This window comes from Streptomyces sp. (genome assembly GCF_035645055.1).
GTDB lineage: Bacteria > Actinomycetota > Actinomycetes > Streptomycetales > Streptomycetaceae > Streptomyces.
In genome coordinates this window covers 1-111,227 of record NZ_DASQNH010000020.1, presented here as the reverse complement: position 1 = coordinate 111,227, position 111,227 = coordinate 1, and the positions used below count along the sequence as shown (strand labels likewise).

At 72.4% G+C, this 111,227-nt stretch carries 92 protein-coding genes, 5 pseudogenes and 2 riboswitches; of the genes and pseudogenes, 64 read left to right on the top strand and 33 right to left on the bottom strand.

From position 1 onward, the window contains the following. Positions 1 to 816, bottom strand: an 816-nt coding sequence (locus tag VE614_RS06615) for a maltotransferase domain-containing protein (protein ID WP_324933538.1), incomplete at its 3' end; no start/stop codon positions are given. A gap of 204 nt (positions 817 to 1,020) precedes the next feature. After that, positions 1,021 to 1,764: a S8 family serine peptidase gene (locus tag VE614_RS33685; protein WP_414719533.1), complete on the bottom strand. Its 744-nt coding sequence runs from the start codon at positions 1,762 to 1,764 to the stop codon at positions 1,021 to 1,023. A 61-nt stretch (positions 1,765 to 1,825) separates the two neighbouring features. Between VE614_RS33685 and VE614_RS06610 the strand changes: the two genes are divergently transcribed. Next, entirely contained in the window at positions 1,826 to 4,444 is a 2,619-nt protein-coding gene (locus tag VE614_RS06610) for a glycosyltransferase family 1 protein (protein ID WP_324933535.1), read from the top strand. 3 nt (positions 4,445 to 4,447) lie between these two features. Here the strand turns inward: VE614_RS06610 and VE614_RS06605 are convergent, their stop codons facing one another. From VE614_RS06605 to glgX, 7 genes and pseudogenes are all read right to left on the bottom strand, one after another. After that, positions 4,448 to 4,966 carry a DUF1990 domain-containing protein gene (locus VE614_RS06605; RefSeq protein WP_324933533.1) on the bottom strand — a complete coding sequence of 173 codons (519 nt, stop codon included), beginning with the start codon at positions 4,964 to 4,966 and terminating at the stop codon, positions 4,448 to 4,450. Positions 4,967 to 5,036: 70 nt separating this feature from the next. Then, positions 5,037 to 6,707 carry a M4 family metallopeptidase gene (locus VE614_RS06600; RefSeq protein WP_324933530.1) on the bottom strand — a complete coding sequence of 557 codons (1,671 nt, stop codon included), beginning with the start codon at positions 6,705 to 6,707 and terminating at the stop codon, positions 5,037 to 5,039. Positions 6,708 to 6,917: 210 nt separating this feature from the next. Beyond that, on the bottom strand, positions 6,918 to 8,963 hold the full coding sequence (locus VE614_RS06595) for a M4 family metallopeptidase (protein WP_324933527.1): 2,046 nt from the start codon (positions 8,961 to 8,963) through the stop codon (positions 6,918 to 6,920). Positions 8,964 to 9,363: 400 nt separating this feature from the next. Further along, positions 9,364 to 11,217, bottom strand: a complete 1,854-nt coding sequence (locus VE614_RS06590) for an ABC transporter ATP-binding protein (RefSeq protein ID WP_324933524.1) — start codon at positions 11,215 to 11,217, stop codon at positions 9,364 to 9,366. Further along, on the bottom strand, positions 11,214 to 13,073 hold the full coding sequence (locus VE614_RS06585) for an ABC transporter ATP-binding protein (RefSeq protein ID WP_414719532.1): 1,860 nt from the start codon (positions 13,071 to 13,073) through the stop codon (positions 11,214 to 11,216). Before VE614_RS06585 ends, VE614_RS06590 begins: the two co-directional genes overlap by 4 nt. Positions 13,074 to 13,171: 98 nt before the next feature. After that, positions 13,172 to 13,456, bottom strand: a pseudogene (locus VE614_RS06580) (twin-arginine translocation pathway signal protein); the annotation flags it as partial. Between the two features lie 52 nt (positions 13,457 to 13,508). After that, a complete protein-coding gene (gene glgX / locus VE614_RS06575; protein WP_324933521.1) occupies positions 13,509 to 15,740 on the bottom strand; it encodes a glycogen debranching protein GlgX in 2,232 nt (743 codons plus the stop codon). A 153-nt stretch (positions 15,741 to 15,893) separates the two neighbouring features. On the opposite strand from glgX, the gene VE614_RS06570 reads away from it, so the two are divergent. From VE614_RS06570 to VE614_RS06545, 6 genes are all read left to right on the top strand, one after another. After that, positions 15,894 to 17,141 (top strand): L,D-transpeptidase, encoded by a 1,248-nt coding sequence (locus VE614_RS06570; RefSeq protein WP_324933518.1) that lies wholly within the window; start codon positions 15,894 to 15,896, stop codon positions 17,139 to 17,141. Between the two features lie 161 nt (positions 17,142 to 17,302). Beyond that, complete coding sequence (locus VE614_RS06565) at positions 17,303 to 18,559, top strand: L,D-transpeptidase (protein WP_324933516.1); 1,257 nt, start codon at positions 17,303 to 17,305, stop codon at positions 18,557 to 18,559. 74 nt (positions 18,560 to 18,633) lie between these two features. Then, entirely contained in the window at positions 18,634 to 19,401 is a 768-nt protein-coding gene (locus VE614_RS06560) for an enoyl-CoA hydratase/isomerase family protein (RefSeq protein ID WP_324933513.1), read from the top strand. A 283-nt stretch (positions 19,402 to 19,684) separates the two neighbouring features. Continuing rightward, positions 19,685 to 20,188, top strand: coding sequence for an ATP-binding protein (locus VE614_RS06555; RefSeq protein ID WP_324933510.1), 504 nt, complete (start codon positions 19,685 to 19,687; stop codon positions 20,186 to 20,188). Between the two features lie 66 nt (positions 20,189 to 20,254). Then, positions 20,255 to 21,046, top strand: coding sequence for a polysaccharide deacetylase family protein (locus tag VE614_RS06550; RefSeq protein WP_324933507.1), 792 nt, complete (start codon positions 20,255 to 20,257; stop codon positions 21,044 to 21,046). Continuing rightward, positions 21,046 to 22,230 (top strand): YncE family protein, encoded by a 1,185-nt coding sequence (locus tag VE614_RS06545; protein ID WP_324933504.1) that lies wholly within the window; start codon positions 21,046 to 21,048, stop codon positions 22,228 to 22,230. The genes VE614_RS06550 and VE614_RS06545 overlap by 1 nt, the downstream gene beginning before the upstream one ends. On the opposite strand, the pseudogene VE614_RS06540 reads toward VE614_RS06545, so the two are convergent. Beyond that, positions 22,201 to 22,752: pseudogene (locus VE614_RS06540) on the bottom strand (hypothetical protein). The gene VE614_RS06545 and the pseudogene VE614_RS06540 overlap by 30 nt on opposite strands. On the opposite strand from VE614_RS06540, the gene VE614_RS06535 reads away from it, so the two are divergent. Together VE614_RS06535 and VE614_RS06530 are read left to right on the top strand one after the other, a co-directional pair. Continuing rightward, positions 22,670 to 22,885 carry a hypothetical protein gene (locus VE614_RS06535; RefSeq protein ID WP_414719534.1) on the top strand — a complete coding sequence of 72 codons (216 nt, stop codon included), beginning with the start codon at positions 22,670 to 22,672 and terminating at the stop codon, positions 22,883 to 22,885. The pseudogene VE614_RS06540 and the gene VE614_RS06535 sit on opposite strands and share 83 nt — an antisense overlap. A 58-nt stretch (positions 22,886 to 22,943) precedes the next feature. Then, positions 22,944 to 23,156: an EF-hand domain-containing protein gene (locus VE614_RS06530; protein ID WP_086168278.1), complete on the top strand. Its 213-nt coding sequence runs from the start codon at positions 22,944 to 22,946 to the stop codon at positions 23,154 to 23,156. Positions 23,157 to 23,208: 52 nt separating this feature from the next. On the opposite strand, the gene VE614_RS06525 is transcribed toward VE614_RS06530, so the two are convergent. The 3 genes from VE614_RS06525 to VE614_RS06515 form a co-directional block, all read right to left on the bottom strand. Further along, positions 23,209 to 24,003, bottom strand: a complete 795-nt coding sequence (locus VE614_RS06525) for an ABC transporter ATP-binding protein (RefSeq protein WP_324933499.1) — start codon at positions 24,001 to 24,003, stop codon at positions 23,209 to 23,211. After that, positions 24,003 to 24,329 carry a hypothetical protein gene (locus tag VE614_RS06520; RefSeq protein ID WP_324933496.1) on the bottom strand — a complete coding sequence of 109 codons (327 nt, stop codon included), beginning with the start codon at positions 24,327 to 24,329 and terminating at the stop codon, positions 24,003 to 24,005. The genes VE614_RS06525 and VE614_RS06520 overlap by 1 nt, the downstream gene beginning before the upstream one ends. 421 nt (positions 24,330 to 24,750) lie before the next feature. Then, positions 24,751 to 25,680, bottom strand: a complete 930-nt coding sequence (locus VE614_RS06515; RefSeq protein ID WP_324933493.1) for an AraC family transcriptional regulator — start codon at positions 25,678 to 25,680, stop codon at positions 24,751 to 24,753. 102 nt (positions 25,681 to 25,782) lie between these two features. On the opposite strand from VE614_RS06515, the gene VE614_RS06510 reads away from it, so the two are divergent. Next, complete coding sequence (locus VE614_RS06510) at positions 25,783 to 26,775, top strand: zinc-dependent alcohol dehydrogenase family protein (protein WP_324933489.1); 993 nt, start codon at positions 25,783 to 25,785, stop codon at positions 26,773 to 26,775. An 84-nt stretch (positions 26,776 to 26,859) separates the two neighbouring features. Continuing rightward, positions 26,860 to 27,582: an NADPH-dependent F420 reductase gene (locus tag VE614_RS06505; protein ID WP_324933486.1), complete on the top strand. Its 723-nt coding sequence runs from the start codon at positions 26,860 to 26,862 to the stop codon at positions 27,580 to 27,582. 18 nt (positions 27,583 to 27,600) lie between these two features. Here VE614_RS06505 and VE614_RS06500 read toward each other — a convergent pair whose 3' ends face one another. From VE614_RS06500 to gcvT, 5 genes are all read right to left on the bottom strand, one after another. Continuing rightward, the gene (locus VE614_RS06500; RefSeq protein WP_324933483.1) at positions 27,601 to 28,143 is read right to left on the bottom strand and encodes an MOSC domain-containing protein; all 543 of its coding nucleotides are present in this window, start codon (positions 28,141 to 28,143) and stop codon (positions 27,601 to 27,603) included. Positions 28,144 to 28,187: 44 nt separating this feature from the next. Beyond that, positions 28,188 to 29,555 (bottom strand): L-serine ammonia-lyase, encoded by a 1,368-nt coding sequence (locus tag VE614_RS06495; RefSeq protein WP_324933480.1) that lies wholly within the window; start codon positions 29,553 to 29,555, stop codon positions 28,188 to 28,190. Positions 29,556 to 29,619: 64 nt separating this feature from the next. After that, a complete protein-coding gene (gene glyA / locus VE614_RS06490; protein ID WP_324933477.1) occupies positions 29,620 to 30,882 on the bottom strand; it encodes a serine hydroxymethyltransferase in 1,263 nt (420 codons plus the stop codon). A 12-nt stretch (positions 30,883 to 30,894) separates the two neighbouring features. After that, on the bottom strand, positions 30,895 to 31,272 hold the full coding sequence (gene gcvH / locus VE614_RS06485) for a glycine cleavage system protein GcvH (protein WP_324933472.1): 378 nt from the start codon (positions 31,270 to 31,272) through the stop codon (positions 30,895 to 30,897). Positions 31,273 to 31,407: 135 nt separating this feature from the next. Then, complete coding sequence (gcvT, locus tag VE614_RS06480; protein ID WP_324933468.1) at positions 31,408 to 32,526, bottom strand: glycine cleavage system aminomethyltransferase GcvT; 1,119 nt, start codon at positions 32,524 to 32,526, stop codon at positions 31,408 to 31,410. A gap of 46 nt (positions 32,527 to 32,572) precedes the next feature. After that, a riboswitch (glycine riboswitch) is annotated at positions 32,573 to 32,686 on the bottom strand. After that, a riboswitch (glycine riboswitch) is annotated at positions 32,687 to 32,786 on the bottom strand. A gap of 180 nt (positions 32,787 to 32,966) precedes the next feature. Here gcvT and VE614_RS06475 point away from each other — a divergent pair. From VE614_RS06475 to VE614_RS06425, 11 genes are all read left to right on the top strand, one after another. Next, positions 32,967 to 33,638, top strand: a complete 672-nt coding sequence (locus VE614_RS06475; RefSeq protein WP_324933465.1) for an AAA family ATPase — start codon at positions 32,967 to 32,969, stop codon at positions 33,636 to 33,638. 116 nt (positions 33,639 to 33,754) lie between these two features. Further along, positions 33,755 to 34,561, top strand: coding sequence for an enhanced serine sensitivity protein SseB (locus tag VE614_RS06470; RefSeq protein ID WP_324933462.1), 807 nt, complete (start codon positions 33,755 to 33,757; stop codon positions 34,559 to 34,561). A 148-nt stretch (positions 34,562 to 34,709) separates the two neighbouring features. Then, on the top strand, positions 34,710 to 35,474 hold the full coding sequence (locus VE614_RS06465) for an enhanced serine sensitivity protein SseB C-terminal domain-containing protein (protein WP_324933541.1): 765 nt from the start codon (positions 34,710 to 34,712) through the stop codon (positions 35,472 to 35,474). Between the two features lie 329 nt (positions 35,475 to 35,803). Continuing rightward, the gene (locus tag VE614_RS06460) at positions 35,804 to 36,811 is read left to right on the top strand and encodes an ABC transporter permease (RefSeq protein ID WP_324933459.1); all 1,008 of its coding nucleotides are present in this window, start codon (positions 35,804 to 35,806) and stop codon (positions 36,809 to 36,811) included. Positions 36,812 to 36,881: 70 nt separating this feature from the next. Next, positions 36,882 to 38,678 carry an ABC transporter substrate-binding protein gene (locus VE614_RS06455; protein WP_324933456.1) on the top strand — a complete coding sequence of 599 codons (1,797 nt, stop codon included), beginning with the start codon at positions 36,882 to 36,884 and terminating at the stop codon, positions 38,676 to 38,678. Positions 38,679 to 38,786: 108 nt separating this feature from the next. Further along, positions 38,787 to 39,785, top strand: a complete 999-nt coding sequence (locus VE614_RS06450; RefSeq protein WP_324933453.1) for an ABC transporter permease — start codon at positions 38,787 to 38,789, stop codon at positions 39,783 to 39,785. After that, the gene (locus VE614_RS06445) at positions 39,782 to 40,882 is read left to right on the top strand and encodes an ABC transporter ATP-binding protein (RefSeq protein ID WP_324933450.1); all 1,101 of its coding nucleotides are present in this window, start codon (positions 39,782 to 39,784) and stop codon (positions 40,880 to 40,882) included. The genes VE614_RS06450 and VE614_RS06445 overlap by 4 nt, the downstream gene beginning before the upstream one ends. Next, complete coding sequence (locus VE614_RS06440) at positions 40,879 to 42,237, top strand: dipeptide ABC transporter ATP-binding protein (protein WP_324933447.1); 1,359 nt, start codon at positions 40,879 to 40,881, stop codon at positions 42,235 to 42,237. Before VE614_RS06445 ends, VE614_RS06440 begins: the two co-directional genes overlap by 4 nt. 70 nt (positions 42,238 to 42,307) lie before the next feature. After that, a complete protein-coding gene (locus VE614_RS06435; protein ID WP_324933444.1) occupies positions 42,308 to 42,985 on the top strand; it encodes a trimeric intracellular cation channel family protein in 678 nt (225 codons plus the stop codon). A 25-nt stretch (positions 42,986 to 43,010) separates the two neighbouring features. Continuing rightward, positions 43,011 to 43,853, top strand: coding sequence for a thioesterase family protein (locus VE614_RS06430; RefSeq protein WP_324933441.1), 843 nt, complete (start codon positions 43,011 to 43,013; stop codon positions 43,851 to 43,853). A gap of 151 nt (positions 43,854 to 44,004) precedes the next feature. Next, the gene (locus tag VE614_RS06425; RefSeq protein WP_324933437.1) at positions 44,005 to 44,970 is read left to right on the top strand and encodes a YafY family protein; all 966 of its coding nucleotides are present in this window, start codon (positions 44,005 to 44,007) and stop codon (positions 44,968 to 44,970) included. A gap of 3 nt (positions 44,971 to 44,973) precedes the next feature. Here VE614_RS06425 and VE614_RS06420 read toward each other — a convergent pair whose 3' ends face one another. After that, complete coding sequence (locus tag VE614_RS06420) at positions 44,974 to 45,609, bottom strand: TetR family transcriptional regulator (protein ID WP_324933434.1); 636 nt, start codon at positions 45,607 to 45,609, stop codon at positions 44,974 to 44,976. A gap of 115 nt (positions 45,610 to 45,724) precedes the next feature. Here VE614_RS06420 and VE614_RS06415 point away from each other — a divergent pair, with 115 nt between their 5' ends. From VE614_RS06415 to VE614_RS06405, 3 genes are all read left to right on the top strand, one after another. Then, positions 45,725 to 45,889, top strand: a complete 165-nt coding sequence (locus tag VE614_RS06415; RefSeq protein WP_324933431.1) for a hypothetical protein — start codon at positions 45,725 to 45,727, stop codon at positions 45,887 to 45,889. 32 nt (positions 45,890 to 45,921) lie between these two features. After that, complete coding sequence (locus VE614_RS06410; protein ID WP_324933428.1) at positions 45,922 to 46,188, top strand: DUF4190 domain-containing protein; 267 nt, start codon at positions 45,922 to 45,924, stop codon at positions 46,186 to 46,188. A gap of 61 nt (positions 46,189 to 46,249) precedes the next feature. Continuing rightward, complete coding sequence (locus VE614_RS06405) at positions 46,250 to 47,413, top strand: cysteine desulfurase family protein (protein ID WP_324933425.1); 1,164 nt, start codon at positions 46,250 to 46,252, stop codon at positions 47,411 to 47,413. Between the two features lie 315 nt (positions 47,414 to 47,728). On the opposite strand, the gene VE614_RS06400 is transcribed toward VE614_RS06405, so the two are convergent. After that, positions 47,729 to 48,394, bottom strand: coding sequence for an N-acetylmuramoyl-L-alanine amidase (locus tag VE614_RS06400; protein ID WP_324933422.1), 666 nt, complete (start codon positions 48,392 to 48,394; stop codon positions 47,729 to 47,731). 78 nt (positions 48,395 to 48,472) lie between these two features. On the opposite strand from VE614_RS06400, the gene mnmA reads away from it, so the two are divergent. The 11 genes and pseudogenes from mnmA (at position 48,473) to gatB (ending at position 61,844) form a co-directional block, all read left to right on the top strand. Further along, on the top strand, positions 48,473 to 49,606 hold the full coding sequence (gene mnmA, locus VE614_RS06395; protein WP_324933419.1) for a tRNA 2-thiouridine(34) synthase MnmA: 1,134 nt from the start codon (positions 48,473 to 48,475) through the stop codon (positions 49,604 to 49,606). 64 nt (positions 49,607 to 49,670) lie between these two features. After that, positions 49,671 to 50,498 (top strand): hypothetical protein, encoded by an 828-nt coding sequence (locus VE614_RS06390; RefSeq protein WP_324933416.1) that lies wholly within the window; start codon positions 49,671 to 49,673, stop codon positions 50,496 to 50,498. A 49-nt stretch (positions 50,499 to 50,547) separates the two neighbouring features. After that, positions 50,548 to 51,085 (top strand): annotated as a pseudogene (locus tag VE614_RS06385) (TIGR00730 family Rossman fold protein). A 27-nt stretch (positions 51,086 to 51,112) separates the two neighbouring features. Beyond that, positions 51,113 to 51,802 carry an SDR family oxidoreductase gene (locus tag VE614_RS06380; protein ID WP_324933413.1) on the top strand — a complete coding sequence of 230 codons (690 nt, stop codon included), beginning with the start codon at positions 51,113 to 51,115 and terminating at the stop codon, positions 51,800 to 51,802. 532 nt (positions 51,803 to 52,334) lie between these two features. Further along, positions 52,335 to 53,342: a methionine synthase gene (locus VE614_RS06375; protein WP_324933410.1), complete on the top strand. Its 1,008-nt coding sequence runs from the start codon at positions 52,335 to 52,337 to the stop codon at positions 53,340 to 53,342. Between the two features lie 15 nt (positions 53,343 to 53,357). Continuing rightward, complete coding sequence (gene ligA / locus VE614_RS06370; RefSeq protein WP_324933406.1) at positions 53,358 to 55,550, top strand: NAD-dependent DNA ligase LigA; 2,193 nt, start codon at positions 53,358 to 53,360, stop codon at positions 55,548 to 55,550. A 258-nt stretch (positions 55,551 to 55,808) separates the two neighbouring features. Beyond that, on the top strand, positions 55,809 to 58,043 hold the full coding sequence (locus VE614_RS06365; protein ID WP_324933403.1) for a bifunctional diguanylate cyclase/phosphodiesterase: 2,235 nt from the start codon (positions 55,809 to 55,811) through the stop codon (positions 58,041 to 58,043). A 238-nt stretch (positions 58,044 to 58,281) separates the two neighbouring features. Then, on the top strand, positions 58,282 to 58,578 hold the full coding sequence (gene gatC / locus VE614_RS06360; protein ID WP_004925108.1) for an Asp-tRNA(Asn)/Glu-tRNA(Gln) amidotransferase subunit GatC: 297 nt from the start codon (positions 58,282 to 58,284) through the stop codon (positions 58,576 to 58,578). Positions 58,579 to 58,584: 6 nt separating this feature from the next. Continuing rightward, positions 58,585 to 60,078 carry an Asp-tRNA(Asn)/Glu-tRNA(Gln) amidotransferase subunit GatA gene (gatA, locus tag VE614_RS06355; RefSeq protein ID WP_324933397.1) on the top strand — a complete coding sequence of 498 codons (1,494 nt, stop codon included), beginning with the start codon at positions 58,585 to 58,587 and terminating at the stop codon, positions 60,076 to 60,078. Then, positions 60,075 to 60,314, top strand: a complete 240-nt coding sequence (locus VE614_RS06350) for a hypothetical protein (RefSeq protein WP_086172035.1) — start codon at positions 60,075 to 60,077, stop codon at positions 60,312 to 60,314. The genes gatA and VE614_RS06350 overlap by 4 nt, the downstream gene beginning before the upstream one ends. 15 nt (positions 60,315 to 60,329) lie before the next feature. After that, positions 60,330 to 61,844, top strand: coding sequence for an Asp-tRNA(Asn)/Glu-tRNA(Gln) amidotransferase subunit GatB (gene gatB, locus VE614_RS06345; protein WP_324933391.1), 1,515 nt, complete (start codon positions 60,330 to 60,332; stop codon positions 61,842 to 61,844). 75 nt (positions 61,845 to 61,919) lie between these two features. Here the strand turns inward: gatB and VE614_RS06340 are convergent, their stop codons facing one another. Next, positions 61,920 to 62,723 (bottom strand): SAM-dependent methyltransferase, encoded by an 804-nt coding sequence (locus VE614_RS06340; protein ID WP_324933389.1) that lies wholly within the window; start codon positions 62,721 to 62,723, stop codon positions 61,920 to 61,922. Between the two features lie 277 nt (positions 62,724 to 63,000). Here VE614_RS06340 and VE614_RS06335 point away from each other — a divergent pair, with 277 nt between their 5' ends. From VE614_RS06335 to VE614_RS06305, 7 genes and pseudogenes are all read left to right on the top strand, one after another. After that, positions 63,001 to 63,303, top strand: a complete 303-nt coding sequence (locus VE614_RS06335; RefSeq protein ID WP_324933386.1) for a hypothetical protein — start codon at positions 63,001 to 63,003, stop codon at positions 63,301 to 63,303. 167 nt (positions 63,304 to 63,470) lie between these two features. Beyond that, entirely contained in the window at positions 63,471 to 65,729 is a 2,259-nt protein-coding gene (locus tag VE614_RS06330; protein WP_324933383.1) for an MMPL family transporter, read from the top strand. Next, a pseudogene (locus VE614_RS06325) lies at positions 65,707 to 66,258 on the top strand (GNAT family N-acetyltransferase); the annotation flags it as partial. The gene VE614_RS06330 and the pseudogene VE614_RS06325, both read left to right, overlap by 23 nt. A 43-nt stretch (positions 66,259 to 66,301) precedes the next feature. After that, positions 66,302 to 66,950: pseudogene (locus tag VE614_RS06320) on the top strand (hypothetical protein). A gap of 188 nt (positions 66,951 to 67,138) precedes the next feature. Next, positions 67,139 to 67,324 carry a hypothetical protein gene (locus VE614_RS06315; protein WP_324933379.1) on the top strand — a complete coding sequence of 62 codons (186 nt, stop codon included), beginning with the start codon at positions 67,139 to 67,141 and terminating at the stop codon, positions 67,322 to 67,324. 185 nt (positions 67,325 to 67,509) lie between these two features. Next, the gene (locus VE614_RS06310; RefSeq protein WP_324933376.1) at positions 67,510 to 70,557 is read left to right on the top strand and encodes a helix-turn-helix transcriptional regulator; all 3,048 of its coding nucleotides are present in this window, start codon (positions 67,510 to 67,512) and stop codon (positions 70,555 to 70,557) included. Positions 70,558 to 70,616: 59 nt separating this feature from the next. After that, positions 70,617 to 70,835 carry a DUF6191 domain-containing protein gene (locus VE614_RS06305; protein WP_324933373.1) on the top strand — a complete coding sequence of 73 codons (219 nt, stop codon included), beginning with the start codon at positions 70,617 to 70,619 and terminating at the stop codon, positions 70,833 to 70,835. Between the two features lie 74 nt (positions 70,836 to 70,909). Here the strand turns inward: VE614_RS06305 and VE614_RS06300 are convergent, their stop codons facing one another. Further along, entirely contained in the window at positions 70,910 to 72,130 is a 1,221-nt protein-coding gene (locus VE614_RS06300) for a PQQ-dependent sugar dehydrogenase (RefSeq protein ID WP_324933370.1), read from the bottom strand. 116 nt (positions 72,131 to 72,246) lie between these two features. Continuing rightward, the gene (locus tag VE614_RS06295) at positions 72,247 to 73,245 is read right to left on the bottom strand and encodes an aldo/keto reductase (protein WP_324933368.1); all 999 of its coding nucleotides are present in this window, start codon (positions 73,243 to 73,245) and stop codon (positions 72,247 to 72,249) included. Between the two features lie 76 nt (positions 73,246 to 73,321). Here VE614_RS06295 and VE614_RS06290 point away from each other — a divergent pair, with 76 nt between their 5' ends. From VE614_RS06290 to serA, 6 genes are all read left to right on the top strand, one after another. Continuing rightward, positions 73,322 to 74,296, top strand: a complete 975-nt coding sequence (locus VE614_RS06290) for a 2-hydroxyacid dehydrogenase (RefSeq protein WP_324933365.1) — start codon at positions 73,322 to 73,324, stop codon at positions 74,294 to 74,296. A gap of 197 nt (positions 74,297 to 74,493) precedes the next feature. Further along, positions 74,494 to 77,694, top strand: coding sequence for a putative bifunctional diguanylate cyclase/phosphodiesterase (locus VE614_RS06285; RefSeq protein WP_414719531.1), 3,201 nt, complete (start codon positions 74,494 to 74,496; stop codon positions 77,692 to 77,694). A 237-nt stretch (positions 77,695 to 77,931) separates the two neighbouring features. After that, positions 77,932 to 79,788, top strand: coding sequence for an acetolactate synthase large subunit (locus VE614_RS06280; protein ID WP_324933359.1), 1,857 nt, complete (start codon positions 77,932 to 77,934; stop codon positions 79,786 to 79,788). Positions 79,789 to 79,808: 20 nt separating this feature from the next. Beyond that, positions 79,809 to 80,333: an acetolactate synthase small subunit gene (gene ilvN, locus VE614_RS06275; protein ID WP_043504310.1), complete on the top strand. Its 525-nt coding sequence runs from the start codon at positions 79,809 to 79,811 to the stop codon at positions 80,331 to 80,333. A 120-nt stretch (positions 80,334 to 80,453) separates the two neighbouring features. Continuing rightward, the gene (ilvC, locus tag VE614_RS06270) at positions 80,454 to 81,452 is read left to right on the top strand and encodes a ketol-acid reductoisomerase (RefSeq protein WP_324933354.1); all 999 of its coding nucleotides are present in this window, start codon (positions 80,454 to 80,456) and stop codon (positions 81,450 to 81,452) included. 268 nt (positions 81,453 to 81,720) lie between these two features. Then, positions 81,721 to 83,310 (top strand): phosphoglycerate dehydrogenase, encoded by a 1,590-nt coding sequence (gene serA, locus VE614_RS06265; protein WP_324933351.1) that lies wholly within the window; start codon positions 81,721 to 81,723, stop codon positions 83,308 to 83,310. A 10-nt stretch (positions 83,311 to 83,320) separates the two neighbouring features. On the opposite strand, the gene VE614_RS06260 is transcribed toward serA, so the two are convergent. After that, positions 83,321 to 84,868 (bottom strand): MFS transporter, encoded by a 1,548-nt coding sequence (locus VE614_RS06260; protein ID WP_324933348.1) that lies wholly within the window; start codon positions 84,866 to 84,868, stop codon positions 83,321 to 83,323. Positions 84,869 to 84,952: 84 nt separating this feature from the next. Between VE614_RS06260 and VE614_RS06255 the strand changes: the two genes are divergently transcribed. Beyond that, the gene (locus VE614_RS06255; protein ID WP_324933345.1) at positions 84,953 to 85,525 is read left to right on the top strand and encodes a TetR/AcrR family transcriptional regulator; all 573 of its coding nucleotides are present in this window, start codon (positions 84,953 to 84,955) and stop codon (positions 85,523 to 85,525) included. Here VE614_RS06255 and VE614_RS06250 read toward each other — a convergent pair. The 5 genes from VE614_RS06250 to VE614_RS06230 all read right to left on the bottom strand — a co-directional run bounded on the left by VE614_RS06250 (position 85,479) and on the right by VE614_RS06230 (position 91,737). Continuing rightward, positions 85,479 to 86,198 (bottom strand): dipeptide/oligopeptide/nickel ABC transporter ATP-binding protein, encoded by a 720-nt coding sequence (locus VE614_RS06250; RefSeq protein WP_324933342.1) that lies wholly within the window; start codon positions 86,196 to 86,198, stop codon positions 85,479 to 85,481. The two genes, VE614_RS06255 and VE614_RS06250, sit on opposite strands and share 47 nt — an antisense overlap. Next, positions 86,195 to 87,160 carry an ABC transporter ATP-binding protein gene (locus VE614_RS06245; protein ID WP_324933338.1) on the bottom strand — a complete coding sequence of 322 codons (966 nt, stop codon included), beginning with the start codon at positions 87,158 to 87,160 and terminating at the stop codon, positions 86,195 to 86,197. Before VE614_RS06245 ends, VE614_RS06250 begins: the two co-directional genes overlap by 4 nt. Continuing rightward, positions 87,153 to 88,877, bottom strand: a complete 1,725-nt coding sequence (locus tag VE614_RS06240; protein WP_324933335.1) for an ABC transporter permease subunit — start codon at positions 88,875 to 88,877, stop codon at positions 87,153 to 87,155. Before VE614_RS06240 ends, VE614_RS06245 begins: the two co-directional genes overlap by 8 nt. Positions 88,878 to 88,894: 17 nt before the next feature. Further along, on the bottom strand, positions 88,895 to 90,379 hold the full coding sequence (locus VE614_RS06235) for an ABC transporter substrate-binding protein (protein ID WP_324933333.1): 1,485 nt from the start codon (positions 90,377 to 90,379) through the stop codon (positions 88,895 to 88,897). A 161-nt stretch (positions 90,380 to 90,540) separates the two neighbouring features. Then, the gene (locus VE614_RS06230) at positions 90,541 to 91,737 is read right to left on the bottom strand and encodes a helix-turn-helix domain-containing protein (protein WP_324933330.1); all 1,197 of its coding nucleotides are present in this window, start codon (positions 91,735 to 91,737) and stop codon (positions 90,541 to 90,543) included. A gap of 162 nt (positions 91,738 to 91,899) precedes the next feature. Here VE614_RS06230 and VE614_RS06225 point away from each other — a divergent pair, with 162 nt between their 5' ends. Together VE614_RS06225 and pruA are read left to right on the top strand one after the other, a co-directional pair. After that, the gene (locus VE614_RS06225; RefSeq protein ID WP_324933327.1) at positions 91,900 to 92,826 is read left to right on the top strand and encodes a proline dehydrogenase family protein; all 927 of its coding nucleotides are present in this window, start codon (positions 91,900 to 91,902) and stop codon (positions 92,824 to 92,826) included. 39 nt (positions 92,827 to 92,865) lie between these two features. Next, positions 92,866 to 94,497: an L-glutamate gamma-semialdehyde dehydrogenase gene (gene pruA / locus VE614_RS06220; protein ID WP_324933324.1), complete on the top strand. Its 1,632-nt coding sequence runs from the start codon at positions 92,866 to 92,868 to the stop codon at positions 94,495 to 94,497. A 59-nt stretch (positions 94,498 to 94,556) separates the two neighbouring features. Here pruA and VE614_RS06215 read toward each other — a convergent pair whose 3' ends face one another. Further along, positions 94,557 to 95,102, bottom strand: coding sequence for a GNAT family N-acetyltransferase (locus tag VE614_RS06215; RefSeq protein WP_324933321.1), 546 nt, complete (start codon positions 95,100 to 95,102; stop codon positions 94,557 to 94,559). Positions 95,103 to 95,187: 85 nt separating this feature from the next. Here VE614_RS06215 and VE614_RS06210 point away from each other — a divergent pair, with 85 nt between their 5' ends. The 4 genes from VE614_RS06210 to VE614_RS06195 all read left to right on the top strand — a co-directional run bounded on the left by VE614_RS06210 (position 95,188) and on the right by VE614_RS06195 (position 98,555). Then, positions 95,188 to 95,715: a GNAT family N-acetyltransferase gene (locus VE614_RS06210; RefSeq protein ID WP_324933318.1), complete on the top strand. Its 528-nt coding sequence runs from the start codon at positions 95,188 to 95,190 to the stop codon at positions 95,713 to 95,715. Positions 95,716 to 95,933: 218 nt separating this feature from the next. Then, on the top strand, positions 95,934 to 96,065 hold the full coding sequence (locus tag VE614_RS06205; RefSeq protein ID WP_086168599.1) for a hypothetical protein: 132 nt from the start codon (positions 95,934 to 95,936) through the stop codon (positions 96,063 to 96,065). Between the two features lie 91 nt (positions 96,066 to 96,156). Further along, complete coding sequence (locus VE614_RS06200) at positions 96,157 to 97,200, top strand: 3-isopropylmalate dehydrogenase (protein ID WP_324933314.1); 1,044 nt, start codon at positions 96,157 to 96,159, stop codon at positions 97,198 to 97,200. Positions 97,201 to 97,466: 266 nt separating this feature from the next. After that, positions 97,467 to 98,555, top strand: coding sequence for a branched-chain amino acid aminotransferase (locus VE614_RS06195; RefSeq protein ID WP_324933311.1), 1,089 nt, complete (start codon positions 97,467 to 97,469; stop codon positions 98,553 to 98,555). A 68-nt stretch (positions 98,556 to 98,623) separates the two neighbouring features. On the opposite strand, the gene VE614_RS06190 is transcribed toward VE614_RS06195, so the two are convergent. Further along, a complete protein-coding gene (locus VE614_RS06190) occupies positions 98,624 to 100,054 on the bottom strand; it encodes a cytosine permease (RefSeq protein WP_324933306.1) in 1,431 nt (476 codons plus the stop codon). A gap of 143 nt (positions 100,055 to 100,197) precedes the next feature. Here VE614_RS06190 and ureA point away from each other — a divergent pair, with 143 nt between their 5' ends. The 7 genes from ureA (at position 100,198) to VE614_RS06155 (ending at position 108,607) form a co-directional block, all read left to right on the top strand. Beyond that, positions 100,198 to 100,902, top strand: a complete 705-nt coding sequence (ureA, locus tag VE614_RS06185; protein ID WP_324933303.1) for an urease subunit gamma — start codon at positions 100,198 to 100,200, stop codon at positions 100,900 to 100,902. Beyond that, on the top strand, positions 100,899 to 102,611 hold the full coding sequence (locus tag VE614_RS06180) for an urease subunit alpha (protein ID WP_324933300.1): 1,713 nt from the start codon (positions 100,899 to 100,901) through the stop codon (positions 102,609 to 102,611). Before ureA ends, VE614_RS06180 begins: the two co-directional genes overlap by 4 nt. A 9-nt stretch (positions 102,612 to 102,620) precedes the next feature. Beyond that, positions 102,621 to 103,643 (top strand): agmatine deiminase family protein, encoded by a 1,023-nt coding sequence (locus VE614_RS06175; protein ID WP_324933297.1) that lies wholly within the window; start codon positions 102,621 to 102,623, stop codon positions 103,641 to 103,643. A gap of 26 nt (positions 103,644 to 103,669) precedes the next feature. Continuing rightward, positions 103,670 to 104,167, top strand: a complete 498-nt coding sequence (locus VE614_RS06170) for a hypothetical protein (RefSeq protein ID WP_324933294.1) — start codon at positions 103,670 to 103,672, stop codon at positions 104,165 to 104,167. Further along, positions 104,164 to 104,802, top strand: coding sequence for a TetR/AcrR family transcriptional regulator (locus VE614_RS06165; RefSeq protein WP_324933291.1), 639 nt, complete (start codon positions 104,164 to 104,166; stop codon positions 104,800 to 104,802). The genes VE614_RS06170 and VE614_RS06165 overlap by 4 nt, the downstream gene beginning before the upstream one ends. A gap of 620 nt (positions 104,803 to 105,422) precedes the next feature. After that, positions 105,423 to 107,027 (top strand): citramalate synthase, encoded by a 1,605-nt coding sequence (gene cimA / locus VE614_RS06160; protein ID WP_324933288.1) that lies wholly within the window; start codon positions 105,423 to 105,425, stop codon positions 107,025 to 107,027. A gap of 224 nt (positions 107,028 to 107,251) precedes the next feature. Next, positions 107,252 to 108,607 carry a hypothetical protein gene (locus VE614_RS06155; RefSeq protein WP_324933284.1) on the top strand — a complete coding sequence of 452 codons (1,356 nt, stop codon included), beginning with the start codon at positions 107,252 to 107,254 and terminating at the stop codon, positions 108,605 to 108,607. A 65-nt stretch (positions 108,608 to 108,672) separates the two neighbouring features. Here VE614_RS06155 and VE614_RS06150 read toward each other — a convergent pair whose 3' ends face one another. After that, positions 108,673 to 109,173: an N-acetyltransferase gene (locus VE614_RS06150; RefSeq protein ID WP_324933281.1), complete on the bottom strand. Its 501-nt coding sequence runs from the start codon at positions 109,171 to 109,173 to the stop codon at positions 108,673 to 108,675. 503 nt (positions 109,174 to 109,676) lie between these two features. Here VE614_RS06150 and VE614_RS06145 point away from each other — a divergent pair. After that, entirely contained in the window at positions 109,677 to 110,234 is a 558-nt protein-coding gene (locus VE614_RS06145; RefSeq protein ID WP_324933278.1) for a YdeI/OmpD-associated family protein, read from the top strand. Here the strand turns inward: VE614_RS06145 and VE614_RS06140 are convergent. Continuing rightward, positions 110,221 to 110,772 carry a YceI family protein gene (locus tag VE614_RS06140; protein WP_324933275.1) on the bottom strand — a complete coding sequence of 184 codons (552 nt, stop codon included), beginning with the start codon at positions 110,770 to 110,772 and terminating at the stop codon, positions 110,221 to 110,223. The genes VE614_RS06145 and VE614_RS06140 overlap by 14 nt on opposite strands. Positions 110,773 to 111,227: the final 455 nt, after the last annotated feature.

Below are 111,227 nucleotides of genomic sequence, written 5' to 3'. Positions count from 1 at the left end.
GACGTCGAAACCCATCTCCGCGATCGCGGGCAGCCGCCGCGCCGCCGTCCGGAACGTCCCGTGCGGACACTCCTCCGTGCCCTCCGAACGCGGGAAGAACTCGTACCACGAGCCGAACAACGCCCGCTCCCGCTCCACCAGCAGCGGCATCGGGTCGGAGGCGGTGACCAGTTCCCGCAGCGGATACCGCGTGAGAGCCGCCTCCACCTCCGGTGTCAGAGCCGCCGCCAGCCGGACGGCGGCGGTGCGGGACTCGTCCCGCAGCGCGGCAACGGCGGCGAGCACCGGCTCGCGCTCCCGGACGGGCATGCCGTCGGCCGCCCGCTCGTACAGCCGGGCGCCCTCCTCCAGGACGAGGCCGGTGTCGATCCCGGCCGGGATCTTGATCGTGGCGTGGTGGCGCCAGGTGGTGACGGGGTCGGCCCAGGCCTCGACCGTGAAGGTCCAGTGGCCGGGCGTACCCGCGGTGACGGTGGCGCCCCAGCGGTCGGTGCCGGGGGCCAGTTCGCGCATCGGGGTCCATGGGCCGGGACGGCCCCGCGGGTCGCGCAGCACGACATTGGCGGCGACCGCGTCATGGCCCTCGCGGAACACGGTGGCCGAGATCTCGAAGCGCTCCCCGGTCACCGCCTTGGCGGGCCGCCGGCCGTGCTGGACGACCGGGCGGACGTCGAGAACCGGTATGCGTCCGACGGCGGTGACCTCGCCCGCGGAGGGTGGCTCCGGGGCCGGTGGACCGCTGTCGGCCGGGCGCACCGGGGGTGTGCCGGTGCTGCTGGGGGTCGGGGTCACTGGCGAGTGGTGCGTGGCGGGCATCACCGCTCCTGTCCGCGTCAACGTGGGTGGGCGGATTGCTGTGGGGAGGTGGGTTCTGCGTGAGGTGCCTGTGAGGTGTACCGCAGGAGCCTTCCCACCCTATTCGGGTGGGCAATCCGGCACGTTGTTAACTACTCACGCGTATGTCTACACACAAGTCCGGCCCCCTCCGCGCCGGATGGGGACGGTGGCCGGACTGTGCCATCAAGACCGCGGTACCTGGAGAAGTCCGTCCGGTGCACCGAGCCCCCGGCCGGACATCCCGCCGGTCGCCGTTCCGGCCGTCGGCGCCCGGGATGTCCGGGCGGACCGGCCTTCGGCCGAGCGGCCGGACGGAGCGGGCGCGGCGCCCGTGACGTGCGGAGACGCCGTGGGCGTACCGGAGTGGACGGCCCGGCGGTGTCGCCGGTGTGCGCCGCCGCGGTGAGGGGCGACGCCGGGGGCGAACAGGTCCAGCACGGGGCCGTGGCGGGAGAGGGGCGCGCGGGCGTCGCGCGGTCCGGTGGCGCCCGCGGTGCGGGCCTGCCGGACGTCTGCGGGGGAGTGAAGACTGGCCGGAAGTGCCCGGTTGCCGGCCGTGAGCCGGCGCGCCTGTTCCTCGTTCGCCCGTTCGGCGTAGCCGTCGAGGACGGTGCCGTACGGGTGGCCGATGCGCGCCCCGTACTTCTCGGCGACGTCCGCTCCCGCCGCCGACGCAGCGCCCGTTCCCCCTTCGGCGTCACCGGGCAGCCGCCGCTGACGGAGCCGGCCCGGTCCGCCCGGACACCCCTGGCGCGTCGGTGTGTCGCCCGGTCCGCCCCTGGGCAGCCTCTCGTGCGGTGTGGAGCCCCACAAGGTGGCCCACGGGGGCGGAATCGGCCATATCGGCCCGGGTGGGGCGGAGGTGACGCACCGACGGGACGGGCGCCACGGTCCTTCGAGTTGGCCACCCCGAGGCCGGGCAGCCACTACCGTCGACAGGGACAAACAACGCACATCGCGTCCGTCAGCGCAGCGACAAGGTGGAACCGTGAAGGCGATCCGTCGATTCACCGTCCGTCCCGTTCTCCCCGAACCCCTCCGGCCGCTGAGCGACCTGGCGCGCAATCTGCGCTGGTCCTGGCACGCGGAGACGCGTGATTTATTCCAGTCCGCCGACCCCGACCACTGGGCCGCCTCGGGTGGTGATCCGGTGCGGCTGCTGGGCAGCGTGCCGCCCGCCCGGCTCGCCGAGCTGGCCGAGGACCGCCGGTTCCTGCGCCGGCTGACCACGGTCGCCGACGATCTGCACGACTACGTCACCGGCGACCGCTGGTACCAGACCCGGTCGGGGGAACTGCCCGCCGCCATCGCCTACTTCTCGCCCGAGTTCGGCATCACCGCCGCCCTGCCCCAGTACTCGGGCGGCCTCGGCATCCTCGCCGGAGACCACCTCAAGGCGGCCAGCGACCTCGGCGTGCCGCTGATCGGTGTCGGCCTGCTCTACCGGCACGGCTACTTCCGCCAGACCCTCTCCCGGGACGGCTGGCAGCAGGAGCACTACCCCGTCCTCGACCCCAACGAACTGCCGCTCGCCCTGCTGAAGGAGTCCGACGGCACCCCCGCCCACGTGGCCCTCGCGCTGCCCGGCGGCCGGTCGCTGCGGGCCCGGATCTGGCTGGCCCAGGTCGGCCGGGTGCCCCTGCTGCTGCTCGACTCGGACGTCGAGGAGAACGAACACGGCGAGCGCGGCGTCACCGACCGGCTCTACGGCGGCGGCAGCGAGCACCGGCTGCTCCAGGAGATGCTGCTCGGCATAGGAGGAGTGCGGGCGGTGCGGACGTACTGCCGGCTCACCGGCCACCCCGAGCCCGAGGTGTTCCACACCAACGAGGGGCACGCGGGCTTCCTCGGCCTGGAACGGATCGCCGAACTCTGCGCGGACGGACTGGACTTCGACTCGGCGCTGGAGGCGGTGCGGGCGGGCACCGTCTTCACCACCCACACGCCCGTCCCGGCCGGCATCGACCGCTTCGACCGGGAGCTGGTCGCCCGGCACTTCGGCGCCGACGCCGAACTGCCCTCCATCGACGTGCACCGCGTCCTCCGGCTCGGCATGGAGACCTACCCCGGCGGCGAGCCCAGCCTGTTCAACATGGCGGTCATGGGCCTGCGTCTGGCCCAGCGCGCCAACGGGGTGTCGCTGCTGCACGGCAAGGTGAGCCGGGAGATGTTCGCCGGGCTGTGGCCCGGGTTCGACCCCGAGGAGGTGCCGATCACCTCCGTCACCAACGGGGTGCACGCCCCCACCTGGGTGGCCCCCGAGGTGTTCCGGCTCGGCGCCCGGCAGATCGGCGCCCAGCGCACCGAGGACGCCCTGACCATCGGCGCCTCGGACCGCTGGGACGCCGTCGCCGACATCCCCGACCAGGACATCTGGGAGCTGCGCCGGTCCTTGCGCGAGCAGCTGGTGACCGAGGTGCGCGAACGGCTGCGCACCGCCTGGCGGCAGCGCGGGGCCGGCACGGCGGAGCTGGGCTGGATCGACGGGGTGCTCGACCCGGACGTCCTGACCATCGGCTTCGCGCGGCGCGTCCCCTCCTACAAGCGGCTGACACTGATGCTGCGCGACCGGGACCGGCTGACGGAGCTGCTGCTGCACCCGGAGCGGCCGGTGCAGATCGTGGTGGCGGGCAAGGCGCACCCGGCGGACGACGGCGGCAAACGCCTGATCCAGGAGCTGGTCCGGTTCGCCGACGACCCCCGGGTCCGCCACCGGATCGTCTTCCTCCCCGACTACGGCATGGCGATGGCGCAGAAGCTCTACCCGGGCTGTGACATCTGGCTGAACAACCCGCTGCGCCCGCTGGAGGCGTGCGGCACGAGCGGCATGAAGGCGGCGCTCAACGGCTGCCTGAACCTCTCCGTCCTGGACGGCTGGTGGGACGAGTGGTTCCAGCCGGACTTCGGCTGGGCGATCCCCACCGCCGACGGCCACGGCACCGACCCGGACCGGCGGGACGACATCGAGGCCGCCGCCCTGTACGACCTGCTGGAGCAGCGGATCACCCCGCGCTTCTACGAGCGCGGCCAGAACGGGCTGCCCGACCGCTGGATCGAGATGGTCCGGCAGACGCTCAGCCTGCTCGGCCCGAAGGTGCTGGCGGGCCGGATGGTCCGGGAGTACGTGGAGCGGCTCTACGCCCCCGCCGCCCTCTCCCACCGCGCCATGGACCCGGACTGCGCGCGGGAGCTGGCCGAGTGGAAGGCGCGGGTGCGGTCCGCCTGGCACGCGGTGACGGTCGACCACGTCGAGACCTCCGCGACCCGGGCCACCGCCGAACTCGGCACCACCCTCACCCTGCGGGTCCGGGTCGGCCTCGGCGAACTGGGGCCCGACGACGTCGAGGTGCAGGCGGTGTCCGGGCGCGTCGACTCCGAGGACCGGATCACCGACGCCTCCGCCGTCCCCCTCAAGCCGGCCGGCGGCCCCGACATGGAGGGCCGCTGGCTCTACGAGGGCCCGCTCTCCCTGGACCGCACCGGCCCCTTCGGCTACACCGTCCGCATCCTCCCCGCCCACCGCCTGCTGGCCTCCGGCGCGGAACCGGGCCTGCTGACGGTCCCGACGGACGAGGTGCGGGAGGCGGCGGGGGTGCTGATGAGGTAGGGATCAGCTCTCCGGGGCCCGGCCGCACAGGGCCCGCAGCACCTTCCCGCAGCGTCTGGCGTACGCGTGCTGGAGGCCGCGGGTGGCCGGGCCGCCGGCCTTGGCGTACCAGCTGGCGGGGCGGCTGAAGGCGGACACGGTCAGCCAGACCGTGCCGTCGCCGGTGCGGTCGACGATGAAGGACTCCTCGCCGCACTCGGGGTGGCCGGGCAGGGTGCCGTAGGCCCAGCCGGCGCGGCGGGGTTCGTCGATGGTCCAGACGATCCGGCAGGGCGCCCTGACCAGTCCGGCGAGGGTGACGGTGACCGTCACCTCCGGGGCGGCGCGGTCGGCGCTCGCGTCGATGCCGACGCCCATCGCCCGGTGCATCTCCCAGGTGCACACCGCCTCGGCGGCCCGGCGGAAGACCTCATGGCCCTCGCCGAGCCGGGTACGGACGTCCATGCGATGGAATCCGGGCGGGCAGAAGCCCGGTTCGCGGGTGGCGCCGACGTCCGCGTAGGTGAAATCCCCAAGAGACATGCGCCCCAGCGTAGGGCGGCACCCGGCGTCATGTGCCCGCCGGGTGCCGTCTCGTCGATCAAGCCGTGGATCAGTTGACGTTCACGGCCGTCCAGGCCGCCGCCACCGCCTTGTACTCGGTGCTGGTGGCGCCGTAGAGCGCCGACGCCGCGTTGAGGGTCGCCGTGCGGGCGCCCTTGTAGTTGGTGGTCGACGTCATGTACGTGGTGAGCGCCTTGTACCAGATCGCCGCGGCCTTGGCGCGGCCGATGCCGGTGACCGTGGAGCCGTTGTAGGTCGGGGAGTTGTAGCTGACGCCGTTGATCGTCTTGGCGCCGCTGCCCTCGCTGAGCAGGTAGAAGAAGTGGTTCGCCGGGCCGGAGGAGTAGTGGACGTCCAGGCCGGCCAGCGACGACGACCAGTAGTCGGCCGACGCGCCGTCCTTGCTCGGCTTGTCCATGTGGCGCAGCGGGCTGCCGTCGCCGTTGATGTCGATCTTCTCGCCGATGAGGTAGTCACCGGGGTCGGCGGGGTTGTTGGCGTAGAACTCGACCGCCGCGCCGAAGATGTCCGAGGTGGCCTCGTTCAGGCCGCCGGACTCGCCGGAGTAGTTGAGCCCGGCGGTGTTCGAGGTGACGCCGTGGGTCATCTCGTGGGCCGCCACGTCCAGCGAGGTGAGCGGCTTGAGGTTGCCCTCGCCGTCGCCGTACGTCATGCAGAAGCAGCTGTCGGACCAGAAGGCGTTGACGTAGGCGTTGCCGTAGTGGACACGCGAGTAGGCGGCCTTGCCGTCGTTCTTGATGCCGTTGCGGCCGAAGGTGTTCTTGTAGTAGTCCCAGGTGGTCTGGGCGCCGTAGGCGGCGTCGACGGCGGCCGTCTGGTCGGTGGAGGAGCCGGAGGCGGTGCCGGTGCCCCAGGTGTCGTCGGCGTCGGTGAACAGGGTGCCGGCCGAGCCGCTGGTGGAGCGGGCCTTGTTGTACGTCTTGTGGCCGCCGCGCGAGGGGTCGTACAGCTGGTACGCCGAGCCCGACAGGTAGGTGCCGAGGGTGACGGTGCCGTTGTAGAGGCCCTTGCCGGTGCCGGTCTCGATGCCCTGGTACTCGTAGAGCTTCTTGCCGGTGGCCGCGTCGGTGATGACGTGCAGCTCGTTCGGCGTGCCGTCCTCCTGGAAGCCGCCGACGACCGTCTCGTAGGCGAGGACGGGCTTGCCGTTCGCCGCCCAGATCACCTTGCGGGGGGCCTTGGCGGCGTCGGACCGGGTGCCGCCGAGCGCCTTGGCCCGCTTGACGGCCTGCGCCTCGGCGCCGGCCGCGCTGATCTCCGGGGAGAGGTCGGCGACCGCGATGCTCGCCTTGACGGCCTTGGTGACGCCCTCGGTCTTCCCGGCCGGGCTCTCGTGCACGACGAGGTCGCCGCCGAGGACGGGCAGGCCCGCGTAGGTGCGCTCGTAGCGGGTGTGGAGGCTGCCGTCGGCGTCCTTGACGACGTCGCGGACGACCAGCTTCTCCTGTGCGCCGAGGCCTATCTCGTCGGCGGTCCGCTCGGTGGCGGCGTCGGCCTGGCGGATCAGGGCCGTGCGGGTGGCGGGGGAGAGGGCCAGCGGGGCGGCGGCGCGGGCGGCCGGGGCTCCGGAGGAGTCCTGGGCGGTGGCGGCACCGCTGGTGAGGCCGGTGGTGAGGAGGGCTCCGGCGGCGACGGCGGTGGCCAGCGCGAGGGTGGTGCGCCGGTGACGCGCGTAGCGACGGGAGGGCGTGGGGGACACACAAACTCCTTGGTGGGGGTTGCGGGGAAGCTGTGCGGCGGGTGGAGGAAGCCTGACATTGGTGGTGCGTACATGTCAGGACCCTGAAGTGATGTTGGCCGAAAACCAACTCCCAAGAAAACGTTTCGGAAAGGTAAAGCGGGTACGCGAAAGGGGCGCCGCCCTCGGGGGGTTGCCCCGGGACGGCGCCCCGCGCTGCGCGACCCGGTTTTACGGGAAGGTCAGCTTCCAGCTGTTGATGTACCCGGTGTCGGCGGCCGCGTTGTCCTGGACCCGCAGCAGCCAGGTGCCGTTGGCGGCCTCGGCGGAGGCGTTCACCGTGTACGTGGTGTTGAGGTTGTCCGCGCTGCCTCCGGTGCCGTAGCCCTTCAGCGTGTAGGCCGTGCCGCCGGGCGCGACCAGCTGCACCTGGAGGTCACCGATATAGGTGTGCACGATGTCCACCGAGACCTGGAGGTTGCTCGGCGCGTTGCCGGTGCGGCCGGAGACGGTGACCGGCGAGGTGACCGCGGCGCCGCGGTCCGGGATCGCCACGTCGGCGGTGTTCTCGAACGACGTGCCGCCACCGCCGCCGCCGGAGCGCGACCCGACCGCGACACCGGCCCACGCGTCCTGCACCGCCTTGTACTCGGCGCTCGTGGTGCCGTACAGCTCACCCGCGACCGCGAGGGTGCCGGTGCGCGCGCCCGCGTAGTTGGTGGTGGAGGTGAACTTGGTGGTGAGGGCCTTGAACCAGATCTGCTCCGCCTTGGCCCGGCCGATGCCGGTGACCGGCAGGCCGTCCGCGGTCGGCGAGTTGTAGCTGACGCCGTTGATGGTCTTGGCGCCGCTGCCCTCGCTCAGCAGGTAGAAGAAGTGGTTCGCGGGGCCGGACGAGTAGTGGACGTCGACCGAGCCGATACCGGAGTACCAGTTGTCCTTCGACGCGCCGTCCTTGCTCGGCTTGTCCATGTAGCGCAGCGGGGTGCCGTCGCCGTTGATGTTGATCTCTTCGCCGATGAGGTAGTCACCGACGTCGGAGGAGTTGTTCGCGGCGAACTCGACGGCCGCGCCGAGGATGTCGGAGGTCGCCTCGTTCAGACCGCCGGACTCGCCGCTGTAGACCAGCTTGGCGGTCGCCGACGTCAGGCCGTGCGTCATCTCGTGAGCGGCCACGTCGATCGAGGTCAGCGGGTTGGCGTTGCCGGAGCCGTCGCCGTACGTCATGCAGAAGCAGCTGTCCGACCAGAACGCGTTGACGTAGTTGTTGCCGTAGTGGACCCGCGAGTAGGCGCCGACGCCGTCGCCGCGGATGCCGTTGCGGCCGTGCACGTTCTTGTAGTAGTCCCAGGTCAGCGCGGCCCCGTAGTGGGCGTCGGCGCCGGCCGACTCCAGGTTGGACGGGGTGCCGTTGCCCCACACGTCGTCCGGGCCGGAGAACAGCGTTCCGGTGCCCGAGGTGCCGCGGTTGAGGTTGTACGTCTTGTGGCCGCCGCGGGCGCCGTCGGTGAGGTTGTACGTCGACCCCGACTGCGTGGTGGTCAGCGGGACCGTGCCGCTGTACACCGTGTGGCCGGTGCCGGTCTGGACCGCCTCCCACTCGAACAGCTTCTCCCCGGTCGCCGCGTCCGTGACGACGTGCAGCTCCTGCGGCGTCCCGTCGTGCTGGAAGCCGCCGACGACGGTCTCCCAGGCGAGGGTCGGCCTGCCGTCGGCCGCCCAGATCACCTTGCGCGGCGCGCGGTTGACGTCGGGGCTCTTGGCCTCCTCCGCCTTCGCGGCGGCCAGCGCCTGCCGCTCGGCGCGCGCGGCGCCCACCGCCGGCGTGAGGGTGGCCGGCTTGATCGCGGCCCGGGTGGCCCGCGCGACGCCCTCGGTGCTGCCGTCCTTCGCCGTCTTGACGACCAGGTCGCCGCCGAGGACGGGCAGGCCGCCGTAGGTGCGCTCGTAGCGGGTGTGCGTGGTGCCGTCACGGTCCTGGACGACGTCGCGGACGACCAGCCTCTCCTGGGCGCCGAGGCGGAGTTCCCTGGCCGTGTCCGCCTTGCCGGCCTCGGCCTCGCGTATCAGCTCGGCGCGCTGGGCGGGGGTGAGCTTCTTCGGCAGGGCGCCCGGGTCCGCGGCGGCCGACGCCGACGGCGTCCGGTCCGGGGCGGCGGTCGCGGCGCCGGACTGCACGGCGGCGGCGACGAGGGCGGCGGCACCGACCAGCGCTACGGCCGCGGCCCGGCGACGGGGGGTGTGGGAGGTGCGTCTGTGAGAGGAACTGCTGCTCAACACTGACTCCTTCTGCGCGGCCGCGGGTCTCGCGGCCAGGGGAGACCGGGCGGCGGGTGGGCCGTCCGGGCGTGCGTGGAGCTGTGCCGCGTCACAGCAGCGGACTTGTCTGTGGGGTTGCTGTGAGGCGGCCGTGGGAAGAGTGGCAGCACCGCGCCACTCCTGTCAGGAGCGCGTCAGAAACTTGGCCGGAAATCGTTCGTTGTCCGGGAGTTCACGTTCGATATACGAACTGTCCCCCGTCGGAGTGACGGGGGACGGTGGCCGGATCACGCCTCTCCGCGGAGCATGCTTCTTCCGGTGTCGTGCTCCTTCGGCTATGGGCCGTCGGCGCCGGCCTCGCCGGTCCGTCCCGCACGCACACCCGGAGGCCGCCCGTGCCGGGCGACGGCGACGGTGCCTACGCCAGACTGTCCCGCCACGCCCGGTGCAGCTCCGCGAACCGGCCCGCCCCGGCGATCAGGTCGGCCGGAGTGCCGTCCTCCACGATCCGGCCGTGCTCCATCACCAGCACCCGGTCCGCGATCTCCACGGTGGACAGCCGGTGCGCGATCACCACCGCCGTACGGCCCTTCAGCACCGTCGCCATCGCCCGCTGCACCGCCCGCTCCCCGGGGATGTCCAGCGAACTCGTCGCCTCGTCGAGGATCAGCACCCCCGGGTCCGCGAGCAGCGCCCGCGCGAACGCCACGAGCTGCCGCTGACCGGCGGAGATACGGCCGCCACGCTTGCGTACGTCGGTGTCGTAGCCGTCGGGCAGCGCGCTGATGAAGTCGTGCGCGCCGATCGCCTTCGCCGCCCGCTCGATCTCCTCGCGGGTCGCCTCCGGGCGGCCGATGGCGATGTTCTCGGCGACCGTGCCGGAGAACAGGAACGCCTCCTGCGTCACCATCACCACTCCGCGCCGCAGCTCCGCCGTGGCCAGCTCGCGCAGGTCCGCCCCGTCCAGCAGCACCCGGCCCTCGGTCGGGTCGTAGAACCGGGCGAGCAGCTTGGCCAGCGTGGACTTTCCGGCACCGGTGGAGCCGACCACCGCCACGGTCTGCCCGGCCGGGAGGGTCAGGTCGAAGCGGGGCAGCACCTCGCCGCCGGTGCGGTAGGCGAACCGTACGCCGTCGAAGACCACCTCGCGGCCGGGGAACTCCTCGGCCTGGAGCGGCGGCAGAGGGGTGGGCGAGGCGGGCTCGGGGACCGAGGGCGTCTGGGCCAGCAGCCCGGCGATCTTCTCCAGCGAGGCCGCCGCCGACTGGTAGGAGTTGAGGAACATGCCGAACCGGTCGATCGGGTCGTACATCCGCCGCAGATACAGCACCGCCGCCGCCAGCACCCCCAGCGCCAGGGTGCCGTCCGCCACCCGCCAGGCGCCCCACAACACGATCAGCGCGACCGCGGTGTTGCCCACGATCCGCGAACCGACCACATAGCGGGCCATCTCCAGCAGCGCGTCCCCGTTGGTGCGCTCGTGCCGCCGGTTCAGCACCCGGAACTCGGCGTCGTTGGCGGCCTCCCGGCGGAAGGCGCGCACCGGCCGGATCCCGTTCATCGTCTCCACGAACTTCACGATCACCGCGGCGATCGCGCTGGACCGCTGGAGATACACCCGCTGCACCCGGCGGCGGTACATCCGCACCAGCCACCACAGCGGCACGAACGACGCCACAGCCAGCGCGCCGAGCCCCAGATCCAGCCAGAGCAGCAGCACCGCCGTGTACACACAGGACAGGATCACCATCACCAGCTCCTGGAGGCCGTCCTCCAGCAGCTCGCGCAGGGACTCCACATCGCTGGTGGAGCGGGAGATCAGCCGGCCCGAGGTGTAGCGCTCGTGGAAGTCGATGCTCAGGGCCTGGGCGTGCCGGAAGATCCGGCCGCGCAGATCCAGCAGCACGTCCTGGCTGACCCGCGCGGAGCCCCGCACGAACCCGTACTGCAACGCCCCCGCCGCCAGCGCGCACAGCAGATAGCCGGCGCCCACCGCGATCAGCGGCCCGTGGTCGTCCGCGCGCAACGCGGGCACGGCGCGGTCGATGGCGTACGCCACCAGCAGCGGGCCGGCCTGCACCGCTGCCTGCTGGAGCAGCAGCAGCAGTGTGGTCAGCGCGACCCGCGCCTTCATCGGGGCGAGCAGCGAGCGCAGCAGGGCGGCGGTCGCGCCGGGCGGCGTGGGCAGCACATCCCGGTCGAAGGGGTCGCCGGCGGGGGAGGGGCGCTCGTCCGGCGCGTCCTCGGCCGGTGCGGTCGTGGTGGCCGTCATCGGCCGTCCTCCTCTTCGCCCGACATCAGATGGGCGTACTCGGCGTGGGAGCGCAGCAGTTCGTGATGGGTGCCCACGGCGGTGATCCGGCCGCCGGAGAGCAGGGCGACCCGGTCGGCGAGCAGCACCGTGGACGGGCGGTGCGCCACGATCAGCGCCGTGGTGTCCGCGAGCACCCGGCGCAGCGCGGCCTCCACCGCCGCCTCCGTGTGCACGTCCAGCGCCGACAGCGGGTCGTCCAGGATCAGGAAGTCCGGCCGTCCCACGACCGCCCGGGCCAGCGCCAGCCGCTGCCGCTGGCCGCCGGACAGGCTCAGGCCCTGCTCGCCGACCTGGGTGCCGACACCCTGCGGCAGGGCGTGCACGAAGTCCGCCTGCGCGACCGCCAGCGCGCGCTCCACCTCCGCCGGGGACGCGTCGCCGTCCGCGCCCATCCGGACGTTCTCGCCGACGGTGGCCGAGAACAGGGTGGGCTCCTCGAAGGCGACGGCCACCCGGGTGCGCAGCTCCTCGCGGGACATCGCCCGGATGTCCACCCCGTCCAGGGTGATCCGCCCCTCCGTCACCTCGTACAACCGGGGCACCAGCGTGGTCAGCGTCGTCTTGCCGCTGCCGGTCGCGCCGACGAGCGCCATCGACTCACCGGGCCGGATGTGCAGATCGACCCGGTCGAGCACCGGCGCCGAACCGGGCGGTGCGTCGGGGAAGCGGAAGGTGACGCCGTGGAACCGCAGCCCCCGGTCGCCGTCGCCGTCGCCTTCGCCGGCCGCCGGTCCGGTGGTGCCGGTCGGCTCCGGCTCGGCGTCCATGACCTCGAAGTAGCGCTCCGTGGCCGTCGCCGCCTCCTGGCTGAGGGCGAGCAGGAAGCCGATCGAGTCCACCGGCCAGCGCAGCGCGAGCGCGATGGACAGGAAGGCGACCAGGGTGCCCGCCGACAGGTCCCCGTCGGCGACCCGCACCGCGCCCAGCACCAGCGCCGCCCCGATCGCCACCTCGGGCAGCGCCATCATCGCGGCCCAGATCGTCGCGAGCAGCCGGGCCTTGTACAGCTCCGTCCCGCGCAGCGTCCGCGTCAGCTCCCGGAAGGCGCGCGCCTGGCTGCGGTGGCGGCCGAACCCCTTGACGATCCGGATGCCGAGCACGCTCTCCTCGACGACCGTGGTCAGATCGCCGACCTGGTCCTGGGCCCGCCGGGCGGCGAGCGCGTACCGCTTCTCGAAGACGACACAGACGACCAGCACCGGCACGGCCGGGCCCAGGACCACCAGCCCCAGCGTCCAGTCCTGCACCAGCATGATGATGACGCCGACGAGGATCGTCACCCCGTTGACCAGCAGGAAGGTCAGCGGGAAGGCGAGGAACATGCGCAGCAGCATCAGATCGCCGGTGCCCCGGGACAGCAGCTGTCCCGAGGCCCAGCGGTCGTGGAACGCCACCGGCAGCCGCTGCAGATGCCGGTACAGATCCGCCCGCATCCCCGCCTCGACGCCCGCCAGCGGCCGGGCCACCAGCCACCGCCGCAGCCCGAACAACAGCGCCTCGGCGAGCCCGAGCAGCAGCACGTACAGGGCGCCCAGCCACACCCCGGCCGGGTCGCGCTCGGCGACCGGCCCGTCCACCAGCCACTTCAGCACCAGCGGGATGACCAGGCCGACGCAGGAGGCGACGACCGCGACGACCGCGGCGATGGACAACCGCGCCCGCACGGGCCGCACGTACGGCCACAGGCGGAGCAGACTGCGCACGGCGGACCGGCGGGCGGACGCACCGCCGGAGGCACCGGCGGGCGGGTCGGCGGGGGGATCGGCGGGCTGGTCGGGACAGTCTTCTGCGGTGGGGGTACGTGTCGTCGCCATCACGTCGAGATTACGGACAGCCACCGACGACGCCCACCGAGTTTCCCGACGGCGGGAAGCGCGGCCGGGAGCACGGCCGGGCGCGGTGGGGAGCGCGGTCAGGCGCCCAGGTAGGGCAGCAGCCCCTTCGCGACCGCCTCCCACGCCCCCTTCAACTCGGCCAGCAGCTCCGGCCGGCCGGCGGCCAGGTCGGCCTGCTCGCGGGCGTCCTCCGCCAGATCGAAGAGGTGGTCGCGGCCCGCGGCGTCCCGGTAGTACTTGAAGTCGCCGCGGCGCAGCGCCCGGTTGCCCCGTACCCGCCAGAACAGGTCGCGTTCGGGGAGGTCCTCGCCGCGCAGCAGGTATCCGGCCAGGCTGTGGCCGTCGAGCGGGTAGGCCGGGTCGCCCGGGGAGTTCACGGACCGGCAACACGTTCGCGAACCCGCAACACGCCCGTCAGCCGGCCACCTTCAGCAACAGCACCGACCGCTCCGGCACCGTGATCGTCGTCCCCGCGCGGTGCGCGGCCGACGGTTCCGCGGCCTGGTCCTCCGCCGAGGTGTCGACGACCACCTCGTACCGCTCCGCCCACGGCGGCCCCGGCAGCACGAAGTCCACCGGCCGCTCCCCGGCGTGCAGCACCGCGAGGAAGCTGTCGTCGCGGATCGGCGCGCCCCGCTCGTCACGGCCCGGGATGTCCCGGCCGGAGAGGTACATGCCCAGCGTGGCGGCCGGCGCGTACCAGTCCCGCTCGGCCATCTCGGTGCCCCGTGCGGTGAACCACGCCAGGTCCCGCAGCCCGTCCGCCGAATGCGCCCGCCCCGAGAAGAAGGCCCGGCGGCGCAGCACCGGATGCCGGTGGCGCAGCGCGATCAGCCGCGAGGTCAGGTCGAACAGCGCCTTCCAGCCGGGCTCCTCCAGCAGCCCCCAGTCCAGCCAGCTGATCTCGTTGTCCTGGCAGTACGCGTTGTTGTTGCCGGCCTGGGTGCGGCCCAGCTCGTCGCCCGCGACCAGCATCGGCACGCCCGTCGACAGCAGCAGCGTGGTCAGCAGGTTGCGCAGCTGGCGGCGGCGCAGGGCCCGTACCCCCTCGTCGCCGGTCTCGCCCTCGGCGCCGTAGTTGCAGGACCGGTTGTCGTTCGAGCCGTCCCGGTTGCCCTCGCCGTTGGCCTCGTTGTGCTTGCGCTCGTACGACACGAGGTCCCGCAGGGTGAAGCCGTCGTGCGCGGTGATGAAGTTGACGGACGCGTAGGGCCTGCGCCCGCCCCAGGCGTACAGGTCGCTGGAGCCCGACAGCCGGTACCCCATCTCCCGGACGTCCGGCAGCGCGTGCCGCCAGAAATCCCGTACGGCGTCGCGGTACCGGTCGTTCCACTCCGTCCACAGCGGCGGGAACGCGCCCACCTGGTAGCCCCCGGACCCCACGTCCCACGGCTCGGCTATCAGCTTCACCCGCCGCAGCACCGGGTCCTGGGCGATCACCGCGAGGAACGGGGAGAGCATGTCGACGTCGTGCATGGAGCGGGCCAGCGCCGCCGCCAGGTCGAAGCGGAAGCCGTCGACACCCATCTCGGTCACCCAGTAGCGCAGCGAGTCGGTGATCAGGCGCAGGACGTGCGGCTGGACGACGTGCAGGGTGTTGCCGCAGCCGGTGTAGTCGGCGTACCTGCGCGCGTCCGCCTGGAGGCGGTAGTAGCCCCGGTTGTCGATGCCCTTCAGGGACAGCGTCGGGCCGAGTTCGCCCGCCTCCGCGGTGTGGTTGTAGACCACGTCGAGGATGACCTCGATCCCGGCCGCGTGCAGGGCGCGCACCATCCGCTTGAACTCGCCGACCTGCTGGCCGCGGCTGCCGGAGGCGGCGTAGGCGGCGTGCGGGGCGAAGTAGCCGATGGAGTTGTAGCCCCAGTAGTTCTTCAGGCCGCGCCTCAGCAGGTGGTCCTCGTGGGCGAACTGGTGGACGGGCAGCAGTTCGACGGCGGTGACGCCGAGCCTGGTCAGGTGGTCGAGGGCGGCGGGGTGGGCGAGGCCCGCGTAGGTGCCCCGCAGCTCCTCGGGAATCCCCGGATGCAGCCGGGTGAAGCCCTTGACGTGCAGCTCGTAGATCACCGAGTCCGCCCACGGGGTCTTCGGACGGCGGTCGTCGGCCCAGTCGTCGTCATCGTGGACGACCACGCCCTTGGGCACGAACGGCGCCGAGTCCCGGTCGTCGCGCACGGTGTCCGCGACCTGCTGCTGCGGCCAGTCCCGGACGTGCCCGTACACCTCCGGCGGCAGCGCGAACTCGCCGTCCACCGCGCGCGCGTACGGGTCGAGCAGCAGCTTCGCCGGGTTCCAGCGCCCGCCGGTCCACGGGTCCCAGCGGCCGTGCACCCGGTATCCGTACCGCCGGCCCGGCAGCACCCCCGGCACGAACCCGTGCCAGATCTCGTGGGTCAGCTCCGTCAGCCGCACCCGCCGCTCACCGCCCGCGTCGTCGAACAGGCACAGCTCGACCGCCTCCGCCCCGCCCGCCCACAGCGCGAAGTTGGTGCCGGCCACGCCGTCCGGGCCGACCCGGAACCGCGCGCCCAGCGGCATCGGCGCCCCCGGCCACGCGGGCGTCGCCGGCGCCGCGCGCGCGGCGCCGTTCACGACGGGGGCCGGGCGCCCTTCCCCGGCACACGTCTCCTGCTCGGCAGCGCTGGACACCAGTACGCCTCCCACGGCTCATGGGACGACCTGCCCGGCAAGGCCTGTGGTGTCCGGCCCGGCTCCCCGTCGCGTCGCCCTCCCCCCTGTTCTGCCCAGAGCTTGGCTCGCACTCACGTTTCCCCAGGGCGGGCGCCGTCGTTGGACAACTTTGTGAGGCACGTACAAGGGCGCGCGCGGCGCGCGAGGGCCGCACTGGCCGCCGTACTGACATGGGCAGGACTCCTGGCCGGAGCCGCCGGCTGCACCGGGGACGGCACCGGCGGGACCGGTTACGGCGGGCCCGGCAGGCCGCCGGCCCCCGAGGACGTCATCCGCGTCTCCCCGGACGACGGGAGCAAGGGCGTCGAACCGGACACCGACCTCTCCGTCCGGGTGCCGGACGGGCGGCTGGAGTCCGTGAAGGTGATCAAATCCCAGGACGCCCAGGAGATGCCCGTGCCGGGCCGGATCTCCCCGGACGGGCGCAGCTGGGAGCCGTTCGGCGAGCGGCTCGCGCTGGCCGCGAAATACACGGTCGACGCGGTCGCCGTCGACGGCCACGGCCGCCGCTCGGCCCGGCACACGACCTTCACCACCCACGTCCCCGAGGAGCGCTTCATCGGGTACGTCTCCCCGGAGAACCGCGCCACGGTCGGCACCGGAATGATCGTTTCAATGGAGTTCAACCGGGAGATCGAGCACCGCGCGGCCGTCGAACGCGCCATCCACGTCACCGCGAAGCCCGCCGTCGAGATCCGCCCCCACTGGTTCGGCGGCGACCGGCTCGACTTCCGGCCCGAGACGTACTGGAAGCCCGGCACCGAGGTCACCGTCGACCTGCGGCTGCGGGACGTCGAGGGCGCGCCCGGCGTCTACGGCCTGCAGTACAAGACGTTCACGTTCACCGTCGGCCGCAGCCAGGTCTCCCTCGTCGACGCCGCCGAGCACACCATGGAGGTCCGGCGCGACGGCGAGCTGCTGGGCACCGTGCCGATCACCGCGGGCGCCCCCAAGACCACCACGTACAACGGCAAGATGGTGGTCACCGAGATGCTGGAGATCACCCGGATGAACGGCGCCACGGTCGGCTTCAAGAAGAAGAACGGCAAGGGCGAGTACGACATCCCGGACGTCCCGCACGCCATGCGGCTCACCGATTCCGGCACCTTCCTGCACGGCAACTACTGGGCGCCCGCGAGCGTCTTCGGCCGGGCCAACGTCAGCCACGGCTGTGTCGGCCTGCGCGATGTGAAGGGCGGCGGCGCCGACACCCCGGCGGGCTGGTTCTTCGACCGCAGCCTCATCGGCGACGTCGTCGAGGTCGTCAACAGTAACGACAAAACGGTCGCTCCCGACAACGGGCTCGGCGGGTGGAACATGAGCTGGAAGCGGTGGAAAGCGGGCAGTGCGCTGAAGTGACCGGAAAGGGGGGAACGGTTGGGACCGAACGGTGACATTTCCGGGGCGCTCGGCGCGCTGACCATGTGGTTAATATGCGCCGAGCGCGCGGGACGCGCTGGGGAGCGGGCCCGACGGGGCCCGGTGAGGGTCCGGTCCCGGACCCGTTGAGGGGAGACAAGTTGAACGTGCGGCCGATATCGGGGGCGTCGGTGGACGCGCGCGGGGGGAGGAGCGGGCGCGGCAGGGGGCCGCTCTCGCTGATACTCGGGGCGCTGCTGCTGACGGTCACCGCGTGCGGCGGAGGCTCGGACTCCGGGCCGGGCTCGGGGGACGGCGAGAACAAGCCGAAGGGCTCGGCCGGTGCCGTGAGCGGGCAGTCGGAGGCGGTCGTCTCCATCGCCCCGAAGGACGGCGCGAAGTCCGTCGACACCAGCGGCGCCCTGAAGGTCACGGCCGCCCGGGGCAAGCTCACCGAGGTCGTCGTCAAGGACGCCGAGGGAGCGAAGGTCGACGGCGCGATATCCAAGGACGGCGCCGCCTGGACGCCGTCCACCCACCTGGCCGCCGCGACCACGTACAGCGTGCACGCGGTCGCGAAGGACTCCGCGGGGCGCACCGCCGCCGAGGACTCCCGCTTCACCACCCTGACGCCGGAGAACACGTTCATCGGGCAGTTCACCCCCGAGGACGGCTCCACGGTCGGCGTCGGAATGCCGTTCTCGCTCCGCTTCACCCGGGGCATCACCAACCCCGAGGACGTGGAGAAGGCCATCGAGATCAAGACCGAGCCGGCCGTCGAGGTCGCCGGTCACTGGTTCGGCAACGACCGGCTCGACTTCCGGCCCGAGAAGTACTGGAAGGCCGGCACCAAGGTCACCGTCCGCCTCAACCTCGACGGCGTCGAGGGCCGCCCCGGCGTCTACGGCGAGCAGGACAAGACGGTCTCCTTCACCATCGGCCGTGAGCAGGTCTCCGTCGTCGACGCGAAGAAGCTCACGATGAAGGTCACGCGGGACGGCGAGGTCGTCAAGACCATCCCGGTCACCACCGGCGCCCCCGGCTACGAGACCTGGAACGGCCAGATGGTCATCACCGAGAAGCTGGCGGTCACCCGGATGAACGGCGAGACGGTCGGCTACGGCGGCGAGTACGACATCAAGGACGTCCCGCACGCCATGCGGCTGAGCACCTCCGGCACCTTCATCCACGGCAACTACTGGGGCGGCGACGCCTTCGGCAACTACAACGCCAGCCACGGCTGCATCGGCCTGCGCGACGTGCGCGGCGGCTGGGACAAGGGCGCGCCCGCCGCCTGGTTCTTCGACAACTCGCTGATCGGCGACGTGGTCGTCGTGAAGAACTCCGAGGACCGGATCATCGACCCGGACAACGGCCTCAACGGCTGGAACATGTCCTGGGAGAAGTGGACGGCGTGACGCGCTGAGCGCGCGGGCCCGGTGTGAGCTACCGCACCGGGCCCGCTGCCGTTAGTGGACGTTAACCTGCCTGCATGACCGTAAACCTCGAAGTCGCGGACGGCGTCGGCACGCTGCGCCTGGACCGCCCGCCGATGAACGCGCTGGACGTGGCCACCCAGGACCGTCTCAAGGAACTGGCCGAGGAGGCCACGCGCCGCGAGGACGTGCGCGCCGTGGTGATCTACGGCGGCGAGAAGGTGTTCGCGGCCGGCGCGGACATCAAGGAGATGCAGGAGATGGACCACACCGCGATGGTCCTGCGCGCCCGCGCCCTCCAGGACTCCTTCACGGCGGTGGCCCGCATCCCCAAGCCGGTGGTCGCCGCCGTGACCGGGTACGCGCTGGGCGGCGGCTGCGAGCTGGCGCTGTGCGCGGACTACCGGATCGCCGGGGAGAACGCCAAGCTCGGCCAGCCGGAGATCCTGCTCGGCCTGATCCCGGGCGCGGGCGGCACCCAGCGGCTGGCCCGGCTGATCGGTCCCTCCAAGGCGAAGGACCTGATCTTCACGGGCCGCCAGGTGAAGGCCGACGAGGCGCTGGCGCTCGGTCTGGTGGACCGGGTGGTGCCGGCGGCGGAGGTCTACGAGGCGGCGCACGCGTGGGCGGCGAAGCTGGCCCAGGGCCCGGCGATCGCGCTGCGCGCGGCGAAGGAGTCGGTCGACACCGGCCTGGAGACCGACATCGACACCGGCCTGGCCGTGGAGCGGAACTGGTTCGCGGGCCTGTTCGCCACGGAGGACCGGGCGATCGGTATGCGCAGCTTCGTGGAGGAGGGGCCGGGCAAGGCGAAGTTCCGCTGACCGGCCGCTGAACGGGCGCGCGGGTGCCCGTACTTGGCGCGGTGTCCGGCGCGGTTCCCCCGAAGGGGCGGTTCGCGCACGCCTGACGGCGACCGCGGGACCGTCGCGCCGGGGGAGCCCGCCCGCCCCCTTGATCGATTTGTCCTCGCAGCTCAGCGGGGCCGCGTTCGATTCCGTGCTGCCTGTGGCACATGCCATTCGGATCTCGTGGGTGGCGGGCTCGCGCCGGGCGTATTCCCCGGGAACGGCCCCGGCGGGTACGCCGGGCGGCCATGATGGGGGCATGGCGGGGCTGGAGGGCATCGAACAGCCGTGGGGACGCGGCCGTACGACCGCGGCGCGCTGGTCGCCCGCGGTCGAGGACGAACAGGGGCTGAAGGCACTCGAGACGTACGGCAACCCCACGGAGAAAGAGGTGTCGCTGCCGTCCCGCCCCGAGTCCGCGGCGGTGGCCCGCCGGCTGGCCCAGATGGTGGTCCTGCGCCAGTGGGGACTGACCCCCCGGATGACCGAGGACGCCGTCTTGCTCGTCTCCGAACTCGTCGGCAACGCCGTGCGCCACACCGGCGCCCTGGTCTTCCATCTCCGCATGCGCCGCCTGCGCGGCCGGATCCGCATCGAGGTCCGCGACCCGTCCCGCGGCCTGCCCTGCCTGATGCCCGTCCAGGAACTCGACGTCAGCGGCCGGGGCCTGTTCCTCGTCGACAAGCTCGCCGACCGCTGGGGCGTCGACCTCCTGCCGCGCGGCAAGACGACGTGGTTCGAGATGCGGGTCGCGGACCGCTGAACCGTCCCTCCCGGCCGCACCGCTGATTGGGCTAATCGTCCGGTTCCGCCCGTGGCCTGCCTATAAATGGTCCGCGTGACCACGACCGACCGTCGCGCGGCGCTGCGGACCGGTGCCGGGCTCGTCGCCGCGGGCGCGCTGTCCGCGGCCTGCGCCCGCACCGGCGCCGGCCCTCCCCCCGAGCGCGCCACCCCCGCCCCCACCCCCGGCTCTCGCCGCCCCTCCCGGCCCGGACACGGGCCCCACCGCTTCCCCGGCCGGCCCGCACAGATCGAGCACGGCCCCCGCACCCGCCCCCGGGTGGCCCTCACCTTCCACGGCAACGGGGACCCCGGCACCGCGCACGCCCTGCTCGCCGAGGCGGAGCGGCACGGCGCCCGGCTCACCGTCCTCGCCGTAGGCACCTGGCTCGACGAGCATCCCGCGCTCGCCCGCCGCGTCCTCGACGGCGGCCACGACCTCGGCAACCACACCCAGCACCATGTCGGCGTCAACGAGCTCCCCGAGCGGGAGGCCCACGCCGAGATCGCCGACTGCGCGCGCCGTCTGAAGCGGCTCACCGGGTCGATCGGCACCTGGTTCCGCCCCTCCCGCGCCGCCCGCGCCTCCCCCCTGGTCGAACGCCTGGCCCGCCGCGTGGGCTACCCGCACGTCCTGTCGTACGACGTCGACTCCCTCGACTTCACCGGGCCCGGCGCCGCCGCCGTCACCCGCACCGTGCTCGACCGGATCCGCCCCGGATCCATCGTGAGCCTGCACTTCGGGTACGCCGACACGGTCGCCGCCCTCCCCGCCGTCCTGGAAGAACTCGACCGCCGCGGCCTCGCCGCGGTGACCGCCACGGAGCTGATCCGCTGATGCCACGTACCCTGCCCGCCCGCGCCCTGATCGCCGCTGCCGCACTCGTCGCCCTCGCCGCCTGCGGCACCGGCACCGAGCGCGGCGCCGAGCGGTCCCGCGACACCCAGGCCGCCGTGCCCGTCCCGCCGAAGAAGCAGCAGCCTCGGATCCAGGGCCTGCCCGGGATGCCCCCGGTCCTGGATCCGGCGGACGTCTACGCCGCCGACCGCCCGAACCGGCTCTCGCCCGTCGTCAAGGACTTCCCCTCCCGGGTCTACGTCCCCAACACCGAGTCCGACACGGTGTCCGTCATCGACCCGAAGACCTACGAGATCGTCGACACCATCCGGGTCGGGCGCCAGCCGCAGCACGTCGTGCCCTCCTGGGACCTGAAGACCCTGTGGGTCAACAACAACCGCGGCCACACCCTCACCCCGATCGACCCGAAGACCGGCAAGGCGGGCAAGCCCGTCGACGTCCACGACCCGTACAACCTCTACTTCACCCCCAACGGCAAGTACGCCGTGGTGATGGCCTCCCTCGACCGCGAACTCGTCTTCCGCGACCCGCACACCATGAAGCGGGTCAAGACCGAGCCGGTCAGCTGCTACGGCGTCAACCACGCCGACTTCTCCCTGGACGGCCGCTACTTCATCGTCTCCTGCGAGTTCAGCGGCGAGCTGCTGAAGGTCGACACCGAGAAGATGAAGGTGGTCGGACAGCAGAAGCTGCCCCTGGAGGGCGCCATGCCGCAGGACGTGAAGATCTCCCCGGACGGCAAGAGGTTCTACATCGCCGACATGATGGCCCACGGCATGTGGGTCCTCGACGGCGACACCTTCGAGCAGCCCGAGCTGCTGCCCACCGGCAAGGGCTGCCACGGCCTCTACGTCAGCCGCGACTCCCGCGAGATGTACGTCTCCAACCGCGGCGAGGGCACCGTCTCCGTCTTCGACTTCACCCGGAACAAGCTCACCAAGAAGTGGCGCCTGCCCGACGGCGGCAGCCCCGACATGGGCGGGGTCTCCGCCGACGGCAAGGTGCTGTGGCTGTCCGGGCGCTACGACGCCGAGGTGTACGCCATCGACACCCGCACCGGCACCCAGCTGGCCCGCATCCCCGTCGGCAGCGGCCCGCACGGCCTCGCCGTCTACCCCCAGCCGGGCCGCTACTCACTGGGCCACACCGGCGTCTTCCGCTGACGGTCTGCCCCGGCGGGCGCGCCGCAGCAGCACCTCCGCGCCCACCAGCCGGTAACCGGCCGCCTGGAACGCCCGTACGCTCCGGGCGTTCCCCGGCGCCCTGCGCCCACAGCGGCTCGTCCGCCAGCCGGCGGGCCGCCGACGCCAGTGCCCGCCCCAGCCCGCGGTGCCCGGCAGCGGGGTGGCGACCAGGACCGCGTCGATCGTCTCGGCCGTCCGCCCGGTGCGTTCCGGGAACGCCGCCAGGAAGCGGGGATTCATCGTCGCGGCCAGGGCGTCGCAGTCCAGGTCGCCCAGCGCGTCGTACACCCACCGCGGGTCCTCGTCCGTGAACACCACCGAGTGCGCGCTGAACGACAGCACGCCCGCGTCCCGGTCGCGGGGCTGCGGTACCACGGTCGTCCGGCCGTCCGGGGCGGGCCCGGCCCGGCGGCGCGGAGTGGCCCCCGAGAGGCCCGAGGCGGAGGAGGTGCTGCGGGAACTGTTCGGCGACGCCGACCGCGGCGCCGTCCTGGAACGCATGACGCCCGGCTTCAACGACCGGGTCGCGCGCTACCGGGAACTGCTGGCCGTCGTCAACCGGCAGCCCGCGCCCCCGCACGCGGAGGACTTCGCGTGGGTGGTCGCCGCACTGCGCGCGCGGGCGGGCAGTTAATCTGACCTGCGTCAGTGCGACAGCACCAGGCAGCAAGGTATGAAAGAGGGGCGGATCGGTGGCCGACATCGAGGAAGCACGCAAGCAGTTCGAGCGGATCGACACGGACGGGGACGGCCAGATCACCGCAGCCGAGTTCAAGGCCGCCCTGGCGCAGGGCGGCGACTGGAACGTGACGGAGGCGGTCGCCGAGGCGATCATCGCCAGCCGTGACCTCAACGGCGACAAGCTGCTGTCGTTCGACGAGTTCTGGGCCCACGTGAACAAGTGACGCGTGCCCATGGGGGCGCACCCTCCCGGTCTCGGGAGGGTGCGCCCCCGTGTCATGTCCGGTCCGGGCGCCTGACCCGCACGCTCCAGCGCCCGCCGTGCCGCTCCAGCGTCAGCGGCAGGCCGAAGCACGCGCCGACCGTGTCCTGGTCGAGCGCCTCCGCCACCGGCCCGGCGGCCAGCGCCCTCCCCTCCCGCAGCAGCAGCGCGTGCGTGGTGCCCGGCGGCAGCTCCTCCAGATGGTGGGTGACCAGGACCGTCGCCAGCCGGGGACGGTCCCGGCGCAGCTCGTCCAGCGCGGTGATCAGCTGCTCCCGCCCCGGCAGGTCGAGCCCCGTGGCGGGCTCGTCCAGGAGCAGCAGCCGGGGCTCGGGCATCAGCGCCCGGGCGATCAGCGTCCGGCCGCGCTGCCCGTGCGAGAGGGTGGGCCAGCGGGCGTCCCGGTGGCCATCCAGGCCGAGTGTCCGGATGAGCCGGTCGGCGCGCTCCTCCTGCGCGGCGGTCGGACGCCACCGCGGCACCGGCGCCACGGAACCGGTCACCCCGGTCAGGACGACGTCCCGCACCCGCAGCGGCTCGGTCAGCGGATGCCGGGGGTCGACATGGCCGACGTAGGTCCGCAGCTCCCGTACGTCGACCCGGCCCAGCCGGCGGCCCAGCACCTCCACCGAGCCGCGGGTGGGGTGGATCCGGGCGCCGAGCAGCGCGAGCAGCGTGGTCTTCCCGGCGCCGTTCGCGCCGAGCAGCGCCCAGTGCTCACCGGCGTGGACGGTGAGGGACACCTCGTGCAGGATCGGCCGCCCGTCCCGCACCACCCGCACCCCCGTGGCGCGCAGTACCTCCGTCATCACAGCCCCGCCCGGTTCACCGCCGGCAGCACCGCCCGGACGGCCGCGGCCAGGGACGAGGCGTCCCGGCCCGCGCCCCAGACCGCGGGGCCGCCGTCGGCCCGGCACTCGGCGCAGACGGCGACCTCGTCCCCGGCCGGCTGCTCGGCGACGTCGAGGACCGTGACGGTGTGGCCGGCTCCGGCGAGGGCGTCGGCGAAGGCGGTGAGCGGGCTGGTACCGGTGCCCTCGTAGTGGCCGGGGCGGGCGTCGGGGCCGGTGCTGCATGGCCCGGGGCGTTGCGGATTCCACGGCGCGGGCGTGGTGGCGGGCGTGAGGGTGGTCATCGTCTGCTGGTGGCCTTCGGCTCGGTCGACGGTGTCCGGCGGCACGGCATCCCGTGGCGGGGTGCCGGTCGCGTCAGGCCCCGCCGCGGCAGCCGAGGAGGAGACCGCAGAGCGTCATGCCGGGCAGGCTAACCACACCTCAGCTCCACGGACAAGTGAGTTACCGCCGGACGCCCCGCCGCAACTCCCTTGCCCTGCGCGCAGATCGGCGGTCCGTCGTCCCCCTGGGCCCCGTCCGCCCCACCCCCTGGCCGAGCAGGCCGCCGCCGAGCGGCTGCGCGCGCGGATCGCGGACGGCCACCGGCCCGTCGGCACCCGGCTGCCCGGCGAGACCACCCGGTCGGTGATGCGCACCCTCGCCGGGCTCCACGGAGGCGGCAACGTCCGGCTCGTCGTCTGGTTCGACAACCAGCGCCCGCTCCTACGAGACCCGCCGCCGGTACTGCCCGGGTGCCACGCCGAACTCCCGCTTGAACGCCTTGGCGAAGGCGAACTCCGAGGTGTAGCCGGTGCGCTGGGCGACCAGGCGGAGCGGGGTGTCGTCCGCACGCAGGAGCCGTCCCGCCGTGGTCATCCGCCACCAGGTGAGGTAGGCCAGCGGCGGCTCGCCCACCAGCGCGGTGAACCGCCGGGCGAACGCCGCCCGGGACAGACCGCCGCGCGCGCCCAGCTCCTCCACCGTCCACGGGTGCGCCGGATCACTGTGGACGGCGCGCAGCGCGACCCCGACCGCCGGGTCGGCGAGTGCCGCCGCCCAGCCCGTCGGATGGCCCTGCGCGTCCCGGCGCTCGCCCTCCCACCAGGCCCGCAGGATGTACAGCAGCAGGGTGTCCAGCAGCGAGCTGACGATCGTCGCCGAGCCCGGCCGGGGCTCCTGGAGTTCCTCGCCGAGCAGTTCCACCGCCGCCCGCAGCGAGCGGTGCGCGCCGACCCGGGCGGGCAGATGCACGACCTCCGGCAGCTCGGTCAGCAGCGGGTGCGCCCGGGAGCGGTCCAGGGTGTACGCCCCGCACAGCATGACCGTGTCCGGCTCCGGCCCGCCCGCGGGGGACGGCGGTCCGGGTTCCGGCCAGCGGCCGTCCGCGTCCAGCCGTACCTCCTCCAGGGGCACGTCCGGGGCGCTGGCCAGCGCGTGCCCGCGCCCGTGCGCCAGGAACGCCACATCGCCGGGGCCCAGCGCCACCGGCTCGCCCTCCGCCGGGATCAGCAACGCCGCACCGCGCAGCACCACGTGGAAGCCGGCCCCGTCCGACGCCTGGAAGCGCATGCCCCAGGGCGCGTGCTTGTCGTTGCGCGCGGAGTGCGGACGCCCCGTGCGCATCGCGGCGATGGCGTCGCTCAGTACGTCCATGCCCGTACGGTATCCGCCGCGCCGTACAGGAAGACGATCGGACAGGAAATCGAGACAGGCGGACATGGATCGTCTCGTCCACGCGGCCATAGCGTCGACGGCATGTCAGTCACCGCACGCACAGTGCTCTTTCACGAACTCGGCGGCCCGGACGTGCTGCGCGTCGAGGAGACCGAACTGCCGGACCCCGGCCCCGGCGAGGTGCTCATCGACGTCGCCGCGCTCGCCCTCAACCGCGCCGAGGCGCTGTTCCGTTCGGGCGGCTACTTCTACCAGCCCACCCTCCCCGCCTCCCGCAACGGCTACGAGGCGGCCGGAACCGTCGCGGCGGTCGGCCCGGGCGTGACCGGCTTCGCGCCCGGCGACCCGGTGATGTCCGCCGCCAACTTCGAACTCAGCGCCCACGGGGTGTACGGCGACCGGATCCTGCTGCCGGAGGACTCCGTCGTGCCCCGCCCGGCCGGCGTCGACGCGGTCACCGCGGCCGCCGTCTGGGTCTCGTACTCCACGGCGTACGGCGCCCTGGTCCGCACGGCCGGCCTCACCGCGGGGGATCACGTGCTGATCACCGGTGCCTCCAGCGGCACCGGCACCGCCGCGATCCAGGTCGCCCGCCGCGCGGGTGCCGTGCCCATCGCCACCACCCGCACCGGGGACAAGCGGCGGCAACTGCTCGACCTGGGCGCGGAGCAGGTGATCGTCAGCGACAGCGAGGACGTCGTCAAGGAGACCCGGCGGCTCACCGGCGGTCGCGGCGCCGAGGTGGTGTTCGACGGGATCGGCGGCGCCGCATTCCGCGCGCTGGGCGACGCGGTCGTCGAGGGCGGCACCCTGGTCAGCTACGGCTGGCTGGGCGGGCTGCCCGTCGAACTGCCGATGAACTGGCCGCTGACCGTGCACGGCTACAACAACTTCACCATGAGCGGCACCGCCGACGGCCGCCTCCGCACCGCCCGCTACCTGGGCTCCGGTCTCGCCGACGGCACCCTGCGGCCGGTCGTCGCCGAGGTCTTCGACGGCCTGGACCGGATCCGGGACGCCCATCGGCTGATGGAGTCCAGCCGGCACACGGGGAAGATCGTCGTCCGGATCTGACCCGCCACGCGGTGCCCGGACCCGTCATCCGTCATCCGTCACCCGTTTCGCCGTACGGCCGGAATAGCCCGTCCGTCCCCGCGGTTGTCGCTCCTCACACAGCGGAACACTCGTTCAGCGACACGTCACTCGGAAAGGCCGGCCATGCAGATCGGCATCATCGGCGCGGGAAACATCGGCGGCAACCTCACCCGGCGGCTCACCGCCCTCGGTCACAAGGTCTCCGTGGCGAACTCCCGTGGACCGCACACCCTCACGGCTCTCGCGGAGGAGACCGGGGCGACAGCCGTCCCGGTGGCGGAGGCGGCGCGCGACGCCGAGATCGTCATCGTCGCGATCCCGGTGAAGGCGGTGCCGGACCTGCCGGCCGGCCTGCTCGGCGAGGCGGCGGACGGGGTCGCCGTCATCGACACCGGCAACTACTACCCGCGGGAGCGGGACGGCCGGATCGCGGAGATCGAGGACGAGGGCATCACCGAGAGCCGCTGGACGCAGCGGCGGCTCGGCCACCCCGTGATCAAGGCCTTCAACGGCACCTACGCCCAGGACCTCCTCGACGGCCCGCGCCCGGCCGGTGACCCGGAGCGGATCGCCGTCCCGGTCGCCGGCGACGACGAGGAGGCCAAGCGGAAGGTCCGTGCGCTGATCGACGACCTCGGCTTCGACACGGTCGACGCGGGCGGCCTCGACGACTCCTGGCGCCAGCAGCCCGGCACCCCGGTGTACGGTCTGCGGGCCGGAGTGGAGGGCGTCACCAAGGCGCTGGCCGAGGCCTCCCCGGACCGCAGTCCGGAGTTCCGGGGCTAGGCTCCCGCCGCCGTCGGCTCAGACGACGTCCAGCGGTGTGTGCGGCCCGTCCGGCAGCTCGACCCGCACCGGGTCCCCGGGCCGCACCACGCCGCCGGTCAGCACGACGCTCATGATCCCGGCCCGGCGCCACACCTCCCCTTCGGCGTCCCGCCCGACGAGCTGCTTCATCAGCCCGTCCTGGAGTCCGTCGATCTGCGCGCACGGGTTGCGCAGCCCGGTCACCTCGACGACGGCCTCGTCCCCGAGGTGCAGCAGGGTGCCCTGCGGCAGGCCCAGCAGATCGATGCCGCGCGTGGTGACGTTCTCGCCGAGCTGCCCGGCGGCGACCACGAAACCGGCCGCGCGGACCTCGTCGAACAGCTCCTGGTGGATCAGGTGCACCTGGCGCAGATTGGGCTGCGAGGGGTCCCTCTCCATCCGGCTGCGGTGTTTCACCGTCGTGCCGGCGTGCACGTCCCCCTCGACGCCGAGGCCGGCGACGAGCGTGATGCTCTCGCGGTTCGGCTTGGAGAAGGAGTACGTCTCGTTGCTGCTGACCGCAGCGATCGTCCCACCCATGGGTGGGAGCGTATCCGCCGTCCGAGGGGCGCGTCCCGCGGCGATCAGCACTCGATGATGTTGACCGCCAGCCCGCCCCGGGCGGTTTCCTTGTACTTCACGGACATGTCCGCGCCGGTGTCCTTCATGGTCTTGATGACCTTGTCCAGGGACACCTTGTGCGAGCCGTCGCCGCGCATCGCCATCCGCGCCGCCGTGACGGCCTTCACCGCGGCCATGCCGTTGCGCTCGATGCACGGGATCTGCACCAGGCCGCCGACCGGGTCGCAGGTGAGGCCCAGGTTGTGCTCCATGCCGATCTCGGCGGCGTTCTCCACCTGCTCGGGGGAGCCGCCCAGCACCTCGGCCAGGGCTCCGGCCGCCATGGAGCAGGCCGAGCCGACCTCGCCCTGGCAGCCGACCTCGGCGCCGGAGATGGAGGCGTTCTCCTTGAAGAGCATGCCGATGGCGCCGGCGGCGAGCAGGAAGCGGACCACGCCGTCCTCGTCGGCGCCGGGCACGAAGTTGATGTAGTAGTGCAGGACCGCGGGGATGATCCCGGCGGCGCCGTTGGTCGGGGCGGTCACCACGCGCCCGCCGGCCGCGTTCTCCTCGTTGACGGCCATGGCGTAGAGGGTGATCCACTCCATCGCCAGGGCCAGCGGGTCGCCCTCGGAGCGCAGCTTGCGCGCGGTGGTCGCGGCGCGGCGCTTGACGCGCAGCCCGCCCGGCAGGATGCCCTCGCGGGACATGCCGCGGTCCACGCACTCCCGCATGACCCGCCAGATCTCCAGCAGGCCCGCGCGGATCTCGTCCTCGGTGCGCCAGGCCCGCTCGTTCTCCAGCATCAGCGCGGAGATCGACAGGCCGGTCTCCTTCGTCAGGCGCAGCAGTTCGTCGCCCGTGCGGAAGGGGTACTTCAGGACCGTGTCGTCGAGCTTGATCCGGTCCGCGCCGACCGCGTCCTCGTCCACGACGAAGCCGCCGCCGACCGAGTAGTACGTCTTGGTCAGCAGCTCGGTGCCGTCGGCGTCGTACGCCCACAGCGTCATGCCGTTGGCGTGGTAGGGGAGGGTCTTGCGGCGGTGCAGGACCAGGTCGTCGTCGAAGGAGAACGCGATCTCCCGCTCGCCGAGCAGCCGGATCCGGCCCGACTCCTTGATGCGCTCCACGCGCTCGTCGGCGCTCTCCACGTCGACGGTGCGCGGCGAGTCGCCCTCCAGGCCGAGCAGCACGGCCTTCGGGGTGCCGTGGCCGTGGCCGGTGGCGCCCAGCGAGCCGTACAGCTCGGTGCGCACCGAGGCGACCGAGTCCAGTACGCCCTCGTTGCGCAGCCGGCGGGCGAACATGCGCGCCGCGCGCATCGGGCCCACGGTGTGGGAACTGGACGGGCCGATGCCGATCGAGAACAGGTCGAAGACCGAGATGGCCACGTCAGACTCCTCAAATGCGGGTGGTGGCGGGGCACCCGGTGGGGTGCCCCGCGCGGGGTGGTGCTTACTTGCCGACGCTCGGGTAGAGCGGGTGCTTGTCCGCCAGGGCGGTGACCCTGGACTTCAGCGCCTCGACGTCGCAGGACGGCTTGAGCGCTTCCGCGATCACGTCCGCGACCTCGCGGAAGTCCTCGGCCGTGAAGCCGCGGGTGGCGAGGGCGGGCGTGCCGATCCGCAGACCGGACGTCACCATCGGCGGCCGCGGGTCGTTGGGGACCGCGTTGCGGTTGACGGTGATGCCCACCTCGTGGAGGCGGTCCTCGGCCTGCCGGCCGTCCAGCTCGGAGTCGCGCAGGTCGACCAGGACGAGGTGGACGTCGGTGCCGCCGCTGAGGACGTTGATCCCGGCCTCGCGGGCGTCCGGCGCGGTCAGCCGCTCGGCGAGGATCTGCGCGCCTTCCACTGTACGGCGCTGGCGCTCCTTGAACTCCTCCGAGGCGGCGATCTTGAAGGAGACCGCCTTGGCCGCGATCACGTGCTCCAGGGGGCCGCCCTGGAAGCCCGGGAAGACGGACGAGTTCAGCTTCTTGCCGAGGTCCTGCCGGGCGAGGATGATCCCGCCGCGCGGGCCGCCCAGCGTCTTGTGGGTGGTGGAGGTCACCACGTCGGCGTACTCCACCGGGTTGGGGTGGAGACCGGCCGCGACCAGGCCCGCGAAGTGCGCCATGTCGACCCACAGGTACGCCTCGACCTCGTCGGCGATCCGGCGGAACTCGGCGAAGTCCAGCTGCCGGGGGTAGGCCGACCAGCCGGCGATGATCACCTTCGGGCGGTGCTCCTTGGCGAGCCGCTCGACCTCGGCCATGTCGACCAGGCCGGCCTCGTCCACGTGGTAGGCGACCACGTTGAACTGCTTGCCGGAGAAGTTCAGCCGCATGCCGTGGGTGAGGTGGCCGCCGTGCGCCAGGTCCAGGCCCAGGATGGTGTCGCCCGGCTGGGCCATGGCGAACAGGGCGGCCTGGTTGGCGGAGGCGCCCGAGTGCGGCTGCACGTTGGCGTACTCGGCGCCGAACAGCTCCTTGACCCGCTCGATCGCGATCCGCTCGGTGACGTCGACGTGCTCGCAGCCGCCGTAGTAGCGGCGGCCGGGGTAGCCCTCGGCGTACTTGTTGGTGAGGACGGAGCCCTGCGCCTCCATGACCGCCAGCGGGGCGAAGTTCTCGGAGGCGATCATCTCCAGCGTGGACTGCTGGCGGCGCAGCTCGGCGTCGACCGCGGCGGCGACGTCCGGGTCCAGCTCGTGCAGGGGCGTGTTCAGGACAGTCATCGGTGGCGGCTCCTAGCCGGCGGTGTGGGCGGCGTACTCGTCGGCGGAGAGCAGGTCGGCCGGCTCCTCCGCGATCCGCACCTTGAACAGCCAGCCGCCCTCGAAGGGCGCGGAGTTCACCAGCGACGGGTCGTTGACGACGTCCTCGTTGATCTCGACGACCTCACCGGAGACCGGGGAGTACAGGTCGCTGACGGACTTGGTGGACTCCAGTTCGCCGCAGGTCTCGCCCGCGGCCACCTCGGAGCCCACCTCGGGGAGCTGGGCGTAGACGACATCGCCGAGCGCGTTCGCCGCGAACTCGGTGATGCCGACCGTCGCGACGCCGTCCTCGGCGGCCGACAGCCACTCGTGTTCCTTGCTGTAGCGCAGCTGCTGGGGGTTGCTCATGGCCTGAATTCTCCTGTACGCGGGGGAGTGATGATGAATGGGGGACTGCCACGACCGTGCGTGAGCAGCGGAAATGTGCGCGGTCTCACGGGGCGGTCGCAGGTGGCGGTCGCATGCGGGGGCCGCGCGCGGGGACTACTTCCGGCGCTTGTAGAAGGGGAGCGCCACGACCTCGTACGGCTCGTGGGTGCCCCGGATGTCCACGCCGACGCCGGGTGTGCCGGGCGCCGCGTGCGCGGCGTCGACGTAGGCCATGGCGATCGGCTTGCCCAGGGTCGGGGACGGCGCCCCGGAGGTGACCTCGCCGACGACCTCGCCGCCGGCGACCACCGCGTACCCGGCGCGCGGGACGCGGCGGCCCTCGGCGACCAGCCCGACCAGGACGCGCGGCGGGTTCTGCGCGGCGTGCTCGGCGGCCTCGGCGAGCGCGGCGCGGCCCACGAAGTCGCCGTCCTTCTCGAACTTCACCACCCGGCCGAGTCCGGCGTCGAACGGGGTCAGCGAGGTCGACAGCTCGTGCCCGTACAGCGGCATGCCCGCTTCCAGGCGCAGGGTGTCGCGGCAGGACAGCCCGCACGGGACCAGGCCCACGCCCGCGCCCGCCCCGGTCAGCGCCTGCCACAGCTCCACGGCGTGCTCCGGCTTCACGAACAGCTCGAAGCCGTCCTCACCGGTGTAGCCGGTGCGGGCGATCAGCGCGGGGACCCCGGCGACGGTGCCGGGCAGTCCGGCGTAGTACTTCAGGCCGTCCAGGTCGGCGTCGGTCAGCGCGGCGAGGATCCCCGGGGACTCCGGGCCCTGCACCGCGATCAGCGCGTACGCGTCCCGGTCGTCGCGCACCTCGGCGTCGAAACCGGCGGCCCGCCCGGTCAGCGCGTCCAGCACCACCTGGGCGTTGGAGGCGTTGGCGACGACCATGTACTCGTTCTCGGCCAGGCGGTAGACGATCAGGTCGTCGAGGATGCCGCCGTCCTCCTGGCAGATCATGGTGTAGCGGGCGCGGCCCACGCCGACGGAGGCGATGTTGCCGACCAGCGCGTAGTTCAGCAGCGCCGCGGCCTGCGGGCCGGTGACGGTGATCTCGCCCATGTGCGAGAGGTCGAAGAGGCCCGCCTTGGTGCGGACGGCGAGGTGCTCGTCGCGCTCGGAGCCGTAGCGCAGCGGCATGTCCCAGCCGGCGAAGTCGGTCATCGTCGCGCCGAGCGACCGGTGCAGGGCATCGAGCGCGGTATGGCGGAGTGCGGTACTGCTCATCGGTCGGTCGTCTCCCAGGGCATGAACGCAGAACGGGCGAGGAAAGTCCTCCCCATCTGTCATCGGAACCTGAGAGGTTCGCCATGACCCCCGCGATGGGTAGTCACGGCTTGCACCTTGGGTGGAGCCGCTGCGCGAGCGGCCCGCTTTTCAGATGTGCCTCGCCCGCGCGGTAACGGGGCCTGAGAGATTCAAGGGAGGGACTTGCTCCTTCGGCGCCCCGGCGACACGGTGGCCGGGGACTCTCCCGCGCGGATTCAAGCGGCCGGTATGCAGTTGGCGCGCACATCATTGCACGCCGCGCCGGATCGTGGCAGGCCGCGATCTGTAACCGGGCTGTGGCGCTACGAGAACGAAAATGCGAGGCATCGCGCATTACCTTCTCTTTACACTCAACGGGGATGGGAACTCGTGAACCGCCCCATGGGAGGACGATCACGGTGAACAGGACCACGGCGTACGCGACCACCGCCGGCATCGCGGCGCCCCGGCAGCCGGCCGCGCCGGCCGGGGAGGCGTCCGCCCCGCTGCCGTCCCCCCTAGTCCGCGACCTGCGCGAGCGCGCCGGCCGCAGCCCGCACGCCCTGCTCTTCGGCCCCAAGGACCTCGCCGTCGTCACCGGCCTGCCCGGCAGCGGCAAGTCCACCCTGATGCACCGCGCGGTGCGCGGCGCCCGGCGCGTCGACTCCCAGGACACCCGCGACCGCTGGGCGCAGCGGATGCCCCGCTTCCTGCCGTACGCGCTCTACCGCCCCCTGGTCCGCCTCGCGCACTACGTCGGGCTGCGCCGCGCCCTGCGCGCCGGCGAGGGCGTCGTCGTCCACGACTGCGGCACGCAGGCCTGGGTGCGCCGCTGGCTGGCCCGCGAGGCCCGCCGCCGCGGCGGCACCCTGCATCTGCTGCTGCTGGACGTCACCCCCGAGCAGGCCCTGGCCGGCCAGCGCGCGCGGGGCCGCGGCGTCTCGCGGTACGCGTTCCTGCGCCACCGCGCCGCCGCCACCCGTCTGCTGCGCGCCGCCGAGCGCGGCGACCTGCCCCGCGGCTGCGGCTCGGCGATCCTGCTGGACCGCGACGCGGCGGACGCGCTGCGGCGGATCGGGTTCACCGGGTGAGGGCGGGTGGGCGCGGGGGAGCGGGGCGGGCGGGGCCGCCCGCCTCGCGGAGGGTGTGTCACCGGCACCCGCTAGCCTGGGCGGGCACGCAGTGGTTCGACGCAGGCGGTAGGCAGATGGACTTCCCGGGGGACTTCTCCGCACACCCCCAGCCGCACGGCGGCTGGCCCGGCAACGAGCTGGAGGAGGTGCTGTCCGCGTCGCTCGGCGCGGGCCCCTCGGCCTCGGGGCGCATCCTCGAGGTGCTCGGCCGCAGCTTCGTCTGGGTGCCGCTGCCGAGCGGCGGCGGACCGGACAGCGCCGCCCTCGACCTGCCGGGCATGGAGATCGACGGCCAGGCCTACGTGCCGGTGTTCAGCTCCGAGGAACAGCTCCGCCAGGCCGCCGGCGCCCACATGCCGTACACCATCGCCCCCGCCGTCGAGTTCGCCCGCGGCCTGCCCCCGCAGGCGGGCATCGCCCTCAACCCCGGCGGTGTCGTCGGCGTCCCGCTGCCCCCGCCCGCCGTCGCCGAACTCTGCCGGACCGGCCGCACCCCGCTCGACGGCCCGGGCACCGGCGGCCGGGTCCGCCTCTTCGAACCGGACTGGCAGGACGACCCCGTCGACTTCCTCTCCGCTGCGTCCGCCGAGTTCGACGGCACCGGCGTGGTCCTGACGGCCCGCCGCTGCCTGGCCGCCGTCGAGACCGCCGACCCCGTCATGTTCGTCGGCGTCGAACTCTCCCACTGGGAGGGCGAGGCCCGTGTCGCCCCCCTGGACGCCCTCGGCCGCGCCCTCGGCAGGACCCCGGTCAAGTGGCCCGTCAACCTCGTCCTCCTCGACGTCGCCGAGGACCCGGTGGGGCACTGGATGCGCGAGAGGATACGGCCCTTCTACACGCGGGCCGGGCGAGACCAGGGGCGCGGGGAACTGCGCGATTGACCACAAACCACCCGCACCCGCGAGACGGCACCGAGCCCGGACTCGGCAGGCACCCTTAAGCTAGGGTCACGGCTCAAAAAGAGGGCTTTGTACGAAGGGGCGTTGAAGAGTGAGCGCTGGCACGGCCGCTGCAGGCCAGGTCGAGCACATGCTGCGCCAGGTCACTCCCGGCCGCTACGACGCCTACGAGGCCCTGCTGCGCGCCCTCGCGACCCCGTCCTCCGGCCAGGTCTGGATGCTGCTGTGGCACGGCCAGGCCGGCAGCCCCGACGCCCAGTACGGCACCATGGAGGTCGACGGGTACGGTTACGCGCCCTGCGTCACCTCCGCCCAGGAGCTGTCCGCGAGCGGCTGGAACCGCAGCTACGAGGTGGTCGACGGCGTCGACGTGGCCCGCACCCTCTACCCCGAACACTACGGCCTGTGGCTGAACCCGCACGCCCCGGGCGGCGGTGTCGGCATCCCGTGGCTGGACCTGCGCCGGATCGCCACCGGTCTGGACCGCCAGCCCGCCGGTCCGCTGCGGCTGGCCGAGCCGACCATCGAGATCCCCGCGTTCTACGCCCTGCTCACCCAGAACGCCCACCGCACCCCGGCCGTCCGCTCGCTGCGCCGCGCCTGGGTGCAGCCCGCCCTGGGGGCGCCGTATCTCGCCATCGGCCTGGACGTGTACGACACCTCCCCGGCCGCCGTGGACTCGGTGCGCGCGATGATGCAGCAGTCCATCGGCGCCGTGCCGGACGGCCTGCCCGTGTCGACGGTCGCGATGTCCGACGAGTACGACCCGGTCGCGATGTGGCTGCGCGCCCACGCCCGCCCGTTCTACGACCGCGAGGCGCACGCCGCCCCGGCGCAGTCCCCCGCGGCCGGCTACGGCTACCCCCCGGTCCCGCCGGTCCCGGGCCGGTACTGACCCCGGCCGTCCGCATCCCGGTCAGGTCCGGAGCACGGCCGTCTCTGCGCGCGTAGACGTGGGGCGGAAGGACCCGTCTTGCTCCAATTGCCCCAACTTGCACCCGTCCGGCCCGCGTTACGCCCTGTTCGGATAACGGAACCCGGCAGACAGCATCACGGTTACGCATCCATTCACCGTCAAGTCTGGCAACAGATCGCCAAAGCGTTGAAGACTCCCGCTCCAGGGGTGTTCGCCCGGGTGTTCGCCCCTGTGTACGACGGACTGATCACGCCGCTACAGCGGCAAGTGCGGGCCGGCTACCGCCGGTTGAGAGGGGTCCCTGCCAGATGACGGCACCATTGCACGAGCCGACCGCGGAAGCGGCTCCGAGTGCGGCCGAGGAAGCGGCGCTGGCCGGCGGCGACGCCAAGGCCGTTCAGGGGCGTTCCCTGGGCCGGATCGCCTGGGAGCGACTCAAGCGCGACAAGCTGGCCCTCGCGGGCGGCATCGTGGTGCTGTTCCTGATCCTGGTCGCCGTCCTCGCGCCGGTGATCACCAGCCTGGTCGGACAGGACCCCGAGGCCCACCACGAGGACTTGATCGACCCGCTGTTCGGCACGCCGATCGGCTCGTTCGGCGGCATCAGCGGGGAGCACTGGCTGGGTGTCGAGCCGGTCAACGGCCGCGACATCTTCGCCCGGATCGTCTACGGCGCCAGGATCTCGCTGCTCGTCGGTTTCCTGTCGGCGATCGTCGCCGTCGTCCTCGGCACCGTCCTCGGCATCCTCGCCGGCTTCTTCGGCGGCTGGGTCGACACGGTCATCAGCCGGGTCATGGACGGTCTGCTCGCCTTCCCGCAGCTGCTGTTCATCATCGCCCTGGTCTCCGTCATGCCGAGCGAGATGCTGGGCCTGACCGGCACCGGCGTGCGCCTGTTCGTGATGATCCTGGTCATCGGCTTCTTCGGCTGGCCCTACATCGGACGCGTGGTGCGCGGCCAGACGCTCTCGCTGCGTGAACGCGAGTACGTCGAGGCGGCCCGCTCGCTGGGTGCCGGGCGGTTCTACATCCTGTTCAAGGAGCTGCTGCCCAACCTGGTCGCGCCCATCATCGTGTACACGACGATGATGATTCCCACCAACATCCTCACCGAGGCGGCACTCAGCTTCCTGGGCGTCGGCGTCAAGCCGCCCACGCCCTCCTGGGGGCAGATGCTCTCGAACGCGATCGACTACTACGACTCGGACCCCATGTACATGGTGATCCCGGGTGTGGCGATCTTCATCACCGTTCTGGCCTTCAACCTCTTCGGCGACGGCGTGCGCGACGCGCTCGACCCGAAGGGCTCCCGCTGAACTGCCGTACCGCAAGTGTCCCGTGGCGCAAGACACGGGGTCTCTCATCAATTCCGGAGGATCCGAGATCGTGACTACCCAACGCACCTCAGGGCGGCGCAAGCAGGCCATGGCCGCTGCCGCGGTGGTCGCCGCGCTGCTGACCACGGCGGCGTGCGGCGGCGGTGGCAAGGACAGCGACAAGGGGTCGAAGAACGGCGCGGCCGGCTTCAACGCCGCCAACAACAAGGTCGCCCAGGCCGACCTCGCCAAGAAGGGCGGCACCCTGAAGTTCGCCGCCCCGCAGGACGCCGACTCGTGGGACACCACCCGCGGTTACTACGGCTTCATGTGGAACTTCGCGCGCTACTACAGCCGCCAGCTCGTCACGAACAAGACGGAGCCCGGCAAGGCCGGCACCGAGCTGACCCCGGACCTCGCCACCGGTCTCGCCAAGATCAGCGACGACGGCAAGACCTACACGTACACCCTGCGTGACGACATCACGTGGGAGGACGGCAAGCCGATCACGTCCAAGGACATCAAGTACGGCATCGAGCGTGTGTGGGCGCAGGACGTGCTGTCCGGCGGCCCGACGTACCTGAAGGAGGTGCTCGACCCCAAGGGCGAGTACCAGGGCCCGTACAAGGACAAGTCCGCGGACAAGCTCGGCCTGAAGGCCATCGAGACGCCGAACGACAAGACCATCGTCTTCAAGCTCCCGGCGGCCAACTCCGACTTCGAGGAGATGCTGGCCCTCATCTCGGCCTCCCCGGTCCGCCAGGACAAGGACACCAAGTCCAAGTACGCGCTGCGCCCGTTCTCCTCCGGCCCGTACAAGTTCGAGTCCTACAACCCGGGCAAGGACCTGACGCTGGTCCGCAACACCGCGTGGAAGCAGTCCTCGGACCCGGTCCGCAAGGCGTACCCGGACAAGATCACGGTCAAGTTCTTCTCGAACGCCAACGACCTGGACGCCCGGCTGATCGCCGGTGACTACGACCTGGACCTGGCCCAGACCAGCCTCTCCCCGCAGGGCCGTTCCACCGCCCTGAAGGAGCACAAGGACAACCTGGACAACCCGGTCTCCGGCTACATCCGCTACGCGGCCCTCGCGCAGAACGTGAAGCCGTTCGACAACATCCACTGCCGCAAGGCGGTGCTCTACGGCGCCGACCACGTCTCCCTCCAGACCGCGCGCGGCGGCCCCGTCGCCGGCGGTGACATCGGCACCAACATGCTGCCCCCGGGCATCCCGGGCGGCGAGGGCCAGAAGTACGACCCGTACGGCATGGCCGGTGCGAACAAGAGCGGCAACGCCGCCAAGGCCAAGGAAGAGCTGAAGGCCTGCGGCAAGCCGAACGGCTTCAAGACCAAGATCGCGGTCCGCAACAACAAGCCCGCCGAGGTGGCCACCGCCGAGTCGCTCCAGGCGTCGCTGAAGAAGGTCGGCATCGACGTCGAGATCGACCAGTACGACGGTGCGCAGAACTCCAGCGTCGTCGGCAGCCCCTCGAACGTGAAGAAGAAGGGCTACGGCATCATCATCATGGGCTGGGGCGCGGACTTCCCGTCCGTCCAGGGCTTCGGTCTGCCGCTCTGGCACAGCAAGTACATCCTCGAGAGCGCCAACAACAACTACGCGCTCATCAACGACAAGGCGATCGACGGCCTCTTCGGTGAGTACACCAAGACGCTGGACGACGCCGAGCGGGTTCGCATCGCCACGGAGATCAACCACAAGGTGATGGAGGGCGCGTACTACCTGCCCTTCGTCTTCGAGCGGTTCCTCAACTGGCGCTCGGACCGGCTGGCGAACGTCTACACCACTGACGCCTACAGCGGTCAGTACGACTTCGTCAACCTCGGTCTGAAGAACACGAAGTAACCGGCACACCCGCCGTACGGCACGAAAGGCAGGTGAAGGCCGGCGCGGCGTGACCGCGGGCCCCGGACGACCTCCGGCGGCCCGCGGTCCCGCGGCGGGCCGTTAGCTGTGCTCACTTACCTCATCAGGCGGTTGTTCGCCGCCGTAATGATGCTCGTGGTCATCGTCGTGGTGGTCTTCAGCATCTTCTTCCTCATCCCCAAGTGGGCGGGCGTCGACGTCGCCCTGAACTTCGTGGGCAAGCAGGCCGACCCCGCCGCCGTCGAAGGCGTGCGGGAGAAGCTGGGCCTCGGCGACCCGATCTACGCGCAGGTCTGGGAGTTCTTCAAGGGCATCTTCGTCGGCCGGACCTACTCCGGCGGCGGTGACGTCACGCAGTGCGCCGCCCCGTGCTTCGGCTACTCCTTCCGCAGCGAGCAGGCCATCTGGCCGGTGCTGACCGACCGCTTCCCGGTGACCCTGGGCCTGGCGCTCGGCGCGGCCGTCCTGTGGCTGCTCTTCGGCCTCGCCGCCGGTGTGCTCTCCGCCCTCAAGCGGGGCAGCCTCTGGGACCGCGGCGCGATGATCGTCGCCCTGGCGGGTGTCTCCCTGCCCATCTACTTCACCGGTCTGCTCAGCCTGGCGATCTTCTCCTACGGCCTCGGCTGGATCAACGGTGAGTACGCGCCCCTGGAGGACGGCCTCAGCGGCTGGCTGGACGGCATGATCCTGCCCTGGATCACCCTGGCCTTCCTCTACGCGGCGATGTACGCCCGCATCACCCGCGCCACCATGCTGGAGATCCTCGGCGAGGACTACATCCGCACCGCCCGCGCCAAGGGCCTGCGGGAGCCGGTCGTCATCCGCAAGCACGCCATGCGCTCCACGATGACGCCCATCCTCACCATGCTCGGCATGGACCTCGGCGCCCTCATCGGCGGGGCGATCCTGACCGAGACCACGTTCTCCCTGCCCGGCCTCGGCCAGGCCGTACTGAACGCGATCAAGAACCAGGACCTGCCCATCATCCTGGGCGTCACCCTGATCACTTCTCTCGCGGTGCTCATCGCCAACCTCGTGGTGGACGTCCTGTACGCCGTGATCGACCCCCGAGTGAGGCTCTCATGACCGAACTCAGCAAGACCGGCGCGGCCGTGGGCGAGCCCACCCCCGGCACCGGCGCGACGCCCACCGCCTTCCTGGAAGTGCGCGACCTGAAGGTGCACTTCCCCACGGACGACGGTCTGGTGAAGTCCGTCGACGGGCTCAGCTTCCAGCTGGAGAAGGGCAAGACCCTCGGTATCGTGGGCGAGTCCGGCTCCGGCAAGTCGGTGACCTCGCTCGGCATCATGGGCCTGCACACGGCCGGCAACTACGGCAAGCGCAAGCCGCGGATCTCCGGCGAGATCTGGCTGAACGGCACCGAGCTGCTGTCCGCGGACCCGGACCAGGTGCGCCGGATGCGCGGCCGCGAGATGGCGATGATCTTCCAGGACCCGCTGTCCGCGCTGCACCCGTACTACACGATCGGCCAGCAGATCGTGGAGGCGTACCGGATCCACCACGACGTCGACAAGAAGACCGCCAAGCGGCGTGCGGTCGAGATGCTCGACCGGGTGGGCATCCCGCAGCCCGACAAGCGCGTCGACAACTACCCGCACGAGTTCTCCGGCGGTATGCGCCAGCGCGCGATGATCGCGATGTCGCTGGTCAACAACCCCGAGCTGCTCATCGCGGACGAGCCGACCACCGCCCTGGACGTCACCGTCCAGGCGCAGATCCTGGACCTGATCCGGGATCTGCAGAAGGAGTTCGGCTCGGCGGTCATCATCATCACCCACGACCTGGGCGTCGTCGCCGAGCTGGCCGACGACCTCCTGGTGATGTACGGCGGCCGGTGCGTCGAGCGCGGGCCCGCGGAGAAGGTGTTCTACGAGCCCCGCCACCCCTACACCTGGGGTCTGCTCGGCTCGATGCCGCGCCTCGACCGCGACCAGCAGGAGCGGCTGATCCCGGTCAAGGGCTCCCCGCCCTCGCTCATCAACGTCCCGTCGGGCTGCGCCTTCAACCCGCGCTGCCCGTACGCGGACCTGCCGAAGGACAACGTCACCCGCACGGTCCGCCCGGAGCTGACCGAGGTCGGCAGCCGGCACTGGGCCGCCTGCCACATGTCGCAGGAGCAGCGGGAGCGTATCTGGACCGAAGAGATTGCGCCGAAGCTGTGAGTGACGAGAAAGCGGTGACGATTCCCGCGCAGAGCGAGGGCACCCGTGCCGAGCGTGAGGTGCTGCTGAAGGTCACCGGCCTGCAGAAGCACTTCCCGATCAAGAAGGGCCTGCTCAAGCGGCAGGTCGGCGCGGTCCACGCGGTCGACGGCATCGACTTCGAGGTCCGGGCCGGCGAGACGCTGGGCGTGGTCGGCGAGTCCGGCTGCGGCAAGTCGACGATGGGCCGGCTGATCACCCGGCTGCTGGAGCCGACCGGCGGCACGGTCGAGTTCGAGGGCAAGGACATCACGCACCTCGGGGTGGCGGGCATGCGTCCGCTGCGCCGCGATGTGCAGATGATCTTCCAGGACCCGTACTCGTCGCTGAACCCGCGCCACACCATCGGCACGATCATCGGCGCTCCCTTCAAGCTGCAGGGCGTCGAGCCCGAGGGCGGCATCAAGAAGGAAGTGCAGCGGCTGCTGTCGGTGGTCGGGCTCAACCCCGAGCACTACAACCGCTACCCGCACGAGTTCTCCGGCGGCCAGCGCCAGCGCATCGGCATCGCCCGCGCGCTCGCGCTGAACCCGAAGCTGGTCGTGGCGGACGAGCCGGTGTCCGCGCTGGACGTGTCGATCCAGGCGCAGGTGGTGAACCTGCTGGACGACCTCCAGCAGGAGCTGGGCCTGACGTACGTGATCATCGCGCACGACCTGTCGGTGGTCCGGCACGTCTCGGACCGTATCGCGGTGATGTACCTCGGCAAGATCGTGGAGCTGGCCGACCGGGACCTGCTCTACAAGTCGCCGATGCACCCGTACACCAAGGCGCTGATGTCGGCGGTGCCGATCCCGGACCCGGCCCGCAAGAGCGCCAAGAGCGAGCGGATCCTGCTCAAGGGCGACGTGCCCTCGCCGATCTCCCCGCCGACCGGCTGCCGGTTCCACACCCGGTGCTGGAAGGCGACGGAGATCTGCAAGACGACCGAGCCGCCGCTGCTGGAGCTGCGCCCCGGCCAGCGGGTCGCCTGCCACCACCCGGAGAACTTCGAGGACCAGGCCCCGCAGGACACCGTCCTGCTCTCCGCCGCCAAGGAGGCGGCCGAGCTGGTCGCCGACGAGGTGCTCGCGGAGTCGGCGGAGACGTCGGCGGCGGTGGCCGCCGAGCTGGCGGGCGACGGCGAGGGTCCCGCCAAGGCCAAGGGCAAGGGCAACGCCAAGGCCGAGGCTCACGAGGCGCCGGCCGACGAGGCGCCGGCCGGCGTGACGGAGACCGAGGCCGCGGAGAGCGGTGCCACCGAGGCCGCCGCGCCCGCGCCGCGGCCGTCGGACACCGAGGCGACCTCGCCGGGATCCGTGGCCAAGGAGAAGTGACACCTGACCGACGACGGACCCCCGCCTTCATTTGGAAGGCGGGGGTCCGTCGTCAGGTGAGAATGGCAGGGTGCTCCAGCAACTGTTCACCCCGTCCGTCCAGCACACCCTGGATCTGATCGGCATCTTCGTCTTCGCGATCTCCGGTGCGCTGCTGGCCGTCCGCAAGAACTTCGACGTCTTCGGCATCGCCGTGCTCGCCGAGGTCACCGCGCTGGGCGGCGGGCTCTTCCGTGACCTGATCATCGGCGCCGTACCGCCGGCCGCCTTCACGGACCTGGGGTACTTCCTGACCCCGCTGCTCGCCGCGCTGCTCGTCTTCTTCCTCCATCCGCAGGTGGAGCGCATCCAGACCGGAGTGAACGTCTTCGACGCCGCCGGGCTCGGCCTGTTCTGCGTCTCCGGGACGATAAAGGCGTACGAGTACGGCCTGGGCCTGACCGCCTCGGCGGCCCTCGGCCTGGCCACCGCGGTCGGCGGCGGTGTGCTGCGCGACGTGCTCGCCAACGAGGTGCCCTCGCTGCTGCGCTGGGACCGCGACCTGTACGCGGTGCCCGCGATGGTCGGCGCCGCGATGGTGGTGCTGTGCATCCGGTTCGACGCGCTGACCACGGTCACCTCGGGGATCGCCGTGGTCACCGCGTTCGTGCTGCGGCTGCTGGCGATGCGGTTCCACTGGCGGGCGCCGCGGGCCTGGAACCGGCGGTCGACGGTCCGGGAAGAGGAGCCCGCAAAAGCTACCGCTTAGTAATTTTGTGTTGTACCGTACCGCCATGGCTCAGGCATCCCAGGCGACGATCGGCGACAGCGAGTTCGACCGTGACACGGCCGTCACGCGCCGCGCGGACGGCGTCTACGACATCGACCTCTCCGCCGGCTGGACCATCATCAACGCCGTCAACGGCGGCTATCTCCTCGCCGTCCTCGGCCGCGCCCTGGCGGACGCCCTGCCGCACCCCGACCCGTTCACCGTCTCCGCGCACTATCTGACCGCCTCCCAGCCGGGCCCCGCGGTCGTCCGCACGGAGGTGGTGCGCACCGGCCGCACCCTCTCCACCGGCCAGGCCTCCCTCCTCCAGTACGACGAGCAGGGCAACGAGGTCGAACGGATCCGCGTCCTCGCCTCCTACGGCGATCTGGCCACCCTCCCCGACGACGTCCGTACGACGGCGAAGCCGCCCGCGATCCCGCCGATCGACCAGTGCTTCGGCCCCGACGACGCCCCGGCCCCGGTCCCGGGCAGTTCCGCCATCACCGACCGGCTGATGCTCAAGCTCGACCCCGCCACCCTCGGCTGGGCGCTCGGCGCGCCCTCCGGCAAGGGCGAGATGCGGGGCTGGTTCGGCCTCAAGGACGGCCGCGACGCCGACCCCTTCGCCCTGCTGCTCGCGGTGGACGCGCTGCCGCCCACCGCCTTCGAGCTCGGCCTCTCCGGCTGGGTGCCCACGGTCGAACTCACCGTTCACGTCCGCTGCCGCCCGGCCCCCGGCCCGCTGCGCGTCGCCATCACCACCCGCAACCTCGCGGGCGGCTTCCTGGAGGAGGACGCCGAGGTCTGGGACAGCGACGACCGCCTGGTCGCCCAGTCCCGCCAGCTGGCGAGGGCCCGGCTGTAGAGGCTCCGGGGGCTTGCGGGGCTGGTGGGTGCCTGCGGGTTCTTCAGGGGCGCGGGGAACCGCGCGACCGGCCACGGACGGCCCGCACCCGCCGACGGCCGGACACGGCACCCCGGTGGGCGCACCGGCCCCACCCTCGTAGCCTGACGCCGTGAAGTCCGACCGCCTCCTGTCCATCCTGCTTCTCCTGCAGACCCGCGGCCGGGTAACGGCCGGTGAACTCGCCGAGAGGCTGGACGTCTCCGTCCGCACGATCTACCGCGACATCGAGGCCCTTTCCACCGCCGGCGTCCCGGTCTACGCCGAACGCGGCCGCCACGGCGGCATCGAACTCCTCGCGGGCTTCCGCACCGACGTCACCGGACTGACCGCCGACGAGTCCCGGGCGCTGTTCGTCCTGGCCGCGCAGGGCGCCCACGCGGCCCTCGGCCTGGACGCCGCGCTCGGCTCCGCCCTGCGCAAGGTCATGGCGGCGCTCCCCGCCCCGCACCGCCCGGCCGCCGACGTCACCGCACGGCGGATCCTCGTCGACGCCACCCGCTGGCTGGGCGGCCCGCAACCCGACGTCGACCTGGACGTGCTGCGGGAGGCGGTCTTCGCCGACCGCCGGCTGCGGCTGTGCTACCGGCACGGCGGCACCGGCGAGGCGCGCACCTACACCGTCGACCCGTACGGCCTGGTCGCCAAGGCGGGGGTCTGGTACCTGGTCGCCGACCGGCGGGCGACGCCACGGCTGTTCCGCGCCGACCGGGTGCGATCCGCGCGGATCCTCGACGCCCCCGTACGGCGCCGCCCGGGCGTGGAACTCGCCGACGTCTGGACGGAGTTGCGCCGCCGGGTGGAGGAGCGCCCCGGTGGGTTCCACGTCACCGCCCGGGTCCGCCGGGACCGCCTCGGCCTCTTCCTGCGGATCACCGCGCCCTGGCTGGCCGAGCGTCCCGACGACCCCGGCGACGGCGAGTGGGTCACCGTCCGGCTGTCGTACGGCGTCCTGGGCGAGGCCCGCGGGCTGCTCCAGTTCGGCGACCAGGTGGAGGTGGTCTCGCCGCCCGAGGTCCGCGCGGAGCTGGCCCGGGGGGCGGCGGCCGTCACCCGGCTGTACGCGGGGGAGGAGTGACCCTCACGGAGTCCGGTCCCGCCAGTGCGCGCGGCCGATGCCGATCAGGCGGAGCTGGCGGGTGGCGAGCCGGGTGACGCGCCGGCGCTCCTCCTCGGGGGCGTCCAGGGTCTCCAGGAAGAGGGAGGCGGTACTCAGCATCTGGTCGACGTAGAGACCGGCGAGCATCAGCAGGTCGTCGTCGCTCCAGCCCGCGGACTCCCGGTCCTTGGCCAGCTCGGTCCTCACCTCCTCGGTGAACCGGGCCAGTTGCTCCCGGATGGCCTCGCGCACCGGCTGTACTCCGCCATGTCGTTCTCGGGCGATAAACCGGACGTGTGCGGGGTACGCGTCCACATGACGGGCGATCAGCCCGACGGCGCGCGTGATGCGTTCGTCGTGGTCGTCCACCGCGGACACCGTCGTCCGGATCATCGGGTGCAGGCTGCCCAGCGCCTCCTCGACCAGGGCCACGCCGAGATCCGCCGTGGAGCGGAAGTGCCGGTAGAAGGCGGTCGGGGCGACACCGACGGCGCGGGTGACCTCCCGCAGGCCCAGGCTGCTCAGACTCTGCTCCTCCAGCAGCAGCAACGCCGCGTCCAGGAGCGCCTGACGGGTCTTCTGCTTCTGGGCCTGCCGGATACCGAGGGTGTGACTCATGCCATGCAGTTAACAACTGTTCTCCCTGAGGGGGAAGTCGTCAGACGCGCTAGACTGGGTAGTCAGTGAACAACTGTAACCGGAATCGTTCACCGAGAGAGAGGGGGGAACCCTCATGCTCTTCCTGGTCGCCGCCCTGCTTCTGCTGGGCGTGATCCTGGGCACCGTCGCCCACGCGCCACTCACCTTCTCCGTCGCGGCCGGCGTGGTCATCGCCGTCTGGCTCGCCGTCTTCGCCGCCCGCGAGCGGCACGCCCGCCGCCACACCCCGTCCCGCTGACGACCCCCACGCATGACCGGGAGCTGACCGACATGCATCTCACCGCACCGGCCACCCGCCGCACCGGCATCCGCGACACCGACGGCATGGCCGTCGCGTCCTTCGTCCTCGGACTGATCGGACTTCTCGTCTTCAACGTCTTCCTGGGGCCCGTCGCCATCACCCTGGCGGGCATCGCCCTGTGGCGGGGCACGCACCGCCGCGGCCGCGCCCTCCTCGGCCTGGGCCTGGGCGTCGCCGACCTGCTGGTGCTGCTCGCCTTCGTGCAGGCCGACAACACCGTCTCCTGGAGCTTCTGAGCCGGGCGGCAGACCGGGCGCCGAGGTGCGCGGAGCGGCGCGCCGTAGAATCGGCGTCACCATGGCATACCTCGACCACGCCGCGACCACCCCGATGCTCCCGGAGGCGGCAGAGGCACTGGCCGCCCACCTGGGCGTCACGGGCAACGCCTCCTCCCTGCACGCGTCCGGCCGGCGGGCCCGGCGCACCGTCGAGGAAGCCCGGGAGACCCTCGCCGAGGCCCTGGGCGCCCGCCCCAGCGAGGTGGTCTTCACCTCCGGCGGCACCGAGGCCGACAACCTCGCCGTCAAGGGCCTGTACTGGGCCCGTCGGGACGCCGACCCGGCCCGCACCCGCGTCCTCGCCAGCCCCGTCGAGCACCACGCGGTCCTCGACGCGGTCCACTGGCTCGGCGAGCACGAGGGCGCCACCGTCGAGTACCTCCCGGTGGACGCCTACGGCCGGGTCCACCCGGACGCGCTGCGCGAGGCCATCGCCCGCGACCCCGACGACGTGGCCCTCGCCACCGTGATGTGGGCGAACAACGAGATCGGCACGGTCCTGCCGGTTCGCGAACTGGCCGAGGCCGCCGCCGAGTTCGGCGTCCCGCTGCACGCCGACGCGGTCCAGGCGGTCGGCCAGCTGCCGGTCGACTTCGGTGCCTCCGGACTCGCCGCGATGACCGTCTCCGGTCACAAGATCGGCGGCCCGTACGGCATCGGCGCCCTGCTGCTGGGCCGGGAGTACGCCCCCGTCCCCGTGCTGCACGGCGGCGGCCAGGAGCGGCATGTGCGCTCCGGCACCCTCGACGTCCCCGCGATCGCCTCCTTCGCGGTGGCCGGACGGCACGCGGCCGAGCACCGCGAGCGCTTCGCCCGGGAGATCGGCGCCCTGCGCGACGACCTGGTCGCGGCCGTCCGTACGGCCGTCCCCGACGCGATCCTCGGCGGCGACCCGGTCGACCGGCTTCCCGCCAACGCCCACTTCACCTTCCCCGGCTGCGAGGGCGACTCCCTGCTGCTGCTCCTGGACGCCCAGGGCATCGAGTGCTCCACCGGATCCGCCTGCACCGCGGGCGTCGCCCAGCCCAGCCATGTGCTGCTCGCCACCGGCACCGATCCGGACCTGGCCCGCGGCACCCTGCGCTTCTCCCTCGGGCACACCTCCACGGCCGCCGATGTGGAGGCGGTCGCCGAGGCCATCGGCCCGGCGGTGGAGCGGGCGCGGGCGGCGGGGCTCACGTAGACGCGGGAAGGGGATCGGCTCGCCGGGCGCGCGAAAGGTACCGAGCCCGGGCACACGAAAGGGACCTACGAGACGGGTTCCCTTCGCCGGTATTGCCCGGATCAGGTGGCTGGGGGTCGCCGTCCGGTCTCCCCGACCTTCCGGCCTCTCAGCCCGACCGTCGACGTCGGCACTGGCGGATGCCTGAGCGTCTCGCCAAAGTCGGCAACTCCGGTCGAACTCCCTCACTCGTCCCGTAGGCCTAGTAACAGGATAGAACGGCAGCGAGGGAATGGAATAGGTAAATCGGGCTGAATCGGAGATTTCCTGACGGGCTTACGCCGTCGACGCCGTACGCGCCTGCCGCACCAGCCTCAGATACCGGTCCCAGTCCCAGTGCGGCCCCGGATCCGTGTGGTCCGTCCCCGGCACCTCCACGTGTCCGATGATGTGCTCCCGGTCGACCGGGATGTCGTACCGCCGGCAGATCCCCGCCGTCAGCCGGGCCGACGCGGCGTACATCGCGTCGGTGAAGTCCTGCGGGCGGTCGACGAAACCGGCGTGCTCGATGCCGATGCTGCGCTCGTTGTAGTCCCGGTTGCCCGCGTGGTACGCCACGTCCAGCTCGCGGATCATCTGGGCGACCCGGCCGTCCTGCCCGACGATGTAGTGCGACGCCGCGCCGTGCTCCGGATCCTGGAAGACCTTCACCGCGCTGTCGAAGCTGCCCTGGGTGACATGGACGACCACCATCTCTATCGCGTAGTCGTCCGGCCGGTCCGCCCAGCGGAAGTTGGCCGAGGAGGCCGCCACCCAGCGCGCGCCCCGGTAGTCGACCGCGCCCTCCTCCCGTGGCTTGCGCACGCCCGGCACCTGCCACCACAGCCGTGACAGCTCGTCGCGCGCCAGCACGGCGCCCGTGCCCAGCACGGCCGCCGCCCCGCCCACGATCAGCGACCGGCGCCCGATCCGCCGCCGCGAGCCGTCCTTCGTCTCTCCCATGTGATCCAGAACGGATACCCGCGGCCTGCGGTTCCCGCGCCCCCGTACCCTGCCGCGCCCCCGTACCCTGGAAGGGTTATGACTGACACCCCGCAGCGCTCCCGCCCGCTCCGCGTCCTCGCCGCCATGTCCGGCGGTGTGGACTCCGCCGTCGCCGCCGCCCGTGCGGCCGAGGCAGGCCACGACGTGACCGGCGTCCACCTCGCGCTCTCTGCGAACCCCCAGTCCTTCCGCACGGGCGCGCGGGGCTGTTGCACCATCGAGGACTCCCGGGACGCCCGCCGCGCGGCGGACGTCATCGGCATCCCGTTCTACGTCTGGGACCTCGCCGACCGCTTCCGCGAGGACGTCGTCGAGGACTTCGTCGCCGAGTACGAGGCGGGCCGCACCCCCAACCCGTGCCTGCGCTGCAACGAGAAGATCAAGTTCGCCGCGCTGCTGGACAAGGCGCTGGCCCTCGGCTTCGACGCGGTCTGCACCGGCCACTACGCGAAGGTCATCGTCCGCCAGGACGGCACCCGCGAGCTGCACCGCGCCTCCGACATGGCCAAGGACCAGTCGTACGTCCTCGGCGTCCTGGACGACAGGCAGCTGGCGCACGCGATGTTCCCGCTCGGCGACACGGTCACCACCAAGGACGAGATCCGCGCGGAGGCCGAGCGCCGCGGCCTGTCGGTCGCGAAGAAGCCCGACTCGCACGACATCTGCTTCATCGCCGACGGCGACACCCAGGGCTTCCTCGCCCGCCGCCTGGGCAAGGCGGAGGGCGACATCGTCGACGAGGCGGGCAACAAGCTGGGCACCCACGAGGGCGCCTTCGGCTTCACCATCGGCCAGCGCAAGGGCCTGCGCATCGGCACCCCGGCCCCCGACGGCAAGCCGCGCTACGTCCTCGACATCTCGCCCGTGAACAACACCGTCACAGTGGGTCCGGCCGAGGCCCTGGACGTCTCCGCCCTGACCGCGATCAAGCCCCGCTGGTGCGGCACCGCCCCCACCGGACCCGGCACCTACACCGCCCAGCTGCGCGCTCACGGGGGCGAGACGGAGGTGACGGCGGAGGTGATCGACGGCGAACTGCGGGTCCGCTTCACCGAGCCGGTCCGCGGCGTCGCCCCGGGCCAGGCGATCGTGCTCTACGACGGCACCCGCGTGGTGGGCTCGGCGACGATCGCGTCGACCACGCGCGCGCCCGAGCTGTCGCACTCATGATCTAAAGTGCCCGCACCGGGCGGACGATCGTCCGGTGCTCACAGGCATACATCAGGGGTGGGACATGACTCTGCGGAAACAGCGCAGACTTCCGGCCGCGCGCCGCGCGGTGACCGTTGCCGCGACCGCCGGCACGGCGCTCGCGGGCACGCTGCTCACGGCTCCGAGCGCGCACGCGGCCGACAGCGACATCACGTTCTCGAACGTGGTCGTCAACAAGGGCAAGCCGATCGTCCTGGGCACCGGCACCCAGATCGAGGTGCCGCTGACCTACACGGTGAAGACGAAGGTCAAGCTGGACGACTGGTGGGTCTCGGTCTACCGGGGCACCCTCGACGGGACCGAGACCGTGCTGGCCAACGGGTGGATCCAGTGGAGCTGCCGGCAGTCCGCGGCGGGCGGCTACACCTACTACGACTGCGACGAGTCGCTCCAGGTCGACCCGGACAAGCTCGCCGGCGGCAAGAAGCTCGTCAACAGCGACGCCACCACCTGGAAGACCGTCGCCACGGCGATCAAGCCCGGCGGCGGCTACGACACCGACCTGCTCTCCTACACCACCCGCCTCAAGCGCGCGTCGGTCATCGCGAGCGCCGACGCGGGCCCCGAGCCGGTCACCAAGGGCAAGCCGATCACCGTCAAGGGCACCCTGAAGCGCGCCAACTGGAACACGCACCGCTACGACCTGTACGGCGGGCAGAAGGTCACCCTCCAGTTCAAGGCCGCGGGCACCACGACGTACACCAACGTCAAGACGGTCTCGACCACGTCCGCGGGCGCCCTGAAGACCACGGTCACCGCCGGCAAGGACGGCACCTGGCGCTGGTATTACGCCGGGAACTCCGTCACGGGCGCGTACGCCACCAACGGCGACTACGTCGACGTGCGCTGACACCTCGTCCGCGGCCGGCGGCGGACGGGGAACCCGTACCGTGGGCGCCATGAACATCTGCGTCTTCCTCTCCGCCGCCGACCTCGACGACCGTTACACCCGCCCCGCGCGGGAGTTCGCCGAACTCCTGGGCAAGGGCGGGCACACGCTCGTCTGGGGCGGTTCCGACGTCGGCCTGATGAAGGTCGTCGCGGACGGCGTGCAGGAGGCGGGCGGCCGGCTCGTCGGCGTCTCCGTGGACTTCCTGGCCGCCAAGGCGCGCCCGGGCGCCGACGAGATGGTCATCGCGCGGGACCTCGGCGAGCGCAAGCGGCTGCTCCTGGAGAAGTCCGACGCCGTGGTGATCATGGTGGGCGGCACCGGGACGCTGGACGAGGCGACCGAGATCCTGGCTGAAGAAGCACGGCAAGACCGAGAAGCCGGTCGTCCTGCTGAACACCGCGGGCTTCTACGACGGCCTCAAGGCGCAGTTCCGGCGCATGGAGGACGAAGGCTTCCTGCCCCGCCCGCTGACCGACCTGGTGTTCTTCGCCGAGGAGCCCGTGGGCGCGCTGGCATACCTGGAGGAGAGCCAGGGCATCGCCTGACCGCGCGGTGATGCGAGCATGGCGGGCATGGCTACACATGTGATCACCGGAGCGGGCTCCGGCATCGGCGCGGCCGTCGCCCGCCGCCTGCACGCGCGCGGGGACGAACTGGTCCTGCACGCGCGGGACGCGGCCCGCGCCAAGGAGCTGGCCGCGGAGTTCCCCGGCGCCCGCACCCTCGTCGGCGACCTCTCCGAACCCGACAAGCTGAGCTGGGCCTTCTCCCACCAGAGCCTCCCGGACCGGGTCGACTCGCTGCTGCACATCGCGGGCGTGGTCGAGCTGGGCCGGGTCGGCGACCTCACCCCCAAGTCCTGGCGCCACCAGCTCAACGTCAACCTGATCGCGCCCGCCGAGCTGACCCGCCACTTCCTGCCCCAGCTGCGGGCCACGCGCGGCCACGTGATCTTCGTCAACTCCGGCGCCGGCCTCAACGCGCACGCCGACTGGTCCGCCTACGCCGCCTCGAAGCACGGCCTGAAGGCCCTCGCCGACTCCCTGCGCCACGAGGAACACGCGAGCGGCATCCGGGTCACCTCCGTCTACCCGGGCCGCACCGCCAGCCCCATGCAGGCCAAGGTCCACCAGCAGGAGGGCAAGGACTACGACCCGTCGAAGTGGATCGACCCCGAGTCGGTCGCGACGACCATCCTCCTGTCCCTCGACCTGCCGAGGGACGCGGAGATCAACGACGTGACGGTACGCCCGGGCCGCTGAGCCCCCGCAGCACCCGGCACGACGCCCCACCGAGCCCGGCCGCAACCAGCCCGCCCGGCGGGACGCCCCCACGAGCGCGGTTGCAAGCCCGCCTGTCCGGGGGTCGCTCCTCCAGGTTGGCTGCAAGCAGCTTGTCGGGCGGGCGCTCCCCGAGCCCGGCTGCAAGCAGCCCGCCCGCCGGGTCGCTCCACGAGCGCGGTTCCAAGCCCGCTTGTCCGGCGGGACGCCCCGAGGTCGGCTGCAAGCAGCCCGTCCGGCGTTTGAGGACGAGGCCCGTCCAGGGCCGAAGGGGGTCTGGGGCGCAGCCCCAGGTGGGGCGCAGGGGCGGAGCCCCGCCCGGGGTCCGGGGCGCAGCCCCGGTGGGGGTGCTGGGGGCGCAGCCCCGCCCCCCTGTGGAGGTGCTGGGGCGAAGCCCCCGCCGGGGCCTGGGGGCGGAGCCCCCAGCGGGGCTCCGGGGCGGCGCCCCGGGACGGGACGGGTAGGGGCGGCGGGGGCGAAATCCGCTCCACCGCCGGAGGCATAGGCTTCCCGCGTGAGTGAAAACACCCAGTTCACCCCCGCCCCCGCCACCGGCGTCGGCTCCATGCCCGGCGGCGACGCCCGCGAGGCCGCCAAGACGATCACCGGCTCCTTCGAGGACTTCCCGTACCTCGCCGAACTGCCCGCCCGCGGCCCCGGCGCGGACATGATCGGCCGCACCGCGGGCATGCTCGTCGAGCTGTACGCGCGCGTGGAGCCCAGCGGCTGGCGCATCGGCGACCGCCCGGGCCGGGACACCAGGCGCGCCCGCTCCTGGCTCGGCGAGGACCTGGACGCCCTTGAGGAGTTCACCCAGGGCTACGAGGGACCGCTGAAGGTGCAGGCCGTCGGCCCGTGGACGCTCGCCGCCGCGCTGGAGCTGAGGAACGGCGAGGCCGCCCTCTCCGACCCCGGCGCCTGCCGCGACCTCGCCGCCTCGCTCGCCGAGGGCCTGCGCCTGCATCTCGACGAGGTCCGCCGCCGCATCCCCGGCGCCCGTCTCGTGCTCCAGCTCGACGAACCGTCCCTGACCGCCGTCCTGCGCGGCCAGGTGAAGACCGCCAGCGGGTACCGCACCCACCGCGCCGTGGACCGCCAGATCATCGAGCAGACGCTGCGTGAGGTGATCGGCGTGCACGGGGACGGCCCGGTGGTGGTGCACTCGTGCGCCCCGGACGTCCCGTTCGCCCTGCTGCGCCGGGCCGGTGCCGCGGCGGTCTCCTTCGACTTCTCGCTGCTCACCGAGCGTGACGACGAGGTGATCGGCGAGGCCGTGGAGAGCGGCACCCGGCTGTTCGCCGGTGTCGTGCCGAGCACGGACGGCCGATTGTCAGACCCTGCCGGTAGCGTCATGGGTGTCAGGACGCTGTGGCGCAGGCTGGGGCTGTCACCGGCGCTTCTCGCGGAGGCGGTCACGGTCACGCCGACGTGCGGCCTCGCGGGGGCTTCCCCGGAGTACGCGCGCCAGGCCCTCGCCCACTGCGTCCGGGCGGCGAGATCCCTCGCGGACAACCCTGAGTAACGGGAGGACAACACGGTGGCCGGCGACAAGCAAGCGGAGAGCACGGTGCCCACCGAGGCACGGGAGAAGCACGCGCAGCTCGCTGAGCAGATCGAGGAGCACCGCTTCCGGTACTACGTGAAGGACGCTCCCGTCATCAGCGACGCGGAGTTCGACAAGCTCCTGCGTTCGCTGGAGGCCCTGGAGGACGAGCACCCGGAGCTGCGCACCCCGGACTCCCCGACCCAGAAGGTCGCCGGGGCCTACGAGACGGAGTTCACCTCCGTCGAGCACCGCCAGCGGATGCTGTCGCTGGACAACGCCTTCGACGACCTGGAGCTGGCCGCCTGGGCCGAGCGCGTCCACAAGGACGTGGGCAGCGCCCCGCACCACTTCCTGTGCGAGCTGAAGGTCGACGGCCTGGCCGTCAACCTCACCTACGAGCACGGCCGCCTCACGCGCGCGGCGACCCGTGGCGACGGCCGTACCGGCGAGGACATCACGCCGAACGTGCGGACGATCGCGGAGATCCCGGACCGCCTCACCGGCGACCGCGTCCCGGACCTGGTGGAGATCCGCGGCGAGGTCTACTTCCCGATGGAGAAGTTCGAGGGGCTCAACGCCCGGCTGATCGCGGCCGGAGACAAGCCCTTCGCCAACCCGCGCAACGCGGCCGCGGGCTCGCTGCGCCAGAAGGATCCCCGGGTCACCGCCACCCGCCCGCTGCACATGGTGGTGCACGGCATCGGCGCCCTGGAGGGCTTCGCCGGCCTGACCCGCCTCTCCGAGGCGTACGACCTGCTGCGCAGCTGGGGCCTGCCCACCTCCCGGCACAACAAGGTGGTCGACGACCTCGACGGCGTACGGGAGTTCATCGCCTACTACGGCGAGAACCGTCACTCCGTGGAGCACGAGATCGACGGTGTGGTCGTCAAGCTCGACGAGATCCCGCTCCAGGGGCGGCTGGGTTCCACCTCCCGCGCTCCCCGCTGGGCGATCGCGTACAAGTACGCGCCGGAGGAGGTCAACACCAAGCTGGTGAACATCCGCGTGGGTGTCGGCCGTACCGGCCGCGTCACGCCGTACGCCCAGGTCGAGCCGGTGACGGTCGCCGGCTCGGAGGTCGAGTTCGCCACCCTGCACAACCAGGACGTGGTCAAGGCCAAGGGTGTCCTGATCGGGGACACGGTGGTGCTGCGCAAGGCCGGGGACGTCATCCCGGAGATCCTGGGCCCGGTCGTGGACCTGCGCGACGGCACCGAGCGCGAGTTCGTGATGCCGGCCGAGTGCCCCGAGTGCGGGACGCCGCTGCGCCCGATGAAGGAGGGCGACGTCGACCTACGCTGCCCGAACTCCCGTACGTGCCCCGCACAGTTGCGCGAGCGTCTGTTCTACCTCGCCGGGCGCAAGGCGCTGGACATCGAGCACTTCGGCTATGTCGCCGCCGCCGCCCTCACCAAGCCGCTGGAGCCCGCGGACCCGCCGCTGAAGGACGAGGGCGATCTCTTCGACCTCACCGTGGAGCAGCTGCTGCCGATCAAGGCGTACGTCCTCGACCAGGACAGCGGTCTGCCGAAGCGGGACCCGAAGACCGGCGAGGAGAAGATCGTCACGGTCTTCGCCAACCAGCAGGGCGAGCCCAAGAAGAACGCCCTCGCCATGCTGGAGAACATCGCCGCGGCCAAGCGGCGCCCGCTCGCCCGCGTCCTCACCGGCCTGTCGATCCGCCATGTCGGGCCGGTCGCCGCCGAGGCGCTGGCCCGCGAGTTCCGTTCCATCGAGCGGATCCAACAGGCGACCGAGGAGGAGCTGGCGGGCACCGAGGGGGTCGGGGCGATCATCGCCTCCTCCCTCAAGGAGTGGTTCGCCGAGGAGTGGCACCAGGAGATCCTGCGCAAGTGGCGCGCGGCCGGCGTGCGCATGGAGGACGAGCGCACCGGCGAGGAGGAGGGTCCGCGCCCGCTGGAGGGCCTGACCGTCGTCGTCACCGGCACCCTGGAGCACTTCACGCGTGACGGCGCCAAGGACGCCCTGCAGAGCCGGGGTGCCAAGGTGACCGGTTCGGTTTCGAAGAAGACGTCGTTCGTCGTTGTGGGTGACAACCCGGGATCGAAATATGACAAGGCGATGCAGCTGAAGGTGCCGGTTCTGAGCGAGGACGGCTTCAACGTCCTGCTGGAGCAGGGGCCTGAGGCGGCGTCTGAGGCCGCGCTCCCGGTCGAGGAGTAGCGGTTGAAGGCCACCCGATCGGCGCATATCGGATGCATACGGGCGGCTGGGGCGCATTCGGGCAACCGTCGACGACCGCTGCCCGTGGAAGCCTTCCGCGGCCTACTGTTGAGATGTGCGCCCGCCGTGCCCGGCTGCGGTTGGGGCATCCCCTGCTCCTGAGGAGCGCGGAAAAGGGTTTTCCCACGCGGCGCCGCTGAAGGTTGTCGGGCATCGGGCCGCGTGGCGTGGGCACCGCCGGCTGTGAGAGGGACGGGAATGGAACCGACCGAGAGCGCCGCCCCGGATTCACGGCTGCGCCGGTTGGCCGGCGTCTGGCGAGGCGGCCGCCGGCCCGCCCGGGGTGCGGGCGCGCGCGAACGTGCCCCGGCAGCGTCCGCCGTCGCGGACGGCCCCGGCACCGTACCGCTGACCGCCGTACGCGGCACCGGGCCGACGGGAGCCGACGGCGAACGGCACCTGTCCTGGCCCGCGCTGCACGCGGCCGTCGTCGCCGCCGCCGGGTTCGCGCTCGGCGCGGGTTTCCTGGGGGCCTTCACCGGCCATCACCCGCTCTTCCCATCCGGCACGGCCGGCTGGTCACTGGCCCTGCTGACCGGCGTCATCGTCGGCCACCTGGTCCTCCTCGGCCGCGCCCGCTGGTGGGGCGGGACCGGCTCGGGCGCCGCCCTCACCCTGGCCGTGCTGCTGCTGTACGGCTGGGTGCCGGCCGGCATGGTGAGCCTGACCGTCGTCGTGCTGGTCGGCATAGCCCGGCGCCACCGCTGGCGGCAGGGGGCCCTGCACGGCGCGGTCGACATCCTCGGCATCGGCGCCGGCGCGCTGATCCTCTTCGCCTTTGGCCGGGTGCCGTCCGTCGAGCAGCCCTGGAACCCCGACTCCTGGACGCTCTACACCGCCCCCGAGGTGGTGCTGGTCGCGGTCGCCTACCTCCTGGTGACCCGCATCCTGCTGTGGCGCCTGCACGCGCCCCGCGCCGGCGGCCTGCCCACCGTCGCCCGCACCGCCCTGGTCCGGCAGGGCCTCGTCGCGATCGCCCTGCTCGGCATCGCCCCGCTGGTCTGTGTCGTCGCCGTCGCCAAGCCGATCCTGCTCCCGCTGTTCTCCATCCCGCTGATCGCCCTCGACTCCACCCTGTGGATAGCCCGGGCCCGCGCCGAGGAACAACTGCGCGACCCGCTCACCGGTCTGCCCAACCGGCAGTGGCTGCTGGAACGCATCTGGACCGCCCTCGACGACGCCGAGCGCATCGGCGCCCGGGCCGCCCTGGTGCTGATCGACCTCGACCGTTTCCGATCGGTCAACGACACCCTCGGGCATCTGGCCGGTGACCGGCTGTTGCTGCAGACCGCCGACCGGCTGCGGCTGGCCCTGCCGCGCGGCGCGGAAGTCGCCCGGCTCGGCGGCGACGAGTTCGCCGTCTTACTGCCGGTCGCCGACTCCACCACCTCCGCCATCCGCATCGCCCGTGGCCTCGTGGCCGCCCTCAGCTCCCCGCTCGACCTCGACGGGCTCACCCTCGTCCTGGAGGCCAGCGCCGGGGTCGCCGTCTTCCCCGACCACGCGCTCGACGCGGAGGGACTGCTGCGCCGCGCGGACGTGGCCATGTACCAGGCGAAGCGGGACCGCACGGGCGTCGAGGTCTACGAGTCCAAGCGGGACTCGAACACTCCCGACCGGCTCGGCCTCCTCGCCGACCTGCGCCGGGCGCTGGACGCCCACGAGGTCCAGCTGCACTACCAGCCCAAGGTCCGCTTCGACGGCCAGGTGGCGGGCCTGGAGGCGCTGGTGCGCTGGGTGCACCCCGAGCGCGGCAAGGTGCCGCCGGACGAGTTCATAGCCATCGCCGAGTCCTCCGGGCTGATGCCCCACCTCACCGAGTACGTGCTGGAGACGGCGCTCGCCCAGGTCGCCGAGTGGCGCTCCCAGGGCCTGTTCGTCCCGGTCGCCGTCAACGTCTCCCCGCGCGACGTGCACACTCCCGGCTTCGCCGGCTCGGTCGCCGCCCGCCTCGCCCGCCACGGCGTCCCCGCCGGGGCACTCCAGCTGGAGATCACCGAGCACGTCCTCCTGGAGGACCCGCAGCGCGCCGCCGACACCCTCGCGGGGCTCACCGGCCACGGTGTGAAGATGTCCCTCGACGACTTCGGCACCGGCTACTCCTCCCTCGTCCACCTGCGCCGCCTCCCGGTCAGCGAGCTGAAGATCGACCGCTCCTTCGTGGCCCGGCTCGCCGTCGACACCGAGGACGCCGAGATCGTGCGCTGCACCGTCGACCTCGCCCACTCCCTCGGCCTGCTCGTGGTCGCCGAGGGCGTCGAGGACGACGAGACCTGGGAACGCCTGCGCGACCTGGGCTGCGACGCCGTACAGGGCTGGCTGGTCGCCGCGGCGATGCCTCCCGAGGAGACCACGGCCTGGCTGCGGGCGCGCGGGACCCGCGGATGGCAGCGGCCCGCCGCGGCGTTGCCCGCGGTGGCCGGGGACGAATAGGGAAGCGCCGGGTCCGGTCGGCGGTCGGCCGCGGGTGCGCTGTGGCTTCTCGCGCAGTTCCCCGCGCCCCGGGCGGGCTGGGGCCCCGTGGGTTCACCGGCCGTACGCGGTCCCCGCGCCCCTGGGCGGGACCGGGTGCCGTCCCTCGCCCCCCTCACGGGAAACCGTTTCACGGGCATGGGGCGGCGCCCCATAGGATTGGGCCAAAACACTCACACTCACCCCAGAGGATCGCTGCATGCCTGGCATCACGCGCGAGGAGGTCGCCCACCTCGCCCGGCTGGCGCGTCTGGAGCTGAAGCCCGAAGAGCTTGACCACTTCGCGGGACAGCTGGACGACATCATCGGCGCGGTCGCCCGCGTCAGCGAGGTCGCCGACCAAGACGTACCGCCGACCTCGCACCCGCTCCCGCTGACGAACGTCATGCGCCCGGACGAGGTCCGCCCGTCGCTCACCCCCGAGCAGGCGCTCTCCGGCGCCCCGGCCCAGGAGCAGCAGCGTTTCAAGGTGCCGCAGATCCTGGGGGAGGAGTAATCCGTCATGACGGACATCATCAAGCTGACCGCGGCCGAGATCGCCGCGAAGATCGCCTCCGGCGAGCTGACCGCCGTCGAGGTGACCGAGGCGCATCTGGCCCGGATCGAGGCCGTCGACGAGAAGGTGCACGCCTTCCTGCACATCGACCGTGAGGGCGCGCTCGCGCAGGCCCGCGCGGTCGACGAGAAGCGGGAGCGGGGGGAGAAGCTCGGCCCGCTGGCCGGTGTGCCTCTCGCGCTGAAGGACATCTTCACCACCGAGGGGGTCCCGACGACCGTCGGGTCGAAGATCCTCGAGGGCTGGATCCCGCCGTACGACGCGACCGTCACGCGCAAGCTGAAGGCCGCCGACGTCGTCATCCTCGGCAAGACCAACATGGACGAGTTCGCCATGGGGTCCTCCACCGAGAACAGCGCGTACGGGCCGACCGGCAACCCCTGGGACCTCACCAGGATCCCCGGCGGATCCGGCGGCGGTTCCTCCGCCGCGCTCGCCGCCTTCGAGGCCCCGCTCGCCATCGGCACCGACACCGGCGGCTCCATCCGCCAGCCGGCCGCCGTCACCGGCACGGTCGGTGTGAAGCCGACGTACGGGGCCGTGTCCCGTTACGGCATGGTCGCGTTCTCCTCCTCCCTCGACCAGGGCGGCCCCTGCGCCCGCACGGTCCTGGACGCGGCGCTGCTGCACGAGGTGATCGCCGGGCACGACCCGCTGGACTCCACCTCCATCGACGCCCCGGTCCCGCCGGTCGTCGAGGCCGCCCGCAACGGCAGCGTCGCGGGCATGCGCGTCGGTGTGGTCAAGCAGTTCCGCGGCGAGGGCTACCAGGCCGGCGTCATCCAGCGCTTCGACGAGTCCGTCGAGCTGCTGAAGAAGCTGGGCGCCGAGATCGTCGAGCTGGACTGCCCGTCCTTCGACCTCGCCCTGTCGGCGTACTACCTGATCGCCCCGTCCGAGTGCTCCTCCAACCTCGCCCGCTTCGACGGCCTGCGCTACGGCCTGCGGACCGGCGACGACGGCACGCACTCCGCCGAGGAGGTCACCTCCCTCACCCGTGAGGCGGGCTTCGGCCCCGAGGTCAAGCGCCGCATCATGCTCGGCACGTACGCGCTCAGCTCCGGCTACTACGACGCGTACTACGGCAGCGCCCAGAAGGTCCGCACGCTCATCACGCGGGACTTCGAGAAGGCGTTCGAGCAGGTCGACGTCATCGTCTCGCCGACCACGCCGACCACCGCCTTCGCGATCGGCGAGCGCGCCGACGACCCGATGGCGATGTACCTCGCGGACCTGTGCACCATCCCGACCAACCTGGCGGGCAACGCGGCCATGTCGCTGCCCTGCGGTCTCGCCCCGGAGGACAACCTCCCGGTGGGCCTGCAGATCATCGCCCCGGCGATGCAGGACGACCGCCTGTACAAGGTCGGAGCCGCCGTCGAGGCCGCCTTCGTGGAAAAGTGGGGCCACCCGCTTCTCGAGGAGGCTCCGTCGCTGTGAGCAAGCTGTCGAAGGCCAAGGGCTTCAAGAAGTCCAAGAACGGCCTGTACCTGTCCATGGCCACCACCGCGTTCGGCGCGTTCAGCGTCGCGAAGCAGGCGAAGCTCGCCCGAGCCGAGAGCGACACGCTCCGTCTGCTCGACGCCGCCGTGTCCGCCGCCGCCATCGCCACCGGCCTCGCCATCCTCTACCGCGAGCTGAAGCGGCTGGGCGACGACGACGTCCTGCTGGGCTGAGAGGGAAGTTTCACCGTGACCACCACGACCGACCTGGTGTCGTACGAGGAAGCACTCGCGTCGTACGACCCCGTCATGGGCCTTGAGGTCCATGTCGAACTCGGCACCAAGACCAAGATGTTCTGCGGGTGCTCCACGGAGCTGGGCGCCGCGCCCAACGCGCAGACCTGTCCCGTCTGCCTCGGCCTGCCCGGCGCGCTGCCGGTCGTCAACGCGACCGGCGTCGAGTCCGCGATCAAGATCGGCCTCGCGCTGAACTGCGAGATCGCCGAGTGGTGCCGCTTCGCCCGGAAGAACTACTTCTATCCGGACATGCCGAAGAACTTCCAGACCTCCCAGTACGACGAGCCGATCGCCTTCAACGGCTACCTGGACGTGCAGCTGGAGGACGGCGAGACCTTCCGCGTGGAGATCGAGCGCGCCCACATGGAGGAGGACACCGGCAAGTCGACCCACGTCGGCGGCGCCACCGGCCGTATCCACGGCGCGTCCCACTCCCTGCTGGACTACAACCGCGCGGGCATCCCGCTCATCGAGATCGTCACCAAGCCGATCGTCGGTGCCGGTGAGCGCGCCCCCGAGGTCGCCCGGGCGTACGTCCGTGAGCTGCGCGAGGTCATCCGCGCGCTCGGCGTCTCCGAGGCCCGCATGGAGATGGGCCAGATGCGCTGCGACGTCAACCTGTCGCTGATGCCGAAGGGTGCCGGGAAGTTCGGCACGCGCTCGGAGACGAAGAACGTGAACTCGCTGCGGTCCGTGGAACGCGCGGCCCGTTTCGAGATCCAGCGGCACGCGGCCGTGCTCTCCTCCGGCGGCACGATCATCCAGGAAACCCGCCACTTCCACGAGGACACCGGGTCGACGACCTCGGGCCGCGTGAAGGAGGAGGCCGAGGACTACCGGTACTTCCCGGAGCCCGACCTGGTGCCGGTGGCGCCCTCGCGGGAATGGGTCGAGGAGCTGCGGGCGGGCCTGCCCGAGCTGCCGCTGGTCCGCCGCAACCGGCTCCGCGAGGAGTGGGGAATCACCGGCACCGACATGCAGGCGATCCTCAACGCCGGTGCGCTGGAGCCGATCGTCGCCACGATCGACGCCGGTGCCGATGCCGCGTCCGCCCGCAAGTGGTGGATGGGCGAGCTGGCCCGCAGCGCCAACGAGTCCGGCAAGGCGCTGGACGAGCTGGCGATCACCCCGGCGCAGGTGGCCCGGGTCACCGAGCTGGTCGCGAAGGGTGACCTGAACGACAAGCTGGCCCGCCAGGTCATTGAGGGCGTCCTCGCGGGCGAGGGCACCCCGGACGAGGTCGTCGAGAAGCGCGGTCTGAAGGTCGTCTCCGACGACTCGGCGCTGGGTACGGCCGTCGACCAGGCGATCGCCGGCAACCCGGGCATCGCCGACAAGATCCGCGGCGGCAAGGTGGCCGCGGCCGGTGCCCTGGTCGGCGCGGTCATGAAGGCCACCCGTGGCCAGGCAGACGCGGCGCGCGTCAAGGAGCTGATCCTGGAGAAGCTGGGCGTCAGCGAGGGCTGAGTCCCGTTTTCGTCACCTGGGGGGATGCGTCGCAACCGACGCATCCCCCCAGGTGCGTTCAGAGCGGACGGGCGGTCAGCGGCGGCGGCCCACCACGCGGGCGAAGCCCAGCGACCGGCCCCGGTCCGCACGGAGCATCTCCGCGCACCGGCCGGCCATCCGCACCTGCCACTCGTCGCGGCTCTCCTCCGCGACCACCTCGCACCACAGCAGCCACTCCCGCCAGCCGTCGGTCAGCCAGTCGGCCGTCTCCACCTCCACGGCGCCGCCGCGGGTCCAGTGGCGGCGCCACCAGGCGGGGGAGTGGAAACACCAGAAGTCCGGCTCCCACCACGGCGCCAGATGCTCCGGGGGCTCGACGCCCGCCGGGTCCTCGCGCAGCGCCGGGACGACGACGCCGATCCGCCCGCCCGGCTCGAGCAGCCGGGTCAGCGAGGGCAGGTACAGGTCGTCGGTGCCGAAGTACTGGTACGCGTCGACGGAGACGATCGCGTCGAAGCTCCCCTCCCCGAACGGCAGGTCGTGCGCCTCGGCGTGCACCGGCAGCACCAGGCCGGCGACGCCCGCCTCGGCGATCCGCGCGGCGTTCTCCTCCGGCCTGATCCACAGGTCGGCCGCGACGACCTGGGCGCCGTACTCCCTGGCGAGGAACACGGACGTCATGGCGCGCCCGCAGCCCAGGTCGAGCACGCGGGCGCCGGGCGGCAGGGCGTCGAGGCCGAGGGCCGGGGCGAGCCACTCCAGCAGCCACAGCGCGTTCGGGCCCATCTGGTTCTCGACGGTCCAGCGGGCGTCGTAGCCCGCGCTGCGCGGGTAGCGGGGCAGGGCCACTCGGTCAGCGAGCGGGGTGTTCGAGGTCCTGGAGACGATGTCGGACATCGGTGAACGGGCTCCTTGAGTTCTGGGAGACGAACAGGGATGCGTCGGAGCTCGGCCGGACCGTCAAACAAATGCACCTGCTTCGGCACGGCGGCGCGGGGCCGCGGGACGATGGACCGAGGGACCCTAGCAACCGCGCGTGCGCCCCGCACCGGGTTTTCCGGCGTCCCGCACTGGGTCTTCCGGCGCCCCGCACCGGGGGTTTCCGGCGTCCCGCACCGGTTCTCCGGCGCCCCGGCCCGGGTCTTGGCGGCCGTACGCGCTACGCTCCCGCGCCATGAGTGGACGCGCTGATTCCGATCCGGATGCCGAGATATCCGAGATGGCCGAGATGACCGAGGCGCGGCGGGCCCGCTGGGCCGCCACCGGTGCCGGAGCGCTGCTGGCCCTCGCGGGGCTGGCCGCGTCCGTGCTGCGGCTGGGCGCCCCCGTCTCGGCCCTCGTCCCGGCCGCCTACGCCGGCGGCGCCGGTGTCTGCGCGCTCGCCGGGGTGCTGGGCTCCCGGGGGCGCACCCGGCGGGCGCTGTGGCTGCTGGTCGGCGGAGTGATGGTGATGGCGCTGGGCGACCACTTCGACTGACGCGGCTGACATGTCTCACATGTGAAGAAGCACACGAAACAGCCAAACGATCACTTCTGTCTGCGAACGTGGTCCCGCATTGCTCATACGTTTTTGGCGGGCCGTTCATCGCATGAGCGACTGTTCCCGGTCAAAGATCCACATGTCACCACCCTGGGAGCACGTTCGTGGCAGCCCTCGCACGTTGGTGTGTCCGGCACCGCCTGGTCGCCGTTCTGCTGTGGCTCCTCGCTCTGGCCGCAGCGGGCGCGGGCGCGATCGCCGCGGGCACCGCGTACTCGAACGACTACCAGGTCCCGGGCACCGAGTCCGGCCGCGCCGGAGAGCTGCTGAAGGACGGGTTCCCCAACCTCGGCGGAGACAGCGACACGCTCGTCTGGCACACCGAGCGGGGTACCGTCCGCGCCGCCGACGTCGAGCAGACCATGACCCGGGCCCTCCAGGACATCGCGGACCTGCCCGGCGTGGCCTCGGTGACCGGCCCCTACGACGGCCACGGCGCCGGCCGGATCAGCGAGGACGGCCGTACGGCCTACGCCACGGTCACCTTCGAGGACCGGGCCGAGGACATCGACGCCACCGAGGCGCGGGCCGTCGTCGACACCGCCCAGTCCGCCGAGGGCGACGGGCTCCGGGTGGAGCTGGGCGGCAGCGCGGTCGGGCTCACGGCGTCCCCCGGCGGACACCTCGCCGAGGTGGTCGGGGTGGTCGTCGCCGCGGTGGTGCTGTTCCTCGCCTTCGGGTCGCTCGCGGCCTCCCTGCTGCCCATCGCCACCGCGCTGGTGAGCGTCGGCACCGCCTACGCGGGGATCGTGCTGCTCGGCCACGTCATGACCGTCGCCGACTTCGCGCCCATGCTGGGCATGCTGATCGGCCTCGGCGTCGGCATCGACTACGCGCTCTTCATCGTGACCCGGCACCGGCGCGGCCTGAAGCGCGGGCTGAGCGTGACCGAGGCGGTCACCGGCGCGGTGGCCACCACCGGCCGCGCGGTCGTGTTCGCCGGTGCCACCGTGTGCATCGCCCTGCTCGGCATGCTCATCCTGCGGCTCGGTTTCCTCAACGGCGTGGCCATCGCCGCCTCGCTGACCGTGGTGCTCACCGTCGCCGCCTCCGTGACCCTGCTGCCCGCCCTGCTGTCCCTCATCGGCATGCGGGCCCTCAGCCGGCGCGAACGCCGCAGGCTCGCCGAGCACGGTCCGGAGCCCGAACTGCCCACCGGGTTCGCCGCCCGCTGGTCCGCGTTCGTCGAACGGCACCCGAAGAAGCTCGGCGCGTTCGCGCTCGCCGTGATGACCCTGCTCGCACTGCCCACCTTCTCCCTCCACCTGGGCACCTCCGACCAGGGCAACGACCCGAGGACGGCGACCACGCGGCAGGCCTACGACCTGCTCGCCGACGGCTTCGGACCCGGCGTGAACGGCCCCCTCACCCTCGTCACCGAGGTGCACGGCGCCGAGGACCGGCTCGCCCTCGACAACCTGGACGCCACCCTGCGCGCCACCGAGGGCGTGGCCTCCGCGACCCCCGTGATGTTCGACGCGGGCGGTGACACCGCCTACCTCACCGTCGTACCGGCGTCCTCCCCGCAGTCGCAGCGCACCAGCGACCTCGTGGACCGGCTGCGCACCGAGGTGCTGCCCCGCGCGGAGGCGGGTACCTCGCTCGATCTGCACGTCGGGGGCGTCACCGCCGGCTACGACGACTTCGCCGACGTCATCGTCGGCAAGCTGCCGCTGTTCGTCGGCGTCGTCATCGGCCTGGGCTGTCTGCTGCTCCTGCTCGCCTTCCGGTCCCTGGGCATTCCGCTGAAGGCCGCCGCGATGAACGTCGCCGCCGTCGCCGGTGCGTTCGGCGTGGTCGTGGCGATCTTCCAATGGGGCTGGGGCAGTGAACTGCTCGGCCTCGGCGCCGCGGGCCCGATCGAGCCGTTCCTCCCCGTGATCATGGTCTCGGTGCTCTTCGGCCTCTCCATGGACTACCAGGTTTTCCTGGTCAGCCGGATGTACGAGGAGTGGCTGGAGACCGGCGACAACCGGCGCGCCGTGCGGATCGGCCTCGCGGAGACCAGCCGGGTGATCAATTCGGCCGCCGTGATCATGATCGCGGTGTTCCTCGCCTTCGTGCTCAGCGGCGATCGAGTGATCGCGATGTTCGGTGTCGCGCTCGCCGCCGCCGTCGCCCTGGACGCCTTCGTCCTGCGGACGCTGCTGGTGCCCGCGCTGATGCATCTGCTCGGCGGTGCCAACTGGTGGCTGCCGCACTGGCTGGACCGGCGCCTGCCGAGGATCAGCATCGAACCGCCCGAGTGCCGCGCCGAGCAGGAGAAGCCCGCGGATGCCGACGCCGAACGTGAGAGGCTCACGGAGGTCGTGGACGGAGCACACGAGGAGCGGCAGCCGGATGTACGCGATATCGCTGGGTGACGACGGGGCCGAACTGCGGCCCCTGGAGCCCTGGCACGCCGAGGAGTTCCTGGCCCACCTGGAACGCGGCAGGGAGTTCATCAACCGGTTCGTCCCCTTCGGGGAGCAGGCCACCGACGTGGCCGGGGCGCGCGAGGTGTTGCAGCGGTACGCCGACGGACGCGCCGCCGACACCTCCTCGCTGCACGGGCTGTGGCTGGACGGCGGGCTCGTGGGCGGGGTGCTGTTCCTCCACTTCGACGCCGCGCGCGGCACCTGTGAGGTGGGCTGCTGGCTGGAACCGGCCGGCACCGGACGGGGGCTGGTCACGCGTGCGATGCGGGTGCTGATCGACTGGGCCTTCGAGGTGCGCGGGATGCATCGCGTGGAGTGGATCGCCGCCGCGGGCAACGAGCCGAGCCTGAACGTGGCCCGCCGTCTCGGGATGACCCGGGACGGCGTCGAGCGCGAGAGCTACCTCCACCACGGCATCCGGCACGACATGGAGATCTGGTCGGTGCTCGCCCCCGAGTGGCGCACCGCCCGCAGCGATCATCAAGGCCGCTCTCGCGCTCCGTCCGTACGGTGCGGGCATGGGCACGAGGACTGTGGACGCGACCGCGGCGACGACCGCCGGGGCGACGAGCGGCGAGGCGACGGAGGAGGGGACCGGGGCGACGAGCGGCGAGGCGACGGAGGAGGGGACCGGGGCGGCGACCGGAGCGGCGACCGGGGAGGCCGTGACCGACGAGGCGACGAGCGCCGGCGTGATGAGCGGTGAGACGGCGGAGGGTGACACCGCCGTCGAGGAGACCGCGGTCCGGGACACCGCCGTCGGGGAGACGGACCCCTCCGGAGTCGGGCAGGGCGCCGGGGCCGTCGTCTCCGCCGCGCTCGGCATCGTCTCGCCGACCGGCAGCTGGGTCGGCACGGTGGCCTCCGCGCGGGAGTCGCTGATCGGCCAGCTGGGGACGTCCTCGTCGTCCCAGCGTCGCGACCATGGTCAAGGAGGGCTACGGCGACGCCTGGCAGGCCGACGCCCTGTGGGCCGGACTCTTCGCGCTCGCCGCGCTGATCGCCGGTGTCGTGGTCCTGGCCCGGCCCGCGTTCGGGGCGCCCGGCGGGTCGCAGGCACCCTGGATCAAGTCGGTGGCCCGGGCGGGCGGCTCGCTCGGCGTCGATGGCCTGCTGCTGGCCGTACCGAAGTACACCGGCGTCCTGCTGGGCCTGCCGTCGGCTTAGGACCCCGGAAGCCTCGGGCTTCGTCTAAGGCCCCCCTCCCACCGCCTTACGGCGCCCTTCCGCCCCTCTAAGGCACCACCCCGGCCCCAGGATGCGGAACTCTCCCGATGTGCCGGACCCCCTTGGGAGACGAAGGTTGAGGCATCGCAGCGAGCGATGCCGACACCTTCGATCCCACGGGAGAGACGATGCACGCGTACGAGTACCAGCAGATGCGCTCCGCCGAGCTGATCCGCCGGGCCGAGCGGGAGCGCCTGGCCCGCGAGGTCGCCCGCGACAGCCGCGCCGCGCGCCGGGAAGCCGCCCGGCGCACCGCGGAGAGCGAGTCCCATAGCTCCCGCTCCCGCCGCCTCCGGTTCCCGCGCACCGCGTGACCGCGCCGGCCGGAGGAGCGGCCGGGCGGGCGCCCGCCGCTTCCCCCGCGAGACGCACCACCGGCACACCCGACCGGCCCGGCGCCCTGCCGACAGGCGCCGGGCCGGTCCCGCCTTCCGCCCCTCCCGCCCCCGCGCTGTCTGCTCGACGGAAAACCGGTGCCCTGGCGCCGGAGCCGCGTGGGATGCTCTCGCCCGTGGAGACCAGGTCCGTCAGTCCCGTGTTCGTCGGTCGTGTCGAAGAGTTGGAGACGCTGCGCGACGCGCTCACCCGTGCCACCGCGGGGGAGCCGCAGGCGCTGCTCCTCGGCGGCGAGGCCGGAGTCGGCAAGACCCGGCTCGTCGAGGAGTTCGCCGCCGTCGCCGCCCGGGCGGGCGCCGTCGTCGCGCTCGGCGGCTGCGTCGAGATCGGTGCCGACGGGCTGCCCTTCGCCCCGTTCTCCACCGCCCTGCGCACCCTGCGCCGCGCCCTGCCGGAGGCCCTGGCCGCGGCGGCCGCCGGCCAGGAGGACGAACTGGCCCGGCTGCTGCCCGAGCTGGGCGAGGTCGGCGCCGGCCGGCACGACGACGAGGAGGGCGTGGCCCGGCTCTTCGAACTCACCGCCCGCCTCCTGGAACGCGTCGCCGCCGACCGCACGGTCGTCCTCGCCCTGGAGGATCTGCACTGGGCCGACGCCTCCACCCGCCACCTGCTCTCCTATCTGCTGCGCACCCTGCGCACCGGCCGCCTCGTCATCCTCGCCACCTACCGCTCCGACGACATCCACCGCCGCCACCCGCTGCGCCCCCTGCTCGCCGAACTCGACCGGCTGCGCACCGTCCGCCGCCTCGAACTCGCCCGTTTCACCCGCGAGGAGGTCGGCCGCCAGATCGCCGGCATCCTGGCCGCCGAACCCGACCCGGCCCAGGTCGACGACATCTTCGAACGCTCCGACGGCAACGCCTTCTTCGTCGAGGAACTGGCCGTCGCCGTCCACGAGGGATCCTGCGCCGGCCTCACCGACTCGCTGCGCGACCTGCTCCTCGTCCGGGTCGAGGCGCTGCCCGAGAGCGCCCAGCGGGTCGCCCGGATCGTCGCCGAGGGCGGATCCACCGTCGAGCACCCGCTGCTGGCCGCCGTCGCCGGGCTCACCGAGGACGACCTCATCGAGGCGCTGCGCGCCGCCGTGAACGCCCATCTGCTGCTGCCCACCCCGGCCGGCGACGGCTACCGCTTCCGCCACTCCCTGGTCCGCGAGGCGGTCAGCGACGATCTGCTGCCCGGCGAGCGCTCCCGCCTCAACCGCCGCTACGCCGAGGCACTGGAGGCCGACCCGGCCCTCGTCCCCGCCGACCAGCGCGTCACCCGGCTGGCCAGCTACTGGTACCACGCCCACGACGCCGCCAAGGCCCTCCCCGCCGTCCTGGACGCCGCCACCGCCGCCCGCTGCCGCCACGCCTACTCCGAGCAGCTCCGGCTCCTGGAACGCGCGATGGAGCTGTGGGACACCGCCCCCGAGGAGACCCGGGCCACCCTGCGCCCCGCCGATCCCGCCGGGGTCTACCCGCCCCGGGCCTGCGACCCGGCGACCGCCCCGCTGCACTACCTCGACCTGATGGCGGAGGCCGCCGTCGCCGGCCGGCTCTGCGGCGAACGGGAACGCGCCATGAAGATCACCAAGCGCGCCCTGCGGCTGCTGGAGGAGGAGCCCGACCCGCTGCGCGCCGCCTGGTTCTGGACCCAGCGCGCCCAGCTGATGCAGAGCAAGGGCCGCGGTGACGGCTGGCAGGAACTCGCCACCGCCCAGGAACTCGTCCGCGGCCTGCCGCCGTCCCAGGTGCACGCCGACGTCCTGGTCGCCGTCGCCGGCTGGCTGATGCTGCGCACCCCCGGCTCGGAGGCCTTCTCCGCGGCCGAACGCGCGGTCGAGTACGCCCGCATGGTCGGCGCCCGCGAGACCGAGCTGAACGCCCGGCTGACCCTCGGCTGCCTCATGGTCGACTCCGGCGACACCGACGCCGGACTCGCGGTGATGTACGAGGTCAAGGAGCGCACCCTCGCCGAGGACATGTCGCACGTCGCCGGCCGCGCCTACGTCAATCTGCCCTCCGAACTGGAATCCGTGGGCCGTTCCCGCGAAGCCGTCCCGCTGCTGGAAGCGGGCATCGCGCACAGCCGCCGATACGGCCTGCTCAACAGCGAGGCCTGGGTCTGGGCCAACCTCTCCGACTCCCTCTACTCACTGGGCCGCTGGGACGAGGCCGCCCAGGCCGCGGAGAACGCCCAGCGGCGCGGCCAGAACGCCAAGCCGCAGGGCGCCGGCATGATATGCCTGGCCCAAGTCGCCCTCGGCAGAGGCCAGGTGACCGAGGCGGCCCGCCATCTCACCGCCGCCCGCGGCTATTTCGGCACCCACGACCCCATGCCCCAGCAGTCCCTGCCCCTCGCCGCCATCGGCGTCGGCATCGCCGCCGCCCAGGGCCGCCTCCTCGAGCTGCGCGCCGAACTCCGCACCATGGTGGAGGCCGGCTTCCCGCCCGGCACCCACCGCTACGGCTGGCCGCTGCTGCTCGCCGCCGCCTCCGCCGAGGCCGACAGCCGCGCCCTGCCCGCCGCCCACCAGGGCCGCGCCGAGGCCATCGACCGCATCCGCGACAGCGCGAGGCGCCTCACCGTCAACGCACCCGTCTGGCTCGCCCACGACAAGTGGGTCCGCGCCGAACTGGGCCGCGCCGAGGACACCGCCGACCCGGACACCTGGTCCGAGGTGGTCACCGCCTTCGAACCGCTGGAGCGCCCCTACGACCTCGCCCGCGTCCGGTACCGCCTGGCGGAGGCCCTGCTCACGGCCGGAGGCGACGACGAGCGTGAGCGCGCCGCGGAGCTGCTGCGCCTCGCCCAGGCCGTCGCCGGACACCTCGGCGCCCGCCCGCTCGCCGAGGCCGTCACCCAGCTCGCCCAGCGGGCCCGCCTCGCCCTGGCCCGCACCCCGCCGCAGGCCCTCGCCCCCGCCGACCCGGCCGAGGCGCTGGGCCTGACCAGCCGGGAGCGGGACGTCCTGCGCCTGGTCTCGGCCGGCCGCACCAACCGCCAGATAGCCGAGGAGCTGTTCATCTCCCCGAAGACGGCCAGCGTCCACGTCTCCAACATCCTGGCCAAGCTCGGGGTCTCCGGCAGGGGCGAGGCGGCGGCGGTCGCCCACCGGCTGAAGCTGTTCCCGCTGGGGGCCCTGGACCGGACGGTCGCGGGGTAGGCGCGGGACAATCGACGAGTGACCACGTGCGCCGCTCCGCGGCCCGGGAAGGGACAGCGATGTTCAACCCGTTCGAGGAACTGTTCGCCCCGGGCCGCAAACACACCCGCGACGAACGGAACCGGCTGGAGATGACCCGTGAGGACGTCGGCGACGCGGACCCCGGTCGCGGGCCGATAGACCTCGCGTCCGGGAAGGTCGTCGTACGGCGGCCCGATCCGGACGCGGAGTCCGAGCCGGGCAGCGAGGGGCCGGACGAGGAGACCGGCGAGCGCTGAGCGGGAAGATCCCGCTCAGGGCGCCTGACGGGGTCCGGCCAGTCCCGTGCGAGGCCGCTCCCGCCGCTCCCGCGTCAGCTCACCCGAAGCTCCAGGATCCGGTCGTCCCCCTCCCCCGGGGAGCCGCGTCCGTCCGTCTCGCTGGTCACCAGCCAGAGCCGGTCGCCGCCCGCGGCGACCACCGTGCGCAGCCGCCCGTAGTCGCCCTCCAGGAAGGACTGCGGGTCCGCCGAGGCCCGTGTGCCCTTCAGCGGGATGCGCCACAGGCGCTCGCCGCCCAGGCCCGCCATCCAGATCGAGCCCTCGGCGTAGGCGATGCCGCTGGGGGAGGCCTGGTCGGTGGTCCACTGGGCTATCGGGTCCAGGAAGCCGGCATCGCCGGACCTGCCCTCGGCCTCGGGCCAGCCGTAGTTGCCGCCCGGCTTGATCGCGTTCAGTTCGTCCCAGGTGTCCTGGCCGAATTCCGCCGCGAACAGGCGCTGCCTGCCGTCCCAGGCGAGGCCCTGCACATTGCGGTGGCCGGATGAGTACACCGGGGAGTCCGCGGACGGGTTGCCCGGGGCCGGCTCGCCCTCCGGGGTCAGGCGGAGGATCTTGCCGCCCGTGGAGTCCTCGTCCTGGGACAGGCCCTCCTCGCCGCTCTCGCCCGTGCCGACGTAGAGCATCTTGTCGGGGCCGAAGGCGATACGGCCGCCGTTGTGGACGAAGCCCTTGGGGATGCCCTTGAAGATCGTGTCGGGAGCGCCGAGCCGTTCGCCGGCGGGCTTGTCCTCGTCGTGGAGCATGCGGACGACGCGATTGTCCGAGGCGGAGGTGAAGTACGCGTAGACCATGTGGTCCGACGCGTAGTCCGGGGAGAGGGCGATGCCGAGCAGGCCGCCCTCGCCGGCCGCGGAGACGCCGGGCACCTCGCCCAGCTCGGTCTTCTTGCCGGTCCGGCCGTCGACGCGGAGGATCGTGCCCTCGTCGCGCGAGGAGACGAGCAGATCGCCGTCCGGCAGTGGGGCGAGGCCCCAGGGACTGTCCAGGTCCTCGGCGACGGTGCGGACGACCTTGACGGTGCCGGTCGCGGGCGGGGTCTCCTCGGCGGCGGGGCCCGAGGGGGACGACCGCGCGGCCGGACGGCTCGGGGCGGCGGCGCCCTCGGTGCCGCCCGGCGTTCCTCCGCCGTCCTCGGAGGAACAGGCGGCCGTCAGCACGAGGACGGCTGCGGCCAACACGGCCGGCACAGCTCGACGTTGCACGATCTTGGTCCCTTCGACGCGGCGGTATCCAGCCGGGCTTCTCCTTGTCATACACCGCTCGCGCCCCACAGGTTCCCGATCCGGGTACCCCGAACCGCACCGGGCCACCGGCCGGCCGGACCGCCACCGCCCTGAGCTCGCGCCGCTCTGAACTCGCGCGGCCCCGTCTACTCCCAGGACCCCTGCGCCCCCGGCAGCCCCGCCACCTCCGCCAGGTCCTGCGGCGACAGCCGCAGCCGCGCCGCGGCGGCGTTCTCGGTGACCCAGCGTTCGTGCTTCGTGCCGGGGACCGGGATGACGTGGCGGCCCTGGGCGAGGGCCCAGGCCAGGGCGACCTGGGCCGGGGTGACGTGGTCGCCGTGGCGGGCGGCGACGCGGCGCAGGCCCACCACTATCGGCTGGTTGGCGGCCATCATCTCCGCCGTGAAGCGGGGGTGGCGGGCGCGCATGTCGTCACGCTCGAAGCCCTGGCCGGGGGTCAGCGTGCCGGTGAGGAAGCCGTTGCCGAGCGGCATCGCCGCCAGGAAGCCGATGCCCCGCGTCTCGCACCAGGGGAGCAGGGTGTCCAAAGCCTCCGGGGACCACACCGACAGCTCCGCCTCCACCGCGCTGACCGGGAAGACCTGCTGGATCCGCTGGAGCTGGCGGACCGTCGCGTCGTACAGGCGGTTTCCGGACCGGCGTCCGCCGCGGGCGCCGACCGCGCAGAAGCCCAGCGCGCGCACCTTCCCGGCCCGGACCAGCTCCGCCATCGCCCCCCAGGTCTCCTCCACGGGGACCTCCGGATCGGCGCGGTGCAGCTGGTAGAGGTCGATGACGTCCGTCTGGAGCCGGCGCAGCGACGCGTCGCACGCGCGCCGCACATACCCCGGGCGGCCGTTGGCCACGATGTGCTGCTCGCCCACCAGCAGCCCCACCTTGGTCGAGACGAAGGCGTCGGAGCGCCGCTCCTTGAGCACCCGGCCGAGCAGCAGCTCGTTGGTGAAGGGGCCGTACATGTCGGCGGTGTCCAGCAGTGTCGAGCCGAGGTCGAGCGCCCGGTGCACCGCCCTGAGCGATTCGTCGCCCCGCTGCCTGGACGTGCTGTACGCCCAGCTCATCGGCATGCACCCGAGTCCGACGGCCCCCACCGCGAGTGCCGCCGCGCCGATCGTCCTGCGCTCCACGTGGTCGTGACCCTCCCTCTCCTGGCACCCCAACCTAACCTCTGCGCCCGCGCGCCCCTGACATAGCCTCCAGGCCATGACTGCTGACGTGTGGCTGCCCATTCCGCCGGAGGAGATCGAGGGGCTCCCGGAGGGGCCGACGTACCGCTTCTGGGACGGTGCGGAAACCTTTCCCTCGGATCCCGCCGACTGCGCCTTCTACGTCGTCCCCTACATGAAGCCCGCCGGACTGGGGCAGCGCCCCCTGCCGGAGATGACGTCTCTGGAGGTGGTGCAGACGCTGTCGGCCGGCACCGACCATGTGGAGCCCGGCCTGGACCGGGTCCGCGCGGGGGTGCGGCTGTGCAACGCGCGCGGGGTGCACGAGGCGAGCACCGCGGAGCTGACGCTCACCCTGATCCTGGCCTCGCTGCGGGGCGTCCCCGACTTCGTGCGGGCCCAGGACCGCGGCGAGTGGCTCGGCGGGTTCCGCCCGGCGCTGGCGGACAAGAGCGTCCTCATCGTGGGATACGGCTCGATCGGAGCGGCGATCGAGGACCGGCTCGAACCGTTCGAGCTCGCGCGGGTGGCGCGCGTCGCGCGCTCAGGGCGTACCACGGCGCGCGGTCCCGTGCATCCGCTCACCGAGCTGCCCGCCCTGCTCCCGGACGCGGACGTCGTCGTGCTGTCCACCCCGCTCACCGAGACCACCCGGGGCCTGGTGGACGCCGGGTTCCTGGCGCGGATGAAGGACGGCGCGCTGCTCGTCAACGTCGCCCGCGGACCCGTCGTCGACACCGAGGCGCTGCTCGGCGAGCTGGAGGGCGGCCGGATCACCGCCGCCCTCGACGTCACCGACCCGGAGCCGCTGCCGCCCGCGCACCCCCTGTGGCGTGCGCCGGGCGTGCTGATCAGCCCCCATGTCGGCGGGCCCACGTCCGCGTTCCTGCCGCGCGCCAAGCGGCTCCTGGTGGACCAGTTGAACCGTTTCGTGAACCGGGAGCCGCTGCGCAACGTGATCCTTACGACAGGCGTCGGCGGGGCTGGCGCATCCCGCTCCGCGGGCGTGTAATCCGTTCCGGGCACCCTCCGCAACCTCTCGGACGCAGCGGGTACCCGCGTTCCCGCTGGTCGTCACGGAGCGTAGAGAAGCTATGTCCCTGAGTGACGAGACTGGTGTATCGTCCCGACAGGGGCTGCGCCGCGCACCGTCGGCGCCGGGGATGGACATTTCAGACTGCGAGGGGGGCGACGGGCGATGTACGGCCTATGGACCAACGATCCGACTCGGCGGGGCCGTCGGCGGCGACCCTGGCGCACGGCTGCGCGCAGGGGTGGCCACCACGCCGGCCGTGGCGGCCACCACGACCACCACAACCACAGTCCTCACCAGCGCCCGTACAGCAGCCGCAGGCGTCACGGGCACCCGGCGCAGCGGGATCCGCGGGACGCGGGGGCGACGTCGCGGACCGGGAGGGACCGGTGAACGCGCCCTCGCCTTCCACCACCCTCGACACCCGGCTGCGCACCCAGCGCGCCCCCGGGGTGCCGCGCCCCCGCCCGTCCGTCCCGTACGGCGGGCCCACCGCGACCCACCAGCTGCTGCTGGCCCTGGTGTGCGCGGCCTACGCCATCGGTGCCGCGTTCGGCTGGGGATCGGAGCAACTCGCGCTGATCATGGGCGACTTCGGGCTGAGCGCCGCGGCCGGAGCCGCCGCGGTCTCCTGCCTCCTCTACGCCCGCAACCGCCGGGTGTGCTTCCGGCCCGCCTGGCTGCTGTTCGCGCTGTCCTCCGCGATGGCGGCGATGGGCAACCTGGTCTGGGGCTGGTACGAGGTCGTCCTGGGGCAGCCCGTACCCAGCCCCTCCTACGCCGATCTGTTCTTCCTGTGCTTCGCGCCGCCCGCCATCGTGGGCCTGCTGGTCCTCGCCAAGCGGCCGGTGACCAAGGCGGGCTGGGTCTGCCTGGCCCTGGACGCCTGGCTGATCGGCGGCTCGCTGCTCACCCTGTCGTGGAGCCTGGCGCTGGCGCAGGCGGCCAAGGGCGGCGACCAGGGCGTGGCCCACGCCGCGCTTTCGCTCGCCTACCCGCTGCTCGACATCGCCCTGGTCAGCATGGTGCTGGCACTGCACTTCCGGCGCTCGGGCGCGCACCGCTCGGCGGTGAACACGGCGATCGGCGCGCTCGCCCTGACCGTGATGTGCGACGCCCTGTTCACCTCGCCCCTGCTGCACCACAGCTACCGCTCGGGCCAGCTGCTGGACGCGGGCTGGTTCGCGGGCTCGCTGCTGCTGGCGTACGCCCCCTGGGTGGCGCCCCGGCAGGCCGAGGAGCAGCACACGCGCGTGGTGCACGAGCACGTGCCCGGGCAGCGCGGCCCGGTCCACCACCCGCACGGGCCGGTGCCGCCGGGCGAGCACAGCCGCTATCCGGCCACCCGGCCGCTCACCGGCTCGCTGGCCGCCCTCACGCCGTATCTCGCCGCCGCAGTGTGCACGCTGGGGATCCTGTACAACGTGCTCAACGGCCGCAGCGTCGACCGCGTGGTGCTGCTGACCGGCGGCACGGTGGTGCTCGCCCTGGTGGTGCGCCAGGGGATCATGCTGCTGGACAACATCACCCTCACCCAGGAGCTGGCGCAGAAGGAGAACCACTTCCGCTCCCTGGTGCAGGGCTCCAGCGACGTCATCATGATCGCGGCGCCGAACGGCATCCTCCGGTACGTCTCCCCGGCCGCCGCCGGGGTCTACGGACGCCCCGCCGAGGACCTGGTCGGCTCCGAACTCGCCGAGCTGATCCACCCGGAGGACCTGGGCTGCGTCGTGCACGAGGTGCGCCGCTTCCTCGCCGCCAGCCCGCTGGAGGAACCCACCACCCGCATCGAGTGCCGCTTCCGGTCCGGCGACGGCGGCTGGCTGAACGTGGAGTCGACCGTCAACCGCCACCACGGAGGCCTGATCTTCAACAGCCGGGACGTGACCGAGCGAGTGCGCCTCCAGGCGCAGTTGCAGCACAACGCCGAACACGACCCGCTCACCGACCTGCCCAACCGCGCGCTGTTCACCAAGCGCGTCCAGCAGGCCCTGTCCGGCCGCCGCGCCTCGGACCGGGGCGCCGCCCTGCGGGGCACGGCCGTGCTCTTCATCGACCTGGACGGCTTCAAGGCCGTCAACGACACCATCGGGCACCAGGCCGGGGACGAACTCCTCGTGCAGGCCGCCCGCAGACTCCAGGAGGCGGTCCGGCAGGGCGACACCGCCTCCCGGCTGGGCGGCGACGAGTTCGCGGCCCTGATCGTCGGCGACGGCACCACCCGGGACCGGGCCGCCCGGGAACGCGACATCCTGGAGCTCGCCGACCGCCTCAGGCTGAAGCTGTCGCAGCCGTACGTCATCGACGGCAACGATGTCCGGGTCGCCGCCTCCATCGGCGTGGCCTTCGCCGAGCCCGGTCTCGGCGCGGGCGAGCTGCTGCGCAACGCCGACCTGGCCATGTACCGGGCCAAGTCGGCCGGCAAGGGCCGCGTGGTGCTGTACAAGCCGCAGATGCAGCAGGACGTCGTCCGCAGGGCGGAGCTGGCGACCCGGCTGCGGGCGGCGTTGCACGGCGGCGAGTTCACCCTGTTGCACCAGCCCGTGGTGCGGCTGGCGGACGGCCGGATCTCGTCGGTCACCGCGCAGGCGCGCTGGCGCTCCTCGCAAGGGGTGCTGTTCACGCCCGCCGAGTTCCTGCGGGTGGCCGAGGACAGCGACCGGACCGCCGAGCTGGGCCGCTGGGTGATCCAGGAGGCCGTGGAGCAGGCCGCGGAGCGCGCGGCGACCGGGCTCGTCATGCCGGTGGGCGTCCGGATGGCCGCTCGCCGGCTGCTGGACCGCTCGATGCCCCTCGGCTCCGTGGAGGCCCTGCTGACGCGGCACGGGCTGCCCTCCGGGTCGCTGATCATCGAGCTGACGGACGTCGATCCGCGAGTGCCGCTGGACGAGCTGGAACGGCGGCTGAGCGGCCTCAGGCGGCTCGGCGTGCGGATCGCGCTGGACGGCTTCGGCACCGGCTGCCCGGCGATCACGGCGCTGCGGCGGCTCCCGCTGGACGTGCTGAAGCTCGACCGCGGTCTGGTCGAGGGCGTCGTGGAGTCCGCGCGGCTGCACAAGATCACCAGTGGGCTGCTGCGGATCGCCGGGGACCTCGGTCTCCAGTCGGTGGCCGAGGGCGTGGATCTGCCCGAGCAGGTCGTCGCGTTGCGCGAGATGGGCTGCACGCACGGGCAGGGCATGGCGTTCTCGGGTCCGCTGGACGAGTACCGGCTGCGCCGGGCCCTCGGATCCGGCCACTACCCGGTGCCGCACGGTCCCGCCGAGCCCGCCCTGGCGGGCGGCGGCGCGGGGGTGTACACGGGTGGCATGACCGCCGTCTTCGGAGGCGGGACGGCCCTCCGCTCACATAATGAGACTCCCGTCCCACCCACTTGACACCGGGTGCGCGCCGGGGGGAGGGTCAATGCCATGCGCACCCGAATTCTCGTACTTGGACAGCGCGTCGGCTGAGCTGGGACCCACCGGAGGACATTCCGGAATCCCCAGCGACCTCACCGGCGCGCTCCCCTCGCTTGCCTTATGGCACGAGGGGTTTTTTGTTGCACGGGCACCTGCCGTACAGCAGTCGTACACCGCACAAAACTCGCAAAAACCCTCAGCATCGAGAAGAGAATGCCGATGACCGAGCAGGCCACCGGGGCCCATCATCCGCAGCCGCGGCCCCGATCCGGAGGACAGCACTCCGCCCCCGAGCGTGTCACGGGTGCGCAGTCCCTCATCCGCTCCCTCGAGGAGGTCGGCGCCGACACGGTATTCGGCATTCCCGGCGGCGCGATCCTGCCCGCGTACGACCCGCTGATGGACTCCACCAAGGTCCGCCACGTCCTGGTCCGCCACGAGCAGGGCGCCGGCCACGCGGCCACCGGCTACGCGCAGGCCACCGGCAAGGTCGGTGTCTGCATGGCGACCTCGGGCCCCGGCGCCACCAACCTGGTCACCCCGATCGCCGACGCCCACATGGACTCGGTGCCGCTGGTGGCGATCACCGGGCAGGTCGCCTCCAAGGCGATCGGCACGGACGCCTTCCAGGAGGCGGACATCGTCGGCATCACCATGCCGATCACCAAGCACAACTTCCTGGTCACCAAGGCCGAGGACATCCCGCGGGTGATCGCCCAGGCGTTCCACATCGCCGCCACCGGCCGCCCCGGCCCGGTGCTGGTCGACATCTCCAAGGACGCCCTCCAGGCGCAGACCACCTTCGCCTGGCCGCCCACCATGGACCTGCCCGGCTACCGCCCGGTGACCAAGCCGCACGCCAAGCAGATCCGCGAGGCCGCCAAGCTGATCACCGCCGCCAGGCGGCCCGTGCTCTACGTCGGCGGCGGCGTCCTCAAGGCGAAGGCCACCGCCGAGTTGAAGGTCCTCGCCGAACTCACCGGGGCGCCCGTCACCACCACCCTGATGGCGCTCGGCGCGTTCCCCGACAGCCACCCGCTGCACGTGGGAATGCCGGGCATGCACGGTGCGGTCACCGCCGTCACCGCGCTGCAGAAGGCCGACCTGATCGTCGCCCTCGGAGCCCGCTTCGACGACCGTGTCACCGGCAAGCTGGACAGCTTCGCCCCGTACGCCAAGATCGTCCACGCCGACATCGACCCGGCCGAGATCGGCAAGAACCGCGCGGCGGACGTGCCGATCGTCGGGGACGCCCGCGAGGTCATCGCCGACCTGATCCAGGCCGTCCAGAAGGAGCACAGCGAGGGCCACCGGGGCGACTACGGCGCCTGGTGGAACGACCTGAACCGCTGGCGCGACACCTACCCGCTCGGCTACGACCAGCCGGAGGACGGCTCGCTCGCCCCGCAGCAGGTCATCGAGCGGATCGGGCAGCTGGCGCCGGAGGGCACCATCTTCGCCGCGGGCGTCGGCCAGCACCAGATGTGGGCCGCCCACTTCATCGGTTACGAGAAGCCCGCCACCTGGCTGAACTCCGGCGGCGCCGGAACCATGGGCTACGCGGTCCCGGCCGCGATGGGGGCCAAGGCCGGCGCGCCGGACAAGACGGTCTGGGCGATCGACGGCGACGGCTGCTTCCAGATGACCAATCAGGAACTGACCACCTGCGCCCTGAACAACATCCCGATCAAGGTCGCCGTCATCAACAACGGCGCCCTCGGGATGGTCCGCCAGTGGCAGACCCTCTTCTACAACCAGCGGTACTCCAACACCGTCCTGCACTCCGGCCCGGAGCACGACGGCAAGGCGCCCGGCCAGGGCACCCGGATCCCCGACTTCGTGAAGCTGTCGGAGGCCATGGGCTGCTACGCGATCCGCTGCGAGGACCCGGCCGACCTCGACAAGGTCATCGAGGAGGCGAACTCGATCAACGACCGTCCGGTCGTCATCGACTTCATCGTCCACGAGGACGCGATGGTGTGGCCGATGGTCGCCGCCGGCACCTCCAACGACGAGATCATGGCCGCTCGGGACGTCCGCCCCGACTTCGGCGACAACGAAGACGACTGAGCGAGGAAGAGCAAGAAGACATGTCCAAGCACACGCTCTCCGTCCTGGTGGAGAACACGCCGGGCATCCTCGCCCGGATCGCCGCCCTGTTCTCCCGCCGCGGCTTCAACATCGACTCGCTCGCCGTCGGCGTCACCGAGCACCCCGACATCTCCCGCATCACCATCGTGGTGAACGTCGAGGACCTGCCGCTGGAGCAGGTGACCAAGCAGCTCAACAAGCTGGTCAACGTGCTCAAGATCGTCGAGCTGGAGCCGGGCTCGGCCGTTCAGCGGGAACTCGTTCTGGTGAAGGTGCGCGCCGACAACGAGACGCGCTCCCAGATCGTCGAGATCGTCCAGCTGTTCCGCGCCAAGACGGTCGACGTCTCCCCGGAGGCCGTCACCATCGAGGCCACCGGCAGCAGCGACAAGCTGTCCGCGATGCTCAAGATGCTGGAGCCGTACGGCATCAAGGAACTGGTGCAGTCCGGCACGATCGCGATCGGCCGCGGTGCCCGTTCGATCACGGACCGCTCGCTGCGCGCCCTCGACCGAAGCGCCTGATCCGTCATACGGGCGGCTTCGGCCAACAGGGGCCGCCCGTATGCCGAGACCCCCAGACTTCCCTTCCCCCCGCCGTCATACGGTGGGACGCAACACCTGCACTCAAGGAGAGAACCCAAAGTGGCCGAGCTGTTCTACGACGCCGACGCCGACCTGTCCATCATCCAGGGCCGCAAGGTCGCGGTCATCGGTTACGGCAGCCAGGGCCACGCGCACGCCCTGTCGCTGCGTGACTCGGGTGTCGACGTCCGCGTCGGTCTGCACGAGGGCTCCAAGTCCAAGGCCAAGGCCGAGGAGCAGGGCCTGCGCGTGGTGACGCCGTCCGAGGCCGCCGCCGAGGCCGACGTCATCATGATCCTGGTGCCCGACCCGATCCAGGGCCAGGTCTACGAGGAGTCCATCAAGGACAACCTGAAGGACGGCGACGCGCTCTTCTTCGGCCACGGCTTCAACATCCGCTTCGGCTTCATCAAGCCCCCGGCCGGCGTGGACGTCTGCATGGTCGCCCCGAAGGGCCCGGGCCACCTGGTGCGCCGTCAGTACGAGGAGGGCCGCGGCGTTCCCTGCATCGCGGCCGTCGAGCAGGACGCCACGGGCAACGCCTTCGCGCTGGCCCTGTCGTACGCCAAGGGCATCGGCGGTACCCGCGCCGGCGTCATCAAGACCACCTTCACCGAGGAGACCGAGACCGACCTGTTCGGCGAGCAGGCCGTCCTCTGCGGTGGCACCGCCGCCCTGGTGAAGGCCGGCTTCGAGACGCTGACCGAGGCGGGCTACCAGCCGGAGATCGCCTACTTCGAGTGCCTGCACGAGCTGAAGCTGATCGTGGACCTCATGTACGAGGGCGGCCTGGAGAAGATGCGCTGGTCGATCTCCGAGACCGCCGAGTGGGGCGACTACGTCACCGGCCCGCGGATCATCACCGACGCCACCAAGGCCGAGATGAAGAAGGTCCTCGCCGAGATCCAGGACGGCACCTTCGCCCAGACCTGGATGGACGAGTACCACGGCGGTCTGAAGAAGTACAACGAGTACAAGCAGCAGGACGCCGAGCACCTGCTGGAGACCACCGGCAAGGAGCTGCGCAAGCTCATGAGCTGGGTGAACGAGGAGGCGTAAGCCTCGTCCCGAGGGGCTGTCGTCGGCTGACGGCAGCCCCTTCGGCGAACCCGGGGTAACGTCGGAGGAGAAGGCGTTGTCCATCCCGTCCAGCCACGGACGGGTGATCCTTCCGCAGAGGCGCAAGACGCCCTCCGCCGCGCCACTACACTGCTGCACAACATACGCGTTCAGGCCCACAGCGTCGTGCGTCTTCCACGCGGCAAGCCCCCCTCCACCGCCTGCGGCCGTCGGGACGGCCGTCCGCATTGGACATGTGAGGACTCACGTGAGCTCGAAACCTGTCGTACTCATCGCTGAAGAGCTGTCGCCCGCGACCGTGGACGCGCTCGGCCCGGACTTCGAGATCCGGCACTGCAACGGAGCGGACCGGGCCGAACTGCTGCCGGCCATCGCCGACGTGGACGCGATCCTGGTCCGCTCCGCCACCAAGGTGGACGCCGAGGCGATCGCCGCCGCCAACAAGCTGAAGGTCGTCGCGCGCGCCGGTGTCGGCCTGGACAACGTGGACGTCTCCGCCGCCACCAAGGCCGGCGTGATGGTCGTCAACGCCCCCACCTCGAACATCGTGACCGCCGCCGAGCTGGCCTGCGGTCTCATCCTCGCCACCGCCCGCAACATCCCGCAGGCCAACGCGGCGCTGAAGAACGGCGAGTGGAAGCGCAGCAAGTACACGGGCGTGGAGCTGGCCGAGAAGACCCTCGGCGTCGTCGGCCTCGGCCGCATCGGCGCGCTGGTCGCCCAGCGGATGTCCGCCTTCGGCATGAAGGTCGTCGCCTACGACCCCTACGTGCAGCCCGCGCGGGCCGCGCAGATGGGCGTGAAGGTGCTGTCGCTGGACGAGCTGCTGGAGGTCTCCGACTTCATCACCGTCCACCTGCCCAAGACCCCCGAGACGGTCGGCCTGATCGGCGACGAGGCGCTGCGCAAGGTCAAGCCGAGCGTGCGCATCGTCAACGCCGCGCGCGGTGGCATCGTCGACGAGGAGGCGCTGTACTCCGCCCTCAAGGAGGGCCGGGTCGCCGGTGCCGGCCTCGACGTGTACGCGAAGGAACCCTGCACGGACTCCCCGCTCTTCGAGTTCGACCAGGTCGTCGCCACCCCGCACCTCGGCGCGTCCACCGACGAGGCGCAGGAGAAGGCCGGTATCGCCGTCGCCCGCTCGGTGCGCCTCGCGCTCGCCGGTGAGCTGGTCCCGGACGCGGTGAACGTCCAGGGCGGCGTCATCGCCGAGGACGTCAAGCCGGGCCTGCCGCTCGCCGAGCGCCTGGGCCGCATCTTCACCGCCCTCGCGGGCGAGGTCGCGGTCCGCCTCGACGTCGAGGTGTACGGCGAGATCACCCAGCACGACGTGAAGGTGCTGGAGCTGTCCGCGCTCAAGGGCGTCTTCGAGGACGTCGTCGACGAGACGGTGTCGTACGTCAACGCCCCGCTGTTCGCCCAGGAGCGCGGCGTCGAGGTGCGGCTGACCACCAGCTCCGAGTCGCCCGACCACCGCAACGTGGTCACGGTGCGCGGCACCCTCGCCGGCGGCGAGGAGGTGTCGGTCTCCGGCACCCTGGCCGGTCCCAAGCACCTTCAGAAGCTCGTCGCGGTCGGCGACTACGACGTGGACCTGGCGCTCGCCGACCACATGGCCGTGCTCAAGTACGAGGACCGTCCGGGTGTCGTCGGCACCGTGGGCCGCATCCTCGGCGAGGCGGGCATCAACATCGCCGGCATGCAGGTCGCCCGCGCGGCGGCCGGCGGCGAGGCGCTGGCCGTGCTGACCGTGGACGACACGGTGTCCGCCACGGTGCTGGCGGAGCTGGCGGCGGAGATCGGCGCGACGTCGGCGCGGTCGGTCAACCTCGCCTGACACCTCGTCCTCACACGCCGGACGGGCTGGGATGTCCAGCCTGTCCGGCGTTTTCCGTGCACGCCTCCTCCCGCACCCTCACCCGGCGCAGCGTCACCGACGCCAGGACCGCCGCCCCGGCGAGCACCGCCGCGCCCGCGAGCGCCGCGGCCTGCATGCCCTGGGTGAACGCCTCCCGGGCCGCCGTCGCCAGGGCGTCCCCCGCCCGTCCGGGCAGATGCCCGGCGGCGGCCAGTGCGCCGCCCAGCGTCTCGTGGGCCTCGGCGGGCGCGGAGTCCGGCATCTCGCGGCGGTAGACCGCCGTGCCGATGGAGCCGAGGACCGCCATGCCCAGCGCGCCGCCGAACTCCGCGCCGGTCTCCATCAGGGAGGCCGCGGAGCCCGCCCGTTCCACCGGGGCGGCACCCAGCGCGAGGTCCATGATCTGGGACATCACCATGGTGACCCCCGAGCCCAGCACCCCGCAGGCCACCAGCACCAGGGTCAGCGAGTCCGGGCCGGCGAACGCCAGCAGGCCGAAGCCGCTCGCGGCGCAGACGAAGCCGGCCGTCACCACGTGGGCGCGGTGGACGCCGCTCTGTACCAGAGCGGTCGCGGCCGGCGCCGCGAAGCCGATCGGCACCGAGGGCACCAGCGCCCACAGGGCCGCCTCCATCGCGCTCCTGCCCAGCACCGACTGCAGATACTGCGTGGTGAAGAACGCCGAGCCCATCATCGCGAACATGGTGACGAGGTTGAGGGTGACGGCCGCGCCGAAGCCGCCGCCCCGGAACAGCGCGGGGGAGATCATCGGTGACGCGGCCGTGCGCTGCCTCTGCACGAACAGGACCGCGAAGAGCAGACCCACGGTGACCGACATGACGTACCGGACGTGCCAGCCGTCGGACGGGATCTCCTTCAGGCCGTGGACGACCGGGAGCACCGCGGCCACCGACAGCGGGATGCCGACCCAGTCGAAGCGGCCCGGGGACGGGTCCTTCGACTCGGGCAGCAGGACGGGGCCGAGGACCAGCAGCAGGACCATCGCCGGCAGGTTGACCAGAAAGACCGAGCCCCACCAGAAGAACTCCACCAGTACCCCGCTCAGGACCGAGCCGAGCGCCACGCCCGCCGTCATCACACCGGACCAGACGGCGACGGCCCGCGCCCGTTGCCGGGAGTCGGTGAACAGCGAGCGGACCAGGGCCAGCGTCGAGGGCATCAGGGTGGCGCCGCCGATGCCGAGCAGCGCGCGGGCCGCGACGAGCATCTCGGCGCTCCGCGCGTAAGCGGCTGCCAGGGACGCCGCACCGAAGGCGGCGGCGCCGATCAGCAGGAGCCTGCGGCGGCCGATGCGGTCGCCCACCGCGCCCATCGTCATCAGCAGGCCGGCCACGGCGAAGGCGTAGATGTCGAAGATCCACAGCTGCTGGGTGCCGGTGGGTCCGAGGTCGGCGCTGATGGCGGGAACGGCGAAGTACAGGACGGAGACGTCCATCGAGACCAGGAGCAGGGGAAGCATCAGAACGGCGAGCGCAGTCCATTCGCGGCGCCCGGCACGGTGCGGGGTCGTTGTCATGCCGGTGACTGTACGCAGGTCTTATACGTGTGTCTAGAACGACTGTATAAGACGGCTGTATGAGGTGCGGGGTAGGCTGTGGCCATGGGACACCGCGAGGATCTGCTCGAAGGCGCCAAGCGCTGCCTGCTCGCCAAGGGGTTCGTGCGCACGACGGCCCGGGACATCGTCAAGGAGTCGGGGACCAACCTGGCGTCGATCGGCTACCACTACGGGTCGAAGGACGCGCTGCTGGCGCAGGCGTACGTGGAGCTGGTGGAGGAGCTGTCCGTCGCGTTCGACGGCGAGGTGCGGGGAGCCCCCGGATCGCTGGAGCGGTTCGCCGAGGTCTGGTCGAACATCATCGCCACCATGCGGGAGCCCGGCTCGCTGTGGCGGCTCAGCATGGAGGTCGTCAGCATGGGCGACCAGCTGCCCGAGGTGCGCGACCACCTCGCGCGGGCCCAGCGGGAGGGAGCGCGCGGCTTCGTCGCACTGTTCACGGGGATGCCCGAGGACGAGACGCCGGACGAGGTCGTCGACACGCTCGGCGCCTTCTACGCGACCCTGATGATGGGCGTCATGGCCCAGTGGACCTTCGACCCGAAGACCGCGCCCGAGGCCGGTCAGCTCACCGACGGGCTGCGTCAGGTGATCCAGGCCGCCACTCGGACGTGACGCGCCCCTCGCGCAGTTCGACCACCCGGTCCGCGAAGTGCCGTACCACCGACCGGTCGTGGCAGATGAAGAGACAGCCGAGGGCCAGTTCGTCCTGGAGGTCGGCGAGGAGGTTCAGGACACCCGCCCGTACGGACGGGTCGAGGGCGGACACCGGTTCGTCCAGGACCAGCAGGCGTGGCTCGGAGGCCAGGGCGCGGGCGATGCCGGCGCGCTGGCACTGGCCGCCGGAGAGTTCGTGCGGGCGGCGGTCGCCGCAGGAGGGGTCCAGGCCGACCCGGCCGAGGAGTTCGGCGACGCGGGCGGGGCCCTCGGCGGCGGTCCAGCGGCCCTGTACCTTCAGCGGTTCGGCGATCGCGTCGCGGATGCGGTGGCGGGGGCTCAGCGAGCCGTACGGGTCCTGGAAGACCGGCTGCATGCGCGGGCGGAGGGGACGGAGTTCGCGGTCCGTCAGCCTCGTCAGCTCGCGGCCCTCGAAGCGGACCTCGCCCGCGTCCGGGCGGCGCAGCTGGAGCACGGCCGCCGCCGTGGACGACTTGCCGCAGCCCGAGGGGCCGTTCAGGGCCAGGGTCTCCCCGGCTGCGAGGGTGAAGGAGACACCGTCGACGGCCGTCACCGTGCCGTAGCGGACGACCAGGCCGCGGACGTCCAGCAGCGGCAAGGGCTCGTTCATGGCGTCTGCCTTCCCTCGAACAACTCGGCGGCGGGGTGCGGGACGTCCTCGGCGCGATGGCAGGCGACGAGCCGTCCGTCCAGCGGGCGGGGTGCGGGCTCGGCGGTGCGGCAGATGTCCGCCGCGAGCGGGCAGCGCGGGGCGAAGGCGCAGCCCGGGGGCAGCGAGTCCGGGGCGGGCGGGGTGCCGGGCAGGGCGGGGAGGCGGCGGCGCCGGGGGCCGTCGTCCCGGGGGAGCGAGGCGAGCAGGCCCGCCGTGTAGGGGGCGCGCGGGCGGGCCAGTACCTCGGTCACCGGGCCGAGTTCGGCGGCCCGGCCCGCGTACATGACCAGCACGCGGTCCGCGTGCCGCCGTACCACGTCCAGGTCGTGGGTGACGAGGACCAGCGCCGCCCCGGCCGCCGCCCGGCGCTCGGCCAGGACGCGCAGCACCTGCTCCTGGCGGTCGGGGTCGAGGGCGGTGGTGGGCTCGTCGGCGACGACGATGTCCGGCTCGTTGACCGTGGCCATGGCGATGACCGCCCGCTGCCGCATACCGCCGGAGTACTCGTGCGGGTAGGCGCGGGCCCGGCGGGCGGCGTCCGGGACGCCCACCCGGTCGAGCGCGGCCACCGCGAGCGCCCGGGCCTCGGCGCGGGACACCCGGCGCGCCGACCGGACGGCGGCGGCGAGCTGGTCGCCCACCGGGTGCACGGGTGAGAGCGCGGAGAGGGCGTCCTGCGGGACGAGGGCGATCCGCCGGCCGCGCTCGGCGGACAGATCGGGCCGTACGGTTCCCGTCGTCGCCGCCGCGCGCGGCACCATGCCGAGCAGGGCCCGCGCGGTCAGCGACTTGCCGGCGCCCGACTCGCCGACCACGGCGAGGGTTTCGCCCGCGCGCACGTCGAAGGAGAGACCGCGCACCACCTCCGTACCGGCGAAGGCGATACGCAGGTCGCGCACCGAGAGCAGGACTTCAGGCATGGGCGGGTGCCCCCTTCGTGCGCGGGGTGCGCCGGCCCTGGGTGTACGCCGCTGCCGACACCGCCAGGGCCGCCAGCAGGGCCAGTGCGATCGCCGGGGCGAGGGCGGCCCAGGGGGCGCGTTCCACGTAGGCGCGGGACTCGTCGAGCAGCAGGCCCCACTCGGGGGCGGGCGGTGCGGCGCCCAGGCCGAGGAAGCCGAGGGAGGCCAGGGCGAGGGCGATGCCGGGCAGCCGGAGCAGGGCGTGCCGGGCGACCGGGGCGGCCACGGACGGCAGTACGTGCCGGGTGAGGATCCACCACGGGGTGGCGCCGATGGCCCGCTGCGCGGTGAGGAACGCCGACGCCCGCACCTCCCGCACCAGCGCCGCCGCGTGCGCGGCCAGCGGCGGCCAGGAGATCAGCGCCACCGCGAGGGCGGCGCCGCCCGTGCCGGGTCCGGCCGCCGCCGCGACCAGGATGCCGACGATCACCGGGGGCAGCGCGTTGGCGATGTCCGCGGCGCCCGCGGCGACGCCGGGCAGGAACCCGAGCGCCAGGCCGACGAGCAGGCTGAGGAGGCAGACGGCGGCCGCGGTGCCGACCGTGGCGGCGGCGCCGTGGCCGAGCCGGGCGAGGACGTCGCGGCCGAGTCCGTCGGTGCCCAGCGGATGCGCCCGGGAGGGGGCGGCGAGGCGGAGGGCCGTGTCGACGGCGTACGGGTCCCGCAGCAGGCCCCAGCCGATCGTCACGGCGAGCACGGTGAACAGGGCGAGCGGGATCGCGGGGTGGGTGCGGGCGGGACGGGCAGGAGGGAGCGTCAGTCCGGCGTCCCGCAGGGCGGGGCCCAGCAGGCGCCGCCGCAGCAGTGCCGCCACGGCGCCCGCGATCAGGCCGAGCAGCAGCAGGGCGAGGACCGCGCCCTGGAGCAGCGGCAGATCCTGTGACTTGGCCGCGCCGAGCGCCGTACGGCCGATGCCCGGCACCGCGAACACCGTCTCCACGGCGACCGCGCCGCCGGTCAGCCCGACCGCCGCCATCCCGAACTGCGGGACCAGCGGCGGCAGGACGCGCCGCAGCGCCGCCGCCGAGATGCGCGCCCGGCTCACTCCGGCGCCGCGCCACAGCTCCACCCAGCGTTCGTCCAGCACGGCGGGCAGCGCGTCCGCGACCAGCCGGCCGAGCAGTCCGCCCGCGGGGACGCCGAGGGCGAGCGCGGGCAGGATCAGGTACTGGGGTCCCTGCCAGCCGGAGGTCGGCAGCCAGCCGAGCCACACTCCGCACACCAGGAGCGCCACGGTGGCGAGCAGGAACTCGGGTACGGCGGCCAGCATCGCGGCGAGGCCGCCCGCGGAGCCCCGGCCGCGCACCAGCACCGGCGCGGCCAGCGCGGCGGCCAGCGCCACCGCCACGCCCAGCGCCGCGCCCATCAGGCCCAGGGACACCTGGAGTCCGGCCGTGACGGAGGGCAGCACCTCGCTGCCCGACACCCAGGAGGTGCCGAGGTCGCCGTGCGGCAGTCCGGCGGCCCAGTCCCGGAGGAGGGCGAGCGGTCCGGCGTCCAGCCCGAGGTCGCGGCGTACGGCGTCCAGGGCCTCCCGGGTCGGCTCCTGCTCGGCGGAGCGGGCCCGCAGCACGGTCAGCGCGGGGTCCCGGCCGGACAGCCAGGGCAGCAGGCCCACGGCGGCGACGACGGCGGCCAGGCAGACGAGCCGGGCCAGTCCGGCCGGACTCGCCAACCGCCTTGCGGCACGCCTCACTTGACGTAGGTGTCGGCGGTCACCAGTTCCCGCTCGCGCGGGTCGTGGGCGGCGTCCACGACCGAGGCGGCGTCGCCCTGGATCACCCGCTCGTGGAGCAGGGGCACGGCCGCGTCGGTGCGGAGCACGGCGGCCTCGGCGGCGACGACGGCCTCGCGGCGGGCCTCGCCGGTCGCGGTCCGGGAGGCCGTGCCGAGGGCCTTGTCGACGGCCGGGTCGGCGAGCTGGGAGATGTTGAAGGAGCCGTCGGAGGAGAAGTCGCTGTAGAGGTAGGCGGCCGGGTCGCCGGAGTCGAGGACGGTGGCGCGGGAGAGGATGAACGCGTCGAACTCGCCCGCGAGCGCGTCGGATTCGATGGCGGCGTACTCGCGTACGTCCAGCTTCACCCTGAACCCGGCCTTCTGGAGCTGCTGTTGCAGCGCCGCCGCGACCTCCGGCAGTTCGGCGCGGTCGGTGAAGGTGCCGATGGTGATGCTCCGGCCGTCCGGGTCGCCGGCCTCGGTGCGCCGTACGGGCTCGCGCAGTTCGGCCGCCCACGGCAGGGCGGGACCGAGCAGCCCCTTGGCGACGTCGGCGCGGCCCTCGTAGACGCCCTTCACGATCGACTCGGCGTCGACGGCCTCGCGGGCGGCGGCGCGCAGCGCGGGGTCCTTGAAGGCGCCCTTCCCGGTGTTCAGGTAGAGGGTGTTGGTGCGGGGCATCGGGACCTCGGTGACCAGGTCCTGGTCGAGCAGGGCGGCCTGGGAGACCGGCACCGCCTCGACGATGTCGGCCTCGCCGCTGCGCAGGGCGGCGGCGCGGGCGGTGCCGTCGGGCACGAACCGCACGTCGATGCCGGGGGCCTTGGCCTTGCCGCCCCAGTAGTCGTCGTAGCGGTCGAGGGTGGCGGAGGAGGTGCCGTTCACCTTCGTCAGTTCGAAGGGACCGGTGCCCGCGCCGACCGGGTTCACGGTCTTCCCCGTGTACGCCTTCGCCGCGAGGATCGACAGCTGGGGGGAGCTGAGTCGCTGCGGGACCAGGGGGTCCTCGGTGGCGGTGGTGACGACGACCTTGTTCCCCTCGGCCTCGGCGGTCAGCTCGACGCCGTCGAGGATGCGGGGCTTGGGGGCGGCGGTGGCGGCCTCGGTGAGGGAGTTGACGACGGCCCGCGCGGTCAGCTCGGTGCCGTCGTGGAACGTCACCCCGTCCCGGATGGTGAACGTCCAGCTCCGGCCGTTCTGCCGCCACTCGGTGGCCAGCGCCGGCTCGGCGTCGCCGTCCTCGTCCAGCGTCACCAGGGTCTCGGCGGTCGACCAGCGGGACAGCTTGAACGCGTCGTCGGAGAGCGGGGACAGGCCCGAGCGCGGGGGCTGCATCATCGCGACGCGGACGCGCTTGCCCTCGGCGCCGCCGCCGTCACCGGTCGCGGCGAAGCAGCCGGTGAGCAGGGCGGGGGCCGCTATGGCCGCGGTGAGGGGCAGCAGGCGGGCGGGGACGCGCACGGGACACTCCGGGTAAAGGGCTGGTCAATGGTTGAGCGTGCGACGAACCGTAGCACGATGACAATCGTTTTCAGAAAGTGTCGTCCGCCCTCGGCTGCCCGCGCCCGCCCCGCCCCGGCTCCGCCCGCCCAGGCCCGCGCTCGCCGGATCGCCATGCCGCCCTACAGCCGCGCCCCCTTCAGCGCCATGTGCAGCAGCAGCCGGTCCTCCCCGTCGTCCAGGTCCAGCCCCGTCAGCTGCTCCACGCGCGACAGCCGGTAGTACAGGGTCTGCCGGTGGATGCCCAGCTCGGCCGCGGTGCGGCCGGCCTGGCCCGCGCGGTCCAGGTACACCTCGGCGGTGCGGGCCAGCTCCTGGTGGGCGGGGGAGAGCAGCGGGGCCACCGCCGGATCGTGGACGGCCTCCGGGGGCAGCGCGGTGAGCAGGCGGTACGGCCCGACGCCCGCCCATTCGGCGACCGGGCCGAGCCGGGGCTCCGCCAGGGCGGCGCGAGCCGCCGCCGAGGCCTCCCGCCAGGACGTGCCCAGCTCGGCGAGACCGGCGCGCGGCTGGCTCACCCCGGCCGCCCGGGCGCCCTCGCGCAGCAGCCGGGACGCCGTGCTCAGCGCCGGGGCGGTGACGTCCGCCGCGCGCAGCCGGACCAGCGCCGCGAGGCTCTGCCCGGTGGTGCCCCAGGGCACCGTGCACAGGGCGGTGGTGTGCGGCAGGGCCCGCGCCGAGGGCGCGTCGTCCGGGTCCGCCGACGGCCATGGCGCCACGCACACCACGGCGTGCGGGCCGTCGCCGCGCGGGCCCAGCGCGGTGCGCAGCGCGGCCACGGCCATGTCGCGCTGCCAGCCGCGCTCGGTGGCCAGCACCGCCCGCAGCTCCCGGGTGAGGTCGGCGCCGTGCTGGGCCTCGTCGGCGAGCAGCGCGCCGATCCGCGCGGTCACCTCCATGGCCGCCGCCAGCTGCCGCTCGCTCGGTCCGGGCTCGTCCTCCAGCAGCCAGACATAGCCGAGGACCACACCCCGGTGGCGTACCGGCAGGCAGATCCGCCCCCGGTAGACCCCCGCCTCCGGGGTGGGCGGGATGCGGACCGGGCCGGTCGCCCGGGTGATGCCGAAGCCCTCGAACCAGGCCCGCACGGCGGCGGTGGAGCGCCGGGTGAGGATCGAGCGGGTGCGCACCGGGTCCAGGGCGGAGGCGTCCAGCTCGCCCTCGCTGTCGTAGGCCCCGAAGGCGATCAGCTCGAAGTCGCGGTTCTCCAGCGTCGCCGGGGCGCCCAGCAGCTCCGAGATCTCGTCGACCAGCTCCTGGTAGTCACCCACGTTTTTGAAGGCTGCGGTATCCGGCGTCACCCGGGCATTCTGCCGCATTTCCGCGAGCCTTCATACATCTGTCTGAGATCGGTGGCACGGATGCGTGACAGCTGTCGATGGCCGACGATCGGAGGGATCCTTAGGTTTCACGGTGGTTCTCCGTGCCGTACCCGAATCGTCGGGTAACGGTCGATGGTTGGTTGTATGTGGAGGTGCCCCGTGCTGGGTCCCGTGATTCTCGCCGCGTCGCGCAGCGACCGGATGCGTCGCCTGATCTCGGCGGCCCCGGTGACCAAGCAGGTCGTCGACCGCTTCATCCCCGGTGAGACCGTCGGTGACATCGTGCCGATCGTCGAGGACCTCACGGCCAAGGGCCTGGAGCTGACGATGGACGTCGTCGGCGAGGACATCACCACCCCCGAGCAGGCCACCGCCGCCCGCGACGCCTACCTCCAGCTGATCGAGCAGATCAAGCCGCTGGAGCTGGGCGAGCGCGTCGAGATGTCCGTCAAGCTGTCGATGTTCGGGCAGGCGCTGGAGGGCGGCCACGAGCTGGCCCTCGCCAATGTGCGCCCGGTCGTCGAGGCCGCCGCCGCCATCGGTACGACGGTCACGCTGGACGCCGAGGACCACACCACCCTGGACTCGATGTTCGCCATCCACGAGGAGCTGCGGAAGGACTTCCCGCAGACCGGCTGCGTCATCCAGGCCTACCTCTTCCGCACCGAGGCCGACGCCCGCCGCCTCGCCGCGAACGGCAGCCGCGTGCGGATCGTGAAGGGCGCGTACAAGGAGCCCGCGTCGGTCGCGTACCAGGACAAGCACGAGATCGACAAGGCGTACGTCCGCATCCTGAAGACGCTGATGGACGGCGAGGGCTACCCGATGATCGGGTCCCACGACCCGCGCCTGATCTCCATCGCCCAGGAGCTGGCCCGCAAGGCCGGGCGCAAGCTCGACGAGTACGAGTTCCAGATGCTGTACGGCATCCGCGGCGAGGAGCACCTGCGGCTGGCCGCCGAGGGCCACCGGATGCGGGTCTACACCGCCTACGGCACGGACTGGTACGGCTACTTCATGCGCCGCCTGGCGGAGAAGCCCGCGAACCTGCGGTTCTTCCTGCGCTCGATGATCACCAAGGGCTGAACCCGAACACCCGCTCACGTACAAGGAGTTACGGATCTCATGGACGCTGTGACCCAGGTCCCCACCCCCGTCAACGAGCCGGTGCACGGCTACGCCCCCGGCTCGCCCGAGCGCGCCCGCCTGGAGGCCAAGCTCAAGGAGCTGGCCGAGAACCCGATCGACCTGCCCTGCACCATCAACGGTGAGCGGCGGATGGGCGGCGGCGAGGCCTTCCAGGTCGTCCAGCCGCACAACCACAAGGCTGTGCTCGGCACCTACCGCAACGCCACCCGGCAGGACGCCCAGGACGCCATCGACGCGGCTCTCGCGGCGGCCCCGGCCTGGCGCGCGATGTCCTTCGACGACCGCGCGGCGATCATCCTGCGCGCCGCCGAGCTGCTGGCCGGCCCGTGGCGCGAGACCATGGCCGCCTCCACCATGCTGGGCCAGTCCAAGACCGCCCAGCAGGCTGAGATCGACACCCCCTGCGAGCTGGTCGACTTCTGGCGGTTCAACGTCCACTACGCCCGCCAGATCCTGGCCGAGCAGCCCCCGGCGAACTCGCCGGGCGTGTGGAACCGCCTGGACCACCGCCCGCTGGAGGGCTTCGTCTACGCGATCACGCCGTTCAACTTCACGGCCATCGCCGGCAACCTGCCGACCGCCCCGGCCCTCATGGGCAACGTGGTCGTCTGGAAGCCGTCCCCGACGCAGACCCACGCCGCCGTGCTGCTGATGCGGCTGCTGGAGGAGGCGGGCCTGCCCAAGGGCGTCATCAACCTGGTCACCGGTGACGGCCTGGAGGTCTCCGAGGTCGCCCTGAACCACCGCGACCTGGCCGGCATCCACTTCACCGGCTCGACCAAGACCTTCCAGTACCTGTGGAAGACGGTCGGCGCCAACATCGAGAAGTACCGCGCGTACCCGCGTCTGGTCGGCGAGACCGGCGGCAAGGACTTCGTCGTCGCCCACCCGAGCGCCGACCGCGCGATCCTGAAGACCGCCCTGACCCGCGGCGCCTTCGAGTACCAGGGCCAGAAGTGCTCCGCGACCTCCCGCGCCTACATCCCGGCGTCCATCTGGAACGACGGATTCAAGGAGGAGTTCGCCGCCGAGGTCGACTACCTCACCATGGGTGACGTCACCGACCTGTCGAACTTCATCGGCGCCGTCATCGACGAGCGCGCCTTCGCCAAGAACAAGGCCGCCATCGACCGCGCCAAGAACGACCCGTCCTGCACGATCGTCGCGGGCGGCTCCTACGACGACTCGGTCGGATACTTCGTCCGCCCGACCGTCATCGAGTGCGCGGACCCGGAGAACGAGGTGTTCACCACCGAGTACTTCGGCCCGATCCTCGCCGTGTACGTCTACGAGGACGACAAGTACGACGAGATGCTGACCCAGATGGAGTCCGCGTCCGACTACGCCCTCACCGGCTCGGTCATCTCCAGCGACCGCGCGGCCACGGCGTACACGATGGAGAAGCTGCGCTACGCCGCGGGCAACTTCTACATCAACGACAAGTCGACCGGCGCCGTCGTCGGCCAGCAGCCCTTCGGCGGCGGCCGCGCCTCCGGCACCAACGACAAGGCCGGTGCCCCGCAGAACCTGACGCGCTGGACGCTGACCCGCGCCATCAAGGAGACGCTGGTCCCGCCGACCGACTACACCTACCCGCACATGGGCTGAGCCCCCACCGGGCACCGACGGGCCGGGTCCCCTCCACGGGGTCCGGCCCGTCCGCCGTCTCAGCCGTCGGCTCCGCGCGGGTTCGGCAGGCGGTAGAGGACGCAGCGGCGCAGCGGGCCCTCGGGCACGTTCGGGTCGTCGAAGTCGTCCGCCGGGTCGTACGTCATGCCCAGCCGCTCCGTGACGGCCCGCGAGCGCCGGTTGGCGGGCACGGTGACGGCGAGGATCTCCGGCAGCCCCAGCTCGGCGAAGCCGAAGGCGAGGACCGCGCGGGCGGCCTCCGTGGCGTAGCCGTGGCCCCAGGCCGTACGGGCCAGCCGCCAGCCCGCCTCCACACCGGAGAACGGCTGGCCCTCCTCCACCGGATCCAGGCCGGTGAACCCGATGAACTCGCCGGTAGCGCGCACCTCGACCGCCCAGAACCCCCAGCCCCGCGCGTCCAGATCGGCCTGGAAGCGGGCGGCACCGGCGTCGGTGCGCTCCCGGGTGGGCGTGCCGGCCAGGTACCGGCGCACCTCCGGGTCGGTGTTCAGCGCGGCCCACGGGTCCAGATCGGACTCCCGCCAGGAGCGGAGCAGCAGACGTTCGGTACGCAGTTCGGCCATCGGGGCACCGTAGGCCGCTCGGACCAGGCCTGCGACCGAAATAAACCGGGGGAAAGCGGACCCGCCGCCTCGCGATACTGGCGCCATGACCACCACGCGCACCGCCCACACCGCCGACCTCACCCCCGCCGAACTCGCCGCCGTCCGCGCCCTGCTGCACGACGCCTTCGACGGCGACTTCTCGGACGAGGACTGGGACCACACCCTGGGCGGGGTGCACGCCCTGGTCCACGACGAGCGCGGGCTCGCCGCGCACGGGGCCGTCGTGATGCGGCGGGTGCGGCACGGGGGGCGGTGGCTGCGCCTCGGATACGTCGAGGGCGTCGCCGTACGGGACGACGTGCGGCGACGGGGGCTCGGCGGGCAGGTCATGGAAGCCCTGGAGGGCGTCATCGCCCGCGCCTACGACCTCGGCGCCCTCTCCGCCAGCGACGACGGCGCCGCGCTCTACGCCGCCCGGGGCTGGCACGTGTGGAACGGGCGGATCGGCGTCCTCGGCCCGAACGGCGTCGTGCCGCTGCCCGAGGAGGAGGGCAGCACCTACGTCTGGCCCGCGCCCACCGGTCCCGAGGACGAGCTGGTCTTCGACTGGCGGGACGGAGACGTCCTCTGACCTCGCCCGTCTCAGATAGTAGGAAGTCCGAGTAATTGTGGAGACAGATGCTCCGCCCTCCCCTACTTTTGTAGGAGCCGAACGTCTCGCTCGACCCAGCGATGGGCGCTCGTGAGCCGGGCCCGTGCAGGCAACCCCTGCGGCCCCGTGGCTCCCGCCCGACCGGCGTCCCATGGACCCCTGTCCGCCCTCCCGCATGCCGAAGGAGTCGATTTCCCATGGCCGAGACGACCGTCCGCCGCCGAGTCCGCCACCTGTCCCGCACGACGGAGACCGACCGTAAGAACGCCGCCGCGGCCCTCCAGCGCGCCCTCGACCGCCGCGACAACGGTGGTGCGACCGGCCACTGACCGGCCCGTCGCACGCCCCGTCACCGGCACCCGGTTGTCCGCATCGCGGACAGCGTGTGTCATCCCATGGGACGAGGAGTAGGGTGCCCGCATGTCTCGCAGCATCGATCTCGCAGTGATCCCCGGTGACGGCATCGGCCAGGAGGTCGTGGCCGAAGGCCTGAAGGTCCTCTCCGCCGTCCTTCCGCAGGATGTGAAGCTGGAGACCAAGGAGTACGACTTCGGTGCCCAGCGGTACCACGCCACCGGTGAGACCCTCACCGACGCCGACCTCGACGCCCTGAAGCGGCACGACGCCATCCTGCTCGGCGCCATCGGCGACCCGTCCGTTCCCTCCGGTGTCCTGGAGCGCGGCTTCCTGCTCAAGCTCCGCTTCGCCTTCGACCACCACGTCAACCTGCGGCCGTCCAAGCTGCTGCCGGGTGTCGCCACCCCGCTCGCCGGAGAGCCGAAGATCGACTTCGTCGTGGTCCGCGAGGGCACCGAGGGCCCGTACACCGGCAACGGCGGCACCATCAGGAAGGGCACCGAGCACGAGGTCGCCACCGAGGTCTCCGTGAACACGGCCTTCGGTGTCGAGCGCGTCGTCCGGGACGCCTTCGCCCGCGCCCAGGCCCGCCCGCGCAAGAAGCTCACCCTGGTCCACAAGAACAACGTGCTGACCTTCGCCGGTCACCTGTGGACCGACATCTTCAACAAGGTGGCCGAGGAGTACCCCGAGGTCACCACCGAGTACATCCACGTCGACGCGGCGACCATCTTCCTGGTCACCCAGCCCGAGCGGTTCGACGTGATCGTCACCGACAACCTCTTCGGCGACATCATCACCGACCTCGCCGCGGCCGTCTCCGGCGGCATCGGCGTCGCCGCCAGCGGCAACATCAACCCGAGCGGCGAGTTCCCGTCCATGTTCGAGCCCGTCCACGGCTCGGCCCCGGACATCGCCGGCCAGGGCAAGGCCGACCCCACGGCGACGGTGCTGTCCGTCGCCCTGCTGCTGCGCCACCTCGGCCTGGAGGCGGAGGCCGCCCGGATCGAGGAGGCCGTCGCCGCCGACCTCGCCGAGCGCGTCGGCAAGCCGGCCCGCTCCACCGCGGAGATCGGCGACGCGCTCGCCGTGCGAGTAGCCGGCTGACCCCGGCGCGCTGTTCGAACCATTTCGAAGCCGTCGGGTTCCCCAGGGTGCCCGGCGGCTTCCCCGCGTCCCCGCCGGGTGTCACCATCGACCCCTGGGCCGCCTGCACCTCGTTTCTTCCGTCGACCCCCGCGCGCGATAATCGGACGCGGAGCCGCGGAACGAGGGAAAGCTCGGACGTCCTACCACTGGCCGGAAACGGCCGCCGGTGCGGGCGGATCAGCGGTAAGCGGCCCGTCACTACAACCGGTGAAGGACAACCACTCATGACGACGCCCACGATCGAGCTGAAGCCCTCGGCCCACCCGCTCGCCGACGCGGAGCGCGAGGCGATCCTCGCCAGCCCCGGTTTCGGCCGCCACTTCACCGACCACATGGTGACGGTCAAGTGGACGGAAGGCCGTGGCTGGCACGACGGGCAGCTCGTGCCATACGCGCCGATCCCCCTCGACCCGGCCACCACGGTCCTGCACTACGCGCAGGAGATCTTCGAGGGACTCAAGGCCTACCGCCAGCCCGACGGCTCCGTCGCCACCTTCCGCCCGGACCAGAACGCCCTGCGCTTCCAGCGCTCCGCCCGCCGGCTGGCCATGCCGGAGCTGCCGGTGGAGACCTTCATCGCGGCCTGTGACGCCCTGGTCCAGCAGGACAAGGCGTGGGTGCCGGCGCACGGCGGCGAGGAGTCCCTCTACCTGCGCCCGTTCATGATCGCCACCGAGGTGGGGCTCGGTGTGAAGCCCGCCAACGAGTACCTGTTCCTCGTGATCGCCTCCCCGGCCGGCGCGTACTTCCCGGGCGGCGTGAAGCCGGTCTCCATCTGGGTCTCCGAGGACCGGGTGCGCGCCGTCCCCGGCGGCATGGGCGACGCCAAGACCGGCGGCAACTACGCGGCGTCGCTGCTCGCGCAGGCGGAGGCGGCGGCCAAGGGCTGCGACCAGGTGTGCTACCTCGACGCCGTCGAGCACCGGTGGGTCGAGGAACTGGGCGGTATGAACCTGTACTTCGTGTACGGGGACAAGATCGTCACCCCGGCCCTCACCGGCTCCATCCTCGAAGGCGTCACCCGGGACAGCCTGCTCTCCGTCGCCCGCGACCTCGGCTACCGGGCCGAGGAGGGCCGGGTCTCCGTCGACCAGTGGCAGCGCGACTCCGAGAACGGCAGCCTCACCGAGGTGTTCGCCTGCGGCACGGCCGCGGTGATCACGCCGGTGGGTACGGTCAAGCGGGCGGGCGCGGAGTGGAAGCAGAGCGGAGGAGAGCCCGGCGAGGTCACGCTGCGGCTGCGCCAGGCTCTGCTCGACATCCAGCGTGGCACGGCCGATGACAAGCACGGCTGGATGCACAAGCTGGGCTGAGCCGGTCGGTTGTCCGCGGGCCGTACGGGGCTGGCCGAGCAGTTCCCCGCGCCCCTGGGGGGTGTCTCCTAGAGGTCCGCTGTGGCTCGGGCCGTCGTGGAGTTCCGCTCCTCGGCGGCCCTTTCCCTCTGCGGGAGCAGCACGTACGCCAGCCCGCCCACCGCGCCCGACAGCAGGAAGCTGCAGTCCACGCCGCCGGTCAGGGCGAGCAGGGGACCCTCGTACGACGGGAGGGCCACGGCCAGCACGCCGACCACCGCGCCCAGGGCCCATGACACGGTGGCCGGGATGTTCCAGCCCGCCGTGAACCAGTACGCCCCGCCGCGCGCCCGGCGGTTGAACACCTGGAGGGCATCGGCGTCGTAGACGCCGCGGCAGCGTGCGAAGCCGATGAGGGTGATGACGGCCCACGGGGTGCCGATCGCGGTCAGCAGCAGGACGAACGAGGTCATCGCGGTCTGCGCCGCGATGGCGAAGTGCCCGGCGAACACGCACGCGGTGGCGAGGGCGGCGGCCGCGCAGGTGGCCCGGGCCCGGGACAGGCGCGGCAGGATGGCGTCCAGGTCGAGGCCCATCGAGTAGAGCATCAGGCCCGCGTTGCCGACCGATCCGGCGGAGGCGGCGAGCAGCAGCGGCAGCAGGTACCAGGCCGGGGCGGCGTCGGCGAGCGGGCCGGCGTAGTCGAGGGCGGCACGGGCGGCGTACGAGGTGAAGGTGCCGAAGAGCTGCGGCACCAGCAGCCCGAGGAGCAGGCCGAGCCAGGTCGCGCGCAGCACGGTGCGCGCGGAGTGGCGGGCGGGGGAGATGTAGCGGGTGTAGTCGCCGAGCAGGGTGATGAAGGCGACCGGCCCGGACAGGCCCGCGGCCACCGCCGCGAGGAGCCAGGTCGGCCAGAAGCCGCCGAGCAGGTAGCCGCCGGTCTCCTCCAGTGCGCCGGTGGTGAAGTCCGGGGCGTAGGCGATGACACCGAGGACGAGCAGGACCGTCATGCCGATCGCGAGGATCCGGGACAGGGCGAGCAGGACCCGGTAGCCGTAGACGGCGCCCGCGACGGTGGCAGCGGCGAGCAGGCCGTAGACCACGACGTACGACACCTCGCTCGCGGGCAGGCCGAACAGCCGGTCCAGCACGCTGACCGTCACATCGCCGCCGATCCACACCGTCAGCGCGGTGTAGCCGAGCGCCAGCAGCAGGCCGACGATCGAGCCGACCAGCCGTCCGCGCACCCCGAAATGGGCGCCGGAGGAGGTCGAGAGGTTGGTGGCGGTGCGCAGCGAGATCAGGGCCAGCGGGGCGGTGAAGGCGATGCCGGCCAGGGTGCCGGCGACGACCGAGCTGACCGAGGCCCACCAGCCGAGTCCGAAGGACGGCGGCAGCCAGCCGAAGACGATCACTCCGAGGCAGAGGTTGGAGCCGAGCAGGATCGACACCAGGTCACGAGGCGTGCTGGTGCGTTCCTCCTCGGGGACGGTGTCGACTCCGCGCTGTTCCATCGGCATGGCTGTCTCCTTCGACGCGCCGGATAGTTTGAGCGGCGCTCAATGTGACGTGACTCAAGCACCCCCGTCAATGCTTCGGTTGCGACAAAGCCAGGTTTAGAGTGATGCTCTAAACCTGGGGAAGGCAAGGAGGTGCCCGCGTCATGAGACTGACCCCCACGGAACGTGACCGGCTGCTGCTCTTCGGAGCCGCCGAGCTGGCCCGCGCCCGCCGGGCCCGCGGTCTGAAGCTCAACGTGCCGGAGGCCACGGCGCTCGTCGCGGACACCGTCTGCGAGGCCGCCCGCGACGGAAAGCGGCTCGCCGAGGCCATCGAGGCGGCCCGGTCCGTGCTCGGGCCGGACGACGTGCTGCCCGGCGTCGCGGACGTGGTGACCGAGGTGCACGTCGAGGCCGTCTTCGACGACGGCTCGCGGCTCGCGGTCGTCTCCGACCCCATCGGCGGCGGGCTGGGCGCCGAGGCTCCCGGCGCGCTGCTGCCCGGTCCCGAGCACACCGAGTCCGAGCCGGCCGTCCGGCTGAACGTCACCAACACCGCGGGCGTCCCCGTCTCGGTGACCTCGCACTTCCACTTCTTCGAGGCCAACCCGCGGCTCGACTTCGACCGCGCGGCCGCCTACGGCATGCGGCTCGCCGTCCCCGCCGGATCCTCGGTGCGCTTCGGCCCCGGCGAGAGCGCCGAGGTGGGCCTCGTACCGGTCGGCGGCGACCGGATCGCGATCGGCTTCGCCGGTCTGGTCGACGGACCGCTGGACGCGCCGGGTGCGCGGGAAGAGGCCCTGCGCCGTGCCGCCGCCTGCGGCTACCTCGGTGTACCGGAGACGACTGATCAGGAGGCCGGACGATGAGCCGCCCCGGAGGCCACCCCGCAGAGGCCCGCCGCCTCACCCCCCACGAGTACGCCGCCACCCACGGCCCCCGCGCCGGCGACCGCATCCGGCTGGGCGACTCGGGCCTGACCGTCAAGGTCGAGTCCGACTCCCAGCGGTACGGCGACGAGTTCCTGGCCGGATTCGGCAAGACCGCCCGCGACGGACTGCACCTGAAGGCCGCCGCCGTCCGCGAGACCTGTGACGTCGTGATCAGCAACGTCGTCGTGATCGACGCGGTACAGGGCATCCGCAAGGTGTCGATCGGCATCCGCGAGGGGCGGATCTGCGCCATCGGCCGGGCCGGCAACCCCGACACCCTCGACGGCGTGGACGTCGTCGTCGGCACCGGCACCTCGATCGTCTCCGGCGAGGGCCTGATCGCCACCGCCGGAGCCGTCGACACCCACGTCCACCTGCTGTCGCCGCGCATCATGGAGGCCTCGCTCGCCTCCGGCGTCACCACCGTCATCGGCCAGGAGTTCGGGCCGGTGTGGGGCGTGGGCGTCAACTCCCCCTGGGCGCTGAAGCACGCCTTCAGCGCGTTCGACGCCTGGCCCGTCAACATCGGCTTCCTCGGCCGCGGTTCGTCCTCCCACGAGGCACCGCTGACCGAGGCGCTGGCCGAGGGCGGTGCCTGCGGCTTCAAGGTGCACGAGGACATGGGTGCCCACACCCGCGCCCTGGACACCGCGCTGCGCGTCGCCGAGGAGCACGACGTGCAGGTCGCCCTGCACAGCGACGGGCTGAACGAGTGCCTGTCCGTCGAGGACACCCTGCGCGTCCTCGAAGGCCGCACCATCCACGCCTTCCACATCGAGGGCTGCGGCGGCGGGCACGTCCCCAACGTGCTGAAGATGGCGGGCGTGCCGAACGTCATCGGCTCCTCCACCAACCCCACCCTGCCGTTCGGCCGGGACGCGGTCGCCGAGCACTACGGCATGATCGTCTCCGTCCACGACCTGAAGACCGACCTGCCCGGCGACGCCGCCATGGCCCGCGACCGCATCCGCGCCGGGACCATGGGCGCGGAGGACGTGCTGCACGACCTGGGCGCGATCGGCATCACCTCGTCCGACGCGCAGGGCATGGGCCGCGCGGGCGAGACGGTCCGCCGTACGTTCGCCATGGCCGGGAAGATGAAGGCCGAACTCGGCGGCCCCGACACCGACCACGACAACGAGCGCGTGCTGCGCTACATGGCCAAGCTGACCATCAACCCGGCGATCGCCCACGGCCTGGCCCACGAGGTCGGCTCCCTCGAGGCCGGCAAGCTCGCCGACATCGTGCTGTGGCGGCCGGAGTACTTCGGCGCCAAGCCACAGCTCGTGCTCAAGGCCGGTTTCCCGGCGTACGGCGTGGTCGGCGACCCCAACGCGGCCACCGACACCTGCGAACCCCTCGTGCTGGGCCCGCAGTTCGGCGCACACGGCGCCACCCCCGCCGACATCTCCGTCGCCTTCGTCGCCCAGGCCGCCCTCGACCAGGGCCACGACACGATGCCGACGCGCAGGAGAAGGGTCGCCGTCCGCGGCACCCGCGGCATCGGACCGGCCGACCTGCGCCTGAACTCCCGTACCGGACAGGTCGACGTGGACCAGCGCACCGGCCTGGTGACGCTGGACGGCGAACCGCTGCGCTCGGACCCTGCCGACTCCGTCTCCCTCAACCGCCTCTACTTCCTCTAGGACGCCCCGATGACCTTCCGCATGCCCCCCGAGTGGGCCCCGCACGAGCGCACCTGGATGGCCTGGCCCGGCCCCAACCCGACTTTCACCACCGACGAGGAACTGGCCGAGGCCCGCGCCGCCTGGGCGTCCGTGGCCCGCGCGGTACGCCGCTTCGAACCGGTGACGGTGGTGCACGGACCCGGCCAGGGCGACGGCGCGCGGGAACTCCTCGGCCCGGACATCGATCTGGTGGAGCGCGAGCTGGACGACGCGTGGATGCGGGACATCGGCCCCACCTTCGTGACGGACGAGGAGGGCCGGCTGGCCGCCGTGGACTGGGTGTTCAACGGCTGGGGCGCGCAGGACTGGGCACGCTGGGAGCACGACTCGAAGATCGCCCGGCATGTCGCGGACCTCGCGGGAGTGCCGGTGCTCAGCAGCACCCTCGTCAACGAGGGCGGCGCGATCCACGTCGACGGCGAGGGCACCGTCCTGCTCACCGACACCGTCCAGCTCGGCTCCGGCCGCAACCCCGGCTGGAGCCGCGAACAGGTCGAGGCCGAGATCCACGCCAAGCTGGGCACCACCAAGGCGATCTGGCTCCCGCACGGCCTGGCGGGCGACTACGGCATGTACGGCACCCAGGGCCACGTCGACATCGTGGCCGCCTTCGCGCGGCCGGGCACCGTGGTCGTGCACAGCCAGCGCGACCCGGCCCACCCGGACCACGTCCGCTCCCGGATGTACCTGGAGATCCTGCGCGGTCAGACCGACGCCCAGGGCCGCCCCCTGGAGGTCGTGGAGATCCCCGCCCCGACCGTCCTGAAGGACGAGGAGGGCGACTGGGTCGACTACTCGTACATCAACCACTACCTGTGCAACGGCGGCGTCGTGCTGTGCGGCTTCGACGACCCGAACGACGAGATCGCGGCGGGCATCTTCCGGCGGCTCTTCCCCGAGCGGACGGTGACCCTGGTGGACGCCCGGCAGATCTTCGCGGGCGGCGGCGGCATCCACTGCATCACCCAGCAGCAGCCGAAGACCCGGTGACGGCCCGCGTCGGGTAGAACATACGGGTGAACGTCCTGGTCTGCGCGGCATGCGGCCGCCCTCTCACCGAGCCCGTGCGGCTGCTGCCCGAACTGCCCGAGCGCCCGGGGTACGACGGCCTGCCGAACGCCGACGGGTCGCGGCACGCCCCGTCGACCGTGGCGCGCGGCACCTACGCGGTGGACCCGGAGCCGAGCGGGGCGCCGTTCGTGCCGCACCCCGACCCCGAGTGGTGCGGGAACGCGATCCCCGGAGTCTGTGTGTCGGACCCCGACGGGCCGGGCTGCCTGATGTCCGCCGGGCCGCGCGACACCCTGGTCGTCCATCCCGATGACTGCCTCGGCTTCCTCGGCCACAACCCCGCCGTGAGCGAGGTCGCCTGCTGCGGCACGGCCGGGCGCGAGGGGCCCAACCAGGTGTGCGGCGGCTGCGGCACCCCCGTGGCCACCCTGTTCAGCGAGTGCTACGGCCCGTACGAGACGCACTTCCTGCCCGACGCCGTCCGGGTCGAGGCCGCCCCGTGAGCACCCGCCGCCGCACCCCGGCACCGCCCCGCGAGGAACTGCTCGCCGCGGCCATGGAGATGATCGCCGAGCGTGGCCTGGAGAAACTGACCATGGCCGCGCTCGGCCGTGAGGTGGGCATGAGCAGCGGCCACCTCCTGTACTACTTCCGCACCAAGGACGAGCTGCTGCTGCAGACCCTGGAGTGGAGCGAGGGCCGCCTCGGCGCCGAGCGCGGCCGGCTGCTCGCCCGCCCCGGACCGGCCCGCGCACGCCTCGACGCGTACGTCGACCTGTACGTCCCCGACGGCCCGGGCGACCCGCACTGGACGCTCTGGCTGGAGGTCTGGAACCGCTCGCAGAACGCCGACGACGACGCCCGCGACCGGCAGGCCGCCATCGAGGGCGCCTGGCACCGCGACCTGGTGGCGCTGCTCGCCGAGGGCGTTTCGCGCGGCGAGTTCCGCCCCGTCGACCCCGACCGCTTCGCCGCCCGGCTGCGGGCGCTGCTCGACGGCTTCTCCATCCATGTCGCCATCGGCCTGCGCGGCACCGACCGGGCGCAGATCCTCGGCCACGTACGCGAGTTCCTGGACCAGAACCTGCTCGCGGACGGCCGAACCACTGCCCGGGGCGTACGCGATACGGCCGATTGAGCCGGATCGCGGCGATGCGCTTGGCTCGGGGAAGCCCTCGGCGCGGGGCCGGGGGAGCGTGTCACGGGGAGACGGGGCCGGCCGCGCCGAGCGGGTAGGCGTCGCCGCGACGGCGGATCCGGCTGGGCGTCCGACGGCCTCGCCCTGTCACGCGACGGCCGCCACCTCGCCGTCACCGCCTCCTCGTCGCGGACGGCGGACGGCGGACGGCGGACGGCGGGCGCGGGCACGCCCGACCGGACCCTCGCCCGCATCCAGCCGCACCCGCGCGGCGGCCCAGGCGAGTTGTGGCCGGCCGATCTTCGTACCGGCGAGTGATCCGGGGCTCGCATACTGAGACACCCGTGAGCACGGCGGCGGGGCTGTGCCAGACTGCCTCCGTGCTCTCGTTCGCCATGATTATTGGCAGCAGGCGCGCCGGTCCGCAGTGACCGCCTCGTACGACCCGGTACGGGCGGACACCGTCGTCCTCGACCCGCGCGCAGACCTCTCGCACCCGCGAGAGGTTTTTCGTTTTCCCGGCCCACCCGCAGCCGGGAGGGGAGCGCGAGGGACCATAGAAGGACGGTGGAGCCGGTCATTCCGGTAGACCGAGATCCAACACAGGAGCCTTCACGACCATGACGGAAACCAGCGAGCTCGACGACTCGTTCCACGTCTTCGACACCACCCTGCGCGACGGCGCCCAGCGCGAGGGCATCAACCTCACGGTCGCGGACAAGCTGGCCATCGCACGGCACCTGGACGACTTCGGCGTCGGCTTCATCGAGGGCGGCTGGCCCGGCGCCAACCCGCGGGACACCGAGTTCTTCGCCCGCGCGCAGGCGGAGATCGGCTTCAAGCACGCCCAGCTGGTCGCCTTCGGCTCCACCCGCCGGGCCGGCGCCAAGGCTTCCGAGGACCCGCAGGTCAAGGCCCTCCTCGACTCCGGCGCCCCGGTGATCACCCTCGTCGCCAAGTCCCACGACCGCCACGTCGAACTGGCCCTGCGCACCACCCTCGACGAGAACCTGGAGATGGTCCGCGACACGGTCGCCCACCTCAAGTCCCAGGGCCGCCGCGTCTTCGTCGACTGCGAGCACTTCTTCGACGGCTACCGCGCGAACCCGGAGTACGCCAAGTCGGTGGTCCGGGCGGCGTCGGAGGCGGGCGCCGACGTGGTCGTCCTGTGCGACACCAACGGCGGCATGCTCCCCGCCCAGATCCAGGCCGTCGTCGCCACCGTCCGCGCCGACACCGGTGCCCGGCTCGGCATCCACGCCCAGGACGACACCGGCTGCGCCGTCGCCAACACCCTCGCCGCCGTCGACGCGGGCGCCACCCACGTCCAGTGCACCGCCAACGGCTACGGCGAGCGCGTCGGCAACGCCAACCTCTTCCCGGTGGTGGCCGCGCTGGAGCTGAAGTACGGCAAGAAGGTGCTGCCGGAGGGCAAGCTGCGCGAGATGACGAGGATCTCGCACGCGATCGCCGAGGTCGTGAACCTCACCCCCTCCACCCACCAGCCGTACGTCGGGCTCTCCGCGTTCGCGCACAAGGCGGGCCTGCACGCCTCCGCCATCAAGGTCGACCCCGACCTCTACCAGCACATCGACCCCGAGCAGGTCGGCAACACCATGCGGATGCTGGTCTCCGACATGGCGGGCCGGGCGTCGGTGGAGCTGAAGGGCAAGGAGCTGGGCATCGACCTGGGCGGCGACCGCGAGCTGGTCGGCCGGGTGGTGGAACGCGTCAAGGAACGCGAGCTCGAGGGCTACACCTACGAGGCCGCGGACGCCTCCTTCGAACTGTTGCTGCGCACCGAGGTCCAGGGCAAGCCGCTGCGCTACTTCGAGGTCGAGTCCTGGCGGGCCATCGTCGAGGACCGCCCCGACGGCACCCACGCCAACGAGGCCACCGTCAAGCTGTGGGCCAAGGGCGAGCGGATCGTCGCCACGGCGGAGGGCAACGGCCCGGTCAACGCCCTCGACCGGGCCCTGCGGGTCGCGTTGGAGAAGATCTACCCGCAGCTCGCCGCGCTGGAGCTGGTCGACTACAAGGTCCGCATCCTGGAGGGCAAGCACGGCACCCAGTCCACCACCCGCGTCCTGATCTCCACCTCGGACGGCACCGGCGAGTGGTCCACGGTCGGTGTGGCCGAGAACGTCATCGCCGCCTCCTGGCAGGCCCTGGAGGACGCGTACACGTACGGGCTGCTGCGCGCGGGGGTGCGGCCCGCGGAGTGAGCCGCGCGTGCCGGCCGCCGCGTGGGCGGCGCCCTCCCGCCGTGCCGGCCGGTCCGGACCGAAACACCGGGCGGACCGGCCGGACTGAGCGGCCGGCCACCGCCCGGAAGCCCCGCGGCCCGGCCGGTGCCCTACGGCTCCGCCATGACACAGCCGTAGGGCGCCGACCCGCTTCCACGCAGGCTCTATACCCATGTTTGACCGTTTCGGGTAGCTTCGAAGGTATGAGGGCCGCGATGATGCGTACCTTCGTACGCCTGCTGATCGTGCCGGTCACCGCCGCACTGGCGGTGCTGTCGGCCGGTGCGCCCGGAGCGCATGCGGCCACCGACCTCTCCGAGGTCGCCCAAGCCCTGCGGGAGAGCCCCGTCTATGTCGACCCGGCCGCCTCCGGCCTGCTGTCCGAGGCGGACGCCGAAGCGCTCGCGGACAAGATCGAGGACGCGGACAAGCCTGTCTTCGTGGCGGTTCTCCCCGCCGACCAGCCGACCGAGAACCTGTTCCGCAACCTCCGCACCGAGACCGGCGTCACCGGCCTCTACGGCGTCCGGATCGGCGACCGCTTCGACGCGCGCGCCGACAGCAGTGTGCTGAGCCGCCAGGGCGTGTCCAACCTGGTCACGGCCGCGCAGGACGCGGGCGACGCCAAGGCCCAGCTGAACGACTTCGTCGACGACGCCCTGCGCGGCGGCGTCGGCGGCACCGCACCCGCCTCCTGGGGCAGTGTCGACACCGGTGTCTCCACCACCGCGCTCGTCACCACCGGCGCGGTGCTCGCGGCGGGCGGCGCGGGCGCGTACGCCCTCGTCCGCCGCAACCGGCGCCGCCAGGAGGCCGAGCAGCGGGCGGCCCTGGAGAAACTGCGCGTGGTCGTCGACGAGGACATCACCGCGTACGGCGAGGAACTGGACCGCCTCGACTTCCGGCCCGGCGAACCCGGCGCCGACGACGCGATGCGCGCCGACTACGCACACGCCCTCGACGCCTACGAAACGGCGAAGACCCGGATGGCGGCCGCCCGGAGACCGGAGGACGTGCGGCCGGTCACCGAGACCCTTGAGGACGGCCGGTTCGCGCTCGCCCGGCTCGCCGCCCGCCGCGAGGGCCGGCCGCTGCCGGAACGCCGGCCGCCGTGCTTCTTCGACCCCCGGCACGGCCCGTCCGTCGCCGACGCCACCTGGACGCCGGAGGGCGGGGCGACCCGCGAAGTGCCGGTCTGCGCCGCCGACCGGTCCCGGCTCGCCGACGGGCTCGACCCCATGATCCGCGAGGTCGACACCGGCTACGGCCGCCGCCCCTACTGGGACGCGGGCCCGGCCTACGGCCCCTGGGCAGGCGGCTACTTCGGCGGCGGCATCCTGCCCGGCCTGCTGATCGGCACCATGCTCGGCGGCATGATGGCCACCCCGTCCTACGCGGCCGACTACGGAGCCGGCTACGGCGACTCCGGCGGCTACGAGGGCGGCGACGTCTCCGGCGCGGACTTCGACACGGGTGACTTCGGCGGCGGCTTCGGCGGCGGAGGCTTCGGCGGCGGCGGGGACTTCGGCGGGGGAGGGGACTTCGGGGGCGGCTTCTGATACCTGGCGGCGGCCGGACCGTCCGCGCGCCCCGGCGGACGGTCCGGCCGCCCCCGGTCACCCGTTCACTCGTGGTCCGGCAGCCGCAGCCACTCCTCCCAGGTCAGGTCCCACCCGATGAACCGCGGTGCCTCGAACGGCCAGTCCTCGGCGATCCAGCGCGGCACGAACGCGTCCAGCGCCCGCTCCAGCGCACCGTCGGCCTCCTCGTCCACCACCCACCAGGAGATCTCGGCGTCGGCGCCCCGCTTCTCCGGCGGATCGATGTAGACGCAGCCGAGCAGGGCGGTGCGGTCCGGGCTTTCGAGGGTGTAGTTGAACGACTGGTGGGCCTCGATCTCGACAGCGTGCCGCTCCAGGTCCGCGAGGTTCGCCTCGTACGACATGGTGGCCGACGGCCAGCCCCAGGCGGGGCCGAAGATCGACCACAGCCGCTCCCGCGAGCCCATCACGGAGGGGTAGTCGAGCGGCGCGTCCGCACCGCTGATCGGCCGCAGCCGATGGCCCCCGGCGTCGGGTATCTCGACGTGCAGGGGATGGACGAAGTCATGCGGGAGCCAGGTCATGACGGTGAGCCAACCACGTGGCCGCCCGCCGCGCACGGCAATTCGGCTCCGCTCAGCCGGCGCTCCAACGTCCGGCACCGGCGGCGTACCGCTCGCCCGCGGCATGCCACCAGCGAGGCGGCGGCACGCCGCCCTGCCCGGAAGCCGACTGCCGTGGGTGCAGCCCCAGCCGCCACAGCGCCCGCGCGGACACACTCACCGTGACCCAGGCCCGCCGGCGTCCGTCGGCCCCGGGCGCGCAGCCGCGGTCCCAGTGGACGTCTCCCGGCGGGAACGGCATCCAGTCGATGCCGCGCTCCCGCAGTCAAGCGTGGACGACGGCCAGGGGGCGGGGACGGCCGTGATCGATCTCGTACGTCGCGAGGACGACCCGGGCGGGGCCGTCCGGTCGGGGATCGGCGGTGGTCATACCCGCCCTGATGCGGCATGCGGCCCGTGACGCGGCGGCAACCACCCTCCCCACTAGGCCCATTTCTGTCCTACAGCCGACCTAGTCTGCTCCCATGACCATTCAGGAGCCCCTCCCCTTCGAGACCGTCGCCGACCTCGACGCCTGGCTCTCCCGGCATCCCGCCCCGCAGCCGGGTCTGTGGGTGAAGGTGGCCAAGAAGGGCTCGGGACTGCCCTCCGTCACCGCCGCCGAGGTGAACGACGCGGCGCTCTGCCACGGCTGGATCACCGGGCAGCGCAAGGCGCTCGACGCCACCCACTACCTCCAGCGGATCACCCCGCGCCGGCCCGGCAGCCTCTGGTCCATGGTCAATGTGCGGCGGGTGGCGGAGCTGACCGCCGCCGGGCGGATGCGCCCGGCCGGGCTCGCCGAGGTGGACACCGCCAGGGCGGACGGCCGGTGGGCGGCGGCCTACGCGTCCCAGCGGGACGCGACCGTCCCGGACGACCTCGCCGCGGCGCTGGAGCGCAGCCCCGCGGCGAAGGCGGCCTTCGACGCGCTCGGCAGGACGGACCGGTATCTCGTCGTGCTGGAGCTGCTGCGCGCCCGGACGCCCGAACGGCGGGCCGCCCGGCTGGGGGCCGCCGTCGAGAAGCTCAAGGGTTCCTGATCGCCGAGATGTCGAAGTTCAGCTTGATCTTGTCGGAGACCAGGAAGCCGCCGGTCTCCAGTGCCGCGTTCCAGGTCAGGCCCCATTCGGAGCGCAGGATCGTGGCCTTGCCCTCGAAGCCGACGCGCTCGTTGCCGAACGGGTCCTTCGCGGCGCCGTTGAACTCCAGGTCGATGGTGATCGGCTTGGTGACGCCGAGGATCGACAGGTCGCCGGTGACGCGGTAGTCGTCGCCGCCGAGGGACTCCGCCCTGGTGGAGCGGAACGTCATGGCCGGGAACTCGTCGGTCCGGAAGAAGTCCGCGCTCTTGAGGTGGCCGTCGCGGTCGGCGTTGCCGGTGTCGATGCTGTCCATCTTGACGTCGATGGTCGCGCTGGACCTGGACGGGTCGGTGCCGTCGAGGTGCAGTGAGCCGCTGAAGTCGAGGAACTTGCCCTTGACGTTGGTGACCATGGCGTGGCGGGCGGTGAAGCCGATGGTCGTGTGGGCGGCGTCGATGGTGTAGTCGCCGGTCAGGGTGGCCAGGTCCAGGGTCATGGCGTTCTCCTCGGGTCGGAACGTTGAATGTTCAACTAGGTGAACGGGTTCCACCGTAGTCCTATTCCGTTCAAGTTTCAACATCTTGGCCGGGTGTCGTGCTCGGACCAGCGCCCCGGTGGCACCCGGCCCCCGTGCTGTCCGGGGCGAGAGCGCCTCGACGCGTTCGCGGGTGCCGAGGAAGCAGACGGTGATCGATCAGCAGCCGCCGGTACAACAGACCCGGGGCGATGCCGCGGGCGCTTCGGCTGACCGGGGCTTTTCACGGCAGCGTGACGCCCACCCGGTTCCCCTCGGCCCGCTCTCCTGCTAGAGGCATCACATGACGCCGGAACGCGCCTCACTCAGCCGCAGAGCCGTCCTCCTCGCCACCGCCACCGCCCTGACCGCCCCCGCCCCGCCCACGGCCCACGCCGCCGCCGACCCGTACGACACCCTGCGCCGCCGCTGGCTCG

What these genes read in the sequence shown, in the direction of transcription:
- VE614_RS06605 (WP_324933533.1), bottom strand. Translation starts at nt 4,966, where the DNA reads ATGTCTCTTGGGGATTTCACCTACGCGGACGTCGGCGCCACCCGCGAA.
- VE614_RS06590 (WP_324933524.1), bottom strand. Translation starts at nt 11,217, where the DNA reads ATGACGGCCACCACGACCGCACCGGCCGAGGACGCGCCGGACGAGCGC.
- VE614_RS06585 (WP_414719532.1), bottom strand. Translation starts at nt 13,073, where the DNA reads ATGGCGACGACACGTACCCCCACCGCAGAAGACTGTCCCGACCAGCCC.
- VE614_RS06560 (WP_324933513.1), top strand. Translation starts at nt 18,634, where the DNA reads ATGACCGTAAACCTCGAAGTCGCGGACGGCGTCGGCACGCTGCGCCTG.
- VE614_RS06555 (WP_324933510.1), top strand. Translation starts at nt 19,685, where the DNA reads ATGGCGGGGCTGGAGGGCATCGAACAGCCGTGGGGACGCGGCCGTACG.
- VE614_RS06550 (WP_324933507.1), top strand. Translation starts at nt 20,255, where the DNA reads ATGGTCCGCGTGACCACGACCGACCGTCGCGCGGCGCTGCGGACCGGT.
- VE614_RS06545 (WP_324933504.1), top strand. Translation starts at nt 21,046, where the DNA reads ATGCCACGTACCCTGCCCGCCCGCGCCCTGATCGCCGCTGCCGCACTC.
- VE614_RS06525 (WP_324933499.1), bottom strand. Translation starts at nt 24,003, where the DNA reads ATGACGGAGGTACTGCGCGCCACGGGGGTGCGGGTGGTGCGGGACGGG.
- VE614_RS06520 (WP_324933496.1), bottom strand. Translation starts at nt 24,329, where the DNA reads ATGACCACCCTCACGCCCGCCACCACGCCCGCGCCGTGGAATCCGCAA.
- VE614_RS06515 (WP_324933493.1), bottom strand. Translation starts at nt 25,680, where the DNA reads ATGGACGTACTGAGCGACGCCATCGCCGCGATGCGCACGGGGCGTCCG.
- VE614_RS06510 (WP_324933489.1), top strand. Translation starts at nt 25,783, where the DNA reads ATGTCAGTCACCGCACGCACAGTGCTCTTTCACGAACTCGGCGGCCCG.
- VE614_RS06500 (WP_324933483.1), bottom strand. Translation starts at nt 28,143, where the DNA reads ATGGGTGGGACGATCGCTGCGGTCAGCAGCAACGAGACGTACTCCTTC.
- glyA (WP_324933477.1), bottom strand. Translation starts at nt 30,882, where the DNA reads ATGACTGTCCTGAACACGCCCCTGCACGAGCTGGACCCGGACGTCGCC.
- gcvH (WP_324933472.1), bottom strand. Translation starts at nt 31,272, where the DNA reads ATGAGCAACCCCCAGCAGCTGCGCTACAGCAAGGAACACGAGTGGCTG.
- gcvT (WP_324933468.1), bottom strand. Translation starts at nt 32,526, where the DNA reads ATGAGCAGTACCGCACTCCGCCATACCGCGCTCGATGCCCTGCACCGG.
- VE614_RS06470 (WP_324933462.1), top strand. Translation starts at nt 33,755, where the DNA reads ATGGACTTCCCGGGGGACTTCTCCGCACACCCCCAGCCGCACGGCGGC.
- VE614_RS06465 (WP_324933541.1), top strand. Translation starts at nt 34,710, where the DNA reads ATGCTGCGCCAGGTCACTCCCGGCCGCTACGACGCCTACGAGGCCCTG.
- VE614_RS06460 (WP_324933459.1), top strand. Translation starts at nt 35,804, where the DNA reads ATGACGGCACCATTGCACGAGCCGACCGCGGAAGCGGCTCCGAGTGCG.
- VE614_RS06445 (WP_324933450.1), top strand. Translation starts at nt 39,782, where the DNA reads ATGACCGAACTCAGCAAGACCGGCGCGGCCGTGGGCGAGCCCACCCCC.
- VE614_RS06430 (WP_324933441.1), top strand. Translation starts at nt 43,011, where the DNA reads ATGGCTCAGGCATCCCAGGCGACGATCGGCGACAGCGAGTTCGACCGT.
- VE614_RS06420 (WP_324933434.1), bottom strand. Translation starts at nt 45,609, where the DNA reads ATGAGTCACACCCTCGGTATCCGGCAGGCCCAGAAGCAGAAGACCCGT.
- VE614_RS06415 (WP_324933431.1), top strand. Translation starts at nt 45,725, where the DNA reads ATGCTCTTCCTGGTCGCCGCCCTGCTTCTGCTGGGCGTGATCCTGGGC.
- VE614_RS06410 (WP_324933428.1), top strand. Translation starts at nt 45,922, where the DNA reads ATGCATCTCACCGCACCGGCCACCCGCCGCACCGGCATCCGCGACACC.
- VE614_RS06405 (WP_324933425.1), top strand. Translation starts at nt 46,250, where the DNA reads ATGGCATACCTCGACCACGCCGCGACCACCCCGATGCTCCCGGAGGCG.
- VE614_RS06400 (WP_324933422.1), bottom strand. Translation starts at nt 48,394, where the DNA reads ATGGGAGAGACGAAGGACGGCTCGCGGCGGCGGATCGGGCGCCGGTCG.
- mnmA (WP_324933419.1), top strand. Translation starts at nt 48,473, where the DNA reads ATGACTGACACCCCGCAGCGCTCCCGCCCGCTCCGCGTCCTCGCCGCC.
- VE614_RS06390 (WP_324933416.1), top strand. Translation starts at nt 49,671, where the DNA reads ATGACTCTGCGGAAACAGCGCAGACTTCCGGCCGCGCGCCGCGCGGTG.
- VE614_RS06380 (WP_324933413.1), top strand. Translation starts at nt 51,113, where the DNA reads ATGGCTACACATGTGATCACCGGAGCGGGCTCCGGCATCGGCGCGGCC.
- VE614_RS06365 (WP_324933403.1), top strand. Translation starts at nt 55,809, where the DNA reads ATGGAACCGACCGAGAGCGCCGCCCCGGATTCACGGCTGCGCCGGTTG.
- gatC (WP_004925108.1), top strand. Translation starts at nt 58,282, where the DNA reads ATGCCTGGCATCACGCGCGAGGAGGTCGCCCACCTCGCCCGGCTGGCG.
- gatA (WP_324933397.1), top strand. Translation starts at nt 58,585, where the DNA reads ATGACGGACATCATCAAGCTGACCGCGGCCGAGATCGCCGCGAAGATC.
- VE614_RS06340 (WP_324933389.1), bottom strand. Translation starts at nt 62,723, where the DNA reads ATGTCCGACATCGTCTCCAGGACCTCGAACACCCCGCTCGCTGACCGA.
- VE614_RS06335 (WP_324933386.1), top strand. Translation starts at nt 63,001, where the DNA reads ATGAGTGGACGCGCTGATTCCGATCCGGATGCCGAGATATCCGAGATG.
- VE614_RS06315 (WP_324933379.1), top strand. Translation starts at nt 67,139, where the DNA reads ATGCACGCGTACGAGTACCAGCAGATGCGCTCCGCCGAGCTGATCCGC.
- VE614_RS06310 (WP_324933376.1), top strand. Translation starts at nt 67,510, where the DNA reads ATGCTCTCGCCCGTGGAGACCAGGTCCGTCAGTCCCGTGTTCGTCGGT.
- VE614_RS06305 (WP_324933373.1), top strand. Translation starts at nt 70,617, where the DNA reads ATGTTCAACCCGTTCGAGGAACTGTTCGCCCCGGGCCGCAAACACACC.
- VE614_RS06300 (WP_324933370.1), bottom strand. Translation starts at nt 72,130, where the DNA reads ATGACAAGGAGAAGCCCGGCTGGATACCGCCGCGTCGAAGGGACCAAG.
- VE614_RS06290 (WP_324933365.1), top strand. Translation starts at nt 73,322, where the DNA reads ATGACTGCTGACGTGTGGCTGCCCATTCCGCCGGAGGAGATCGAGGGG.
- VE614_RS06285 (WP_414719531.1), top strand. Translation starts at nt 74,494, where the DNA reads ATGGACCAACGATCCGACTCGGCGGGGCCGTCGGCGGCGACCCTGGCG.
- VE614_RS06280 (WP_324933359.1), top strand. Translation starts at nt 77,932, where the DNA reads ATGCCGATGACCGAGCAGGCCACCGGGGCCCATCATCCGCAGCCGCGG.
- ilvN (WP_043504310.1), top strand. Translation starts at nt 79,809, where the DNA reads ATGTCCAAGCACACGCTCTCCGTCCTGGTGGAGAACACGCCGGGCATC.
- VE614_RS06260 (WP_324933348.1), bottom strand. Translation starts at nt 84,868, where the DNA reads ATGACAACGACCCCGCACCGTGCCGGGCGCCGCGAATGGACTGCGCTC.
- VE614_RS06255 (WP_324933345.1), top strand. Translation starts at nt 84,953, where the DNA reads ATGGGACACCGCGAGGATCTGCTCGAAGGCGCCAAGCGCTGCCTGCTC.
- VE614_RS06250 (WP_324933342.1), bottom strand. Translation starts at nt 86,198, where the DNA reads ATGAACGAGCCCTTGCCGCTGCTGGACGTCCGCGGCCTGGTCGTCCGC.
- VE614_RS06245 (WP_324933338.1), bottom strand. Translation starts at nt 87,160, where the DNA reads ATGCCTGAAGTCCTGCTCTCGGTGCGCGACCTGCGTATCGCCTTCGCC.
- VE614_RS06230 (WP_324933330.1), bottom strand. Translation starts at nt 91,737, where the DNA reads ATGCGGCAGAATGCCCGGGTGACGCCGGATACCGCAGCCTTCAAAAAC.
- pruA (WP_324933324.1), top strand. Translation starts at nt 92,866, where the DNA reads ATGGACGCTGTGACCCAGGTCCCCACCCCCGTCAACGAGCCGGTGCAC.
- VE614_RS06215 (WP_324933321.1), bottom strand. Translation starts at nt 95,102, where the DNA reads ATGGCCGAACTGCGTACCGAACGTCTGCTGCTCCGCTCCTGGCGGGAG.
- VE614_RS06210 (WP_324933318.1), top strand. Translation starts at nt 95,188, where the DNA reads ATGACCACCACGCGCACCGCCCACACCGCCGACCTCACCCCCGCCGAA.
- VE614_RS06205 (WP_086168599.1), top strand. Translation starts at nt 95,934, where the DNA reads ATGGCCGAGACGACCGTCCGCCGCCGAGTCCGCCACCTGTCCCGCACG.
- VE614_RS06200 (WP_324933314.1), top strand. Translation starts at nt 96,157, where the DNA reads ATGTCTCGCAGCATCGATCTCGCAGTGATCCCCGGTGACGGCATCGGC.
- VE614_RS06195 (WP_324933311.1), top strand. Translation starts at nt 97,467, where the DNA reads ATGACGACGCCCACGATCGAGCTGAAGCCCTCGGCCCACCCGCTCGCC.
- VE614_RS06190 (WP_324933306.1), bottom strand. Translation starts at nt 100,054, where the DNA reads ATGCCGATGGAACAGCGCGGAGTCGACACCGTCCCCGAGGAGGAACGC.
- ureA (WP_324933303.1), top strand. Translation starts at nt 100,198, where the DNA reads ATGAGACTGACCCCCACGGAACGTGACCGGCTGCTGCTCTTCGGAGCC.
- VE614_RS06180 (WP_324933300.1), top strand. Translation starts at nt 100,899, where the DNA reads ATGAGCCGCCCCGGAGGCCACCCCGCAGAGGCCCGCCGCCTCACCCCC.
- VE614_RS06175 (WP_324933297.1), top strand. Translation starts at nt 102,621, where the DNA reads ATGACCTTCCGCATGCCCCCCGAGTGGGCCCCGCACGAGCGCACCTGG.
- cimA (WP_324933288.1), top strand. Translation starts at nt 105,423, where the DNA reads ATGACGGAAACCAGCGAGCTCGACGACTCGTTCCACGTCTTCGACACC.
- VE614_RS06155 (WP_324933284.1), top strand. Translation starts at nt 107,252, where the DNA reads ATGAGGGCCGCGATGATGCGTACCTTCGTACGCCTGCTGATCGTGCCG.
- VE614_RS06150 (WP_324933281.1), bottom strand. Translation starts at nt 109,173, where the DNA reads ATGACCTGGCTCCCGCATGACTTCGTCCATCCCCTGCACGTCGAGATA.
- VE614_RS06145 (WP_324933278.1), top strand. Translation starts at nt 109,677, where the DNA reads ATGACCATTCAGGAGCCCCTCCCCTTCGAGACCGTCGCCGACCTCGAC.
- VE614_RS06140 (WP_324933275.1), bottom strand. Translation starts at nt 110,772, where the DNA reads ATGACCCTGGACCTGGCCACCCTGACCGGCGACTACACCATCGACGCC.